General features: G+C 34.3%; 99 protein-coding genes and 1 pseudogene (2 of these 100 cut by a window edge). 67 read left to right on the top strand and 33 right to left on the bottom strand.

Annotation, left to right across the window (positions count from 1 at the left end; genetic code table 11):
* The 5 genes from FND99_RS14130 to FND99_RS14110 all read left to right on the top strand — a co-directional run.
* A protein-coding gene (locus tag FND99_RS14130; RefSeq protein WP_144338593.1) for an Ig-like domain-containing protein crosses the window boundary here: on the top strand, positions 1–6,090 show its 3' portion. It extends 3,633 nt beyond the left edge of the window; 6,090 of the gene's 9,723 nt are visible here — the last part of the coding sequence; its start codon lies beyond the left edge, outside the window; the stop codon is at positions 6,088–6,090.
* Positions 6,091–6,136: 46 nt separating this feature from the next.
* Complete coding sequence (locus FND99_RS14125; RefSeq protein WP_144338592.1) at positions 6,137–7,072, top strand: PorP/SprF family type IX secretion system membrane protein; 936 nt, start codon at positions 6,137–6,139, stop codon at positions 7,070–7,072.
* A gap of 11 nt (positions 7,073–7,083) precedes the next feature.
* A complete protein-coding gene (locus FND99_RS14120) occupies positions 7,084–9,021 on the top strand; it encodes an OmpA family protein (RefSeq protein ID WP_144338591.1) in 1,938 nt (645 codons plus the stop codon).
* Between the two features lie 246 nt (positions 9,022–9,267).
* Positions 9,268–11,274: an NAD-dependent DNA ligase LigA gene (gene ligA, locus FND99_RS14115; RefSeq protein WP_144338590.1), complete on the top strand. Its 2,007-nt coding sequence runs from the start codon at positions 9,268–9,270 to the stop codon at positions 11,272–11,274.
* A complete protein-coding gene (locus tag FND99_RS14110) occupies positions 11,261–11,956 on the top strand; it encodes a lysoplasmalogenase family protein (protein ID WP_144338589.1) in 696 nt (231 codons plus the stop codon). The genes ligA and FND99_RS14110 overlap by 14 nt, the downstream gene beginning before the upstream one ends.
* Here FND99_RS14110 and FND99_RS14105 read toward each other — a convergent pair.
* Positions 11,942–12,853 (bottom strand): bifunctional metallophosphatase/5'-nucleotidase, encoded by a 912-nt coding sequence (locus tag FND99_RS14105; protein WP_144338588.1) that lies wholly within the window; start codon positions 12,851–12,853, stop codon positions 11,942–11,944. The two genes, FND99_RS14110 and FND99_RS14105, sit on opposite strands and share 15 nt — an antisense overlap.
* Positions 12,854–12,905: 52 nt before the next feature.
* Positions 12,906–13,685, bottom strand: a complete 780-nt coding sequence (locus FND99_RS14100; RefSeq protein WP_144338587.1) for a 5'-nucleotidase C-terminal domain-containing protein — start codon at positions 13,683–13,685, stop codon at positions 12,906–12,908.
* A 47-nt stretch (positions 13,686–13,732) separates the two neighbouring features.
* On the opposite strand from FND99_RS14100, the gene FND99_RS14095 reads away from it, so the two are divergent.
* The 12 genes from FND99_RS14095 (at position 13,733) to FND99_RS14040 (ending at position 25,665) form a co-directional block, all read left to right on the top strand.
* A complete protein-coding gene (locus tag FND99_RS14095) occupies positions 13,733–14,245 on the top strand; it encodes a DUF6913 domain-containing protein (RefSeq protein ID WP_144338586.1) in 513 nt (170 codons plus the stop codon).
* Between the two features lie 14 nt (positions 14,246–14,259).
* Positions 14,260–15,141, top strand: a complete 882-nt coding sequence (gene dapA / locus FND99_RS14090; protein WP_144338585.1) for a 4-hydroxy-tetrahydrodipicolinate synthase — start codon at positions 14,260–14,262, stop codon at positions 15,139–15,141.
* Between the two features lie 137 nt (positions 15,142–15,278).
* Positions 15,279–16,073, top strand: a complete 795-nt coding sequence (locus FND99_RS14085; protein WP_144338584.1) for an outer membrane protein assembly factor BamD — start codon at positions 15,279–15,281, stop codon at positions 16,071–16,073.
* Positions 16,074–16,082: 9 nt separating this feature from the next.
* Positions 16,083–16,400, top strand: a complete 318-nt coding sequence (locus FND99_RS14080) for a DNA-directed RNA polymerase subunit omega (protein WP_008463064.1) — start codon at positions 16,083–16,085, stop codon at positions 16,398–16,400.
* Between the two features lie 9 nt (positions 16,401–16,409).
* On the top strand, positions 16,410–17,621 hold the full coding sequence (coaBC, locus tag FND99_RS14075; RefSeq protein WP_144338583.1) for a bifunctional phosphopantothenoylcysteine decarboxylase/phosphopantothenate--cysteine ligase CoaBC: 1,212 nt from the start codon (positions 16,410–16,412) through the stop codon (positions 17,619–17,621).
* 62 nt (positions 17,622–17,683) lie between these two features.
* Complete coding sequence (gene porD, locus FND99_RS14070) at positions 17,684–18,568, top strand: type IX secretion system protein PorD (protein WP_144338582.1); 885 nt, start codon at positions 17,684–17,686, stop codon at positions 18,566–18,568.
* A 60-nt stretch (positions 18,569–18,628) separates the two neighbouring features.
* Entirely contained in the window at positions 18,629–20,281 is a 1,653-nt protein-coding gene (gene recN / locus FND99_RS14065) for a DNA repair protein RecN (protein ID WP_144338581.1), read from the top strand.
* A 105-nt stretch (positions 20,282–20,386) separates the two neighbouring features.
* Positions 20,387–21,577 (top strand): enoyl-ACP reductase FabV, encoded by a 1,191-nt coding sequence (gene fabV / locus FND99_RS14060; protein ID WP_144338612.1) that lies wholly within the window; start codon positions 20,387–20,389, stop codon positions 21,575–21,577.
* A gap of 125 nt (positions 21,578–21,702) precedes the next feature.
* The gene (locus FND99_RS14055; RefSeq protein ID WP_144338580.1) at positions 21,703–22,701 is read left to right on the top strand and encodes a glycosyltransferase; all 999 of its coding nucleotides are present in this window, start codon (positions 21,703–21,705) and stop codon (positions 22,699–22,701) included.
* Position 22,702: 1 nt separating this feature from the next.
* A complete protein-coding gene (gene coaE / locus FND99_RS14050; RefSeq protein ID WP_144338579.1) occupies positions 22,703–23,299 on the top strand; it encodes a dephospho-CoA kinase in 597 nt (198 codons plus the stop codon).
* A 59-nt stretch (positions 23,300–23,358) separates the two neighbouring features.
* Positions 23,359–24,945, top strand: a complete 1,587-nt coding sequence (locus FND99_RS14045) for a sensor histidine kinase (RefSeq protein ID WP_144338578.1) — start codon at positions 23,359–23,361, stop codon at positions 24,943–24,945.
* A 3-nt stretch (positions 24,946–24,948) separates the two neighbouring features.
* The gene (locus tag FND99_RS14040; protein ID WP_144338577.1) at positions 24,949–25,665 is read left to right on the top strand and encodes a response regulator transcription factor; all 717 of its coding nucleotides are present in this window, start codon (positions 24,949–24,951) and stop codon (positions 25,663–25,665) included.
* A gap of 137 nt (positions 25,666–25,802) precedes the next feature.
* Here FND99_RS14040 and FND99_RS14035 read toward each other — a convergent pair whose 3' ends face one another.
* The 10 genes from FND99_RS14035 to FND99_RS13990 form a co-directional block, all read right to left on the bottom strand.
* Positions 25,803–26,549 carry an acyl-[acyl-carrier-protein] thioesterase gene (locus FND99_RS14035; protein ID WP_144338576.1) on the bottom strand — a complete coding sequence of 249 codons (747 nt, stop codon included), beginning with the start codon at positions 26,547–26,549 and terminating at the stop codon, positions 25,803–25,805.
* A 334-nt stretch (positions 26,550–26,883) separates the two neighbouring features.
* A complete protein-coding gene (locus FND99_RS14030; RefSeq protein WP_144338575.1) occupies positions 26,884–27,486 on the bottom strand; it encodes a hypothetical protein in 603 nt (200 codons plus the stop codon).
* Positions 27,487–27,488: 2 nt separating this feature from the next.
* Positions 27,489–28,151 (bottom strand): DUF4198 domain-containing protein, encoded by a 663-nt coding sequence (locus FND99_RS14025; RefSeq protein WP_144338574.1) that lies wholly within the window; start codon positions 28,149–28,151, stop codon positions 27,489–27,491.
* A gap of 49 nt (positions 28,152–28,200) precedes the next feature.
* Complete coding sequence (gene miaA / locus FND99_RS14020) at positions 28,201–29,124, bottom strand: tRNA (adenosine(37)-N6)-dimethylallyltransferase MiaA (RefSeq protein WP_144338573.1); 924 nt, start codon at positions 29,122–29,124, stop codon at positions 28,201–28,203.
* Between the two features lie 156 nt (positions 29,125–29,280).
* Positions 29,281–30,123: an ion transporter gene (locus tag FND99_RS14015; protein ID WP_144338572.1), complete on the bottom strand. Its 843-nt coding sequence runs from the start codon at positions 30,121–30,123 to the stop codon at positions 29,281–29,283.
* Positions 30,124–30,153: 30 nt separating this feature from the next.
* A complete protein-coding gene (locus FND99_RS14010; RefSeq protein ID WP_144338571.1) occupies positions 30,154–31,515 on the bottom strand; it encodes an exonuclease domain-containing protein in 1,362 nt (453 codons plus the stop codon).
* 103 nt (positions 31,516–31,618) lie between these two features.
* Complete coding sequence (locus FND99_RS14005; protein WP_144338570.1) at positions 31,619–31,966, bottom strand: four helix bundle protein; 348 nt, start codon at positions 31,964–31,966, stop codon at positions 31,619–31,621.
* An 84-nt stretch (positions 31,967–32,050) separates the two neighbouring features.
* On the bottom strand, positions 32,051–32,710 hold the full coding sequence (locus tag FND99_RS14000; protein ID WP_144338569.1) for a YggS family pyridoxal phosphate-dependent enzyme: 660 nt from the start codon (positions 32,708–32,710) through the stop codon (positions 32,051–32,053).
* A 12-nt stretch (positions 32,711–32,722) separates the two neighbouring features.
* Positions 32,723–33,610, bottom strand: a complete 888-nt coding sequence (locus tag FND99_RS13995) for a 3-hydroxyacyl-CoA dehydrogenase family protein (RefSeq protein ID WP_144338568.1) — start codon at positions 33,608–33,610, stop codon at positions 32,723–32,725.
* An 89-nt stretch (positions 33,611–33,699) separates the two neighbouring features.
* Positions 33,700–34,665: a Gfo/Idh/MocA family protein gene (locus tag FND99_RS13990; protein WP_144338567.1), complete on the bottom strand. Its 966-nt coding sequence runs from the start codon at positions 34,663–34,665 to the stop codon at positions 33,700–33,702.
* Positions 34,666–34,876: 211 nt separating this feature from the next.
* Between FND99_RS13990 and FND99_RS13985 the strand changes: the two genes are divergently transcribed.
* Positions 34,877–35,518: a protein-L-isoaspartate(D-aspartate) O-methyltransferase gene (locus tag FND99_RS13985; protein WP_144338566.1), complete on the top strand. Its 642-nt coding sequence runs from the start codon at positions 34,877–34,879 to the stop codon at positions 35,516–35,518.
* 28 nt (positions 35,519–35,546) lie between these two features.
* Here the strand turns inward: FND99_RS13985 and FND99_RS13980 are convergent, their stop codons facing one another.
* From FND99_RS13980 to smpB, 3 genes are all read right to left on the bottom strand, one after another.
* A complete protein-coding gene (locus FND99_RS13980; RefSeq protein WP_144338565.1) occupies positions 35,547–36,548 on the bottom strand; it encodes a helix-turn-helix domain-containing protein in 1,002 nt (333 codons plus the stop codon).
* Between the two features lie 92 nt (positions 36,549–36,640).
* Positions 36,641–37,279 carry a DUF4136 domain-containing protein gene (locus FND99_RS13975; protein WP_144338564.1) on the bottom strand — a complete coding sequence of 213 codons (639 nt, stop codon included), beginning with the start codon at positions 37,277–37,279 and terminating at the stop codon, positions 36,641–36,643.
* An 82-nt stretch (positions 37,280–37,361) separates the two neighbouring features.
* Positions 37,362–37,817 (bottom strand): SsrA-binding protein SmpB, encoded by a 456-nt coding sequence (gene smpB, locus FND99_RS13970; RefSeq protein ID WP_026729458.1) that lies wholly within the window; start codon positions 37,815–37,817, stop codon positions 37,362–37,364.
* A gap of 251 nt (positions 37,818–38,068) precedes the next feature.
* Between smpB and FND99_RS13965 the strand changes: the two genes are divergently transcribed.
* The gene (locus FND99_RS13965) at positions 38,069–38,293 is read left to right on the top strand and encodes a VF530 family protein (protein ID WP_144338563.1); all 225 of its coding nucleotides are present in this window, start codon (positions 38,069–38,071) and stop codon (positions 38,291–38,293) included.
* A 2-nt stretch (positions 38,294–38,295) separates the two neighbouring features.
* On the opposite strand, the gene FND99_RS13960 is transcribed toward FND99_RS13965, so the two are convergent.
* The 3 genes from FND99_RS13960 to FND99_RS13950 all read right to left on the bottom strand — a co-directional run bounded on the left by FND99_RS13960 (position 38,296) and on the right by FND99_RS13950 (position 40,395).
* A complete protein-coding gene (locus FND99_RS13960; RefSeq protein WP_144338562.1) occupies positions 38,296–38,865 on the bottom strand; it encodes a DUF3575 domain-containing protein in 570 nt (189 codons plus the stop codon).
* A gap of 128 nt (positions 38,866–38,993) precedes the next feature.
* Entirely contained in the window at positions 38,994–39,542 is a 549-nt protein-coding gene (locus FND99_RS13955; RefSeq protein WP_144338561.1) for a GNAT family N-acetyltransferase, read from the bottom strand.
* 1 nt (position 39,543) lies between these two features.
* Entirely contained in the window at positions 39,544–40,395 is an 852-nt protein-coding gene (locus FND99_RS13950; RefSeq protein WP_144338560.1) for an aldose 1-epimerase family protein, read from the bottom strand.
* A 187-nt stretch (positions 40,396–40,582) separates the two neighbouring features.
* Between FND99_RS13950 and FND99_RS13945 the strand changes: the two genes are divergently transcribed.
* Positions 40,583–42,850: a M1 family metallopeptidase gene (locus FND99_RS13945; protein WP_144338559.1), complete on the top strand. Its 2,268-nt coding sequence runs from the start codon at positions 40,583–40,585 to the stop codon at positions 42,848–42,850.
* Between the two features lie 223 nt (positions 42,851–43,073).
* On the opposite strand, the gene FND99_RS20190 is transcribed toward FND99_RS13945, so the two are convergent.
* Positions 43,074–43,241, bottom strand: coding sequence for a hypothetical protein (locus tag FND99_RS20190; RefSeq protein WP_162615557.1), 168 nt, complete (start codon positions 43,239–43,241; stop codon positions 43,074–43,076).
* A gap of 202 nt (positions 43,242–43,443) precedes the next feature.
* Between FND99_RS20190 and FND99_RS13940 the strand changes: the two genes are divergently transcribed.
* The 10 genes from FND99_RS13940 to argH all read left to right on the top strand — a co-directional run bounded on the left by FND99_RS13940 (position 43,444) and on the right by argH (position 54,307).
* Positions 43,444–44,091 (top strand): GNAT family N-acetyltransferase, encoded by a 648-nt coding sequence (locus FND99_RS13940; RefSeq protein ID WP_144338558.1) that lies wholly within the window; start codon positions 43,444–43,446, stop codon positions 44,089–44,091.
* A 54-nt stretch (positions 44,092–44,145) separates the two neighbouring features.
* Complete coding sequence (locus FND99_RS13935) at positions 44,146–45,339, top strand: argininosuccinate synthase (protein ID WP_144338557.1); 1,194 nt, start codon at positions 44,146–44,148, stop codon at positions 45,337–45,339.
* On the top strand, positions 45,332–46,309 hold the full coding sequence (gene argC / locus FND99_RS13930; protein WP_144338556.1) for an N-acetyl-gamma-glutamyl-phosphate reductase: 978 nt from the start codon (positions 45,332–45,334) through the stop codon (positions 46,307–46,309). The genes FND99_RS13935 and argC overlap by 8 nt, the downstream gene beginning before the upstream one ends.
* An 88-nt stretch (positions 46,310–46,397) precedes the next feature.
* On the top strand, positions 46,398–47,531 hold the full coding sequence (locus FND99_RS13925) for an aspartate aminotransferase family protein (protein ID WP_144338555.1): 1,134 nt from the start codon (positions 46,398–46,400) through the stop codon (positions 47,529–47,531).
* Positions 47,532–47,636: 105 nt separating this feature from the next.
* On the top strand, positions 47,637–48,830 hold the full coding sequence (locus tag FND99_RS13920; protein ID WP_144338554.1) for a glutamate-5-semialdehyde dehydrogenase: 1,194 nt from the start codon (positions 47,637–47,639) through the stop codon (positions 48,828–48,830).
* 152 nt (positions 48,831–48,982) lie between these two features.
* Positions 48,983–49,744, top strand: coding sequence for a glutamate 5-kinase (gene proB, locus FND99_RS13915; RefSeq protein WP_144338553.1), 762 nt, complete (start codon positions 48,983–48,985; stop codon positions 49,742–49,744).
* An 85-nt stretch (positions 49,745–49,829) separates the two neighbouring features.
* Positions 49,830–50,777, top strand: coding sequence for an N-acetylornithine carbamoyltransferase (locus tag FND99_RS13910; protein ID WP_144338552.1), 948 nt, complete (start codon positions 49,830–49,832; stop codon positions 50,775–50,777).
* 97 nt (positions 50,778–50,874) lie between these two features.
* On the top strand, positions 50,875–51,648 hold the full coding sequence (gene argB / locus FND99_RS13905) for an acetylglutamate kinase (RefSeq protein ID WP_144338551.1): 774 nt from the start codon (positions 50,875–50,877) through the stop codon (positions 51,646–51,648).
* A 248-nt stretch (positions 51,649–51,896) separates the two neighbouring features.
* Positions 51,897–52,967 carry a M20 family metallo-hydrolase gene (locus tag FND99_RS13900; RefSeq protein ID WP_144338550.1) on the top strand — a complete coding sequence of 357 codons (1,071 nt, stop codon included), beginning with the start codon at positions 51,897–51,899 and terminating at the stop codon, positions 52,965–52,967.
* A gap of 59 nt (positions 52,968–53,026) precedes the next feature.
* Positions 53,027–54,307 (top strand): argininosuccinate lyase, encoded by a 1,281-nt coding sequence (gene argH, locus FND99_RS13895; RefSeq protein ID WP_144338549.1) that lies wholly within the window; start codon positions 53,027–53,029, stop codon positions 54,305–54,307.
* Positions 54,308–54,385: 78 nt separating this feature from the next.
* Here the strand turns inward: argH and FND99_RS13890 are convergent, their stop codons facing one another.
* Positions 54,386–55,705, bottom strand: coding sequence for a T9SS type A sorting domain-containing protein (locus FND99_RS13890; protein ID WP_144338548.1), 1,320 nt, complete (start codon positions 55,703–55,705; stop codon positions 54,386–54,388).
* Between the two features lie 231 nt (positions 55,706–55,936).
* Between FND99_RS13890 and FND99_RS13885 the strand changes: the two genes are divergently transcribed.
* Together FND99_RS13885 and FND99_RS13880 are read left to right on the top strand one after the other, a co-directional pair.
* Positions 55,937–56,956: a DUF2157 domain-containing protein gene (locus tag FND99_RS13885; RefSeq protein WP_246074218.1), complete on the top strand. Its 1,020-nt coding sequence runs from the start codon at positions 55,937–55,939 to the stop codon at positions 56,954–56,956.
* On the top strand, positions 56,953–58,119 hold the full coding sequence (locus FND99_RS13880; RefSeq protein ID WP_144338547.1) for a hypothetical protein: 1,167 nt from the start codon (positions 56,953–56,955) through the stop codon (positions 58,117–58,119). Before FND99_RS13885 ends, FND99_RS13880 begins: the two co-directional genes overlap by 4 nt.
* A 74-nt stretch (positions 58,120–58,193) precedes the next feature.
* Here the strand turns inward: FND99_RS13880 and ytxJ are convergent, their stop codons facing one another.
* Positions 58,194–58,583, bottom strand: coding sequence for a bacillithiol system redox-active protein YtxJ (gene ytxJ / locus FND99_RS13875; protein ID WP_144338546.1), 390 nt, complete (start codon positions 58,581–58,583; stop codon positions 58,194–58,196).
* 207 nt (positions 58,584–58,790) lie between these two features.
* Between ytxJ and clpB the strand changes: the two genes are divergently transcribed.
* The 4 genes from clpB to FND99_RS13855 all read left to right on the top strand — a co-directional run bounded on the left by clpB (position 58,791) and on the right by FND99_RS13855 (position 64,525).
* Positions 58,791–61,394: an ATP-dependent chaperone ClpB gene (clpB, locus tag FND99_RS13870; protein WP_144338545.1), complete on the top strand. Its 2,604-nt coding sequence runs from the start codon at positions 58,791–58,793 to the stop codon at positions 61,392–61,394.
* A 349-nt stretch (positions 61,395–61,743) separates the two neighbouring features.
* Positions 61,744–62,628 carry a DUF808 domain-containing protein gene (locus FND99_RS13865; protein ID WP_144338544.1) on the top strand — a complete coding sequence of 295 codons (885 nt, stop codon included), beginning with the start codon at positions 61,744–61,746 and terminating at the stop codon, positions 62,626–62,628.
* 338 nt (positions 62,629–62,966) lie between these two features.
* Positions 62,967–63,380 carry a hypothetical protein gene (locus tag FND99_RS13860; protein WP_144338543.1) on the top strand — a complete coding sequence of 138 codons (414 nt, stop codon included), beginning with the start codon at positions 62,967–62,969 and terminating at the stop codon, positions 63,378–63,380.
* A gap of 254 nt (positions 63,381–63,634) precedes the next feature.
* Complete coding sequence (locus tag FND99_RS13855; protein WP_035644835.1) at positions 63,635–64,525, top strand: carbon-nitrogen hydrolase; 891 nt, start codon at positions 63,635–63,637, stop codon at positions 64,523–64,525.
* Between the two features lie 71 nt (positions 64,526–64,596).
* Here FND99_RS13855 and FND99_RS13850 read toward each other — a convergent pair whose 3' ends face one another.
* Both FND99_RS13850 and FND99_RS13845 read right to left on the bottom strand, forming a co-directional pair.
* Positions 64,597–65,856, bottom strand: a complete 1,260-nt coding sequence (locus FND99_RS13850) for an OmpA family protein (RefSeq protein ID WP_144338542.1) — start codon at positions 65,854–65,856, stop codon at positions 64,597–64,599.
* Between the two features lie 201 nt (positions 65,857–66,057).
* Positions 66,058–67,575, bottom strand: coding sequence for a choice-of-anchor I family protein (locus FND99_RS13845; RefSeq protein ID WP_144338541.1), 1,518 nt, complete (start codon positions 67,573–67,575; stop codon positions 66,058–66,060).
* 188 nt (positions 67,576–67,763) lie between these two features.
* On the opposite strand from FND99_RS13845, the gene FND99_RS13840 reads away from it, so the two are divergent.
* A complete protein-coding gene (locus FND99_RS13840) occupies positions 67,764–68,804 on the top strand; it encodes an agmatine deiminase family protein (protein ID WP_144338540.1) in 1,041 nt (346 codons plus the stop codon).
* Between the two features lie 378 nt (positions 68,805–69,182).
* Here the strand turns inward: FND99_RS13840 and fahA are convergent, their stop codons facing one another.
* Complete coding sequence (gene fahA, locus FND99_RS13835; protein ID WP_144338539.1) at positions 69,183–70,466, bottom strand: fumarylacetoacetase; 1,284 nt, start codon at positions 70,464–70,466, stop codon at positions 69,183–69,185.
* 109 nt (positions 70,467–70,575) lie between these two features.
* On the opposite strand from fahA, the gene glyA reads away from it, so the two are divergent.
* From glyA to FND99_RS13815, 4 genes are all read left to right on the top strand, one after another.
* The gene (glyA, locus tag FND99_RS13830) at positions 70,576–71,850 is read left to right on the top strand and encodes a serine hydroxymethyltransferase (RefSeq protein ID WP_144338538.1); all 1,275 of its coding nucleotides are present in this window, start codon (positions 70,576–70,578) and stop codon (positions 71,848–71,850) included.
* A gap of 135 nt (positions 71,851–71,985) precedes the next feature.
* Positions 71,986–72,579 carry a tRNA-(ms[2]io[6]A)-hydroxylase gene (miaE, locus tag FND99_RS13825; RefSeq protein ID WP_144338537.1) on the top strand — a complete coding sequence of 198 codons (594 nt, stop codon included), beginning with the start codon at positions 71,986–71,988 and terminating at the stop codon, positions 72,577–72,579.
* 261 nt (positions 72,580–72,840) lie between these two features.
* Positions 72,841–73,881, top strand: coding sequence for a GMP reductase (locus FND99_RS13820; RefSeq protein WP_144338536.1), 1,041 nt, complete (start codon positions 72,841–72,843; stop codon positions 73,879–73,881).
* Positions 73,882–73,883: 2 nt separating this feature from the next.
* Positions 73,884–74,387 carry a GNAT family N-acetyltransferase gene (locus FND99_RS13815; protein ID WP_144338535.1) on the top strand — a complete coding sequence of 168 codons (504 nt, stop codon included), beginning with the start codon at positions 73,884–73,886 and terminating at the stop codon, positions 74,385–74,387.
* Positions 74,388–74,558: 171 nt separating this feature from the next.
* Here FND99_RS13815 and FND99_RS13810 read toward each other — a convergent pair whose 3' ends face one another.
* Complete coding sequence (locus tag FND99_RS13810) at positions 74,559–75,137, bottom strand: pentapeptide repeat-containing protein (RefSeq protein ID WP_144338534.1); 579 nt, start codon at positions 75,135–75,137, stop codon at positions 74,559–74,561.
* A 159-nt stretch (positions 75,138–75,296) separates the two neighbouring features.
* On the opposite strand from FND99_RS13810, the gene aspA reads away from it, so the two are divergent.
* The 6 genes from aspA to FND99_RS13780 all read left to right on the top strand — a co-directional run bounded on the left by aspA (position 75,297) and on the right by FND99_RS13780 (position 82,402).
* On the top strand, positions 75,297–76,706 hold the full coding sequence (aspA, locus tag FND99_RS13805) for an aspartate ammonia-lyase (RefSeq protein ID WP_144338533.1): 1,410 nt from the start codon (positions 75,297–75,299) through the stop codon (positions 76,704–76,706).
* Positions 76,707–76,857: 151 nt separating this feature from the next.
* Positions 76,858–78,129, top strand: a complete 1,272-nt coding sequence (locus FND99_RS13800) for a BamA/TamA family outer membrane protein (protein ID WP_144338532.1) — start codon at positions 76,858–76,860, stop codon at positions 78,127–78,129.
* Positions 78,130–78,391: 262 nt separating this feature from the next.
* Positions 78,392–79,066: a response regulator transcription factor gene (locus FND99_RS13795; RefSeq protein WP_144338531.1), complete on the top strand. Its 675-nt coding sequence runs from the start codon at positions 78,392–78,394 to the stop codon at positions 79,064–79,066.
* A 1-nt stretch (position 79,067) separates the two neighbouring features.
* The gene (locus FND99_RS13790) at positions 79,068–80,471 is read left to right on the top strand and encodes a sensor histidine kinase (protein WP_144338530.1); all 1,404 of its coding nucleotides are present in this window, start codon (positions 79,068–79,070) and stop codon (positions 80,469–80,471) included.
* Positions 80,472–80,548: 77 nt separating this feature from the next.
* Positions 80,549–81,271, top strand: coding sequence for an adenine nucleotide alpha hydrolase family protein (locus FND99_RS13785; RefSeq protein WP_144338529.1), 723 nt, complete (start codon positions 80,549–80,551; stop codon positions 81,269–81,271).
* A 183-nt stretch (positions 81,272–81,454) separates the two neighbouring features.
* Positions 81,455–82,402 carry a bestrophin family protein gene (locus FND99_RS13780; protein ID WP_144338528.1) on the top strand — a complete coding sequence of 316 codons (948 nt, stop codon included), beginning with the start codon at positions 81,455–81,457 and terminating at the stop codon, positions 82,400–82,402.
* A 274-nt stretch (positions 82,403–82,676) separates the two neighbouring features.
* Here the strand turns inward: FND99_RS13780 and FND99_RS13775 are convergent, their stop codons facing one another.
* Positions 82,677–84,104 carry an aminotransferase-like domain-containing protein gene (locus tag FND99_RS13775; protein WP_144338527.1) on the bottom strand — a complete coding sequence of 476 codons (1,428 nt, stop codon included), beginning with the start codon at positions 84,102–84,104 and terminating at the stop codon, positions 82,677–82,679.
* Between the two features lie 97 nt (positions 84,105–84,201).
* Here FND99_RS13775 and FND99_RS13770 point away from each other — a divergent pair, with 97 nt between their 5' ends.
* The 6 genes and pseudogenes from FND99_RS13770 (at position 84,202) to FND99_RS13745 (ending at position 94,056) form a co-directional block, all read left to right on the top strand.
* Entirely contained in the window at positions 84,202–85,119 is a 918-nt protein-coding gene (locus FND99_RS13770; RefSeq protein WP_144338526.1) for an EamA family transporter, read from the top strand.
* Positions 85,120–85,512: 393 nt separating this feature from the next.
* A complete protein-coding gene (locus tag FND99_RS13765; RefSeq protein ID WP_144338525.1) occupies positions 85,513–87,774 on the top strand; it encodes an acyl-CoA dehydrogenase family protein in 2,262 nt (753 codons plus the stop codon).
* Positions 87,775–87,949: 175 nt separating this feature from the next.
* The gene (locus FND99_RS13760; RefSeq protein ID WP_144338524.1) at positions 87,950–89,590 is read left to right on the top strand and encodes a DUF6377 domain-containing protein; all 1,641 of its coding nucleotides are present in this window, start codon (positions 87,950–87,952) and stop codon (positions 89,588–89,590) included.
* 207 nt (positions 89,591–89,797) lie between these two features.
* Positions 89,798–92,014, top strand: a complete 2,217-nt coding sequence (locus FND99_RS13755) for a glycoside hydrolase family 3 C-terminal domain-containing protein (RefSeq protein ID WP_144338523.1) — start codon at positions 89,798–89,800, stop codon at positions 92,012–92,014.
* A gap of 195 nt (positions 92,015–92,209) precedes the next feature.
* A pseudogene (locus FND99_RS13750) lies at positions 92,210–92,857 on the top strand (DUF1349 domain-containing protein).
* A gap of 56 nt (positions 92,858–92,913) precedes the next feature.
* The gene (locus tag FND99_RS13745; RefSeq protein ID WP_144338522.1) at positions 92,914–94,056 is read left to right on the top strand and encodes an acyltransferase family protein; all 1,143 of its coding nucleotides are present in this window, start codon (positions 92,914–92,916) and stop codon (positions 94,054–94,056) included.
* 403 nt (positions 94,057–94,459) lie between these two features.
* Here the strand turns inward: FND99_RS13745 and FND99_RS13740 are convergent, their stop codons facing one another.
* Both FND99_RS13740 and FND99_RS13735 read right to left on the bottom strand, forming a co-directional pair.
* Positions 94,460–95,566, bottom strand: coding sequence for an NADH:flavin oxidoreductase (locus FND99_RS13740; protein ID WP_144338521.1), 1,107 nt, complete (start codon positions 95,564–95,566; stop codon positions 94,460–94,462).
* Positions 95,567–95,573: 7 nt separating this feature from the next.
* A complete protein-coding gene (locus tag FND99_RS13735; RefSeq protein WP_012025367.1) occupies positions 95,574–95,876 on the bottom strand; it encodes an ArsR/SmtB family transcription factor in 303 nt (100 codons plus the stop codon).
* Between the two features lie 279 nt (positions 95,877–96,155).
* Between FND99_RS13735 and FND99_RS13730 the strand changes: the two genes are divergently transcribed.
* Positions 96,156–96,647 (top strand): TlpA family protein disulfide reductase, encoded by a 492-nt coding sequence (locus FND99_RS13730; protein WP_144338520.1) that lies wholly within the window; start codon positions 96,156–96,158, stop codon positions 96,645–96,647.
* A 235-nt stretch (positions 96,648–96,882) separates the two neighbouring features.
* On the opposite strand, the gene FND99_RS13725 is transcribed toward FND99_RS13730, so the two are convergent.
* Positions 96,883–97,266 (bottom strand): hypothetical protein, encoded by a 384-nt coding sequence (locus FND99_RS13725; protein ID WP_144338519.1) that lies wholly within the window; start codon positions 97,264–97,266, stop codon positions 96,883–96,885.
* Between the two features lie 212 nt (positions 97,267–97,478).
* Between FND99_RS13725 and galA the strand changes: the two genes are divergently transcribed.
* The 5 genes from galA (at position 97,479) to FND99_RS13700 (ending at position 104,684) form a co-directional block, all read left to right on the top strand.
* A complete protein-coding gene (galA, locus tag FND99_RS13720; protein ID WP_144338518.1) occupies positions 97,479–100,295 on the top strand; it encodes a beta-galactosidase GalA in 2,817 nt (938 codons plus the stop codon).
* Positions 100,296–100,511: 216 nt separating this feature from the next.
* Complete coding sequence (locus FND99_RS13715) at positions 100,512–101,381, top strand: helix-turn-helix domain-containing protein (protein WP_144338517.1); 870 nt, start codon at positions 100,512–100,514, stop codon at positions 101,379–101,381.
* A gap of 394 nt (positions 101,382–101,775) precedes the next feature.
* Positions 101,776–102,180 carry a cupin domain-containing protein gene (locus FND99_RS13710; protein WP_144338516.1) on the top strand — a complete coding sequence of 135 codons (405 nt, stop codon included), beginning with the start codon at positions 101,776–101,778 and terminating at the stop codon, positions 102,178–102,180.
* A 230-nt stretch (positions 102,181–102,410) separates the two neighbouring features.
* Entirely contained in the window at positions 102,411–103,463 is a 1,053-nt protein-coding gene (locus FND99_RS13705; protein WP_144338515.1) for an NAD(P)-dependent alcohol dehydrogenase, read from the top strand.
* Between the two features lie 237 nt (positions 103,464–103,700).
* Complete coding sequence (locus FND99_RS13700) at positions 103,701–104,684, top strand: aldo/keto reductase (RefSeq protein ID WP_144338514.1); 984 nt, start codon at positions 103,701–103,703, stop codon at positions 104,682–104,684.
* A 230-nt stretch (positions 104,685–104,914) separates the two neighbouring features.
* On the opposite strand, the gene FND99_RS13695 is transcribed toward FND99_RS13700, so the two are convergent.
* Positions 104,915–105,502: a DUF4142 domain-containing protein gene (locus tag FND99_RS13695; RefSeq protein ID WP_144338513.1), complete on the bottom strand. Its 588-nt coding sequence runs from the start codon at positions 105,500–105,502 to the stop codon at positions 104,915–104,917.
* A gap of 203 nt (positions 105,503–105,705) precedes the next feature.
* Here FND99_RS13695 and FND99_RS13690 point away from each other — a divergent pair, with 203 nt between their 5' ends.
* The 5 genes from FND99_RS13690 to FND99_RS13670 all read left to right on the top strand — a co-directional run bounded on the left by FND99_RS13690 (position 105,706) and on the right by FND99_RS13670 (position 108,784).
* Positions 105,706–106,101, top strand: a complete 396-nt coding sequence (locus FND99_RS13690; protein WP_144338512.1) for a hypothetical protein — start codon at positions 105,706–105,708, stop codon at positions 106,099–106,101.
* Positions 106,102–106,439: 338 nt separating this feature from the next.
* A complete protein-coding gene (locus tag FND99_RS13685) occupies positions 106,440–106,679 on the top strand; it encodes a DUF7218 family protein (RefSeq protein WP_144338511.1) in 240 nt (79 codons plus the stop codon).
* 12 nt (positions 106,680–106,691) lie between these two features.
* Positions 106,692–107,777, top strand: coding sequence for a DNA topoisomerase IB (locus tag FND99_RS13680; protein WP_144338510.1), 1,086 nt, complete (start codon positions 106,692–106,694; stop codon positions 107,775–107,777).
* A 108-nt stretch (positions 107,778–107,885) separates the two neighbouring features.
* Complete coding sequence (locus tag FND99_RS13675; RefSeq protein ID WP_084157389.1) at positions 107,886–108,047, top strand: DUF1328 domain-containing protein; 162 nt, start codon at positions 107,886–107,888, stop codon at positions 108,045–108,047.
* An 89-nt stretch (positions 108,048–108,136) separates the two neighbouring features.
* Positions 108,137–108,784, top strand: a complete 648-nt coding sequence (locus tag FND99_RS13670; RefSeq protein ID WP_144338509.1) for a DUF5661 family protein — start codon at positions 108,137–108,139, stop codon at positions 108,782–108,784.
* Positions 108,785–108,962: 178 nt separating this feature from the next.
* Here FND99_RS13670 and FND99_RS13665 read toward each other — a convergent pair whose 3' ends face one another.
* Complete coding sequence (locus tag FND99_RS13665) at positions 108,963–109,499, bottom strand: hypothetical protein (protein WP_144338508.1); 537 nt, start codon at positions 109,497–109,499, stop codon at positions 108,963–108,965.
* Positions 109,500–109,694: 195 nt separating this feature from the next.
* On the opposite strand from FND99_RS13665, the gene FND99_RS13660 reads away from it, so the two are divergent.
* Together FND99_RS13660 and FND99_RS13655 are read left to right on the top strand one after the other, a co-directional pair.
* On the top strand, positions 109,695–110,426 hold the full coding sequence (locus FND99_RS13660; protein ID WP_144338507.1) for a DNA-formamidopyrimidine glycosylase family protein: 732 nt from the start codon (positions 109,695–109,697) through the stop codon (positions 110,424–110,426).
* On the top strand, positions 110,423–111,136 hold the full coding sequence (locus FND99_RS13655) for a DUF72 domain-containing protein (RefSeq protein ID WP_144338506.1): 714 nt from the start codon (positions 110,423–110,425) through the stop codon (positions 111,134–111,136). Before FND99_RS13660 ends, FND99_RS13655 begins: the two co-directional genes overlap by 4 nt.
* A 105-nt stretch (positions 111,137–111,241) precedes the next feature.
* Here FND99_RS13655 and FND99_RS13650 read toward each other — a convergent pair whose 3' ends face one another.
* Positions 111,242–111,745: a pyridoxamine 5'-phosphate oxidase family protein gene (locus FND99_RS13650; RefSeq protein WP_144338505.1), complete on the bottom strand. Its 504-nt coding sequence runs from the start codon at positions 111,743–111,745 to the stop codon at positions 111,242–111,244.
* Between the two features lie 217 nt (positions 111,746–111,962).
* Here FND99_RS13650 and FND99_RS13645 point away from each other — a divergent pair, with 217 nt between their 5' ends.
* The gene (locus tag FND99_RS13645) at positions 111,963–112,394 is read left to right on the top strand and encodes a response regulator (protein ID WP_144338504.1); all 432 of its coding nucleotides are present in this window, start codon (positions 111,963–111,965) and stop codon (positions 112,392–112,394) included.
* 66 nt (positions 112,395–112,460) lie between these two features.
* On the opposite strand, the gene FND99_RS13640 is transcribed toward FND99_RS13645, so the two are convergent.
* A protein-coding gene (locus FND99_RS13640; protein WP_144338503.1) for a PAS domain-containing protein crosses the window boundary here: on the bottom strand, positions 112,461–115,343 show its 3' portion. The gene runs 324 nt beyond the window's last position; only the last 2,883 of its 3,207 coding nucleotides appear in the window; the start codon falls outside the window, past its right edge — the gene reads right to left on this strand; its stop codon occupies positions 112,461–112,463.

The raw sequence follows: 115,343 nt of genomic DNA, 5'->3' as shown, positions 1-115,343 counted from the left end.
TTAGTTGCGTGCGGAAGCGCTAATTTAAAAAATGCAATTACTACGCTTGATACAAGCGGTAATACAACATATACATTCTACGATCCTTCAGATGTTGTTATGACAGAAGATGCGGCGATGAATATAACAATTAGTGGTGCTTACTCAATTCAAGCTCAACGCAACGGAGATGATTGTCCATCGGCAAAACAGCCAGTAACTGTGACTGTCAATCCGTTGCCAAGCTTGACTGTCGATCCAGCACAATCTGTGGCGCAGGGAAGTAATGTAACATTAAATGCGACTTCAAATGGTACAATGGCATGGTATGATCCAAAAGGGGTTGCATTGGCAGGACCTCCATTTACTACAGGACCACTTAATGTACCAGGAATCTATACGTACACAGTTGTGTCAACATTAGGAGGTTGCTCTGTTACTGGAACGCTTTCAATCAATGTTAAAGATCCAGACAATTGTCAATCCTTAACACAAAGAGTTTATGCTAATGCACAAAATTGGAGTACAATTGTTACAGGAACAGTTTCTAATGAAGCGAATGCTGTTGATGGAAATCCGCAGACTTTCTCGACGATCACTACAGGAGTAGGACTTTTAGGAGTTGGTACAACTACCCAGAATTTAACTTGGTCTGCAAATATTGCAAAAGGAACGCCAGTAACGGTAAAACTAGGCTCTGAATACAGCGGATTAGGCGTTGCTCAAGGGGTTTCTGTAATTGGAACTAAAGGAGGAGTAGATATTGGAACAATGCAATCTGTTTCAGGGGCTTTGTTAAATGTGCTTCCGGGCGATAATGCATATGAATTTACTTTCGTTCCTTCAAATGCAGCTGGTCCACAGGATTATGACGGAATCAGAATTATATCAGGAGCGGTCTTAAGTGTTGCTCAGAATACAAAAGTTTATGAGGCATATTACAATAAATCGGTTAGTACTGTAGCCTGTACTCCGGGAGATATTCAAGATATTTTTTATGGAACCACAGATTTAGGACTTCCGGTAGGAGCGCTAACATCTACAGTGGGAGTAAGCGATGCGTGGAATGTAGCAGATAATGATGTTACAACCTACGCAACCATGTACAGCGGTGTGGGTGCCTTGGCAGCTGCCGATTTGACTGTGCAATTTAAAACGCCATCTGTAGTAAGTGATACGCTAAGAATTGTAATTTCAAAACCAGGAACTCTTTTAAATGTTAATTTACTGACTGGTTTTACTATTCAGCGTTATTTAGGAAACGTTGCGGTAGGAGCTCCAATTCAAAATACGAGCACATTATTGAGCTTAAAATTATTATCTGCCAATACCATGGCGATGGTTTTAGTTTCTTCTCCAACAGAATCTTATGATAGAGTAAGAATTCGTTTTGGCGGCGTAGCAGGAGTTTTAGAATTCTTAAGAGTTCATACTGTTGAACGAGTTGCAAATACCTCGGTCATAGACGGAGACCCTACTAATAAAGTTGCGGTTTGTCCCGGAAGCGGAGTCACGCTCAAAATTCCAGAGGAAGCTTGTTCTACCTATGTTTGGTATGATGCTCCAACAGGAGGTTCAATTGTTGCAAATGGTCCGACTTATACAGTTCCTGCAACTTTAGCAGCCGGAATCTATAAATACTACGTTCAGCCAGTTCGCTACAATTGTGAAGCAATGACTAGAGGAGAGGTTACAGTTGAAGTAAAAGCATCTAGCCCAGAAAATCTTTTAACAGATATTACTTTGAATGGTGCAGCTTCGACTACAATTTGTGCGCCAACAGGAACGGTAACTTTGGCTACAACATTAAATACAACAGGAACAATAACAAACCCTGTATATCATTGGTATAAATTTGACGGAACAACAAGCCAACCAGTTCCTGGAGAAACAGTTTCTTCATTAACAATAACTGGTTTGATGCCTGGAACTTATACTTACTTTGTTGGATTTAGTTCAGATGAAAATTGTGAAACTGCTGAAGCAAATAGAAAACAAATAACGTTTACAATCTTAAGACCGTCTGACCAAAATGATCTTTCGGTAGCCGATGTAACAGTTTGCCATGATTTAGCAGCTTCATTGACACCAGCAGCACCTGCATTGACAAATCCTGTATTTACTTGGTATCACGATGCCAATAAAACACAGCCTATAGCAAATGGAGATACTAATGGCACAATTACTTATGCCATAAATTCTTCAGGAGTATTGACTGTTTCAGGATTAACACTTGCAATGGGACCAGTTTCTTATTATGTTGCGGTTTCTAGTGATACAACTTGCGAAAATTTAGCAGGCACACTTCAGGAAGGAACTATTACGCTAACTGATCCGGGTACGCCAACAACGACAAATACTACACAAGATTTTTGTTTGATTGATGCGCCAACAGTTGCCAATATTCAGGTAAATGAAGCAAATATAGTTTGGTATTCTGCAGCAACAGGCGGAACAGTAATTGCGCCTGCAACAGCATTAGCCAGCGGAACATATTATGCAGCGATTAAAGACCCTTCAACAAACTGTGAAAGTTCTGTTCGATTAGCAGTTGCTGTGAGAGTAAATGATCCGGGAATACCTTCAATTACAAATACAGATCAAAAATTCTGTGTTGTAGATGCGCCAACATTTGCTAGTATTCAAGTAAGTACAGCAAATCCTGCGAATGTAGTTTGGTACACAGCTTTAACTGGTGGAACAATAATTCCGTCAGCAACACCTTTAACAACTGGTGTTTATTATGCAACAATACACGATCCAGTAACAAATTGTGAAAGTGCTCAAAGATTAGCAGTTACAATTAGTGTAACTGATCCAGGAACACCAACAACAAACAATGCTACGCAAAATTTCTGTTTGATTACTGCACCAACAGTGGCAAGTATTCAAGTGAATGAAACAAATGTGGTTTGGTATAATGCTGCGACAGGCGGAACAGCTATAGCATCAACAACAGCGTTGACAAGCGGTAATTACTATGCAGCCTTAAAAGATCCTACAACAAACTGTGAAAGTTCAGTTCGTTTATTGGTTGCCGTTACAGTAAATGATCCGGGAACACCAACAACAAATAATGCTACGCAGAATTTCTGTTTAATTGATGCGCCAACAGTTGCCAATATTCAAATAAATGCTCCAGCAGTTGGAAACATTGTTTGGTACAACGCCGCAACAGGCGGAACAGCAATTGCATCGACAGCAGCCTTGACAAGCGGCAGTTATTTTGCAGCAATTTTTGATCCAGCAACAAACTGCGAAAGCGCTGCGAGATTACAAATCGTAATAAATGTTTCTGATCCGGGAACGCCAACAACAAATAATGCTACACAAAATTTCTGTTTGATTGATGCGCCGACAATTGCTAATATTCAGGTAAATGCACCTGCTGTTGGAAATATTGTTTGGTACAATGCTGCAACAGGTGGAACAGCAATTGCTTCAGCAACAGCTTTAACAACAGGTAGTTATTATGCAGTAATTTTTGACCCAGCGACAAACTGCGAAAGTGCTTCTAGATTAGCAATAGCAATTACAGTTACTGATCCAGGAACACCAACAACAAACAATGCTGCACAAAATTTCTGTTTGATTACTGCACCAACAGTAGCAAGTATTCAAGTGAATGAAACAAATGTAGTTTGGTATAACGCTGCAACAGGCGGAACAGCTATAGCATCAACAGCAGCGTTGACAAGCAGTAATTACTATGCGGCTTTAAAAGATCCGATAACAAACTGCGAAAGTTCAGTTCGTTTATTGGTTGCTGTTACGGTAAATGATCCGGGAACACCAACAACGAATAATGCTACACAGAATTTCTGTTTAATTGATGCGCCAACAATTGCAAATATTCAAATAAATGCTCCAGCAGTTGGAAACATTGTTTGGTACAACGCCGCAACAGGCGGAACAGCAATTACATCAACAACAGCTTTGACAAGCGGCAGTTATTTTGCAGCAATCTTTGATCCAGCAACAAACTGCGAAAGCGCAACAAGATTACAAATCGTTATTAAGGTTTCTGATCCTGGAACACCGACAACGAGCAATGCTACGCAAAATTTCTGTTTGGTAAATGCACCAACTTTTGCAAATATTCAAGTTAATGAAGCAAATGTAGTTTGGTACAACGCTCAAACTGGTGGAACAGCAATTGCTTCAACAACAGCTTTGACAAGTGGCACTTATTTTGGAGCAATAAAAGATCCAGTTACAAATTGCGAAAGTGCAACTCGTTTGCAAGTAGCGGTTACGGTAACTAATCCAGCTACACCAACAACAACTAACAATGCTCAAGTTTTCTGTTCTGGAAATGCACCAACAGTTGCTAGTATTCAAGTAAATGAAGCAAATGTAGTTTGGTACAATACAGCAATAGGTGGAACAGCAATTGCTTCAACAACGGCACTAACAAGTGGAACTTATTATGGAGCTATAAAAGATCCTGCAACAGGTTGTGAAAGTAGTGTACGATTGTTAGTAAACGTTACTGTAGGGAAAACAATAAATCCTACTACGAATAATGCTTCGCAAAATTTCTGCTCGACAGCGGCGCCAACTATTGCGAGCATTCAAGTAAATGAAAGCAATGTTACGTGGTTTAGTACTGCAACAGGCGGAACAGCAATACCATCAACAACAGCATTGACATCTGGAGTTTATTATGGAAATATTGTAGATGCGGCGACAGGATGCGAAAGTTCAACTCGTTTACAAGTAACTGTAACAGTAACAACTCCAAGTCCGACACCAACTACAAATAATGCGACGCAAAACTTCTGTACACTGAATTCACCTACAGTGGCTAATATTCAAGTGAATGAAGCAAATGTGGTTTGGTATAGCACAGCAACTGGAGGAACAGCAATTCCTGCAGCTACAGCATTAACAACAGGAACTTATTATGGTGCTGTTTCAAGTGCAATAGGTTGTGAAAACCCGGTACGTTTGGCAGTTGTGGTAAATGTAAATACGCCAGGAGTAATTACAACGCCAAGAACAACTCAAACATTTTGTTTGTCAAAATTGCCAACTCTTGCTAATATCTTGGTAAATGAGCCAAATGTAGTTTGGTATTCTACAGCAACAGGAGGAACACCTTTAGCAGCAAATACGCAATTAACTGCTGGCACTTATTATGCAGCAGCTCTTGCCAACACTACAAACGGATGTGAAGGAGCAACAAGATTAGGAGTGACAATTGCATTTGAAAATGATGCTTTAGTTCCAATTACAAGTACTGACGATACACCATGCGTTTTCCAAGGTGTGACATATTCAGTTGCAAATGGCAAATCAAATTATGTGTGGTCAGTTACAAACGGAACAATTGTTTCTGGCGGAGGAACTAATGACGGAAATGTGACAATTTCATGGTCAGACATTGGAGCTGGTCAAGTTAAAGTTACTTACATCAATACTTGCGATGAAACAACTACAAAAACATTAAATGTTACGGTAGCAACTTGTTCAGATTTAACGATTACAAATACAGTAAGTAATCCAAATCCAAATTTTGGAGAACAGATAACATTTACAGTAACAGTAAACAATGTAGGACAAGGAAATTTCATAAATACACTTGTAAGTGATTTATTGCCTAACGGCTACGATTTGGTTAGTTCAAGTACAACAGGAGGAACATTTGATCCAGCAACGCAGCTTTGGACAATTCCAACACTAAATGCAGGTCAGAGCTTAGTGCTTACAATTGTTGCCGAAGTACTTCATGGAACCGATTATCTATCAGTTGCAACTATTGAAATATCGACTCCTTTAGACATTTCTGCGGCAAACAATACGGCTTCGGTTTCTGTTGAGCCAATTTGTTTGACAGTTTACAATGAGTTTACGCCAAATAATGATGGTTCTAATGACTTGTTCAGAATTGACTGTATCGAATCTTATCCAAATAATGAATTGAAAGTTTACAATAGATATGGTGCTTTAGTTTACAGCAAACAGCATTATGAAAATGATTGGAACGGAACTGCCAATGTATCTGGAGTTATTAGTAGAGGAGATATGCTGCCAACAGGTACTTATTTTTATGTGATAGACATTGGAGACGGAACGGTTAAAAAAGGATGGTTATCTATCATGAGATAAGCAAACGATTTAATCATCTAATTAATTAAACTAAATAAGTATCGTTATGAAACTATATATAAAATCACTGAAGAAAACATATTTTATTCTAATATGTTCTTTTATTACATTCTGTGCCAGTGCACAGCAAGATCCTGAGTACACGCAGTATATGTACAATACTATGGCGGTAAATCCAGCTTATGCTGGGTCTACCGGTACTTTAGAAGCAACACTTTTGCACCGTTCTCAATGGGTTGGAATTTCTGGTGCGCCAGAAACACAGTCTTTTTCTGTTCACGCACCGCTTCGAAATGAGAAACTTGGTTTGGGACTTAGCGTCGTTAACGACAAAATAGGTCCATCAAGCGAGCTTTATCTTGACGGAAACTTCTCTTATTCTATTCCGCTTGGATACGAAAAAAGATTGGCTTTCGGTTTAAAAGCGGGTATGAGAATGCTAAATGTAGATTGGTCAAAAGGAAGATATTATGATCCAAATGATGTTTTGTTGAATCAAAATATTGACAATCAGGCAAAATTAGCAGTTGGAGCGGGAATCTATTATTATACAGATAAATGGTATGTAGGCGCTTCGATTCCGAGTTTCATCCAAAACTCATATTATGATGATGTTCAGGAATCTATTGACTATGATCGTCTGCACTATTATTTCATGGGAGGTTATGTTTTTGATTTGAATCCGAATTTAAAATTCAAACCTGCATTTTTAGTAAAAGCGGTAACTGGAGCACCAATTACTGCAGATATCTCGGCGAATTTTATGATTGCTGAAAAATTTGTAATCGGCGGTTCTTACAGAACAGATGATTCTGTGAGTATTTTGGCTGGTTTTCAGATTTCTAAAAGTTTTTATGTTGGATACGCTTTTGATTACACCGTTAGCGATCTGAATAAATACAATGACGGATCGCACGAAATCATCCTGCGCTATCAGTTAAATAAAGGCGAAAGTAAAATTAAATCTCCTCGATTCTTCTAAATCAAAAACCTATGAAAAAACTATATATCCTAAGTTTAGTCTTGAGCATTACGTTTAGTTTTGCTCAAAAGACTAATTTAAAACAGGCCGATGCCTTGTTTAGAAATTTTGCTTACGCAGATGCATCAAAGGCATACGAAGAAATTTTGCAGCACAGCAAAAATCCGTCAGCACAAACTATAAAAAATGCTGCCGATTCGTATTATTTTATTTCCGATGAAAGAAATGCCTTGACATGGTATAAAAAGCTGTACGAAGTACAAGGAAATAATTTGACTGATATTTATTATCTGCGTTATATCCAGACACTAAAAGGTGTTATGGATTATGATGAGGCAGATAAAATGACAAAAGAGTATCTGAATAAAAAAGGAGATCAAAAAGAAGTCAACCGATATCTTGCTCAAAAAAAGCAAATGGATAGTTTGTCGAAAGCTAAATCGCTATATACCATTAAAAATCTGGATATTAATACAAGTAAATCTGATTTTGGGGCGACTTATTTTCAAGACAAAATCGTATTTACTTCTGCAAGAGATACCACAAAGTTCAGCGAAAAACTATACACTTGGAACAATCAGCCTTTCTTAAATCTTTATTTGGCAGAAAGAAATCCTGCCGACGGAAGTTTATACGACGAAAAGTTGTTTCTGCCGAATGTAATGACCAAATATCATGAAGCGACAGCATCTTTTGACGCGAGCGGAAAAACAATGTATTATTCTACAAACATTGTCAAAAAAAATAAATTGGTTATTGACGAAAGCAAAACCAATAATTTTCAAATCGTTAAGGGTGATATTATAAATAATAAATTAGAAAATCCGCAACAGATTTTCTTTGATAATAAAGATTATTCTGTTGGACATCCAGCTTTAAGCGAAGACGGAAAATGGCTTTTCTTTGCTTCAGATATGCCGGGTGGTGTTGGTCAAACAGACTTATATTATGTGAAAATTGCTGCCGATGGCACGATGAGTTCTCCAGTGAATCTTGGGCCAAAAATCAATACACTTGGTAACGAAGTTTTTCCATACTTCCGCAACAATAAACTTTATTTTTCTTCTGATGGACATTATGGCTACGGAGATTTAGATGTCTATGAAAGTAATCTTCTTGCTGACGGAACTTTTTCAACACCAGTAAATTTAGGCCCGCCAATCAACAGCAACAAAGACGATTTTTCTTTTATAATTGACAACACAGATACTTACGGTTATGTTTCATCAAATAGAGCCGGCGGTAAGGGTGATGATGATATTTATTCTTTTGTAAAAGGAAAACCAGTTTGTAATCAGGCTATTTCGGGAATGGCAATAGATAAAAAAACTAGATTGCCTCTTACTGATGTTTCAATCATGGCATACAATTCATATACAGAAGTACTTGGAGAAACAAAAACAAATTTTGAAGGTAAATATGTAATCGAAGTGCCTTGTGGTAAAATCGTAAAAATGATTGCGGCAAAACCAAATTATGCCAGCGACGAAAAAACGGTAGAAACAACGAAGGAAAATGGAGGCGAGATTAAAGATGTCAATTTTGAATTAAGTAATTATGACGATTTGGTTGTGAAAAATAAAGGTGTCGAAAAAGTCGATGTTAAACCAATTTACTTTGATTACGACAAATACAATATCACGCCTTTGGCAGTTGAAGAGTTGACGAAAGTAGTATTTATCATGCAAAAATTTCCTAACATCAGAATCAAAATTGAATCACATACAGATTCTCGTGGAAAAGATTCCTACAACTTGAAACTCTCAGACAATAGAGCCAAATCTACTCGTGATTATATTATTTCTCAAGGTATTGACGCTTCTCGCATCGAAAGCGCAATTGGTTATGGAGAAACCCGATTGATCAACAAATGTAAGAATGGCGTAAAATGCACCGAAGAAGAGCATTTGTTAAATAGACGTTCTGACTTTATCATTATCCAAAAATAGTTTTATATTTGCGCGCTAATTATTTGATTATCAGTGTAAAAATATAAAACGAAGAAACCATTTGGAAGTTGGTTTTGTTTAATTCTTTTTTAAAGAATAGTGGACAAGAAGAAAATCAGGCTGCAATTCGTTGTCGCCTGATTTTTGATTTTTTAAAACTTTAGTTTTTTGATGTTTTTCAGCGAAAATAATTCTAATTTTGATCTTTCAGTTATTCTAAATTACCGGACATCATTTTAATTTCATATGAGTATTCAAGAAACAATTCAAAATTTAAGAGACGAACTTAACCAGCACAATTACAATTATTATGTGCTTGATAACGCTACCATTTCTGATTATGATTTCGATATTAAATTAAAAGAACTTCAGGATTTAGAAAACAAACATCCTGAATTTTTTGATGAAAACTCACCAACACAGCGCGTTGGAGGAACAATCACTAAAAACTTTAAAACAATCGCGCATCGCTACCGCATGTATTCTTTGGATAATTCTTATTCTAAAGAAGATTTATTGGATTGGGAAAACCGTATTCAAAAAGTTTTAGGAAATGTAAAATTAGAATATACTTGTGAATTAAAATACGATGGAGCTTCAATAAGTATTACGTACGAAAACGGAAAACTGGTTCAGGCTTTAACGCGCGGAGACGGTTTTCAAGGTGATGAGGTTACAAACAATATCAAAACTATAAAATCGGTTCCGCTAAAATTAAAAGGAGATTATCCAGATTCATTCGACATTCGCGGTGAAATTATTTTGCCTTTTGCAGGTTTCGAAAAAATGAATCAGGACTTGATCGAAATTGGCGAAACACCTTATTCCAATCCTAGAAATACAGCTTCTGGAAGTTTAAAACTGCAGGACAGCACCGAGGTTGCTAAACGTCCTCTAGAATGTCTGCTGTATTTTGTAACCGGAAATAATTTGCCATTTTCTACTCAATATGAAGGATTAGAATCGGCTAGAAAATGGGGATTTAAAGTCCCGAAAGAGGCAAAATTAGTAAACAGTATGCATGAGGTTTTCGATTTTATTGATTATTGGGACACGCACCGCCACAATTTGCCTTATGAAACTGATGGTGTTGTAATAAAAGTAAACAGTATTCAACATCAAGAAGAACTCGGCTACACAGCGAAATCTCCACGTTGGGCAATTGCATATAAATTCAAATCAGAACAAGTTTCTACAAAATTAAAATCAATTTCCTATCAAGTTGGACGCACGGGAGCGATTACTCCAGTGGCAAATCTAGAGCCGGTACAATTGGCAGGAACGATTGTAAAAAGAGCTTCTTTGCACAATGCCGATCAAATTGAAAAATTAGATATCAGAATAAACGATACTGTATTTGTTGAAAAAGGAGGAGAAATCATCCCAAAAATTATTGAGGTAGATTTAGCTAAACGACCTGAAAATTCAGAGAAAACAGAATATATTACGCATTGTCCTGAATGTCAGGCAGAATTAGTCAGAAATGAAGGCGAAGCAAATCATTATTGTCCAAATTTCTATGGATGTCCTCCACAGATTATTGGTCGTGTACAGCATTATATTTCAAGAAAAGCAATGGATATTGAAGGTCTTGGAGGTGAAACTGTAGCGCTGCTTTTCAAAAATGGATTGGTTCATAATTATGCTGATTTATACGAATTGAAAGTGGAAGATATTTTGCACTTGGAAAGAATGGCGCAAAAATCGGCAGAGAATTTAGTAAACGGAGTAGAGAAGTCTAAAGAAATTCCTTTTGAAAGCGTTCTATTTGCACTCGGAATTCGTTTTGTAGGTGAAACTGTTGCTAAAAAATTAGCTAAACATTATAAAAATATCGATGCTTTAAGTCAAGCTTCTTTAATGGATCTAATTTTAGTTGATGAAATTGGAGAACGAATTGCCAAAAGCGTAATCGAGTTTTTTGAAAATGAAGAAAATAAAAAAATAATTGAACGCTTAAAAAATTACGGAGTTCAATTTGAAATAGTTGAAAAAATCAACCCCAACGCTACTGAAAAATTCATCGGAAAAACATTTGTCGTTTCAGGAGTTTTTGCTCAGTTTTCAAGAGATGAATTAAAGAAAACAATCGAAGATAATGGTGGAAAAGTAGGAAGTTCAATTTCTGCAAAAACTGATTTTGTTGTCGCAGGGGATAATATGGGACCGGCAAAATTAGAAAAGGCTAATAAATTAAATATTCCTATATTGTCGGAGGAAGATTTTATAAATAAACTAAATGAAAGCGAATAAACCGTCGTTGATTTTATTCTTTGTAGCATTATTGTTTACAATTATTTTAGACAGTACAAAACAGGACATCTTGGCAATTTATGCAAAAGCCGTCGTGTTGCCAGCTATTTTTTTCTATTTCATTATCAGCAATGATTTCAAAATAGGAAAAACAGAAGGCCTTATTTTTTTCTTTTGTTTTGTAGGCCAAGTTTTTGACCTTATGGATGTTGAAGTTTCCGAAATAGGAGGAGTGCTGAGCTTTTTAGTTGTTTATTTATTGATTATAAAGCTTTTTATAATAGACCACGAAAAAATCAAATTAAGAAGAAAAGATGTTCTTCCAGTTTCTATCGTGGTCATATTTATAGTCTACTTGCTTGTTTCTGTGTTGAGTCTTGAGTTTGACAACATGAAAAAGTTTAACTGGCTGTACACAATCTACGGAATCGTATTAAGTGTCATGAGTTATTATTCATTTGTAAGCTATATTACAAAAGGAACGCATTTAGCACTTTTAATGTCTTTAATGGCTGTTAGCTATATATTTTCAGACATATTTTATATTTTCAATCAATATTTTTCCTATTCAGTAGTTTTGGTTCTAATTCGTGATGTCACACAAATTTTGGCTTACTATTTTATGGTCGAATATTTTCTTGAAAAAACAAAGATGCAAAAGCGAATATTATACAATAATTGATTTTGCTTGATTAGTATGATTTTTGTTTTTGTCGAAATAAAAATCAATACGCCCTAAATTTATCCCATAACAGCCCACTTGGTTCACTAAGACATTTTCACCAGCTTTGTTTTTGACAATAGTTGGTTTGTCCAGAAAAGTATGCGTATGTCCACCAATAATTAAATCGATATCTTGAGTCAATTCAGCCAATTTCAAGTCACAAATTTTAGTTGGTTCATCTTTATAATTGTAGCCAAGATGCGACAAACAAATAACTAAATCACATTTCTCTTCTTGCTTTAATAACTTGGTCATATCCTGAGCAATCTCTACAGGATTGTTGTAAACAGTTTCTTTATACATTTTTTTGTCAACCAAACCGTCAAGTTCAATTCCTAAACCAAAAACACCAACTTTGATTCCGTTTTTGTTGAAAATTTTGTAGGGTTTTACAAGTCCGTTCATGACTGTTTTTGAAAAGTCATAGTTAGAATTGATGAATTCAAATTTTGCATGAGGCATTTGTGCGTACAAGCCTTCAAGACCATTGTCAAAATCATGATTTCCAATAGTCGAAGCATCGTACTTCATCATGCTCATTAGTTTAAATTCAAGTTCTCCTCCATAATAATTAAAATACGGAGTTCCTTGAAAAATATCTCCAGCATCCAATAAAAGAACATTAGGATTTTCTTGGCGGATCGTTTCAATCAGCGCTGCACGTCGAGAAACACCACCTTTGTTTGGATTTCTTGGGTCATCAGCAGGAAAAGGATCAATATGGCTGTGGACATCATTAGTATGCAAAACAGTCAAGTGTTTGATATCGTTAGTTTCAAAACTGCTTAATGACAAACCTAAACTTAAAAGAGCGGTACTTGCAGCAGTTTTTTCGATAAATTCTCTTCTTTTCATTGGATATATTTTTTTTGCGTAAACGCGAGTAATTTTAGTTTTTCTTGAAATGTTATTCTTCTGTAATTCTGATATCTCTTGGCGCCGGAATCGTATCGACTTCTTTGAAATAATCAATCAATACATCTCGAAGTTTGTAGTTTAAATCGAATTTTTCAACACCTTTTGCAAAGAAAGTCATGCTGTCTCCGCCATTTGCCAAATAATCATTGGTAGCAACATAATAAACTTTGTTGACATCAAAAGGTTTTCCTTGAATCATGATATTTTTAGCTGTCTTGTCTTTCGAAATTGTAAAAGTCATTCCAGATAACGGTTGCGGTTTTTTCTCCTTAATAATATAAGCTGCAATATCTTCAATTTGCTGACCTTTCAAGGCAATAACAACTAAATTGTTTTCAAAAGGCATAATTTCAAAAGCAGTTCTGGTCGTTACATTTCCTTTGGGAAGAATTGCTCGGATACCGCCATGATTTAACAAACACAAATCAATTGTTTTGTTTTCGCGTTTTTTGAAAACTAGATTTCCTCTTTGCACACAAACATCTGCCAAAAGACAGCCAATTGTGGTTTGCCATTTTCCATTGCTTTTATCAAGAGTTTCAGGAGCATAGGCTAAAACGCTGTCTAAATCTTTATTGATATGATCGCGATATGGTTTAATAAAGCTTTCTATTTCAGGAGTTTCTGCTCCTTTTTCAGTTATTGGAAGTTGTTTTCCTTCAATCTTAGTTAAATTGTAGTTCTTTGAACTGCAGGAATAAATAAAAAAAAGTGTTAAGAATATAACAAAAAGTTTTAAAAATCCGTTATACTTTTTTAGTTTTACCATTTTAAATGCGACTTAAATAATTAATTTTGTAATCTGGTAAAAATACTATGTTTTTAAATTATATAAAGGAATTATTTGTAAAAAAATCATTAAAAAATAATCTGAATATTGTAAAAAACGAAGTATTTACGCGGAATGTACAAACAATTGGTTTATTGATAGATGAGAGTGATTTTCGCCATTCAAAAGAATTAGAAAAAGAGCTTTCGCTGCATGGAATTGATCCTGAAAACATAAAAACTGTTGCTTACAGAAGTAAATTAAAGAAGAAAAAAACATACTCAAGACCAACTTTTAGCAAAAAAGATATCAATTGGAAAGGAGATATTACAGCAGTTTTTCTGAATGATTTTGTTGAAGCAGAATTTGATCTTTTGATTAGTTATTACAACATCGAAAAAGCAATTTTGATGATGGTAACCAGCAAATCAAAAGCGAAGTTTAAAGTAGGGTTTTCATCAGTAGATAAAAAATTAAACCGATGGATGATCGATACGGAAATAGAAAACTATAAAGTGTTTGTTTCTGAGTTATTTAGGTATTTAAAAAGTATAAAATAAATTATAATTAAAATATGCAATCATTAATAGGAACTGGTGTTGCACTTGTAACTCCATTTAAAAGTGACTTTTCAGTCGATATCGAAGCTTTGCAGCGTATCGTAAATTTTTCGATCGATGGAGGAGTTGAATATCTTGTAGTTATGGGAACAACGGCAGAAAATGCTACCTTGACGCAAGAGGAAAAAGAGTTGGTTATCAATACGGTAATTGACGTAAATAAAGGAAGATTGCCTCTAGTTCTTGGAGTAGGAGGGAACAATACAATGGAGATTGTTAAGGAATTAAAGACTAGAAATTTTTCAGCTTTTGAAGCTATTTTATCTGTTTCTCCATATTATAATAAACCAACTCAGGAAGGAATTTATCAGCATTTTAAAGCGATTGCTGAAGCTTCTCCAATTCCTGTGATTTTATATAACGTTCCAGGAAGAACGGCTAGCAATATGCTTCCTTCAACGGTAATTCGTTTGGCAAATGATTTTGAAAATGTAGTTGCAATAAAAGAAGCAGCCGGAGATATGGCTCAAGCAATGCAGATTATCAAAAATGCACCAAAAGATTTTCTTGTGATTTCTGGAGATGATATGCTGGCATTGCCTATCGTTTTGGCAGGTGGAGCAGGGGTGATTTCTGTAATTGGACAGGGTTTTCCTAAAGAATTTTCAGAAATGATTCGTTTAGGTTTGAATAAAAAAGTAGCTGATGCATTTAAAACACATTACTTTTTATCAGACAGTATTGATATGATTTTTGAGCAAGGAAATCCAGCTGGAATCAAGCAAATCTTCCAAGCCCTTGGAATTGCTGATAACACAGTTCGTCTTCCATTGGTTTCTGTTGATGATTCTTTAGCCGAGAGACTGAATGAGTTTGTAAAAAACAGCATTAAATAATTGTTAAAGTGTTAGTATTTTAAGATACTAAAAAATTATTTTGCAGTCGCTAAATTAATAACTAAATTTGCCACCGAAACTTCGGTGTGATTTTGCTTTGGCATAATTGTCTAAGAAATCATAATAAAAGTAAGAAAATGAAAAAAATAGTATCTCTATTAATTGTTGTTGTCCTTTTTTGTTCTTGTAGTGATTACCAAAAGGTGTTAAAAAACGAAGATGTTGCAGCAAAATTTGACATGGCAACAAAAATGTATGATGCTGGCAAATATTCAAAGGCGATTCGTCTTTTTGAGCAGTTAGCGCCATCTTATAGAGGTAAGCCTCAGGCGGAAAAGCTATTTTATATGTTTTCGCAATCTTATTATAAAACGCACCAGTATTATTTAGCTGGTTATCAATTTGAAAGTTTTGTTTCAGGTTACCCACGAAGTGAAAAAGTACAGGAAGCAGCGTTTTTAGGTGCTTACAGTTACTCTAAATTAGCTCCTGTTTATAGTTTAGATCAGGCAGATACAGTAAAAGCTTTAGAGAAATTACAGGCATTTATTGATAACTATCCTAATTCTGAATATATTCCTCAGGCAAATGAGGCTGTGAAGATTCTAAATGGAAAATTAGAGAAAAAAGCATACGAAAATGCTAAAGGATATAACACGATTTCAGATTATAAATCGGCTTTAGTAGCATTTGATAATTTTATTGCTGATTTCCCTGGAACACCATTCAAAGAAGATGCGCTGTTTTATAAGTATGATTCAGCTTATAAATTAGCGATAAACAGTGTTCCTCAAAAAATGGAAGAGCGTTTAAATGTTGCAAAAACTGCTTATGCAAACTTGATTAAGTTTAAAAGCGATACAAAATATAGAAAACAGGCAGACGAAATGAATGCTCGTGTTGAAACTGATTTACAAAAATTTACTAAATAAAAAAAAGTCATGGATTTAAAAAAGACGAATGCTCCTGTAAATACAATAACATACAATAAAACTGTTATTGAAGAGCCAACAGGAAATGTGTATGAAGCAATCACCATTATGGCTAAGAGAGCAAATCAGATTAATTCTGAAATTAAAAAAGAATTGACTGAGAAATTAGAAGAGTTTGCTACTTATAATGATAGTCTTGAGGAAGTTTTTGAAAATAAAGAGCAAATTGAAGTTTCTAAATTTTACGAAAAATTACCAAAACCACACGCTTTAGCTGTTCAAGAATGGTTAGACGGTAAAACTTACCACAGAAGTTCAAACAAATAATACAGTATAATGTCAGTTTTAAACGGGAAAAAAATTTTACTGGGAGTTTCTGGTGGAATTGCAGCCTATAAAACAGCCTCATTAGTACGACTTTTTATAAAAGCAGGTGCACATGTCCAAGTGATAATGACACCTGCTTCTAAGGATTTTGTAACGCCACTTACGTTATCTACGCTATCAAAAAATCCTGTACATTCCAGTTTCTTTAACGAAGATGATCAAGATGCAGTCTGGAACAATCATGTTGATCTTGCGCTCTGGGCAGATTTCATGTTAATTGCGCCTGCTACTGCAAATACGTTGTCTAAAATGGCAACAGGAAACTGCGATAATCTTTTAATTGCAACCTATTTATCGGCTAAATGTCCTGTCTATTTTGCTCCAGCAATGGATTTGGATATGTATAAACATCCTTCAACTTTGTCAAGTTTTGCTGCTTTAAAACAGTTTGGAAACGTAATGATTCCCGCTGAAAATGGTGAACTAGCAAGTGGTTTGTCTGGCGAAGGCCGAATGGCTGAACCTGAAAACATAGTCGCTTTTCTTGAAGCCGATTTAGAGAGCAAACTTCCCCTAAAAGGAAAAAAAATATTGATCACTGCCGGTCCAACTTACGAAGCGATAGATCCTGTACGTTTTATAGGAAATCATTCATCTGGAAAAATGGGGTTCGATATTGCAAATGAAGCTGCAAATCTAGGTGCTGAAGTCATTTTAGTTGCTGGCCCAACACATTTTAAAGCAAAAAGCAGTTCGGTAAAAGTTGTAAATGTGGTTTCGGCACAAGATATGTACGAAGCCTGCCATTTGTATTTTAATGATACTGATGTAGCCATAGCTGCTGCCGCTGTTGCAGATTATAAACCTAAATTTGTAGCAGAGCAGAAAATTAAAAAAGCTGCTGAAGAGTTTTCGATTGAGCTTGAAAAAACAAAAGATATCTTAGCATCATTAGGAGCGATAAAAAAAGACCAGTTTTTGATTGGTTTTGCTTTGGAAACTCAAAATGAAATTGAAAATGCCAAGCTGAAAATTCAGAAAAAAAACTTAGATTTGATTGTTCTTAATTCCTTGCAGGATGAAGGCGCAGGTTTTAAAAAAGAAACCAATAAAGTTACCTTTATTGATAAAGTTTTTAAAATCGAGCCAATGGAATTAAAGTCAAAAGAGTCTGTTGCTGTTGATATACTAAACAAAGTGATTTTGCATTTTACAAAATAAATGCCTTTTCTTTGAGTTTAAGCTAAAGCATCAATAGTAATTATCAACGCAAATCTTTTTTTATGAATAAAGCACTTTCGGTTTTAATGTTTTTAATTTTTGGCTTTACTCAGGCGCAACAGCTAAATTGTATTGTAACTATAAATACGGAAAGGCTTCCAAATCCTAATCAACAGGTTTTCAAAACGCTTCAGGCTTCTTTGTCTGAATTTGTTAATAAAACAGATTGGACGGGTTCGGTATTAAAACAAAATGAGCGTATAAACTGCTCTATGTATATTACGCTTTCGTCAAATAATTCTGACCAGTTTACAGGAACTATCCAAGTGCAGTCTTCACGATTGATTTTTAATTCAACGTACTCTTCTCCGGTATTAAATTACAACGATAAAGACTTTAGTTTCAGATATACTGAATATGAGCCTTTACTTTTTAATCCGACTACTTTTGAGTCAAATTTGGTTTCAATTGTTTCGTTTTACAGTTATTTGATTTTAGGAATGGATGCGGATACCTTTCAAATGGGAGGCGGAAATCAATATCTTCAAACTGCCCAAAATATCGCTAACGTTGCGCAGCAAGGCGGTTTTAAAGGCTGGAGCCAAGCTGATGGAATTCAGAACCGCTATTATTTAATAACGGATATGATTTCGCCAATGTACAGTGATTTGCGCCAGGTAACTTATATGTACCATACAGGATTAGATACAATGAGTGATGATTTAAAAGGTGCAAAGGAAAAAATAAAAGCAGCTTTGATGATTATTGGAAAATTCAATAACGTTAAGCCAAATGCCTTTTTGACCAGGGTCTTTTTTGATGCGAAGTCCGACGAAATTACCTCTATTTTTTCTGGTGGTCCAAGTATAAATGTAACCGATTTGACCGATGTCTTAAATAAAGTTTCGCCTTTGAACAGTACAAAATGGTCTCAAATTAAGTATTAGGTGATATTTTAGTTTTACTTTTACTTTCTTTCATTAACTTTTATAGCTACATATTATTTTATGATTACTTCACTGTCGATTAAAAACTATGCTTTGATTGAAAAACTTTCTATTGATTTTTCAAAAGGATTTTCAATAATTACCGGTGAAACGGGAGCTGGTAAATCGATTATCTTGGGCGCGCTTGGACTTGTTTTGGGCAAAAGAGCCGATTTGACTTCTCTAAAAAACAAAGAAGAAAAATGCATAATTGAAGCGCAGTTTGAAATTTCAAAATACAATTTAAAAGATTTTTTTGAAGCAAATGACTTGGATTATGAAGATGAGACAATTATTAGACGCGAAATTCTGCCTTCAGGAAAATCACGCGCTTTTATAAATGATAGTCCGGTAAATCTTCAAGAGTTGCAGGATTTGAGTTTGTTTTTAATCGATATTCATTCGCAACAGCAAACTCAAGAATTGTCTGATGAAGCTGTTCAATTCAAAATTATCGATGCTATTGCTAATAATGGAGATGTTATTTTAGAATATCAAAAATTATTAAAAACATATAAAGCAGATAAATCAAAATTAAATTCATTGCTGAAAAAACAGAGTGATTCTGGCAAAGAGCAGGAGTACAATACTTTTTTATTGAATGAATTGGTTGTTGCAAAATTAAAATCAGGCGAACAAGAAGAACTTGAGGCTGATTTTGAGAAGTTAAATAATGTTGAAACTATAAAAGAAGCAATCGACAAATCATTAGTAATTGCTAATGAAGAACAATTTGGTGTTTTGCATAATTTAAATGAAGTTAAAGCATCACTCCAAAAAATTGCTCCGTTTTCGCCAGAATATCAAACCTTGTTCGAAAGAATTATAAGTTTGACAATTGAATTTGATGATGTTTCAAAAGAATTGCAAAATTGTTCGGAGAAATTATTGAATGATCCTGCTCAATTAGAAATGATCAGCCAGAAATTACAGTTGATTTATAATCTTCAAAAGAAACATCAGGTAACTTCAGTTGATGAGTTAATTCAAATTGAAGCTGAATTGAGTAATACCGTTTTAGAATTAGGAAGTATTGAAGAAGAAATAGCTTCATTATCAAAAATAATTGATCAGAAAGTAATTGAATTAGATGCTTTTTCTAAAACAATTCATGAAAATAGATCAAATGCGATTCCGGTTTTGTCTACTAAATTGATTTCTATTTTAGAGACTTTAGGGATGCCAAATGTTCGTTTTAATATTGAATTGCTACCATCAGAAACATATTTCAGTAATGGTAAAGACGAATTACAGTTCTTATTTTCTGCCAATAAAGGAACAGACTTCGGATTGCTTAAAAAAGTGGCGTCAGGCGGAGAAATGTCCCGAATTATGTTGGCTGTAAAAGCAATTTTAGCACAATATTCAAAACTTCCAACGTTGATTTTTGACGAAATTGATACAGGAGTTTCTGGAGAAATTGCTATTAGAATGGGCGAAATAATGAAAGAAATGAGCACTTCGATGCAAATTTTTGCTATCACGCATTTACCTCAAATTGCGGCAAAAGGAGATTCTCATTTTAAAGTTTTCAAATCAACAGTTGATGATGATACGCAATCAGAATTAAAGCTTTTGTCTCAGGACGAAAGAGTTATCGAAATTGCTCAAATGTTATCAGGTGCAGTAGTCTCAGATTCGGCTTTAAATCATGCGAAGGCCTTGTTGAACTAAAGAAATACTTTATATTTGTGATCTCAAAACGAATTAAACAAAGCTAAATAAGTTAATCAATTGTCTGAATAGATGATTGCTATATTAACGAATAAACAAGAAAATATGATTATAGAACCTAGAATGAGAGGCTTTATTTGCTTGACTGCACATCCAGACGGAGCCGAGCAAAATGTTAAAAATCAAATAGAATACGTAAAATCAAAAGGATCGATTGCTGGTGCTAAAAAAGTATTGGTTATTGGAGCATCAACAGGTTTCGGATTGGCTTCAAGAATTACAAGTGCTTTTGGGTCTGGCGCGTCAACAATTGGAGTGTTTTTTGAAAAACCGCCAGTTGAAGGGAAAACGGCTTCACCAGGATGGTACAATTCTGCAGCATTTGAAAAAGAAGCTCATAAAGCAGGTCTATATGCAAAAAGTATCAATGGAGATGCTTTTTCAAATGAAATAAAAAGAGAAACGCTTGATTTGATCAAAGCTGATTTAGGACAAGTTGATCTTGTAATTTACAGTTTGGCTTCGCCAGTGCGTACAAACCCTAATACAGGTGTTACGCATCGTTCGGTTTTGAAGCCTATCGGTCAGACGTTTACAAATAAAACAGTTGATTTTCATACAGGAAAAGTTTCTGAAGTTTCAATTGCTCCTGCAAATGAGGAAGATATTGATAACACAGTTGCTGTAATGGGAGGTGAAGATTGGGCAATGTGGATTGATGCTCTAAAAGCAGAAAATTTATTGGCTGACGGTGCAGCTACTGTTGCTTATTCTTATATCGGGCCATCATTGACTGAAGCGGTTTACCGTAAAGGAACTATCGGACGTGCAAAAGATGATTTAGAGGCTACTGCATTTACAATCACTGACAGTTTGAAATCAATTGGAGGTAAAGCTTATGTTTCTGTAAATAAAGCATTAGTAACTCAAGCGAGTTCTGCGATTCCAGTTATTCCTTTATATATTTCTCTTTTGTATAAAATTATGAAAGAAGAAAGAATTCATGAAGGATGTATTGAGCAGATTCAGCGTTTGTTCCAAGACAGATTATACAATGGTTCTGAGGTTCCTGTTGATGAAAAAGGAAGAATCAGAATTGATGACTGGGAAATGAGAGACGATGTTCAAGCAAAAGTGGCTAAACTTTGGGAAGAAGCAACAACTGAAACATTGCCAGAAATTGGAGATTTAGCTGGATACAGAAATGATTTCCTTAATTTATTCGGATTTGAATTTGCTGGAGTTGATTATAAAGCTGAGGCAAATGAAGTAGTTGATATTGAAAGTATCAAATAACAATATTTGAAAATATAAAATGAAAACCATCAACCAAAAGTTGGTGGTTTTTTTATGAATATAGCCTATCTTTGTTAAAATTTTGAAATTTAAAATATTGCCATTCTAATACCGCATATCCCATTATGATTTTTTCTTTAATTATACCAGTGTATAATCGTCCAGATGAAGTTGATGAACTTTTAGAAAGTCTTTCAAAATCTGATTATAATGAACCTTTTGAAATAGTCCTTGTAGAAGACGGCTCATCGATCCCGTGCAAAGATGTTGTAATGAATTATCAAGGAAAACTAAATATATCTTACTATTTTAAAGAAAACTCAGGTCCAGGCGATTCGCGAAATTTCGGAATGCAGAAAGCGCGTGGTGATTATTTCATCATTTTTGATTCAGATTGCATTATTCCGCCAAATTATTTAACTGAGGTTAGAAAAGCGCTTGATAAAGAATACGTGGATTGTTTTGGCGGTCCAGATAAGGCATTAGATAGTTTTTCAAGTATTCAGAAGGCGATTAATTTTGCTATGACGTCATTTTTGACGACCGGAGGAATACGTGGTGGTTCTGAGACAATCAATAAGTTTCAGCCAAGAAGTTTCAATATGGGAATTTCTAAAAAAGCATTTTTGGTTTCAAAAGGTTTTGGGAATATTCATCCAGGTGAAGATCCAGATTTGTCAATTCGTTTATGGAATTTAGGGTTTGAAACTCGTTTGTTTTCAGAAGCGTATGTGTATCATAAACGCCGAATTGACTGGGAAAAATTTTCAATACAAGTACATAAATTTGGAATAGCAAGACCAATATTAAATAGTTGGTATCCAGAACATAATAAGCTTACTTTTTTCTTTCCAACATGCTTTTTGTTCGGATTATTATTAGCTTTTTTATTGTTAATTTTCAATATTGATATTTTATTACAATTATATTTCGTATATTTCGTTATTATTTTTCTTACATCGAGTATCCAGAATAAAAGTATTAAGATTGGATATCTTTCTGTAATAGCAGTTTGGAAACAATTTTATGGTTACGGAACGGGATTTTTAGAATCATTTGTAAAAATTATTCTTTTAAAGAAAAAACCGCAAGAAGCGTTTCCTCGTATGTTTTTTAAGGTTTAAGATGACAAAAGTTATTGGTTTAACGGGTGGAATAGGGAGTGGTAAAACAACTATTGCGAATTATTTCAAAGAAATGGGAATTCCCGTTTATATTGCCGATGATGCAGCAAGAACTGTCATGCAGTCTGATGCAGTTATAAAGAAAGTAAAAGAAACATTTGGAGAATCTCTTTTTGAAAACAATATTTTAAACAGAGCAAAACTTGCTGAAATTGTATTTAATAACGCAGCTGAATTAGCAAAACTGAATGCAGTTGTGCATCCGGCAGTAAAGGAAGATTTTGAATCTTGGCTTTTACAACATAAAAATGATGAATATGTAATTTATGAAGCCGCAATATTGTTTGAAAGCGGCCGATATAAAGACTGTGACTATATAATTTTGGTTACCGCCCCAGAAGAAGTCAGAATTGAAAGAGTCTTAAAACGCGATAATACCACTCGAGCGCAAGTTTTAAGCAGGATGCAAATGCAATGGAAAGATGAAGATCGCATTTCCAAGAGTAATTTTATTATTAATAACGTAAATCTTAAAATTGCTAAGGAAGAAGTTGTTAAAATTCTTAAAATTTTAAATATTAAACAAAATCAGTCTTAAATGTTAATATTTGGTTAATGTATTATTTAGTATATTGTTAAAATATTAATTTTGTTTCGATGAATAAATTATTTTTTAGAATACTTGTTTTGCTGATGAGTTTGTCCTTGATTGGGATAATTCTGGTTCAAGTGTTTTGGTTCAATTCTTCGTTCAAAAATAATGACGAGCAATTTAAATACCACGTTACTCAAGTAATTGGAAATGTTGCTGATAAACTTGAGCAACAAGAAGAATACAGTTTTTATGACAAATACAATCGTATAAAAGACAGCACTGGTAAAATTCCTAAAAAAGAGGATTTACTGGAGGTTTTGTACGTTCAGAGAAATACAAAAACAAATAAAACTATTGTATATTCAAACACGCTGACTTCTGAAGATTATGATATAAGCGGATCGCTTTTTAATAAAAAATTCAGCAGTGAGAGATTTAAGAATTTCAGTTCAAAACGTGTAACTGAAGTTTATAATAACAATAACGGAATTGATAATAATTCTTTAGGACAGACCATTATTCCTGATTTGAAAATTGAAAAATCGGGCAGTTTAGATATCTTAAACAAAGTACAGCAGCAAATTCAATACAAAGATATCGCTTCGCTGACTCCTATTGAAGGCAGAATTACCAAAGACAAACTTTATAAGCTATTAAAGAAAGAATTAGAAGAATATGGTGTAAAAACCAAATTCGAATTTGGTGTTCTTAATAGTGGTTTGCCAACAAAGGTTAAATCGGATGGATTTCATTATGACAAGGATTTAAGTTATCATGTTCCAATTTATACTGATAATGAAGGAAATAGCAAGTATGAGTTGTTTTTAACATTTCCCTATAAAAAGAGATTTTTGCTGTCAGAGCTGTTGAGTATTACAATATTATCGATTGTTTTTACGCTTATTATAATAATAGCTTATACAAGTGCTCTGAATCAATTATTGCGTCAAAAACATATATCTGAAATAAAAACAGATTTTATAAACAACATGACGCATGAGTTTAAAACGCCAATTGCGACTATAAATTTAGCGCTCGACGCAATAAAGAGCCCGAAAGTTATTGAGGATAAAGAAAAAGTGTATCGATATCTGCAGATGATTCGGGATGAAAATAAAAGAATGCACGCGCAGGTTGAAAACGTTCTTCGTATTTCGAAATTAGAAAAAAGAGAATTGGATATCACAAAAGAACCGACTGCAATTCATGATATTATTGATGATGCAATTGAACATGTAAATCTGATTTTAGAAGATAGACATGGAACAGTGGTCAAACATTTCAATGCTTCTAGAACAACATGTTTGGTTAATGAAGTGCATTTTACAAATGTTTTGGTTAATATTTTAGAAAACGCCATAAAATATTCACCTGGTATTCCAGAAATTGAAATTTTTACAGAAAATGTCAAAGACATGATTCTGATAAAAGTGAAAGATAACGGTCTTGGTATGAGTAAGGTAGCCCAAAAACGAGTTTTTGAGAAATTTTACAGAGAACATACAGGAGACTTGCATAATGTGAAAGGACACGGATTGGGTCTAGCATATGTAAAAAGAATCGTAGAAGATCACAATGGTCAAGTTTATGTAGAAAGCGAAAAAGGAAAAGGTAGCACCTTTATAATAAAAATACCATTAATAAATTAAAATATGGAAAATAGTAACAAAAGAATACTTTTAGTAGAAGATGACCTAAATTTTGGGGCAGTTCTTAAAGATTATCTAATGTTAAATGACTTTGAAGTTACTTTAGCTAAAAACGGTATGGAAGGTTTCGAAAAATTCAAGAAAGATGTATATGATTTATGCATTCTTGATGTAATGATGCCTTATAAAGATGGTTATACTTTAGCCAAAGAAATTAGAGAGAAAAACAGCGAAGTGCCGATTATTTTCTTGACAGCAAAATCAATGAAAGAGGATGTTTTGAAAGGATATAAAGCTGGTGCTGACGATTATTTAAATAAACCTTTTGATTCAGAGGTTCTATTGATGAAAATCAAAGCGATTATCCAAAGAAAATCTGCAGATAATAAAGCGGAGCAAGTGCAATTTGAGTTTAACATTGGTAAGTTCCACTTAAATTCAAAATTAAGATTCTTGACTTTCCAAGATGAAGAGCCAATTAAATTGTCTCCAAAAGAAAATGAATTGCTTAAAATGCTTATCCTTCATGAAAATGATTTAATGCCAAGAGAATTAGCATTGACAAAAATCTGGAGAGATGACAACTACTTTACTTCAAGAAGTATGGATGTTTACATCGCTAAACTTAGAAAATATCTAAAAGCAGATGAAGATGTTGAAATCTTAAACATTCACGGAGAAGGATTCAGATTAGTTGTAAAAAGCAAGGTAACTGAATAATATTCATCCTAAATAATATATAAAAGCTCTGAGAAATCAGAGCTTTTTTTATGTTTAGAAGAGTGAAATTCTGTACAACCTTGTCATTTCCCGAGCGTCGAAATGACAATATTGCGAAAAAGTGAAGTACGAGAAATTTATTTCCAATGCAATTCCAAAGCAAAACAAGTTTTCTCGTCTTTTGTAATGCTGAAAGTTGCGGTAGTGTGATCATCATCTTCGCTTTCGTGAATAACTACATTGTCTTTTAGCGAAAGCTCTTTCATGAAATTCATTTCGAAACTTTTAACTTCTTGTTTCATGATTCTTTTTGAATCAACATGATCAAGGCACCATTCCAAATATTTTACATTATTTACGTGGTTTACAATGTCTAAATCAGATAAATAAACGGTTTTTTCAAAAACTGCTTCTTTTTCGTGGTTGATGTTTATTTTCGAAAAACCTTCTTCAGTTGCTCTGTTTTCTGGGAATAACTCGAAATGCTCGTAAGGCAAAGCCAAAGCTTCCGGACGACGCGCTCGTGTATTAAAAACAGCCCAATAGGTTTCGCAACCCACTATTTTTTTTCCGTTTACATACATTTCTAATGCACGAACCGAACGTGAATTTTCTAGACTGTTAATCCAGGTTTTTACGGTTACAACATCCTGCCATTTTGGTAAAGCATGAACTTCCACGCGCATTCGGCTTAAAACCCAAGCTTGGTGAAATTCCTGCATATCATAAAAGCTAATTCCTCCAACTTCTGAATGTGCTGCTGCGGTTAATTGCAAAATATTGCACAAATCAGTATATTTTAAGAAACCGGCTGGCGTACATTGTGTAAAATTGATTTCCCAGTCTTTGCTTAAAACTGACGTGAAATTAGGAGATATTGGCATTTTTAATTTTAGATTTTAGATTGTTGATTTTAGATTATATCTAAGAATGATTAACAGAAATAAATTTAGGTTTTGGATTTTTTGAAAAATGATATTACTATTTTTAGGTTAACAAAAATTAGAGCCAATAGTAGAATTCCAAATAATATGAACTCTTTCGTATTTAAATTTTTAAAATTCGGTCTTTCAATTTTTTCCTTTAGCGCAATCGAAAACGTTATTGTTAAAATAGCTGTGCAAAAAAGAACGACAATATTTCCTATTAGTTTTAAAAATTTCAATTTTATACAGTAGAGATTTAACTATTATAACATTTGATTATTCCTTCGCAAAATTAGTGAATTTTTAAACCAATATTGAATTGAAACATCTTTGCGTTGTGATAAAAGGAAACAAATTCTGGAGACGTACTAATGTCCAGTTTGGATCCTAAATAACAAATACCAATAAATCCTGATAATCTTTTGGCAAGTTTATAATCGGTATTAAAACCAATTCTGAAATTGCTTCCGGTTTGATTTCCAAAATCCCTTGCGTCTGATCTAAATTTTAGTTCTAGACCTCCAAAACCAAAATAAGGCTCAATATTGAGCTTGTCCGTTATTTTAATTTCATAAGCAACATCTCCATAAACGGTTTGATAATCAGCGTTTTTTATATTTCCTGTCATAGAAATATCAGTTGATGAATAAGGAATATAATCATAACCGATACCAAGCTTAAAATCATAAATACGCAAAAAGCTGAAATTCATTCCAATTCCTAATTTTGCATCATTGGCTTTTGCTAAAAAGTTGTCGCCGTAATTAGACGGAATTAACGCATTTATACGAAAATCATGATTGAATTTAACGGGGCTTTTATTTTCAGTTTCCTGACTATATGAAAATTGCAAAAAAAACGAACAGAATAAGAAGAATAAAACTTTGAACTTCATAATTAATAAGTTATAGTGTGGATTACATTTTCAGAATTGATCTCGATAACAGCTTTTTGATTTGTAGTGACAGTCTTTATGGGATCTGTATAATCGACGAGTGTATAACTTAAATTTATGGTTTGATTTTTAATTACATCAAAGCGAGTAGTAAGCAATTGATTTTGGTTTATTTCAGTCGTTAAATCAGTAAAATAACCAGCTTGTAAACCTTCAATATGAATATTTGTGATTTGTTTGTTTGTAGATACTTTATTTAAAAGAATGTCTAATTGGGAAATGTCTTTTGTTTCGTATAAAACAACTTGCTTAAGATCTAATTTATAATTGTTGAAATTTTTCTTCAGTGCATTTATAATTTTAGATTGAAGTCCGTTATTTTGATGTTCGTTTATTGAGGTCTGTATAAAAATTTCTTCGCTTTTTGGTGCAGGAAAAACCAAAGTAAATCTCCCTTCAGCATCTGTATTAGCGTAGCTGATTAAATCGCTTCCACCATATGTGTCGTCAGAATATGTCGTTATCGTAATTTTTTTATCTGACAGCGGATTATTATTTCTATCAATTAATTGACCTTGAACCACGATTCTGGTCTCGCCATCGTATTGAATTTCGCACGAATAACTCAGTAAAAGAGTAAAAATTAGAAGTAGGATTTTTTTCATTTGGAGCAAATTTGAAACAAGTCTAAATATATAAAATCTTGTAAGAAAATTAGCTTTTCAATTTTAAATTTATGTAATCAAATATCGTCTGTTTATCTGTATTGTAATCAAACCATTTTGTGCTTTCATTTCGTTTAAACCACGTCAATTGCCTTTTAGAAAATCTTCGGGTATTTTTTTTGATTTCTTCTATGGCAAATGGCAAACTAAATTCTCCATCAAAATAACTGAATAATTCTCTATAACCCACTGTTTGCAGGGCATTTAAAGCCTTGTTTGGGTATACGGATTTTGCTTCTTCCAATAAGCCTTCGTTCATCATAATGTCAACACGCTGATTGATTCGGTTGTAAATTATTTCTCTTTCGGCATCTAAACCAATTAAAATAGGTGTGAAGTTTCTATTGTTTTTCTTTTGATTTAGGAATGAAGAATATGGCTTTTGAGCTCCAATACAAACTTCGACAAAACGCATCATTCGTTGCGGATTTTGTAAAGTTTGCGGATTTTCTAATGTGATTTTTTGATAATAATCAGGGTCTAAATCTTTTAATTTTTCCTGAAGATATTCAATTCCGAATTTTTCATAATTGGAATTTACTTCTTCGCGGACTTTTGGATCAATTTCAGGAAATTCGTCGAAACCTTTTAAAACAGCATCAACATACAATCCTGAACCGCCAATAAGAATTACAAAATCGTTGTTTTGAAATAGTTCTTCAATTTTGGCTAAAGCTTCTTTTTCGTAATCGCCAACAGTATAATTTTCAAAAATGGATTTGTTTTGAATAAAATGATGTTTTGCCGAATTTAATTCTTCTTGGCTTGGTACTGCTGTTCCAATTGTCATTTCTTTAAAAAACTGACGGCTGTCGCAAGAGACGATTTCGCATTGAAAATGTTGTGCCAAAGCAATACTCAAGGCTGTTTTGCCTATAGCTGTTGGTCCGACAATGGTAATTAAGTATTTCATATTTTTTAGCCCAGATGGAAATGGAAACCCCGGACTTATGTTTGTTAGTTTTTTTGGTGTAAAGAGCGACTCCCGATGTTTCGTGAGAAGCTCCTTTTATGCCTTTAAAAAAACAACAAAGATAAGGAGGAGTTGCAAAGTACAGCTGGATTAGCTTCATAAATTATTAGGTAATGTTTTTCCGCATTGATAACAATATTTTGCATTATCAAAATGAACTTGCGCACCGCATTTTGTGCATGCTTTTTTTGTGCTTACTGCACTGTTTCTTAAGCTTGTTTTGGCAAATTCGGCCGTTACGATTCCGGTTGGGACAGCGATAATTCCGTAACCCATTATCATTACGAGTGATGCTAAGAATTGACCGAGAGGCGTAATTGGTGAAATATCTCCATAACCAACGGTCGTCAAAGTTACAATTGACCAATAAATTCCGACTGGAATACTGGTAAAACCACTTTCTTTGCCTTCTACAACATACATTAATGATCCAATGATGACAGCGCTAATAACGACAAAATAGATAAAAACAAGAATCTTTTCTTTGCTGTTGTCGAGCGCTTCTTTTAACTGTGCAGATTGATGCGAGATTTGAGGAATATGCAGAATTTTGAATAATCGTAAAAAACGAAGTACGCGAACAATTGTGAGCACGTTTGTAGCTGGGAAAAATATCGAAAGATACATTGGCAAAATGGCTAGCAAATCGATTATTCCATAAAAACTGAAAATATATTTTACTGGTTTCTGAATGGAAATGATTCTTAAAATATATTCGATAGTAAAAAATACAGTTATAATCCACTCGCATACAAGTAACTGATTATGATATTTTTGGTTAATTCCTTCGACGGTGTCAAGCATAACCAAAAGCACGCTGAGAAGTATGAGTCCAAGAAGGACTAAATCAAACATTCGTCCTAAAATAGTATTTGTACCATAAAGGATAATTTTGACTTTTTCTCTAAATATCTCGTATTGCGATTTTTGCTTTTTCATATCATTAAAGATAATGAAAGTTTTGCGGTGTTAAAAATGAAGAATTTTTAACGATTTACTTTTACGAATATAACTTTGAATGATGTTTTTGACGTCGCGATTATGTTGCATCGGAGTCAGGATATTTTTTAGAATATCGATATTAGTAATCTGATAATTAAGGTCAAAATAAGCGTAACCTTTATAAATCCCGTTTTCTATTAATACAGCGCTTCGCTCATTTATATTGCGGCCTCTATCAATGAGAATCATGCTTTTGTTTTCAAAACTGTTTTCAGAAATGAATTGTTGCACTCTCAAATTATAAATTTCGGGCGTAACTTCGCCAATGCATGCGCCGTCACATTCTTTAATTTTATACTGAAAACACTCTTTTTTAGTTTGATATAATCCGGTAAGTTTTTGACACAAATGATATTTTGCTGTATATCTGAAAAGTGCATTTTTTCCCTCTTGTAAGGAAGCAAAAGAAGTTATTTCTTTTTTTCTTCCGTCAGCTTTTTCAAGTTTTAAGTTCAAATATCCTTGCTCATCTTTCTCGGCATACAAAGCATATTGAAAAATTGTTTTTCGCTGAGCGCGATTGTGACGCGGACGATTAATTTTTATTTCTTCACTTTCTTTTAAAAGCGCAATTAATTCACTTCCGGTTTCATCATAAGTTATGGTGAAAACTTCGGCTTGAATTTTTTTGCTTTTTGTGGTGATACCAGTAAAATGCTGATTGATTCTTTTTTTGATATTTTGGCTTTTGCCAATGTAAATCAGAGATCCACTTTCGTTATAAATATAATAAACACCAGTTTTAGTTGGCATTTGGCTTAAAAGATCAAGGAATTTTGGTGCAATTCCTTTTTCGACTTCCAGTTTTATAAAATCTTTTACGATTGTTTTTTCGACATCTTTTTCCAAAAGCATTTTAAAAAGCTTTGTTGTTGCCATGGCGTCTCCGCTGGCGCGATGTCTGTCGGCCATTGGGATTCCAAGTGCACGAACTAGCTTTCCTAAACTGTATGAAGGTTGTTCTGGAATTAATTTTTTAGCTAATTCGACTGTGCAAAGTGTTTTAGCTTCGAAATCATACCCTAAACGTCTGAATTCTGTACGAAGAATTCTGTAGTCAAAAGAGGCATTATGAGCAACAATAACACAGTCTGAAGTTATTTCGATGATACGTTTTGCAACTTCAAAAAACTTTGGAGCAGACTGCAACATAGCATTATTGATTCCAGTCAGTTTTACAACAAAAGGCTGAATCGGAATTTCGGGATTGACAAGGCTTATGAATTGGTCAACTACTTCATGTCCATCAAATTTGTAGATGGCGATTTCAGTAATTCCTTCTTCATTAAATTGTCCTCCAGTGGTTTCTATGTCTAATATCGCGTACATATTCAATGTCAATGTCAAAAATCAATGGCAATTACAATATCAAAACTCAATATCAATTTTGAAAATTGTTATTGTAATTGCCATTGTCATTGAAATTGAAAAATTATCTTTTATTTATTATCATTTTTGATGAAATTGCGATTAATTGCTCTACTTCAATTAGAAGTTTGCTTCTTTTACCGTTATCGCCTTCTTTAATATAATCTAAAATTTTTAATGAGTTTCTAGACTCTTTTAACTCTTTTACAACTAATGAAACTTTAAAAACAAAATCTTTGTCAGTTATTGTACCTTGTGCTTCTCCAAAATTTAATGATGCACTTCCTGATGATCGAATTAATTGATTTTTATAATATTCATTTTCAAATAGTCTCTCTAATTGTCTTGTAAAGAAAATACATTCTCCTGCAAAACGAACTAAGCGATCTTCAAAATTGAATATTTTTTCCATTTAAGATTTCCTCTTTTAAATTGATATTGATTTTTAAAATTGCCATTGATATTGATTTTTGAAATTGCCATTGATATTGAAAAATTATCGTCCTCCAAAAATACTGCTTCCAATACGAACCATTGTACTGCCGCATTCTATTGCCAATTGATAATCTCCGGACATTCCCATCGATATAGTGTTCAGATTACAATTTTCAGTTTTCAGCTCTTTTATCGAATCAAAAATCGATTTTAAATGTGTAAATTCCTTTTTGATTTGGTTTTGGTCTTCTGTGAAAGTTGCCATTCCCATTAAACCCAAGATACGAATATTTTTCAACTCCTTAAACTCAACAGAAGTTAAAAGTTCGTTTAATTCATTTTCGTCCAAGCCAAACTTAGATTCTTCCTCAGCAATATACATTTGAAGAAGACAATCTATAATTCTACTATTTTTTAAAGCTTGTTTGTTGATTTCTTGTAATAATTTCAAACTGTCAACACCATGAATCAAAGTTACATATGGCGCCATGAATTTGACTTTATTGGACTGAACATGACCAATCATATGCCATTGAATGTCTTTTGGCATTTGTTCCCATTTCTCGGTCATTTCTTGGATTTTATTTTCTCCAAAAATGCGTTGTCCAGCTTCATAGGCTTGTAATAAGTCAGAAACAGGTTTAGTTTTAGAAACGGCAACTAGGGTTACGTGTTCAGGTAAAGTTGCTTTAATTGTATTTAAGTTCGATTGAATCGACATGATATTTCTTTTTTATAAAAACTGCTTCGAAATTTTCTCTGCTTTTTTGCTTTCGCTGTAATCATAAAAACCTTCACCAGATTTTACACCTAGTTTTCCGGCTCTAACCATATTTACTAAAAGTGGGCAAGGAGCATATTTTGGGTTTTTGAATCCTTCGTACATCACATTCAAAATCGCAAGACAAACATCAAGACCAATAAAATCGGCTAATTGAAGCGGTCCCATTGGATGTCCCATTCCTAATTTCATTACCGTGTCAATTTCATAAACTCCGGCAACTTTATTGTATAACGTTTCAATTGCTTCGTTTAGCATTGGCATTAAAATTCTGTTTGCCACAAAACCTGGATAATCGTTTACTTCAACAGGAACTTTACCTAATTTTACAGATAAATCCATGATGATTTTAGTTACTTCATCACTTGTGTTGTATCCACGAATGATTTCAACCAATTTCATAATCGGCACGGGGTTCATAAAGTGCATTCCAATAACGCGCTCAGGATGTGCTACAACAGAACCGATTTGTGTAATCGAAATTGATGAAGTATTAGTTGCCAAAATAGTGTTATGAGAGCAAGCATCGTTTAATTGCTTGAAAATATTCAGTTTTAATTCTACATTTTCAGTCGCAGCTTCGACAACAAGGTCAACACCAACAACACCGTCTTTAATATCAGTATAAGTAATAATATTGGTAATTGTTTTAGCAACATCTTCTTGAGTAATTGTTCCTTTAGTAAGCATGCGGTCTAAATTAGCCGCTATTGTTGCCATTCCTTTATCTAATGATTTTTCTGAAACGTCGATTAGTTTTACGGTAAATCCCCTTTGTGCAAAAGTATGTGCAATGCCGTTACCCATTGTTCCAGCTCCAATTACAGCTACTGTTTTCATTTTGATTTGATATTTTATTTATGATTTTAGCCACGAATTCACAAATTAATTCGTGCATTCGTGGCTAATTTATTTTGTTTTTTTGTTTACTATTTATTGAAACAATCAATAATTTGATAAGCCACGCGCAAAGCATCTGTAGCTTGTTCTAATGTTACAACCGGAGTTGTATCAGTACTGATAGCGTGTGCAAAAGATTCTAATTCATCCAGAATTGCGTTGTTTTGCTCTACATCTGGATTTGTAAAATAGATTTGTTTTTTAACACCTTCGGCATTTTGAAGAATCATATCAAAATCTCCTGGAACTTCTGGCGCATCTTTCATACGAACAACCTCGCATTTTTTCTCTAAAAAGTCAACCGAAATATAAGCGTCTTTTTGAAAGAAGCGGGACTTTCGCATATTCTTTAATGAAATTCTGCTAGCTGTTAAATTAGCAACACAGCCATTTTTAAATTCGATTCTAGCATTGGCAATATCTGGCGTATCACTAATTACTGAAACACCGCTTGCGTGAATATCTTTCACTTTAGATTTTACAACACTTAAAATAGCATCAATATCATGAATCATTAAATCTAAAACCACAGGAACATCAGTCCCGCGCGGATTAAACTCAGCCAAACGATGTGTTTCTATAAACATCGGGTTCTCGATCAAATCCTTTGTCGCAATAAAAGCGGGATTAAAACGCTCAACATGACCAACTTGACCTTTTACATTGTATTCTTTAGCTAAAGCAATAATTTCTTCAGCTTCTTCAACAGTGTTGGCGATTGGTTTTTCAATAAAGATATGTTTTCCAGATTTGATCGCAACTTTTGCACATTTGTAGTGTGAAAGGGTTGGAGTTACAATATCAATCACGTCGACAGCGTGAATAAGTTTTGCAATTGTACTGAAGTTTTTATAGCCAAATTCTTTTGAAATTCTTTCGGCATTTTCTTGATTTTCGTCGTAAAATCCAACTAATTCATATTTGTCAGATTGTTGTAATAAGCGTAAATGTATTTTACCAAGATGACCAGCACCTAAAACTCCTACTTTTAACATGAGAATGTATTTTAAACAAAAATAGAATTTATTTGTTGAAAGTAAAAATGAATTTAACTAATTGTGAATTGTGAATTATGAATTGTAAATTGTCAGTTTTGACTTTTGACTTTCGGCTTTTGACCTTCTACGTTATTAATTTAATATTTAAAAATCAATATTTGAAATCCTGTTTTGTTTCTTATTTTTGCGAAAACAAAAACAACCCATTTTGAAAGATACTGCCAAACATCAAGGACTTCGTAATCAATTAGTAAGCACTTTAGAGCAAAAAGGAATTACTGATAGAGCTGTTTTAGATGCAATAAAAAAAATCCCTAGACACCTTTTTTTAAATTCAAGTTTTGAGGATTTTGCATACCAAGACAAAGCATTTCCAATTGGCGCAGGACAAACAATTTCACAACCTTACACAGTCGCTTTTCAATCGCAATTGCTTGAAGTCAAGAAAGATCATAAAGTTCTAGAAATCGGAACAGGTTCTGGTTATCAGACTGCAGTTTTGTTTGCTTTGGGAGCAAAAGTATATACTGTAGAAAGACAGAATGAATTGTTTAAAACGACATCAAATTTATTTCCAAAATTAAATATCCGTCCAAAACATGTCACTTTTGGAGATGGCTATAAAGGACTTCCAAATTTCGCCCCATTTGACAGTATTATAGTTACTGCAGGTGCGCCATTTATTCCGCAACCATTAATGGCACAATTGAAAATAGGGGGAAGGCTCGTTATTCCGTTAGGAGAAGATATTCAGATTATGACTTTATTAATCAGAAAAAATGAAACTCAATTTGAAAAACATGAGTTTGGAGAATTTAGATTTGTTCCTTTGTTGGAAGATAAAAATTAGACAGAAAGCCCGATTTAATCGGGCTTTATTATTTTTGGACTAAATCTAAAGCCTGTTTTAAATTTTCTTTTTCAATTCTGAGAATATAATTAACAAAAACGGATTTGTCATTTTTGATCTGGCTTTCTTCCAAAGCAGAAAAATATTCTTTTATATTATTTATTTCAATAGATGCGTAAGTGTAGTTGTTTTGAAGTAAAATCCAATTCAATATCAAATTAGCCATTTGAAGATTTCCTTTTGCAAAAGGACTAATTTCAAGTATTTTTAAATTAGCTTCTGATGCCAGAATTATTGGATGAAGATTATTTTTATTCGATTCATACCAATTAAAAAACAAACTCATTTCACGTGCAACTAATGAATCGTCTTTATATTTTCCTAAATGTTCAACTTCAATTCCTTTAAAAATTAAAGAATGAAGCGCAAGGAAATCTTTTTCATTTACATGAATTTTCTTCTGGTTTAAATCTTTTATAAACAATGTTGCTTCTTGAAAATTAATGGCTTCAAGATGATTTTGAATACTTTTTCCAGCAATCGTTAAACCGTCATTTATAATAGATTTTGTTTCTTCAAATGTCAGCGGACTTTCATTTAATTGAATACTATTAAAAACAAAGTTTAATTCTAAAGTTTTTGATATTTGACGTAATTCAAAATGATTCAGAGATTGTATTTTGTTTTTTAATATTTCGATCTCGTCTAAAACTATTTGAACTGAAGATAAAAGTACTGAGTTGTTCTTTTTTGAATTATTTTGAATTTCCTGTTCCGCTAATAAAAGCGCCTTCAAGGCAAATTCTTCATCGCCAATTTCGAAAAGAATTTTTTCCTTGAGCCATGCAATCATTAAAGTTTCGTAATCAATTTCTAAAAGTTGGGCAAGCTTGATAATTTGATCTCTAGTAGGTTTCCGGGTTCCCGATTCAAATTTGCTGATCAATGCTTGGTCTATCTCAGCCATTTGAGCTAATTCACGAGTTTTTAGCCCTTTTTGTTCTCTCGCATTTTTTAAAAGTGATTTCATTTCTTTGTTGATGAAATTTTGAGTCTTGACAAAAATAGTCATTCATTTAGTCATAAAAAAAAAAGCAACATTTAAAGTTGCTTTTTAATATTTTATTTTGGAGGTAAAGAACCGTCCTTTCTCATTTCTTTGACAACGGCCTGCATAATTGCGTCGACGGTTTGTCCAAGATCTGTAACGTATTGTGATTCTGTAGTTCCTGTCCAGATTAATTTGTTCTGTTTTAAAGAAAAGATATTGGTTTCAACCATATATGATGTCGTTTCTTGGTAATAACCTGGATCATAAAAATTTGGCGAATACATGCCGTACCAATTCCCGAAACCATAGCCGTACATTCCAGTGTACATTCCGTCAAAACCGCCATAGTACATTCCGGTATAAGTACCCGGTACATAAGTAGTCTCTTTTTCCTTGCTAACTAAACGCATAGTAACGACGCCATCAAAGTTCTCATCTTGCAGGATTTTCAACTTTTGCTCTTGAGTTAATTGTGTTGTCGCATTTAAATACTGATAAGAAGTTTTGAATACAGGATTGCTTGCTGCAATTCTATTTTCTGTGATTCTTCTCGATGCTTCGTCTTTTACCAAAGCAACAACTAAAACTTTTTTGAATTGTTCTTGAGCAACAGTTACGTCTGGATCTCTCCAGCTGTTTACGATTGAAGTATTACTGCCACAACCTGAAAGGGACAGTACAATAATTAACAAGATTAGATACTTTCTCATATTTTACAGTTATATTGTTTCTAGTAAAAATAACGATAAAATATTTATAAACTCATCATTTAGAGAAAATTAAAAAGCGTTTTTAATTGTAAGCTTTTTTAATTCTGTCTAAATCGCGTTTTGTATCTTGTTCTTTTAATGATTCGCGTTTGTCGTAGTTTTTCTTTCCTTTGCAAAGGCCAATCTGTAGTTTTGCCAGTCCTTTTTCGTTGGTAAACAATTTCAAAGGCACAATGGTAAGTCCTTTTGCTTGAACACTTTTATGTAATGTTTTTAATTCTTTTTTGTTTAAAAGCAATTTTCTTTCACTTCTGGATTTATGATTGAATTGATTTCCAAAAGAATATTCTTCAATATAGGTATTGATGGCGAAAAGCTCCATACCGCTAAATTCGCAAAAACTTTCTGTGATGTTTGCTTTTCCTAATCGAATAGATTTGATTTCGGTACCAGCCAAAACAATTCCAGCAGTATAGGTATCGATTATTTCATAATCAAATCGGGCTCTTTTATTAAGTATGTTGACAGATTTTATCATAACTGCAAATGTAAAACAAAATTGAAAAAAAATAAGATGCCAAAGATAAAAGTAAAGAAAAAACTGCATTACTAATTTTTGAATTCTTTAACCGCATTCAAACAAAAAAAAATGCCGTAATTAATTTTACTCAAATTTAAATTGCTTTTTAATTTGATTAATCTCAATTTCTATTTTGTAATTTTGTAAAAAAGAAAGACCGTGCTTTTTTAGAGTACGGTCTTTTTTATATAATTTTTAAATGTGATAGAATGGAAAATAAATCAAAAGATCCTTTACACGGAATAACACTTCAAAAAATTGTTGAAACTTTAGTAGATTATTATGGTTTTGATACTCTTGGTGAATTAATACCAATAAAATGTTTCAGCTCAAATCCGAGTATAAAATCATCTCTTACTTTTTTAAGAAAAACAGATTGGGCTCGTAAAAAAGTAGAAGAGCTTTACATAAAATCAATTCCTAAATTCAGCTAATATTATAATTTATACGAAATCATGACACCACCTCGGTATGGCATCCATTCGCCACTTTTGTTCCAATCTTTGGCTCTTTCATATCTTCCATTTCCATATGGGCCAATAGTTCCGTCGCTATAGTAACCTTTGTAAAATCCTTGATGCCAGCCCCCTCCGGCGAAAACATCTAATAAAAATTTATCACTTAGTTTAATATTGTATCCAATAGTAACTCCTAAACGGTAACCAAAACCGTGTTCATATTCATTAGTGTTCCAGTAATTCCATTTTTGAATTCTGTAGATGTCTGGACCCGCATGTCCTCCAACATAAAAACCGTCGTATTTTTCTTTAAAATGATAACGAATCTCTGGAGTAAAAGTGTAGAATTCCATTGGACTATGGCCGTTGAAAGACTTCCAGAAAGATGCCATTACATCAAAACTGAAAGTGGTTTTTTCGCCAATACTCGTTTCAACCCCAACATTTGGTATCGCTAAAAGTGCAGTTGCACCATTAAATTTGATAAAAGTTTGACTTTGTGAATGAACTGAAAATAAGATAATGGCTAATAAAAATATTTTTTTCATAAAGTTGTTTTTAGAGCGAAATAATGTAAGTGGCTTATTTCGCGTGCAAATATAGCGTATAAACGTACTTTTCGCCTTGGTAATATTTGTTTTAACAAATATTTTTTATGTCAGAAATTAGCAAAAATCTATTTTTTTAATAATGAGTATATTACCTTATCTAAAAAACGGCCTTCATAAAAATCAGATTCTTTAAAATGAGCTTCTTTAACAAATCCACATTTTTGCAATACTTTTTCAGAGGCTAGATTTTCGGGATCAATTACGGCTTCAATAGAATGCAGTTTCAAGTCTTTAAATCCGTATGTGATTAAGCGCTTTACAGCTTCTGGGATAATTCCTTTCCCGTGAAATTCAGGTAAAAGCATGTAGCCAATTTCGGCGCGGTAATTTTCAGGTTGCATTCTGTAATAACCAATAATGCCAAGAAGTTTAGGATTTTCTTTTAAAGTAATTGCCCAATTGATGCCAATATTATTGTCAATATTAGTATTAATGGTTGTGATATGTACCAACGCATCTTCGTGGTTTTTAGCCAACGGACGCGGAATATATTTCATAGTTTCCGGATTTGAACGCAATTCAAAAATTTCATTCACATCATCATCTGTAATTCTTCTTAAAAGCAAACGTTCCGTTTCGATTATCGGAAAAGGGTGAAAGTTAAATTCTAGCATTTTACAAAATTTTAATACTAAATTGAGAATGAAAAGTCTGATCAACTTCTAAAACCAAAACGCCTTCTTTTTCAAATAAATTTCCTGAATTTGTCGCCGTATCTGAATAACCAAACCATGGTTCAATACAAATAAAAGGTGCTTTATCTTTGGTCCAAATTCCTAAACTCGGAAAATCTTCAAAATCAACTTCAATATAAGGTTTTGAATTTTCAAGAATAGTCAGAGAATTTGATTCTAAGGTTTTGAAAACCAGAGCATCATTTTCGAAAAGTTTATGATTTAACGGAACTACACTATTTGTCGTTTTTAAAACTTCGGTTTTATTAGAAATCAAATCATTTTCTAAAAGATTGTATTTCAATGATTCTTCTTTTTCAAATTTAAGCGCATAGTTTTCAAAATTTTCTGGAAGCGCAATTGCAGGATGCGCACCAATTGAAAACGACATTTTTGATTCACTCTTATTAATTACGACATATTCGATACTTAATGAATGACCTTCAATTGTATAAATGATTTGCAATTCAAATTCGAAAGGATATTTTTTTAAAGTTTCTTCATTTGATTCTAGCGAAAAAACGGCACTATTTTGTGTTTTTTCGATCAATTGAAATTCCATATCTCTTGCAAAACCATGTCTTGGAAGTTGATATTCTTTTCCGTTAACGGTATAAGTATTATTTTTTAAAGTACCCACAATTGGGAAAAGAATTGGCGAATGTTTTCCCCAAAAGTCAGGATTTCCTTCCCAGATGTATTCTTTGTTTTGATTGTTTTTTAAAGAAAATAATTCTGCTCCCGCGTGTTTAATCGAAGCAGTCAATATTGAATTTGATATCGTTGTTGTCAAAATAGTAAAATTGAAAAGGTTGTTTTTAATGCAGATGTAAAGATATTTGAATAAATTTTATTTTTTTACGAAAATGGTTCAATTTTATTTGATTGATAAAATTTTGCTAAAATTAAATTTAAGCTTAAATATTTCTCTGTCAATAGCTTTTTTTTTCATTAATTTGCTACATAAACAGCTAAAAAATATGAAAAAGCAATCTTCAAAGGCCATTTTAACCGCGGCTTTACTTTTTGGAATTTCTTTTGCATGGGCACAGCAAACTCCGCCGGCGCAAACAGCAAATCCAGTAAACAATTACAATTATCATGATGCCTTCGCTCCGCATTTTTATACTAAAAACGGAACAGCTACACGCACAGCAAGCGGACAGCCAGGAGTGGAGTATTGGCAAAACAGAGCCGATTATCAAATCACGGCAAAATTAATCGCCAATACAAATGAAATTGTTGGTACAGATGAAATTACATATACAAATAACAGTCCTGACAAACTTGGATTTCTTTGGCTGAATTTAGATCAGAATTTGTTTAAAGATGATTCAAGAGGAAATGCGGTTGTGCCTTTAACAGGAAGTCGTAACGGCGCTCAAGGTCAGGTTTTTGATGGTGGAAATAAGGTTAAATCTGTGAAAGTGATTTCTGGTGGAAAAACCAAAACAGAAGTTGATGCAAAATATATTATTACAGATACCAGAATGCAGATTTTTCTTCCGCAGGAATTAGCAGCAAAAGGAGCTTCTGTAAAAATCAAAATCGAATATTCATTCATTGCTCCGTTTGAAGGATCAGACAGAATGGGAGTTCTAGAAACTAAAAACGGAAAAATCTTCACTATTGCGCAGTGGTACCCACGTATGTGTGTGTATGACGACGTGCGAGGATGGAATACAGCGCCGTATTTAGGAGCGTCTGAGTTTTATTTGGAATATGGAGATTTTGATGTGAAATTGACTGTTCCTGGGAATCATTATGTTGTGGCTTCTGGAGAATTGATAAATGGTCAAGAAGTTCTATCAGCAGAGCAGTTAAAAAGATATAAAGATGCTTCTAACAGCGATAAAACAGTTATGATTCGTACTGCTGCCGAAGTTGCTGCAACGGCAAATACTAATGCAGGAACTGAGAAAACTTGGCATTACAAAATCAAAAATGCTCGCGATTTTTCTTGGGCATCGTCACCAGCTTTTATTTTAGATGGAGCAAAAATTAATCTTCCAAGTGGTAAAAAATCATTGGCATTATCAGCTTATCCTGTTGAAAGTGATGGTCAAGGAGCATATGGACGTTCTACGGAATATGTAAAAGGTGCGATTGAGCATTATTCAAAACAATGGTTTGAATATCCTTATCCAGTTGCTACAAACGTTGCAGGAAATGAGGGCGGAATGGAATATCCTGGAATTGTTTTCTGCGGATGGAAATCGAAAGGACAAGATTTATGGGGAGTTACTGACCATGAATTTGGGCACATTTGGTTCCCAATGATTGTTGGTTCAAATGAGAGATTATTTGCATGGATGGACGAAGGATTTAATACTTTTATCAATTCATTGAGCACTGCGGCATTCAATAATGGCGAATATAAAGAGCCTGCAACCGATTTACATGAAGAAGCTGAGCCTTTTACTCGTCCTGATTTAGAAACTATCATGAGTTCTCCTGACAATATGAAGGAAGCAAATATTGGTATGTTGTGTTATTTTAAACCAAGTGCAGGTTTGGTACTTTTGAGAGAGCAAGTTTTAGGAAAAGAACGTTTTGATACGGCTTTTAGAACTTATATTCAGCGTTGGGCTTATAAACACCCGCAACCAGATGATTTCTTCAGATCAATGGAGAATGTTGCTGGTGAAGATTTAAGCTGGTTCTGGAGAAGCTGGTTTGTAAACAACTGGCGTTTTGATCAAGGTATAAATTCAATTAAATATGTTAAAAACGATCCTTCAAAAGGGGTTGTGATTACAGTTGAAAATTTTGATAAAATGCCAATGCCAATTGTTTTAGATGTTAAAACAAAAAGCGGAAAAGTTACCAGAGTGAATTTGCCTGTTGAAATTTGGCAACGTAACAATGATTGGTCTTTCAGACATAATTCTACTGAAGAAATCGAAAGTATTACGCTTGATCCAGATCATGCTTTCCCAGATAATAATGAGTCTAATAATGTTTGGACTGCTGGAAAAGGAAAAGTTGAAAAAGATGTAATTCTAGACGGATATTTAGGAACATATACCACTACAATATCACCTTTGACAATTGATTTTACTGAGAAAAATGGTGTTTTGAATGCTGAATTGACAAACTATCCAAAATTTGCAGTAAAAGCTGTAGCTGGAGAAAATGATACTTTTGAGTCAAAAAGAGCAGGAGTAAAGTTTAAATTCAATGAAGCTAAAACAGGTGTAGATATGACTTTATCTGATGGAAAAGTAATTTCTTTTACTAAGAAGTAAGATTTAAAATTTTAAATAACATAAAACCCGATAGTTTTTGGACTATCGGGTTTTGTTTTTTGTTTCTCCCGATTCTTCTGGATCAAGTTTTAAGTTTCAGGTTATAAAGTTTCAAGTTTCAGGTTTCAAGTTGGTTTTTAAAAAAAAACTCAGAACCTTAGCATCTCAGTACCTCAGTATCTTAGAGCAAAAACCAACAAATCATTAAAAAAATGTTAGAATTTTAATTTTTTGTTTTGTAAATAAAAAAATAATGTACTTTTGCACCGATGAATAAAATAAGTTTACATATAACTTCTTTGTCACGGACAAACTCACCTAGTACTTCTCCCGAAGTACGGATACTATCTATATAGTATTCACTGAGTTTTATAGCCGTATATTTATTCATATCCCTTTTTCATTTTGAAATCACATAATTTGTCCTTTGGACAAACATATCCTAAAAGTATTTATTTTTTTGTAAATTTTCTTAATCAATGGTTTGATTTTGAATATGTTACTTCTATTTTGCTTAATTTTATTGGATTCAATTCTGGATTTCAAACGAAACAATATTCTTTAATTTTTAACGCTAAACTTCAATAATTGAAATGAAGATCTCTATTGTTGTTACCCAGGAAGAACACTTCAAATTCGCACAAGAAATTTGCGATACGATAGAATCATCTGCCTTGTTGAGAGGTACGGGGATTGCTAAAAGAACTCCTGAGTACATTCAGAAAAAAATGTCGAATGGTGATGCGATGATTGCTCTGGCAGACGGGAAATTTGCAGGTTTTTGTTATATCGAAAGCTGGCAACACGGAAAATTCGTGGCACATTCGGGATTAATTGTACATCCTGACTACAGAAGTTTAGGTTTGGCAAAAAAAATCAAATCAAAGGTCTTTGAGTATTCTTTGAAGAGATTTCCAGATGCAAAAATATTTGGAATTACGACTGGTTTGGCTGTAATGAAAATCAACTCTGAATTAGGCTATAAACCCGTTCCGTTCTCAGAACTTACAACTGATCCAAGTTTTTGGGCAGGCTGTAAAACGTGTACGAACTTCCCGATTTTACAAAGTAAAGAAAACAAAATGTGTCTTTGTACAGGAATGTTATACGATCCAAAAGAAAAACAAAAAACACCGCCAAGACATCCTTTTAATGAGGCTGTTTTAAGCAGACTTAAAAAAATCAAACAGGCTTTATTTCTAAACAAATTATTGTCATTTGTTTTTTTATTCAAAATTTAATCAAAAGAAATCTCAAACTGCTACATACGAAAGTATTAGCCTAAATTATAAAAAATGAAAAAAGTAGTATTAGCTTATAGCGGAGGATTAGATACCTCGTATTGTTTGAAATATTTAAAAAATGAAAAAGGATACGAAGTTCACACTGTACTTGTAGATACAGGAGGATTTTCTGCTGAAGAATTAACAGCTATTGAAAAAAGAGCTTACGAGTTAGGAAGTGCACAACATGCCAACTTAACAATTTTAGACAAATATTACGATAAAGCTATAAAATATTTGATTTTCGGAAACGTATTAAAAAACAATACTTATCCATTATCAGTAAGTGCAGAGCGTGTTTTTCAAGCAATTGAAGCTATAAAATATGCGAAAAAAGTAGGAGCAACTGCAATCGCTCACGGAAGTACTGGTGCAGGAAACGACCAAATTCGTTTCGACTTGATTTTCCAAACTATTGCTCCAGAAATCGAAATTATTACTCCAATTAGAGATTTAAAATTATCAAGACAAGAAGAAGTTGATTATTTGGCTCAAAACGGAGTTCACTATTCTTGGGAAAAAGCACAATATTCTATTAATAAAGGACTTTGGGGAACAAGTGTTGGAGGAAAAGAAACTTTAACTTCAAGTCAACCATTGCCAAGTGAAGCTTATCCATCACAATTACAAAAAGAAGGTGAAGAAAAAGTTACGCTTCATTTTGAACAAGGAGAATTAGTTGGTTTAAACGGAAAAACCGATAAACCATCAAATAATATTGTAGCTCTTGAAAAACTGGCAAGTGCTTATGCAATTGGTAGAGATATTCACGTTGGCGATACTATTATCGGAATTAAAGGAAGAGTTGGTTTTGAAGCTGCAGCGCCATTAATTATTATCAAAGCACACCATTTATTAGAGAAACACACGTTAGGAAAATGGCAACAATACTGGAAAGAACAATTAGGAAACTGGTACGGAATGTTATTCCACGAAGGTCAGTTTTTGGATCCAGTTATGAGAAACATTGAAACTTTCTTGCAAGACACTCAAAAAACAGTAAATGGAACCGTAACAGTTTCATTAAAACCATACCATTTCTCACTTGACGGAATTGAATCTGAAAACGATTTGATGAACACAGGTTTCGGTCAATACGGAGAAATGAACAATGCTTGGACATCTGACGATGCAAAAGGATTTATTAAGATTTTAGGAAATGCACAAAACATATTCTCATCTGTAAACAAATTAGGTCATGATTAATGTCGGAATTATTGGTGGTTCGGGCTACACAGCCGGAGAACTCATCAGAATTTTAATGTATCACCCAAAAGTAAACATTGATTTTGTTTACAGTACAACAAATGCCGGAAAACCGCTTTCTGTAGCGCATCACGATTTGTTGGGTGATATTGAAATGAATTTCACAGCTGAAATCAATCCCGATGTGAATGTTGTTTTCTTGTGTTTAGGTCACGGAAAATCGATTTCATTTTTGAAAGAAAATCAGTTCGCAAGTCATACTAAAATCATTGATTTAGGAAATGATTTCAGATTGAATAAAGATGCTCATTTCGAAGGAAAAGATTTCGTTTACGGTTTGCCTGAAATCAATAAAGCCGAAATCAAAAAGACAAATTATATCGCTAATCCAGGTTGTTTCGCAACCGCTATTCAATTGGCATTGTTGCCTTTAGCAAAACATAATTTGTTGAATAATGATGTTCATATTAATGCCACAACCGGAAGTACAGGAGCAGGAGTAAGTCTTTCAGAAACTTCTCATTTTAGCTGGAGAAATAACAATATGTCGCATTATAAAGCTTTTGAGCACCAGCATTTGGGAGAAATCGGAGAAAGTTTAGTTCAGTTACAAGATGATTTTGACAGTGAATTGCTTTTTATTCCGAACAGAGGCGATTTCCCAAGAGGAATTTTTGCAACCTTATATACATTATGCGATGATAGTTTGGAACAATTGGTTGCGAAATATGAAGATTTCTACAAAGATGAACCTTTCGTAACCGTTACCACAACAAACATCAACATGAAACAAGTGGTGCAAACGAATAAATGTATCATTAGTTTATTGAAAAAAGGAAACCGGGTTCTCATAACATCAATTATCGATAACTTAACCAAAGGTGCTTCAGGACAAGCGATTCAAAATATGAATTTGATGTTCGGTTTAGAAGAGACCACAGGTTTACATTTGAAACCAAGCGGATTTTAATTTAGTTGATAGTTTTTGGTTTATAGTTGATGGAAACATCAGACTCAAAACCATCAACCATCAACAATCAACCACAAACTAAAAAAAGATGAACTTATTCAACGTTTACCCATTATACGACATCACTCCAGTAAAAGCAGTAGATTGTACAATTATTGACGACAAAGGAGTAGAATATTTAGATTTATACAGCGGGCATGGTGTGATTTCTATTGGACACACACAGCCAGATTATGTAGCAAAATTAAAGAATCAGATAGATAACTTAGGTTTTTATTCGAATGCAATTCAGAATCCTTTACAGGTTGAATTGGCTCAGAAATTAGGAAAACTTTCTGGTTTAGAAGATTACGAATTGTTTTTATGCAGTTCTGGTGCTGAAGCAAATGAAAATGCTTTAAAATTAGCATCTTTCCATAACGGAAAATCAAGAGTGGTAGCTTTTCATAATTCTTTCCACGGAAGAACTTCTGCAGCGGTTGCCGTTACAGATAATAAAAAAATTGTCGCACCGATAAATGCACAGCAAGAGGTAACTTTTTTACCTCTAAACCAAATCGAATTAGTTGAAGCGGAATTAGCGAAGGGCGATGTTACAGCAGTAATAATCGAAGGAATTCAAGGAGTTGGAGGTTTAGACCAAGGAACAACAGAATTTTTTCAAGCTTTAGAAAAAGCATGTAAAAAATACGATGTTGTTTTGATTTTAGATGAAGTGCAATCTGGATACGGAAGAAGTGGAAAATTTTTCGCGTTTCAACATCACGGAATCAACGCTGATATTATCTCTGTTGCAAAAGGGATGGGGAACGGATTTCCAGTTGGAGCGATTTTAATTTCTCCAAAATTCGAAGCAAGTTTCGGATTATTAGGCACAACTTTCGGCGGAAGTCATTTATCTTGTGCAGCAGGAATTGCAGTTTTAGATGTAATCGAAAAACTGGATTTACAGAAAAATGTAAACGAAGTTTATGAATATTTCCTAGAAAAAATCAAAGAAGTTGACGGAATCAAACAAGTAAAAGGAAAAGGATTAATGCTTGGAGTTGAGTTTGATTTTGATGTAGCAGCTTTAAGAAAGAAATTGATTATTGAAAAACACATTTTTACAGGAAGTGCAAACAATAAAAATCTATTAAGAATTTTGCCGCCTTTAACTGTGAAAAAAGCAGATATTGATACGTTTGTAAAAGCCTTGAAAGAAAGTTTAGAAGAGCTATAATGTTAATTTGTTTAATCGTTTAACTGTTTAATTGACTAAACGAATTACCGATTAACCGATTAACCAGTTAAACGATTAAACCAACTAACCAATTAAACCAAAAAAATGAATCCATTATCAATTGAAAAACGCAATGCGGTTTTGCGATCCATGGCAAAGCTGGTCGAGCAGGAGCGGAATGAGATAATCCTAACCAATCAGGAAGATCTTGCTGATTACGACGGCTCAGATTTAGCAATGGAAGAACGCTTAAAAGTAGATGATAAAAAAGTCGACGAAATGATTTTATCATTGAACCAATTAGCTTCTCAAGAAGATCCTGTTGGAGTTGAGCGTTTTCATTTTACTCATGATAATGGGATAAAAGTGGTGAATAAAACAGCCGCTTTTGGAACGATTTTAATTATTTATGAATCTCGCCCAGACGTTACAATCGAAGCGGGAGGAATTGCTTTCAAATCTGGAAACAAGATTTTGTTAAAAGGAGGAAAAGAATCTTTAAAATCAAATTTGAAAATCGTAAGTCTTTGGCACAAAGCCTTAGAAGAAAACGGAGTTGCAAAAGACTGGGTGGAATATCTGAATTACAACAGAACAGAAACTCAAGTTTTCTTAGAAAAACCAACTCAAAAAGTTGATTTAATTGTTCCAAGAGGAGGTGAAAAACTAATTGAATTTGTAAAAGCGCATGCAACTTGCCCAGTAATTGTAAGCGGACGCGGGAATAATTTTGTTTACGTTCATAAAGATGCCGACACAGATTTGGCTTTAAAAGTGATTTTAAACGCTAAAACTGCTAAAATTTCGGCTTGTAATGCTTTGGATAAAGTTTTAATAGACTCCAAACTGCCAAATTTTGAAGGCTTCGCAGCAATGCTTATTGAAGCTTTAATCGAATCAAAAGTAGAAGTTATTGTAGATAAATCGTTAGAGAATTTTGAAAATACCAAAATTATCAAAAACGAAGATATTTGGTACGAGGAGTTTCTAGATTATAAAATCGTAATTGGAACAATCGATTCGCAAGAACACGCAATCGATATGATCAATAAATATTGTGGAGGACATTCAGCAGCCATTATTACAAGAGATAACGAAGTTGCGCAACAGTTTATGGAGTCGATAGATGCCGCAGCAGTTTATCAAAATGCCTCAACTCGTTTTACAGACGGCGGGCAATTTGGTCTTGGTGGAGAATTAGCAATAAGTACTGATAAATTGCATCAACGCGGTCCAATTGGACTTCAACATCTCGTAACAAATAAATGGTACGTGTACGGAAAAGGACAGATAAGATAATTTTAGATTTTAGAGTTTAGATTTTAGATTATTGGAACTTGAAATTTAATTGTAGATAAAGCTTTGCGAACTTAACGTTTTGTAAACACATACAATATAAAAAAAACCTTGCGCACTTTGCGGTTAAAAAGAATCGCAACAAAACAACAACAATGGGTAAGAAACGAATTTTATTAAAAATAGGAAGTAATACTTTAACCAAAGAAACCAATCATATTTCCCGGGGAAAGATTGAAGACCTTGGAATACAGATTGCAACTTTAAACGATGAATATGAGTTTATCATCGTAAGTTCAGGAGCCATTGCGGCAGCAAAGCAGTTTGTAAAGTTGGATAATCAAGATAAAGATGTTTTTGTAAAACAGGCTTTGGCTTCAATCGGACAGCCTCATTTAATGCGGATTTACAATGAAAATTTTAAGGATTTGGGATTAAATACTTCTCAGTGTTTACTTTCTTATTCTGATTTTGAAAAAGAGCAGACTAAAAAGAACATTGTAAATACCATTAATGTATTGGTTAAAAACAATTACATTCCGATTATCAATGAAAATGATACCGTTGCTACAGATGAAATTCGGTTTGGAGATAATGACAAATTAGCGGCTTTAACGGCAGTTCTTTTGAACGTTGATATTCTGATAATTGCCACGAATACAAACGGAATTTACACGAAAGATTCTATCCATGATGAAGTTCCTCAAACAATTAAATTGGTAAATGATTTAAAAACGCTCGAAAAAGAAATTGGCGAATCAAAATCATCACACGGAACAGGAGGAATGCAGTCTAAAATAGAAGCAGCAGGAATTGCGAAAGCAGCAAATATCGAAACCTGGGTTGTCAATGGATTGAATGATAATTTTATTCTGCGAGCATTAAAAAACGAAATTCCGTTTACGAAAATTGTGTAGATATGTTTATTTGTTTAACCGTTAATTCGGTTAATCGATGGAGCAAATAAACAGTTAAACAAATAAACGATTAAACAAAAAAACAATGAATTATATTTCAATTAAAGATATCGACTCATTATCAAAATGGGTAAAAAGCGCAATCAAAATCAAAAAAGATCCGCTTAAAAATAAAAAATTAGGTAAGAATAAAACCTTAGGAATGTTATTCTTCAATCCGAGTTTAAGAACGCGTTTGAGTACTCAAAAAGCGGCTTTGAACTTAGGAATGAACGTGATGGTAATGAATTTTAGCAATGAAGGCTGGACTCTAGAATTCGAAGATGGAGTTGTGATGAATTCAGGTGCTTCAGAACATATTAAAGAAGCTGCAGAAGTAGTTTCGCAATACTGTGATATTATCGCAATTCGTGCTTTTGCCGGTTTGGTTGACAAAGAAAAAGATTATCAGGAAACTGTAATTTCAGGATTTCTGAAATACGCTACAGTGCCAATTGTAAATATGGAAAGTGCTGTTCGTCATCCATTACAATCTTTGGCAGATGCCATTACAATGGAAGAACACAAAACAAAACACAAGCCAAAAGTGGTTCTTTCATGGGCGCCGCATCCAAAAGCGTTGCCTCAGGCAGTTGCGAATTCATTCGTAGAAATGATGCAGATGCAAGAAGACATGGATTTTGTAATTACACATCCAAAAGGTTATGAACTAAGTCCAGAAATTACGGAAGGATGTAAAATCGAATACGATCAAAACAAAGCTTTTGAAAATGCCGATTTTGTTTACGTAAAAAACTGGAGCAATTTCAACGACTACGGAAAAGTAACCAACAGCGATCCAAATTGGACCGTTACAGCTGAGAAAATGGCATTAACTAACAACGGAAAATTCATGCACTGTCTTCCAGTTCGTCGTAACGTTATTGTTAGTGATGAAGTTTTAGACGGAGAAAATTCAATCGTAATTGAACAAGCGAACAACAGAACGTATTCAGCACAATTAGTTTTACAAAAGATTCTTAAGAAAATATAATTTTTTTAAAGTTGCTAAGATTCTAAGCTACTAAGATGCTAAGAAACTTTGCGAAAAAAAAACTTAGTATCTTAGAATCTCAGAACCTTAGAATCTTATGCAAGTATCAGTAATAAAAATAGGTGGAAACATCATTGACAATCCAGCAGAATTGGAACAATTTTTAACCGATTTTTCTAAAATTGAAGGTTATAAAGTTTTGGTTCACGGCGGTGGAAAATCGGCTACAAAAATGGCGCAGAGTATTGGTCTGGTTCCGCAAATGATTGACGGACGCCGAATTACAGATGCTCCAATGCTTGATGTTGTAGTCATGATTTACGCTGGGCAAATCAACAAACATATTGTAGCGCAATTGCAGGCAAAAGACAATAATGCAATTGGTTTTTCTGGTGCTGACGGAAATTTGATTCAGTCCACAAAAAAAAATCACCCAACAATTGATTATGGATTTGTAGGCGATGTAAAACAAGTCAACACTAAATTACTGTCAACTTTATTAGAAGCTGGAGTTGTTCCCGTTTTCTGTGCAATTACACACGATAAAAATGGACAATTGTTAAACACAAATGCAGATACGATTGCAAGTGAATTATCAATTGCATTATCTGAAGTTTTTGATGTTACGCTAACATATTGTTTTGAAAAGCAAGGTGTTTTGCAAGATTCAGAAGACGATTCATCGGTTATAACAGAAATTAACGAAACATTATACAATAAACTAAAAGAAGAAAAAGTAATCCATTCCGGAATGATTCCGAAATTGGATAATTGCTTCAATAGTTTATCAAGAGGCGTGCAGAAAATTAAAATTGGGCATCATAAAATGCTCCAAAATTCAGATATTCCGCATACAACTATTACATTATAAAAAAATGTTGCCACGAATTGACATTAATTTTTGCTGTTAAAAGAGAAAATAATTTTAGAGATACATCAAAAAGTTTATTTTGATTTTAAATCTGTGATAAAAAAATAATGTTTGAAAATCCGTGTAATTAGTGGCAAAAAAATAGAGCGCACGAGGTATTTTAAATAAATTTGCGCAAGTAAAAATGGTAAAAGGAAAGCTCAAAAACTTTGTTGCTTTGTCCCTTTGAGCCTTTGAACCTTATTAAAATGAAAAATATAGATACGCTTACTCAGGAAGCAATTAGTTTATTAAAGAACCTAATCGTAACACCTTCATTTTCTAGTGAAGAAGACCAAACGGCTCTTTTAATCGAAAATTGGTTCAATCAAAACGAGATTCCTTTCAAAAGAGAAAACAATAATGTGTGGGCTTTCAACAAGTATTTCGACGAAAATAAACCAACACTTTTACTAAACTCACATCACGATACCGTACGTCCTAATCAGGCGTATACTAATGATCCGTTTAAAGCGATTGAAAAAGATGGTAAATTATTCGGATTAGGAAGTAATGATGCCGGAGGATGCTTGGTGTCATTATTAGCGACATTTGTACATTTCTACGAGAACCAAAATCTTTCTCACAATATTGTAATGGTGGCTTCTGCGGAAGAAGAAAGTAGTGGGAAAAATGGTTTGAACAGCGTTTTAAAACATTTACCTGAACTAGATTGCGCAATTGTAGGTGAGCCAACTTTGATGCAATTAGCAGTTGCTGAAAAAGGTCTTTTAGTTTTAGATGTAAAAGTAAAAGGAACCGCAAGCCACGCCGCACATCAAAATGATGATAATGCATTATACAAATCAATTCCAGTAATGGAATGGTTTAAAAACTATAAATTCGACAAAATATCTGACGTTTTAGGTCCCGTAAAAATGACTGTAACGCAGATTAATGCAGGAAAACAGCACAATGTCGTGCCGTCAGAATGTGATTTGGTAGTCGATATTCGCGTTACAGATCGTTATACAAATGCTGAAATTCTAGAAGTGGTGAAAGCAAATGTAAACGCAGAAGTAACACCAAGATCAATGCATTTAAATGCTTCTTCTATTCCAGTTTCGCACGGTTTGGTTCAAGCAGGGATTGCTTTAGGAAGAACGACTTACGGCTCGCCAACGCTTTCAGATCAATCGGTTTTAAGCTGTCAGTCTTTAAAATTAGGACCAGGGGAAACGTTGCGTTCACATTCAGCAGACGAATTTATTTTTGTAAATGAAATTGTAGAAGGAGTCGACCTGTATATCAAAATACTAACCGATTTCTTTAAATTATAAGAAAAGAAATTAAACCCGACAGGTTTTTAAAACCTGTCGGGTTTGTAAAAATATGACCTATGAAACTTTGGGAAAAAGGAATACCAACAGATAAACAAATCGAACAATTCACAGTAGGAAACGATCGTGAACTGGATTTGGTTTTAGCAAAATACGATGCTTTAGGTTCAATTGCTCATGCCAAAATGTTGGGACAGATTGGTTTATTAACTGCTGACGAAACAACATCTTTAGTTGATGCATTAAACGAAATTATCGCTGATATTGTAGTTGGAAATTTCGAAATCGAAGACAGTTTCGAAGATGTACATTCTAAAATTGAATATCTTCTTACTGTAAAACTAGGCGATGCAGGAAAGAAAATCCACACCGCACGTTCTCGTAACGATCAAGTTTTAGTCGATGTTCATTTGTACTTAAAAGATGAATTGAAAGCGATAAAAGAGCAGGTAAAAACTCTTTTTGATTTATTAATGGAATCGGCAGAAAAACATCAAAATGTACTATTGCCAGGTTATACACATTTACAAATCGCAATGCCATCATCTTTCGGAATGTGGTTTTCTGCTTACGCCGAAAGTTTAATTGATGATATTACAATGCTGAACGCAGCTTCAAAAATTGTAGATCAGAATCCGTTAGGTTCTGCTGCAGGTTACGGAAGTTCGTTTCCAATCAACAGAACATTTACAACAAAAGAGTTAGGTTTTGAAACCTTAAAATACAACGCAGTTGCAGCACAAATGAGTCGCGGAAAAGCAGAAAAAACAGTTGCTTTTGCAATGACGAGCGTTGCAGGAACATTGTCAAAATTTGCGATGGATGTTTGTTTGTATATGAGCCAGAATTTCGATTTCATTGGACTTCCGGCGCATCTTACAACGGGCTCAAGCATTATGCCTCATAAGAAAAATCCAGACGTTTTCGAGTTAATCAGAGGAAAATGCAACAAGATTCAGGCGCTTCCATACGAAATCACTTTGATTACAAATAATCTTCCGAGTGGTTATCATAGAGATTTACAGCTTTTAAAAGAAGGTTTGTTTCCGGCAATTCAGACTTTGAAATCTTGTTTAGATATTGCGATATTTTCTATAAAAGACATTACAGTAAAAGACCATATTTTAGAAGATAAAAAATACGATTATTTGTTTACGGTTGACACATTAAACGAAATGGTGGTGGAAGGAATGCCGTTTAGAGATGCTTACAAAGCAGTTGCTGAACAACTAGAAGCAGGAACATATAAATCTCCAAAAGAAACAAAGCATACGCACGAAGGAAGCATCAACAATTTATGTTTAGATGCTATTAAGGATAAAATGAAAGCGGCTTTTTAACATTGCTAGATGTAAAAAGTAAGATGTAAAATTAAAAAAGGTCATTGATTATCAATGACCTTTTTTAATTTGTAGCTTTTAGTTTTTAATTACTTTGAACGTTTTTGTTCTGTTTTCAATCTGAATTTTACAGACATAAGTACCTTTTGCAAGACTTCCCAGATTTAATTCTAACTTTTCGTCTGGTGAAATGTTTTTCGATTTTGTGAATACTTTTGAGCCATTAGACGAAAATACATTTATAGAGGCTGTTCCGTTCTCCGAACTTGAAAATTTGATATTCAAAATGCTGTCAATTATTGTTGGATAATAGTCAAGATTTATTTCTGGACTTTTTTTTTCACCCAATCCTAAGTTGCTGCAGCTTGATGCGATCTTTCCATCAGCAGAAACTTGAAGTGTAGCGCCAGCACCACAAGTAGTATTGGTCACATAGCCAGCAACATTTGCGGCAGGAAGTACAGTATATGTGTATGTAGGTTTTGCAACAGCATCGCCAAAATCAGCCGAAGCATTTAGCGAATTCACAAAGCTGATTCCAACTGTTCCGCCATCAGTACTGATGTAATTTTTAAAAACAGTTCCAATTTTAGAGAAGTCAGTACCTTCAACATAACAAGTCGAATTTTTATCACCTCCGCCTAAACCAATTGCAAGTGAGCCAGAAACCGAAGTATTGTAATAGCAGTTCAAAATATGCAGTTCAGCATTTCTGCCTCTTGGCATACGTTCTTTACAGCCTTCTGCCCAATAACAATTTTTAAAAGTTATACTAAAGTGACCATCAGCGGGAGCATCGCTTTTATTAGAGCCAACTAAATTGGTAAATCTATGATCATCGGCACCGCCAGAACCGCCTGCTTTTGGCGTTTTTAAATAAGTAAATTTTGTCCAAGAAATAGTCACATTATCAGCTGCGCCTTTATTATCGAAATTGCCATCCATTCCGTCTTGAAATTCGCAATGGTCCACCCATAGATTTGTCGCTTCAGAAGTTAGATTATCATGACCATCAACGTCGTACGCGCCTGGACCTTCAAAAATTAAATTTCTGATGATGATATTATTTGAGCCTGGTTTTATGCTTAAAATTCCAGATCCTGCAGCAGTTTGATCCGTGCTGACTAATCTTGCTCCAGGAAGACCAATAATGGTTTTGTCGTTAATTAATAAACTCGTGTAAGTGCAATTTATGGTACCGGAAACCAAAATAACTTGTGGCGTGGTTAGTTTGAGTTTCGCCGTCAAATCAGCATAAGTTGATACTGTTACTGGAGCCGCATTTCCGCCGCCGGTGGCATTGGCTCCAAATCCCTCAGGAGCTGTCATGTAATAGTTTTGCGCAGAAATAAGGTTGGCGCTAGCTAAAAGAAAGAGCAAAATTAGTTTTGATTTCATTTTTTTGTTGGTTTGTTAAGTGGTTTTGTATTGCAAATATATAATAAAATGTAATCGATTACATAAATGTAATTAATTAAAATTTAATCTGTTCTTTTTTAATAATTTTTTAAGGAAAAATTCGATCGAACTAAAAGTTGAAATCTCACGATATTGCCACTAATCGTTATTTTTAGCGAGATTATATTTACAATTTTTGGCTTTATTGAATCAAAAAACACTATTTTTGAAATGCACATTTATAACCAGCGTATGAATAAATTTGATGCCCAGAACACCAAACAGCTTTTGGATAAACAGTTGATTACAGACAATCAATATCAAGAAATAGCGACCTATCGCGATCTAGGTATTTTCTCTTTAAATGCTGAGCTAAAGCTTTTTCTTTATTTATCAGTTCTGCTATTCACCTCGGGAATAGGAGTGTTGATTTATAAAAATATTGATACTATTGGCCATATTGCGATCCTTTCACTTTTGTTGATTGTCATTGTGGTTTGTTTTTATTATTGCTTTAAAAATGCAAATGGATTCCAGAAAACTGAAACAACTTTTGATCATCCTGTTTTAGAATATTTAGTTTTAGCAGCAAATATTCTCACATGCATTTTTATTGGTTATCTACAATTTCAATACAAGCCCTTTGGAACACATTACGGATTAGCGACGCTAGTGCCAACAATAGTGAGTTTCTTTTGCGCTTATTATTTTGATAATAAAAGTGTTCTGACAATTGCTATAACAGGTTTGGCGGCATATGTGGGGCTTTCGGTAACGCCACAAGATTTATTGAATAACAATGATTTTTATAGCAATGAGAGTTTGAGTTATTCTGCCGTGATGCTTGGCATTCTATTGGTTTTATGGACAATTTACAGTAATCGAATTTCTCTAAAAACGCATTTCAATTTAATCTTTCTGACTTTTGCTTTGCATATCATCAGCATTGCTGCAATTAGTAATTTAATGCATGATGATAGTTTGATTTGGATGATTTTTACTTGTGTTTTAGCGGGTTCGACATTATATTTTTATAAAATCAGTTACGCTTATAAGGCGATGTCGCTGTATGTTTTTATGATTCTATACGCTTATGTTGGCGGTAATATATTTTTGGCTCAAATTTTTAAAGATATTGATTTCTCTGACATTTTCGAAATATTTGTTTTTCTATTGCCGGCCTATTTCATTGGCTCAATTGTAATGTTTATCAAATTAATTAAAAACTTTCATAAAGAAATAGCCGAATGATAATTCACGATAAAAATTCACTTGACAATTTAGCTTTAACTGAAGAAGCAAATTCATTGGAAAATGGAGGTTTCATCAGTAAAGAACAAAAGAAATTTATTAAAAAAGAATTGCCTGTTTTTAAAAGTCAAAGCAATATTTTGGTTCGCTTGGGCTTTTTTATATTAGGCGCTTTTTTGTACGCTTCAATTTGTGGTGCAGTTTCTCTTTTAGCAATTGATAACGGAAATATTTATGTCAATTTTTGCTGTTATATTTTCGCTGCAATTGGATTTGCAGGATCAGAATTTCTAGCTAATGAAAAATATTATCAGCATGGACTTGATGATGCTTTCAATTTGGGAGCAATTTTAAATATCGGGATTGCGATTGCCGTAACAACAGAGGGTTATGAATTAGTAATCGCCTTTTTTGTAGCAGCCGCTTCTATTTTGGTGTATCTAAGATATTTACATTTGTTATCGCTACTTGTTTTTTGTTTGGCAAGTTCAGCCATATTGTTTTATGGAATGTTTGAATTTGGCGAAATCGGAAAAGCTGTTTTGCCTTTTACTGCAATGATTTTTGCTACGATTTGTTATTTTTTTACAAAGAAATTAATTGCTAATCTCATGAAAAGTTATTTTTACAAGGGACTTTTGCTGGCAAATAGTTTTTATTTGGTTCTGTTTTATCTTTCTTGTAACTATTTGGTTGTGAGAGAACTTTCTTCAGCGCTTTTGGGAGTCGAAGTCAAACCGGGAAGCGATATTCCGTTTGCTTTATTCTTTTATGCTTTTACTTTCATAGTTCCAATTGTGTATTTAGTCCAGGCTTTAAAGACCAAAGATAGAATCATGCTTTGGATAAGTTTTCTTGCGATTGGATTTTCAATTTATACCATCCGATTTTATTACGCTGTATTGCCAATTGAAGTTGCTTTAACTTTTTGCGGACTCGTTTTATTCGCAATTGCGTATTTCTCAATTAAAAAACTAAAAGACAAAGAAACTGGCTTAACATTTAAGCCAGACAGAATCAATCATTCCGATTCATTATTAAATGCGGAAGCACTAATTGTCGCTTCAACTTTTGGAATGAAACCAGAAGTAAAGCCACAAGATTCTCCAATGGAATTTGGAGGCGGAGGTTTCAGTGGTGGCGGATCTGAAGGAAATTTTTAAATTTATGAAAAGTTAAATGTAAAATGTGAAATGTTTTGAGTCATCTCACATTTTACTAAAATCATCTCACAATCCTATATTTTACTTTTCAACGCCTCAGCATCAATATCGCTGTGCGAAACATCATAAACAGCTTTTCCGTTTTTGATTAATATCAATTGAGGTGATTCATGATAAACACCAAAACGATTTGCAATTTCATTTGAAATATCACGATGCGCAATCAAATCCAAGAAATAAGCATCAACAACTTCTTCAAGATCAAATTCTCTTTCAAATTGTTTCAATGCCATTCGGCTGATACTGCATCTTGTGCTGTGTTTGAAAATTACGACTGGCTTTTCATTAGAAATAGTTTCAATTTCCATTAATTGAAGAATATCGGTTAATTCTGTCCAGTTCACTTTACTTTTTGGAGCTTCTGAGTTCTCTGAACTTCCGAAGATTGAATTAAAAAAACTCATATTTGGCTTGTTTTGTGACTTTTTGACATTAAAAAATGATTAAAAACATCTTTTTTATGTCATTTTGTCTTTATTTTTACTATGGAATATAATTTGTCTATCCGAGTACAAAGTTAGATTATTTGAGTTAAAAATATATCTCAATAAATTGTAACTTTAATCGTATTGAATATCAAGTAATTAAATCAATCATAAATCGAAAAAAATATGAATATTAACAAGTTTACTATTAAATCGCAGGAAGCCATTCAGCTGTCACAGCAATTAGCACAGCGAAATGGTCAACAACAAATTGAAAACGAACACATTTTCAAAGCAATATTTGAAGTTGATGAAAACGTAGCCCCGTTTATTTTGAAAAAATTAAATGTAAATGTGCCCTTGTTTTTGCAAATTCTAGACAGTACAATTCAGAGCTTTCCAAAAGTTTCTGGAGGTGATATTTTGCTTTCCAGAGACGCAAATAAAGCTTTGAATGAAGCTGAGATTATCGCGCAAAAAATGAACGACGAATACGTTTCGATCGAGCATTTAATTTTAGCAATTTTTGACTCAAAAAGTAAAGTTTCTCAAATCTTAAAAGATCAAGGAGTTACTGGCAAAGGTCTTAAAGCCGCTATTGAAGAATTACGTAAAGGCGAAAGAGTGACTTCAGCATCTGCTGAAGAAACCTATAATTCGCTTAATAAATACGCTAAAAACTTAAACGAATTAGCACGAACAGGAAAATTAGATCCGGTTATTGGTCGTGATGAAGAAATTCGTCGTGTATTGCAGATTTTGACTCGTAGAACCAAAAACAATCCAATGTTGATTGGTGAACCGGGAGTTGGTAAAACAGCAATTGCAGAAGGTTTAGCACATAGAATTGTAGATGGCGACGTTCCAGAAAACTTAAAAGAAAAAATCGTTTTCTCATTAGATATGGGAGCTTTGATTGCCGGAGCGAAATACAAAGGAGAGTTTGAAGAGCGTTTAAAATCGGTTGTAAAAGAAGTTACGGCTGCAGAAGGAGATATTGTCTTATTTATAGATGAGATTCACACACTTGTAGGAGCGGGTGGAGGAGAAGGTGCCATGGATGCAGCCAATATCTTGAAACCGGCTTTGGCTCGTGGAGAATTGAGAGCTATTGGTGCTACAACTTTAGATGAATATCAAAAATATTTCGAAAAAGACAAAGCCCTTGAAAGACGTTTTCAAAAAGTTCTAATTGATGAGCCAGACACAGAAAGTGCAATTTCGATTTTGCGTGGAATCAAAGAGAAATACGAAACGCATCATAAAGTTCAGATTAAAGACGAAGCAATTATTGCAGCAGTTGAACTTTCGCAACGTTATATTACTAATCGTTTCTTGCCGGATAAAGCGATCGACTTAATGGACGAAGCAGCTTCTAAACTGCGTATGGAAATCAATTCAAAACCGGAAGAATTAGATGTTTTGGATCGTAAAATCATGCAGTTGGAAATCGAAATCGAGGCCATCAAACGTGAAAAAGAAGAAAGCAAACTGAAAATCCTGCACATGGATTTGGCGAACTTAAAAGAAGAGCGAAACGAAATCTATGCAAAATGGAAGCAAGAAAAGGATATTGTTGATGGAATTCAGGCTGTAAAACAAGAAATTGAAGATTTTAAATACGAAGCTGAACGCGCAGAACGTGATGGTGACTACGGAAAAGTAGCTGAAATTCGTTACGGAAAAATCAAAGAAGCACAGGAACGCCAAGATACATTGCAAAAGCAATTATTGGAATTTCAATCTGGAAATTCTTTGATTAAAGAAGAAGTTACCAGAGAAGACATTGCAGAGGTTGTTGCAAAATGGACAGGAATTCCTGTTACAAAAATGCTCCAAACAGAAAGAGAAAAACTATTACACCTTGAAGACGAATTGCACAAACGTGTAGTAGGTCAGGAAGAAGCGATAGAAGCAGTGAGTGACGCTGTTCGTAGAAGCCGTGCCGGTTTACAGGATATGAAAAAACCAGTTGGATCATTCTTATTTTTAGGAACAACGGGAGTTGGTAAAACCGAATTAGCAAAAGCTTTGGCCGAATATCTTTTTGATGATGAAAATGCCATGACGCGTATCGATATGAGTGAGTACCAAGAACGCCACAGCGTGAGCCGTTTGGTTGGTGCGCCTCCTGGATATGTAGGTTATGATGAAGGCGGCCAGTTGACAGAAGCCGTTCGTAGAAAACCGTATTCTGTTGTATTGTTGGATGAAATTGAAAAAGCGCATCCAGATACGTTCAATATTTTGTTGCAAGTTCTAGACGAAGGCCGATTGACAGACAATAAAGGTCGTCTGGCTGATTTTAGAAACACAATCATAATCATGACTTCGAACATGGGAAGTAATATTATTCAGGAGAAATTCGAGAATCTTAAAGGCGGTGTTGAAGCAGCGACAGAAGCAGCTAAAAACGAAGTTTTAGGATTATTAAAACAAACTGTTCGTCCTGAGTTTATTAACCGTATTGACGAAATTGTAATGTTTACGCCGCTTACAGTAGAGAATATTTCACGAATCGTAAGTCTGCAGTTGAAGAGTGTTACAAAAATGCTGGCACTGCAAGGCATTACGATGGACGCAACTCCAGAAGCTATAGCATACTTGGCAGACAAAGGTTATGATCCGCATTTTGGAGCAAGACCTGTAAAACGTGTGGTTCAGAGAGAAGTGCTGAATCAATTGTCAAAAGAAATTTTGGCTGGAAATATAACAACAGACAGCATTATTTTGCTTGATGCATTTGATGGAAAACTGGTTTTCAGAAATCAGACACAAACAGCAGAATAAATTTCTAAATATTTAATGTTCAAAAACACCAATCAGAAATGATTGGTGTTTTTTTTGTGTTAAAACCACAAATGTTGAAACTTTTTTCAAAAGTCGTATAAATGAAATCTCGAAGATAATTCTCAAATTTACGTTAACTTAAAATCAAAAAGCTATGAATAATATTTTTAGAGGTTTAATTGCAGGATATGGTGCAAAAAAGTTAGGTGGAGGATGCTTCAGTACAATACTTATTTTTGTAATAATTTGGGCGCTTTTAGGGCAATGCCATTAGAATTAAATCCGATTTTCAACTAAGAAATTAGGATAAAAAGTGGTAGATTCGCATCACTAAAACTAAATTAAAAAAATGGGTTCAGGTTTTTTCGCTCTATTAGATGATATCGCAGCAATTATGGATGATGTTGCCGTAATGAGTAAAGTTGCAGCAAAAAAAACAGCTGGAATTTTAGGCGATGACTTGGCTGTAAATGCCGAAAAAGCTTCTGGATTCGCATCATCTAGAGAACTTCCTGTTTTATGGGCAATCAGCAAAGGATCGCTTTTAAATAAAATCATAATTCTGCCAATTGCGTTTCTTTTAAGCGCTTTTTTTCCGGTAGCAATTATGATAATTCTGGTTCTTGGAGGATTATTTTTGGCTTACGAAGGAGCCGAAAAAATCTACGAATTCTTTTTTCCGCATGCGCACGAAGAATCAGAAGGAATTACAGAAGAAGTTTTGACCGAAGAAGAGATTTTAGTAGTAGAAAAATCAAAAGTAAAATCGGCCATTGTAACCGATTTTATTTTATCTGTCGAAATCGTAATTATCGCTTTAGGAACCGTAATTGGAAAGCCATTATTATCGCAAATTGTAACAGTTTCAATTATTGCGGTTATTGCAACAGTTGGCGTTTATGGAATCGTTGCACTAATTGTTCGTATGGACGAGGTTGGTTTTAAAATGATTCAGCACAGCAAAAAGGAAAAGAGTCTGTTGAAATTTATCGGAAATATTTTGGTTCAAGCACTTCCAAAAGTCATTAAAGCATTGACCGTTATTGGTACAATCGCCTTGATTTTAGTTGCCGGCGGATTGTTCGTGCATTATATTCCGTTTATTCATCATTTAGCAGAGGAAAGTACGATTCCTGCCATTGTTAAGGAATTTATTGCTGGACTTGTCTTAGGTTTTATTGTTCTATTAATTGTAAACCTTTTCAAAAAGCTTTTCAAAAAGAAAAGTGCTTAATACAATTTCAAAATATATAAATAAAACATCAGTCAACGCTGATGTTTTTTTGTTTTAGAAGCACAATAATTCGGTTTCAAAAGCGCTTTTAGTCCCGCTCTCCGCTATATCTTTTTCCTGCTAAAGAAGCGGGAAAAAGGATACCGCTTCGATCGCGGCTAGGCAAGAAATTTTTATTTTTATAAGAAATATAGGTCTTTTTTAAAAATATTCTCAAATAATAAACTTTTGATTTACAATTGTTTGAGTTTTTAATAAAACTATTTAACATTTTCTCCAAGCAACCTTTGCAACTACGCCACATCTTCATAGTAATTAACAATTAATTATTATTTTATATGAAAAGGTTTAAATTAAAATCAGTTTTAGTAGTATTATTTTTATCAACTGCATTAATTTCATGCAGCAACGACGATGACCACGCAGAAGCGGCAGTGAAAACAAAAACCGCATTTGTGACAAAAATAGAAGGTCCTGCAACAGGAAAAGTAAACGACGAATTAAGCTACGATGTAACTTTTACTGTAGATAATGCTTGTGGTGAATTTGATAAAATTGCTGAAACTACAATTGGTGAAACAAAAGGATTAGAAGTTGTAGCAAAATATCCAGTAAATGGAGTTTGTACACAACAAATTCCGGATCCTAAAAAGACCGTTTACAAATTCAAAGCAACTGCAAAAGGAACATTTGATATCAAATTCAGAAAATCAGAAACTGAATTCTTGACTCAAAAAGTCGTAATCGAATAAACAGCCTTTCTTAGTTGATATTTTTTTAGGTTGAAAAGCCATTTTGCAGAAGTTTATAATTAATCTGATGCGAAATGGTTTTATTTTTCCAAAAAACATTTAATTTAGGAAATGAACTTTGTGTTCTTATGCAAAATGTGCACATTAAATATATAATCTTCGTGAACTTTGCGTAAATCTTTACGCTCTTTGCGGTTAATCAGACTTTGTCATTCCTCTAAAATTTACTATTTTTGCACTCTAAATTTTATGTCATGCCGAAAAGAAAATATAAAATATCAGTAATTCAGTTAAATCTGAATGATGTTGCTGAAAATAATCTTAAAAAATGTATCAGCTGGGTAAGAGATGCTGCAAGCCAAGGTGCTGAAGTAATCTTATTGCCTGAATTATATAGCAGTCATTATTTTTGCCAAAGTGAAGATGTAGATAATTTTGCATTAGCAGAACCATTGTACAGCACTTCTTTTATTGCTTTCAGCGAATTGGCAAAAGAATTAGGAGTTGTAATCATTGTTCCTTTCTTCGAGAAAAGAATGGCTGGAATTTACCATAACAGTGCTTATATTATCGATACAGATGGTACAGAAGCAGGTTTATACCGTAAAATGCACATTCCAGACGATCCGCATTTCTATGAGAAATTCTATTTTACGCCAGGAGATTTAGGTTTCCAAGCAATTGAAACTAAAAAAGGAACTGTAGGAACATTAATCTGCTGGGATCAATGGTATCCAGAAGCGGCTCGTATTACAGCGCTTAAAGGAGCAGAAGTGTTGTTCTACCCAACCGCAATTGGATGGCATCCAAAAGAAAAAGAACAATACGGTGAAAACCAATATGGTGCATGGATGAACGTAATGAAAGGTCATGCTGTTGCAAATGGTGTTTTCGTTGCTGCTGCCAATCGAATTGGTCTTGAAAAATATCTTGAAGGAACAGAAGGCATCCAATTTTGGGGCGCTTCTTTCATCGCTGGACCGCAAGGAGAAATTTTAGCTCAAGCATCACACGATAAAGAAGAAATCTTAATTGCGGAAGTTGATTTAGACTTGCAGGAGAATGTTCGCCAAAACTGGCCATTCTTCAGAGACAGAAGAATTGATGCTTTTGGTGATATTACAAAAAGAGCAATTGATAAATAATAATTTATCTTCAAATAAAAAAGGCGGTTTCAAAAGTATTGAAACCGCCTTTTCTGTTTTTATATAGATTCTTATTTCACTTGGAAAGTAACTCTTCTCACGATTTGACGTGCTTCTTTAGATTTTTTGTTAACAGATGTATCTTCTCCATTAGCAACCACATTCAATCTTGAAGCATCAATTCCCGCATTTACGGCTACTTTTTTCACAGCTTCAGCTCTTTTTCTAGATAATTCAGTGTTGTAGCTTGAACTTCCAATTTCATCAGCATAACCAATTATATCAGCTGATTTTCCGGGATTGTTTTTCAAATATTTCACTAAGAAATCAACTCCAGACAACGAAGCATTTGTTGGTTTAGACGAATTGAAATCAAAGTAAACGTTTACATAACCACCGTTGATTAATTCTTCAACAGTATTGTTTGTAATCGTGCCACTGCCTTTCTTTTCATACGTTTTGTCTAAGTAGCTTTCTAACTCATCTGGTACACCATTTTGATTATTATCAATAGATTGTCCTTTTGTATTTACAGCAACTCCAGTAATGGTATTTGGTTCCAAATCATACAAATCGGCAACACCATCTTTGTCTGTATCTAAAAGTCCAGTTTCAACTAAATCCACTCTTTTTTCCAATTCGCTGATTCTGTCTTCTTCGCCCACCCAGTCAGCATGTTTTTCATTTTTACCTAAGTAAAAGGTCAAACCAACAGAAGCATTAAGCAACACACCATCTAATGAACCAGTTGTAGTGTTTCCCATTCCGTCAAAGTTCCAGTTTTGTCTTCCGTTTACAATTCCAGTAAGGTCACCAGTCAACGCCACTCTGTTGCTTAATTTGATTTGTCCAGTTAAACCCATAATTCCATGAGCCATATAATCTTGACCACCCGGACCAGTTTCGGTACTAATTTGCGAAACTCCAAAACCTCCGTGAGCTAAAACGCTAACTGTGTTTGTCCAAGTTTCAAAATTTAAAGCACGTCCAAGATTGATAACACCTTGAAGACTTGCTCTAACGTATCTGCTTTCAAAATCAGGAGTGTTGTCGCGCTCTTTAAACTGGTCGTAACCAACATCTAGTTTAACCCCAAATTTAGGACTAAACATATAACGTACACCCAAATCAGCATGAAACGGATTTAATGTTGAAGTCGAATAACCTGGCGTTATTGCACGCATTGGTTTGTTGACTCCGCCATTTAATTCTAACGACCATTTGTTGTATTCTTGTTGAGCAACAGAAGGAGCTACTGAAGTTGTCATATTTTGGGCGCTTGCAGAAAACGCTGCTATCAGAAAGGACAGGGATAATAATTTCTTTTTCATGATATTCAAATTTAAATTGGTTTTTATAATAAACTCATGACAAAATTATGCGGTGGGTTTTAGAATGTGTTCTATTTGCTCTTACATAATTTCCACGTTTTGGCTTTTTATTATGTAAAATCGTTAATGAAATCAAAATTCTGAAACAAAAAAAAGGACAAAATGTATATTTTGTCCTTTTCTCCCTTTTTAAAGTAAAATCTATTTTAAGTCCGGCTGATAAATTTTAATGCTTCCGTCGCCTTCGCTGCTTACTACTAATAAACTTCTTTTAGTAGGGCTTTTTGAAGCCGGAATAAACAATACACCCTCTGGTGCATCACCTGTTTTTACGGTCTGTAAATATTGAGGCGAAGTAGGATTGGTAACATCATACGTCATAAATGCGTCGGATCTTTCAAGACCAACAAACAGAATAGTTTGATTTCCCATTTTTGTAACAACAACTGCTTCTGGCTCAGAACCTTTATCATCGCTTCGTTTGTCGTCATACGTTCCTAATTCGTTTGTTTTTTTATCAACGTCATTTTTGCTGTCAAAAACGATTTTCCCTGTATTTCCATTCCAAATTGAGAAAGATCTTGCGCCAAAACTTACCATTTCGTCTAAATCTCCGTCTCCGTCTGTGTCGCCCATATCAGCAACAAGATTTAATCGGCCCATACTTGGATCCAATTTTAAAGTTGCAGCATCTGGAAAAATTGTCGGATCAAGCTTAAAGCTTTTCATTCTTTTTACATCTGTATAAGCAGTATATTCTCTCGCATCACCTTCATTTGCAGTCACAAAATAAGGAACATTGTTTACAGTAAAATGGCTGATTGCATCTGGCATATACATTCCTTTAACTTTCCATGGATTGAAAGCAATTTTATCGTCGCTATCGCTTACGTCGATTGCGTTTTCGGCAGTATTAAAGTCTTTTAAGCCTAAAGGATAAATCGCTGTAATAGTTTTAGAAGTCAAATCAACTTTTGCAACACCATTATTTTCTTGTAAAGTTACCCAAGCCGTTTTAGAATCATCAGAAATTGTAATGTATTCTGGTTCAATGTCCTGAGCAAAGCTTTTAGCATATTTTGAAATTCTGAATCCGTCTTTAGCTAATGTTGTTGCTTGACTAGCAAATGAAGCAAAATCAAGTGTTGTAACGTTATAAGTGCTTGTTTCAATAATAGAAATTGTTCCATTTGGATCTTGTGAATAATCGGTATTTGGCTCGCCTTCATTTGCGGTCATGATAAATTTTCCGTCAGGTGAAAAAGTGATCATATCTGGCAGAGCACCAACGGTTACTTGCTTGATTAAGCTGTAATCTGATGTGTTGAAAATCACAACTTTTCCGTTTGCTTGCTTGTTAACAGTCGATTCTAAGGCAACAGCTAATTTTCCGTCAAAAACAGAAACACTGTTTGAAGCACCTTCGTAAGCAGTTAAATCAATTTTCCCGATTTTTAAAGGTTTTGTAGGATCAGAAATATCAATAACATCAATTTGATTTACACCGCTGTTGTTTACTGTAAAAAGTCTTTTTGTCTTTTCGCAGTATGCCGAAATCTCAGCTGCAGCTTCTCCGCCAATAGTAATTGAACCAATTTCTTTGAAAGTTCCTGGATTTTCATTTGCAGTAACTTCTGGTTCCCCATTTGAATTTTCGTCGTTATTACAGCTTGTCATGATAAGTAAAGCTGTTAATAATGAGATACTTAATTTTTTCATTTTAATAGTTTTTAGTTGTGCCAAAAGTAAATACGAGGATTTTTTTATGTATTAAGCCTTTATTATTTAATCTTTAACTTAATTTTTGGAAGATAATTTTTGTGAAATTTCAGAGGATTTTATGGCAGATGTTTCAAAATCCTAACGAATGCTTATCTTTGTACACTTTCAAAATATAGAACGTTTTTATGTCAACAAATAATAGAAGATTTCCAGCAGAATGGGAAAAACAGCAAGGAATTGTATTGTGTTTTCCGCATAATGGCAATGATTGGCCGGGAAAATACGAAGCTGTTCAATGGGCTTTTGTAGAATTCATTAAAAAAGTAGCCACTTTTGAAACTGTTTTTTTGGTCGTAGCCGATGAAAAACTGAAAGAAAAGGTCGCCGATATGCTTGAAAGAGCTCGCGTTAATGTTAAAAACGTTTCTTATATTATTCATAAAACCAACAGAAGCTGGATGCGTGATTCGGGACCAATTATTGTAAAGAATGGTTCAAAAAGAGAAGCGCTAAATTTCAATTTTAATGGTTGGGCAAAATATAAAAACTACCAATTAGATAAATTTGTTCCGGGTAAAGTGGCTGATTTTATTGATGTTCCACTAACGCAGGTTATGTACAAAGGAAAACCGGTAATTGTTGAAGGTGGTGCGATTGATGTTAACGGAAAAGGAACGTTATTGACTTCTGAAGAATGTTTGATGCACCCAACAATTCAAGTTAGAAATCAAGGTTTTACCAAAGAAGATTACGAAGCTGTTTTTAAAGAATATCTTGGCGTTACCAATGTAATCTGGCTTGGTGATGGAATAGAAGGTGATGATACACACGGTCACATAGATGATTTATGCCGATTTGTAAATGAAGATACTATTGTAACCATTGTAGAAACAGATAAAAATGATTCAAATTATAAACCTTTGCAGGATAATTTGAAACGTCTGCAAAATGCAAAGCTAGAAAACGGAAAATCGCCAGTTATTGTGGCGTTGCCAATGCCAAAACGTGTTGATTTTGAGGATTTAAGATTGCCAGCAAGTTATGCTAATTTTTTAATCTTGAATAATTGCGTTTTAGTACCAACATTCAATGACAGCAACGACCGCGTAGCTTTGAATATATTATCAGAATGTTTCCCAGACAGAGAAGTAATCGGAATAAGTTGTATTGATTTCATCTGGGGATTCGGAACTTTGCATTGCTTAAGCCAGCAGATTCCGGCTTAATTTTCTAATCTCGTAATGATGCAAAGGCGCAAAGTTTTATTTTGAAAAGCTTTGTCAATTAATCTCGCAAAGGCGCGAAGACGCAAAGTTTTTTATGCATTGTCAGGCTGAGCGATCCCGAGGCTCCGGGAGAAGCCCCGAAAAGTGTAGGTAGCAATGAAGCGTACTGTTTGTCATTTCGACGAAGGAGAAATCTTCGCAAGTAGCTCCGCAGCAATAAGCTCATCTTTGTAGAGTTTCTCGTGAAGATTTCTCCTTCGTCGAAATGACAAAAATGAGATAAATCTTTTCGAGATTGAATATAAAAACACAAAAAAAACCTTGGTTCTCACCAAGGTTTTTCTATTTCTAAATCTCTTCAGATTCGTTATCTTCTCTTCATTGTCTGATGAAAGGCGGTAAAAGTTGGCTTGAAACTTCGCCAAAACCAATTCGGACTTCATTGCTTTCGCAGAAACCTCTAATAATTACAGTATCGTTATCCTCAATAAATTTACGTTCGCTGCCGTCTTTTAATTTAAGCGGATTTTTTCCTCCCCAAGTCAATTCCAGCATAGAGCCAAAACTATCAGGAGTAGGACCAGAAATAGTTCCAGAGCCCATCATGTCGCCAGAATTCACACGACATCCGTTTGAAGTATGATGCGCTAATTGCTGGCTCATCGACCAATATAAATATTTGAAATTTGATTTTGAAACTATTGTTTCTTCAGCATCTTCCGGTTTAATTGAAACTTCTAAGTGAATGTCAAAAGCTTTTTTGCCTTTTGTTTGCAAATAAGGAAGCGGTGACGGATCTTGTTTTGGCCCTTTAGTTCTAAAAGGCTCTAAAGCATCCATTGTCACAATCCATGGAGAAATTGATGTTGCAAAGTTTTTGGCTAAGAATGGTCCAAGAGGCACATATTCCCATTTTTGAATATCGCGCGCGCTCCAGTCATTTAATAAAACCATTCCGAAAATATAATCCTCGGCTTCATATGTTGGGATATTTTCACCCATGATATTCACATCAGTAGTAATAAAAGCGGTTTCAAGCTCAAAATCTACTAAGCGAGAAGGTCCAAAAACGGGATAATCTCCGCCGGCAGGCATTGTTTGTCCCATTGGTCTGTGAACCGGAATTCCAGACGGAACGATTGTAGAACTTCTTCCGTGATATCCAACTGGAATATGCAGCCAGTTTGGCAGAAGCGCATTCTCTGGATCGCGGAACATTTTTCCTACGTTTGTAGCGTGCTCTTTACTAGAATAGAAATCAGTGTAATCACCAATTAAAACCGGCAATTGCATCTCTACATCGTCAATATTAAAAATAACAATATCGCGATCTTTTGTTGAATCTCTAAGTTGTGGATTGGTTGCGTCGAAAATATCAGCGATACGATTTCGGACTAGGCGCCATGTTTTTTTTCCGTCAGAAATAAAATCATTCAGCGTGTCCTGCATAAACATATCGTCAGTTAAATCTATTCCCTCAAAATAGTTTAACTGTTGTAAAGCCCCTAAATCTATAGCATAATCACCAATTCTAGTTCCTACTGTAACGACATTTTCTTTAGTAAGAAATACACCGAAAGGAATATTTTGAATAGGGAAGTCGCTGTTTTGTGGCACTTCTAACCATGATTTTCTTTTGGTATCGTTGGCGGTTATCGGCATGTTAGATGTTAATTATTTGTTGAAAAATTACATGTCAAATATATCATAATCTAACTGTATGACAAACGTTTTTTTGTATTTTTGCATCAAATTAACGAAAAACGAAAAAATGCAACGCGACGAACAAATTTTTGATCTTATCCAAGAGGAAAAAGAAAGACAAATTCACGGACTAGAACTTATTGCTTCTGAGAATTTTGTAAGTGACGAAGTAATGGAGGCAGCTGGTTCTGTTTTAACTAATAAATATGCTGAAGGTTATCCTGGCAAAAGATATTACGGAGGCTGCGAAGTAGTTGACGTTATTGAGCAAATTGCAATTGACAGAGCTAAAGAATTATTTGGTGCTGAATATGCAAACGTACAGCCTCACTCAGGTTCTCAGGCAAACACAGCGGTTTACCATGCTTGTTTGAATCCTGGTGATACTATTTTAGGTTTCGATTTATCTCACGGTGGTCACTTGACTCATGGTTCTCCTGTAAACTTTTCAGGACGTTTATACCGTCCAGTTTTTTACGGTGTAGATGTTGAAACTGGCCGTTTAGATTATGATAAAATTCAAGAAATTGCAACTAAAGAACAACCAAAATTAATTATCGCTGGAGCTTCGGCTTATTCTCGTGATATGGATTTTGCTCGTTTCAGACAAATTGCTGACAGCGTTGGAGCGATCTTATTTGCTGATATTTCGCACCCAGCAGGTCTTATTGCAAAAGGGTTATTAAGCGATCCAATTCCACATTGTCATATCGTTTCTACAACAACGCACAAAACATTACGTGGACCACGTGGAGGTTTGATTTTAATGGGGAAAGATTTCCCAAATCCACAAGGATTGACAACTCCAAAAGGAGAAATCAGAATGATGTCATCTTTATTAGACTTAGCTGTTTTCCCAGGAAATCAAGGTGGACCTTTAATGCACATTATCGCTGCTAAAGCGGTTGCTTTTGGTGAAGCGCTTAAAGATGAGTTTTTTACATATGCAATGCAATTACAAAAAAATGCAAAAGCAATGGCTGATGCTTTCGTAAAAAGAGGTTACAACATTATCTCTGGCGGAACTGACAACCATATGATGCTTATTGACTTAAGAAATAAAAACATTTCTGGTAAAGAAGCTGAAAATGCATTAGTAAAAGCTGAAATTACAGTAAACAAAAACATGGTTCCGTTTGACGATAAATCTCCATTTATCACGTCTGGAATTCGTGTTGGAACAGCTGCAATCACAACTCGTGGTTTAGTTGAAAAAGATATGGAAACTATCGTAGCTTTAATAGATAAAGTTCTTGCTGATCATACAAACGAAGATCTTATCGAAGAAGTTGCTGAAGAAGTAAACGAATTAATGAGCGAAAGACCGATTTTTGCATATTAATTAGTTTAAAGTTTAAGGTTTCAAGTTTAAAGTTTTGTAGTGCGCAATTGGGCGTATTACGAAACTTTAAACTTTTTTCGTTTAGAATGAAAACTTGAAACTTGAAACAAAATAAACCTGAAACAAATTTAAAAAATGGGCGTACTAAGATTACAATTGCCAACGGACCCAAGATGGGTAAATATTGTTGAGAAAAATATTGAAGAAATTCTAACTGATCACGCTTGGTGTGAGCAAAAAGCAGCAACAAATGCGATTACAATTATCACCAATAATTCTGAACATCAGGATTTGGTAAAAGATTTATTGGCTTTAGCCAAAGAAGAAATCGATCATTTTGAGCAAGTTCACAATATCATCATCAAACGCGGATTAAAATTAGGCCGTGAGCGTAAAGATGATTATGTAAACGAACTATATCAATACATGAAAAAAAGCGGCGACGGAAGCCGTGTTTCTGGTCTTGTAGAAAGATTACTGTTTTCTGCAATGATTGAAGCTAGAAGCTGTGAGCGTTTTAAAGTGCTTTCTGAAAATATTCAAGATGAAGAATTAGCTGTTTTCTATAGAGAATTAATGGAAAGCGAAGCGGGTCATTATACTACATTCATTACTTACGCACGTAAATACGGAGTAGGAATCGATGTTGAGAAACGTTGGAGAGAATGGCTGTCATTTGAAGAATCAATTATTACGAATTACGGAAAAGGAGAGACTATTCACGGATAGTTTTTTGTTTCTTTTGTTTAATGTTCCAAGTTCCAAGTTTCAAGTTTGTCACGTTGAGCGAAGTCGAAACGCGTTCCAGTTATAAACTTTGTGAATCTCCGTAAAATCTTTGTGAGTCTCTGTGAAATAAAAAACATTCAAATCAACACTTTCACGAAAGCGAATTGATAATTGTTCAAAAGTTCAACTTTTTGTTAATCTAAAATCTAAAGTCTACAATCTAAAATTCCTTACATTTGAGAGTAACCAAAATCTCGAACTATGAGAATAGAAATGGACCTAAAATTGGGGTTTAAAGACGTAATGTTTAGACCTAAACGATCAACGCTCAAAAGCAGATCAGAAGTAAGTTTAGAACAAAATTTTAAATTTTTGCATAGCACTTCAACTTGGATCGGAATTCCGATTATGGGTGCCAATATGGATACTGTTGGAACATTTGAAATGGCTCAGGTTTTGGCAAAAGAAAAGCTTTTTACAGCAATTCATAAACATTACACTTTAGAAGAATGGAATAATTTTCTTCAAAACGCAACTCCAGATTTCTACGACTATATTGCCGTAAGCACAGGAACAGGAAAAGAAGATTTTGAAAAAATTAAAAAAATAATTACTGCAAATCCCTTGCTGAAATTCATTTGTATTGATGTTGCAAATGGTTATTCGGAACACTTTGTTCAGTTTTTGAAGAAAACCCGAAAACAATATCCAGATAAAATTATTATTGCCGGAAATGTAGTGACAGGCGAAATGACCGAGGAATTATTATTAGCCGGTGCTGATATAGTCAAAGTCGGAATTGGACCAGGTTCTGTTTGTACAACTCGCGTGAAAACAGGTGTTGGTTATCCTCAGTTATCCGCGATTATAGAATGTGCTGATGCTGCTCACGGGTTGGGTGGACATATTATAAGTGATGGTGGTTGTACAACTCCGGGTGATGTCGCAAAAGCCTTTGGAGCGGGAGCTGACTTCGTAATGCTAGGCGGAATGTTAGCCGGACATACAGAAAGTGGAGGTGAACTAATCGAAGTAAAAGGTGAAAAATTCAAACAATTTTACGGAATGAGTTCCAAAACAGCAATGGATAAACATTCCGGCGGTGTAGCCGAATACAGAGCAAGCGAAGGAAAAACAGTTCAGGTTCCGTTTAAAGGAGATGTAATAAATACTGTTCTTGATATATTGGGAGGAATTAGAAGCACTTGTACTTATGTAGGAGCTTCAAGATTAAAAGAATTGACTAAACGAACGACTTTCATCCGCGTAAGCGAGCAAGAAAATCAAGTTTTTAAAAAATAAATATGATTAAGATTACAGAAGCATTTGTTGAAGATATTGCTAAAATTCAACAAATTGCACATATAACTTGGCCAATAACATATGGCGAAATTTTGACTTCAGAACAATTAGATTATATGTTGGATTTAATTTATTCTGATGAAGCACTTTCAAAACAGATTCAGAATAAAGAGCAATTGTTTTATTTAATTTCAGATTCAGAAGCAATAATTGGTTTTATTGGAATTGAACACAATTATAAAAACGAAGCGATTACTAAAATCCATAAAATCTATTTTCTGCCAGAAACTCAAGGAAAAGGTTATGGTAAAATAGTTTTTAATTCAATTGAAAAACTGGCTTTAGAGAATAATTCGGCAGCACTTTTATTAAATGTAAACCGATTCAATACGGCTTTGAATTTCTATAAAAAATTAGGTTTTGAGATTAGAGAAACTATTGATATAGAAATTGGGAATGGGTATTTGATGGAGGATTATGTGATGGAGAAACAAATATCAAAATAATTTTTACACAATATTGTCATTTCGACGAAGGAGAAATCTCCACAAGTAGCTCCGCAACGAAAAACCAATCTTTGTAGAGCTTCTCGCGAAGATTTCTCCTTCGTCGAAATGACAAACTGTTCTTGACCTACTTTGATTTAATGGATTAGAATTTGAATTTCTCAAATTGATTCAACTCACGACCACATCATGCTTAAACAATAATCCTTTAACTTCATTCAAAGAAAAAACAGCTTTCTTCAATTTGGTTTTAGACGGATCAATAGTGTAATTATAACTCGTTTTAAAATCGGCTTTATTGGCGATGGCTTTGTCGAATTCTGATCGGTATAAATCACAGTTGTCAAAAAGGACATTTGTGAGATCTGCAGCCATAAAATCTACAGCAATTAAGCTGCAATTGCTAAATGGAGTTCCTTTTATTTTTAGGGTATAAAATTTTGAGAAATCCAAAATGCAATCGTTAAAACGAACTTCAAAAATCAGTTTGTCGCACATCGCAAAATTCACTTCTTTGATTTCGCAATTATTAAATGTTACAGTTCTAAAAGCGACATAGTTAATTTTGGCTTCACTAAAAATGCAGTCATTAAAGACACAATCGATAAAAGAAACAGCTAAAAAAGTACAGGCAGAAAAATTGCAATTATTAAAAACGCAACATTCAAAATCCTTAAAATTAAGGTCATCTTTGGCGTAAATAATGGCATTGTATTCTTTGTCAAGAAAATATTCGCTTTCTTTTTTCAACTGTATTTTGATAATTATTTGAGACCGAAAAGGTAATAATTTAGAATAAAATATTCCATATAAATCATTAAATCATTTTGATTTCATTCACATTTTTAATGAACAAAATAATGTAGCTTTACTGTTATTTTTTTATCAAATACAGATCAGTTTTATCATATGGAATCAACAAGAAAAGAACATGATTTTTTAGGAGAATTAGAAATCCCAAATCATTTATATTACGGAATTCAAACTTTTAGAGCGGTAGAAAACTTCAATATTACCGGAATTCCAATCTCAAAAGAGCCTTTGTTTATTAAAGCTTTAGGATATGTAAAAAAAGCCGCCGCATTAGCCAATAAAGACTGCGGTGCAATTGATCCTAAAATCGCAGACGCAATCTGTTACGGAAGTGATCAAGTAATTTCAGGTAAATTCGATAAAGAATTTGTCAGTGATTTAATTCAAGGCGGAGCGGGAACTTCAGTAAATATGAATGCCAACGAAGTAATTGCGAATATCGGATTGGAATATTTGGGTCATAAAAAAGGAGAGTATAATTTTCTTCACCCAAATAACCATGTAAACTGTTCACAGTCAACTAACGATGCGTATCCATCAGCGTTTAGAATTGCTTTGTATTTAAAAATGGACAGCTTTATTAAAACTTTTGCAGGTTTAGAAGTTGCTTTTGCCAAAAAAGGCGAGGAGTTCAAAGAAGTTTTAAAAATGGGAAGAACGCAGCTTCAAGATGCTGTTCCTATGACTTTAGGACAAGAATTTAAAGCGTATGCAACGACAATTGGCGAGGATATTCAACGTTTAAAAAATGCTCAAGAGTTGCTTTTGGAAATTAATATGGGCGCAACAGCTATTGGAACAAAAGTAAATGCGCCAGAAGGTTATCCAGAAATTTGCGTAAAATATTTGGCTGATGAAGTTGGAATTCCGTTGACGCTTTCGCCTGATTTAATTGAAGCTACGGTTGATACAGGCGCGTACGTTCAAATTATGGGAACTTTAAAACGTTCTGCAGTTAAGATTTCTAAAATATGCAACGATTTGCGTTTGTTGAGTTCTGGACCAAGAACGGGTTTAAACGAAATTAATTTGCCAGCACGCCAGCCAGGTTCTTCAATTATGCCAGGGAAAGTAAATCCGGTAATTCCAGAAGTAGTGAATCAGACTTGTTTTTATGTTATTGGACAAGATTTAACGGTTACAATGGCGGCAGAAGCGGGACAACTACAATTGAACGTAATGGAGCCAGTTATTGCTTTTGCGATGTTTACGTCATTGGATTATTTGTCAAATGCAATTCAAACCTTAATTGATAAATGTATCAACGGAATCACTGCAAATGTTGACCATTGTTACAATATGGTCATGAACAGCATTGGTATTGTAACGCAGTTGAATCCAATCATCGGTTATGAAGAAAGCGCCAGCATTGCCGGAGAAGCTTTGAAAACTAATAAGAGTGTGCATCAAATTGCAGTTTTAGAAAGAAAATTGATTACTCAGGAAAAATGGGACGAAATCTATTCACTAGAAAATTTGATCCATCCAAAATTTATCACAAAATAAGAGTTCCAATAAAAAATATTATCACAAGCCGTCATTTGTTTGACGGCTTTTTTTTATTTTATTTTTATTGAGATGTAAGAGTAATATGTTGAAAATAAACTATATATTTACATATGAATTGATTATTGTTTCGAAAAATTAAAACTTTCATATGGTAAAATTTTTAAAAAATAATTATTTTCAGAATACATATAAAATCTTAGGGTTTCTTTTTTTCATTCAATTTAATTTGAATGCGCAAACAGAAATAGACAGTTCTAAAATTTGCCCTCCAAAAACAATAATAGAAATCTTTAAAAAAAAGGATTCTATTTATGTTGTTAAACCCATTAAAAACAGCTTTTTCTTAATTATTCCGGCGATTGGGTCGCAACCTGCAACGGGTTTCTTTTATGGGGCTGTCGCACAGTATACATTCAAAGGAAAAGAAAAAGCAGATAAATATTCAATCGCAAATCTCGGAATTACGTATACCACAAAAAAGCAATGGCTTGTAAATGTTAAAAATAATATTCTGCTGAAAAACAACAAGATATTTTTAAGTGGTGATTATCGTTTGTATATATTTTCGCAGCCCAATTATGGTTTAGGAACAAATATTATTCCGCCTCGCCGTGAGCAGGAGCCGGGCTTCAGTATTGATTCGCTTGCTCAGCCAATGGATTATAATTATTTCAAATTCCATCAATCAGTTTCTTTTCAAGTTCGACCAAATTTTTATGTTGGTGGTGGTCTAAATATCGATTGGTATTCGAGCATTGTTGATAAAGAACTTGATGTCGCAAACGGAAATTTTACCTACCATTATGATTACAACCAAAAATATGGATTTAGTAACAATGAATATTTTTTAAATGGCGTGAGTCTTAATTTAGTTTACGATTCAAGAGACAATCAAGTGAATGCATCTCACGGATGGTTTGCCAATATTAATTATCGTTTTAATCCGGTTTTATTTGATAATCAAGAAGTCAGCAATGTTTTATATGCAGAATACCGAAATTTTATTCCGGTTTCACAAAAAGATAAAAGATACATTTTGGCGCTTTGGACATACGGACAATTTGTAACCAAAGGAAAAGTGCCCTACCTGAATTTGCCTGCCATTGGCTGGGATCAGCGAAGCCGAAGTGGGGAAGGTTATACTCAAGGGTTGTTTAGAGGAACAAATTTGGTTTATCTAGCATCCGAATTTAGATTTCCGCTTTCTTGCAATCAAATGTTTAGCGGCACTGTTTTTACAAATTTTGTCACTACAAGCAATCCCGATACGGATACAAAACTTTTTAAATACGTTCAGCCCGCTTTTGGCTTTGGACTCCGTATTCTAATTGACAAAGCAACAAGAACCAATCTTATTGCTGATTTGGCGTGGGGGAACAATTCAAAAGGCTTTTATTTGAATGCAGGCGAAACATTCTAGTAATTTCAAGCTGGTATTTTTTAAAGCAAAAAGTTATTGTTTACTACTATTTTTTTAAACACATAGAAACATAGATTTTAATTCTAAAAAAAGAGTTTGGAGAAAATCTAGATTTTCACACATAGCGCTATGTTTGTGAATGTGAGTGAAACGCCTTTATTAATTGTGTTGCTGAGTTGTTCATAATTAAATCATAATTTTTAATAGTTCTGATTTACATTTTTAATGTCAATCCTTATTTTTGTTGTATATCCAATTTTAAATGAAGTTACTAATAGTCGAAGACGAACCAAATCTTTTGTCCATTTTACGCAAAGGATTTGCCGAAAACAACAACGAAGTAAGTGTGGCTCTCGATGGCAAAACAGCTCTCGAAATGATCCATAATTATCACTTTGATGTTGTCGTTTTAGATGTTATGCTTCCAGATATCAACGGAATCGAAATTTGCCGCAGACTTCGTGCAAGCAAAAATTTCGTTCCGATTTTGCTTTTAACAGCCTTAGGAACTTCAGAAAACATTGTAACCGGATTAAATGCCGGTGCCGATGATTATTTGGTCAAACCTTTTAAATTTGGCGAACTTGATGCTAGAGTAAACGCTTTAAACAGAAGAGCGAATCAAGACAACGAAAAAATCGATAAGATTATAATTGGCGATTTAGAAATCGACGGAAAGGCGAAAGCTGTAAAACGTGATGGAGAACCAATTGTTTTGACGGCAAAAGAATTTAAATTACTGTATTATTTAGCTAGAAATGCTGGCAGAATTGTATCACGCGACCAAATTTTGGATAATGTCTGGGATATTAATTTTGATATGAATACAAATGTTGTAGATGTTTATATCAACTATCTGCGAAAAAAAATAGACAAACCTTATAAAACCAAACTTATTCATACAATGAAAGGTCTTGGTTATGTTATACAGCTATAAAATGGATATAAGAAAAAGAATTACGTTCACTTATGTAGCTTTATCTACCTTTAGTACACTATTGTTGTGTATTATAGTTTTTGTTTTATTCCGAGAAAACAATCGCTATCATTTCTTAAAAAGGCTTGAAGACCGCGCTAAAATTGTCGCTTCTATTCATTTTCAAAAAGATCCTGAAAAAATAAAATACTACAGCAATCTTAAAAAAAATGGACTCGAAGAACTTATTGAAGAAGAAGAATATGTTCTTAAAATAAACAGCGCCAATAGTTTTGATTATAATACAAAGCTGAATTTGCCAAATGAATTTTATTCTAATATTTTAAGTACTGGAAAAGATTATTTTGAAGTCAACAGCAAATATTATTTGGGACAGGTTTTTACTGAGGACAATCAAAAATATATTGTTATTGTTGGCGCACGCGATCGAAGAGGAAAAACAACAAGTATTTATATTGTAAAAATATTGCTTTTTGGAGGCATTGGATTTGTGCTTTTGGCTTTCTTTTTAGGCCGATTTTTAGCAAAACGTGTTATTGATCCTGTTGCGAGAATTACTAAAGAAGTAAACCGAATCAGCGCATCAAATCTTCATAATCGTTTGCCGGATGTCAAAAATTCGGATGAAATTTCAGATCTTACACATACATTTAATGATATGTTGGATCGATTGGAAACTTCGTTTGAAATTCAGGCTAATTTCATCAATAATGCCTCGCACGAATTAAAAACGCCAATTACAACCATTATTGCTGAATCGGAAATTATGCTTTTAAAGGAGCGTCAAGTTTCAGAATATGTTCAGTCTTTAGAGAATATTTACAATCAGGCGTCAAGATTAGGAAATTTAACCGAAAGCCTGCTGAAACTGACACAAACTGGTTACGACGGAAAAAAACAGGTTTTAGATATTGCTAGAATTGACGAGTTGCTTCTGGATGTAAAATCGGATCTAGATAAAATTTATCCAGACAATCGAGTGAGTATCCGATTAAATGTTGCACCAAAAGATTCTAGTTTGCTTTTAATTCCGTGCAATAAACCGCTTTTAGAATTGGCAATCAACAATATCATTACAAACGGCGTAAAATATTCTGATAATAATGAGGTTTTTGTGTCGCTTTCGGCCAATAAAGAATCGATAAAAATCTCCATTAATGATATCGGAATCGGAATTCCGCCAGAAGATATTCCGCATTTGTATGAACCTTTCTTTAGAGGAAAAATTGCGACCAAATATATTGGTTATGGTTTAGGGCTTCCTTTGGCTTCTAAAATCATCCGTATGCACGATGGAGAAATTCAAGTGCAGTCAGAGCAAAATAAAGGAACGATTGTAACGATCATTTTCACGAAATCAAACCTTAAAAAAAGCGACATTAAAAATTCTAATGTTGAATCTTAGAAAATTCTAATCTTAACTTAAGAACCGTCTAATTTTCAGGAAGTTATTTTGCATGTATAAACTAAACGATTATACATATGAAAAATATACTTATACCCACTACTTTAAAAGACGATACAATTTGCGCAGTAAAATCTGCTGTAAATCAAGCTAAAGATTCGGGCTGTGAAATCATTTTGTTTATGGCGGCCGAAACTCCAGATTCGTTTTCTTCGTCTTTTTATCTGCGCGAAATGAAAACGGGGCTTACTATAAGTCAGGAAGAAGTTTTGGAAACTTGCCGTTATATTGTTGAACATACTCCAAACTGCAAAATAAAAGTCCACAATCAATACGGACTTTCATCTCCAATTTTAAAACGTGTTGTAGAACATTTTTCTGTAAAATTAATTATTCTGACAAATTCATACAAGCAGGAAGCAAAGCGTATTCACCAATATTTGATTCAATTGGCTGGAAATCAAAAATGTCCGATTCTGCATTTAGGAAATGAAAATTTAAAAGAAGATTTTACAAAAGCGCTTTACATCGAAAACGGAAAAGCTAATATGCATGTAAAAGATGTACAGCAATTTTTGAATGAGAATTTTTCATATGAAATTGTAAGTCAGACTTCTAAAATTGATGATGATTATGAAACTCTGGCTCCTTATTTATCTGAAGCGATTTCTAAATATGAAATCGACTTGTTGGTCGAAACTCGAAAAGGCGAGAAAATCAAATTCAAAAAGAAGAAAAAAGAAAATATTAATGAAAAATTAGGACTTCCGGTTCTTTCATTGTACGAAGAGTTGGTTTGATTAGTTGATGGTTGTCAGTTGTCAGTTGTTAGGCATTATGCTTAATAAATAATTTCAAAATTATATTTTATCTAATCTGCCATTTATCTAATCGAGTTATTCAGAAAAAATAGTAAAGACTAACAACCAACAACCAACAACTGACAACCAATAACTAGAAAACATTAATTTAAAACCGAAAATATGTTATTAAAGAAAAGAATACCAATGAAGTACGTTCTCGGGAAAATTAAAGTAGAAATTGTACTTGTATTAGCTTACACGATTTTATTTGAGATTTTTCACTATTATTTTATCAATCTGCCGGTAGATATTCCTATTGCGATACCTACAATGATTGGTACCATCATATCATTATTGCTGGCTTTTAAGTCAAATCAGGCTTATGATAGATGGTGGGAAGCTCGTATTGTCTGGGGTGGCATCGTAAATGATTCCAGAACCTTGATACGTCAGGTTTTGACATTTTATAAAGATCCAGATTTCTCTGTTGAAGCAAGTGAATTCAAGGAAAATTTTGCAAAAAGACAAATCGCATGGTGTTACAGTTTAGGCCAGGCACTTAGAAATAAAGATGCTGTAAAACCACTTGAAGGATTGATGAGTGAAGAAGAAATTAAATACATCAAAAATCACCAAAATGTCCCTAATGCGATTTTAATGCTTCACGGACGCGACTTGCGAAATGCTAAAAACGATAAACGATTCAATAAATATCAGCAAGTTGAAATCGATAATACGTTGTCAAGATTGTGTGACGGAATGGGTAAATGTGAAAGAATTAAAAACACGATTTTCCCAACAACATACAGCATGTACATTAGATTGACATTGTGTTTGTTCATTTTGTTGTTGCCATTTGGATTGACAAGTGTATTAAGCTGGTTTGCGATTCCGCTGATTACAGCAATTGGAGCTGCGTTTTTTTTGATTGAAAGAATGGCGATTCATTTGCAGGATCCGTTTGAAAACAGACCTACAGATACTCCAGTTACAGCAATTGCAAATACAATTGAAAAAAACATAAAGCAAATGCTGAACGAATATCAAAGCGAATTCGATATTCTGAAAGAATTTGAGTTAGACGAAATTCCTAAAAAGGCCGAAAAAGATGCCTATTATGTTTTATAAAAGCAATTGACTTGGTTTCTCAATTTGTTCCAGGCAGCGTTTTAATTAGTGGCGCTGTCTGGTTTTTTATTTTAAAGCGAATTCTTTGAGTGTAATTGGTAAAACAGTTTTCAACACATAGAAACATAGGCTTTTAAATGCATTAAAGGTTATAAAAGAGAAACTAGTTTCTCAACACATAAGTAGGGCTATGTTTGTTTTAAATAAGTGAAACGCCTTTTTTAAGTTGCAAAATCTATGTTTCTATGTGTTAAAAATAATTTCGCTCAACAAATTAAAGCGAATGTTGTTTAAGTAAATTCCCCAAAGTTTGAATAGCAGTCCTCAATTCATTTGTCCAAGGAAGGCCAAAACTCAAACGCATACAATTTGAAAACTGATCTTGAAAAGAGAAAATTCTCCCCGGCGCAATACTGATATTGTGTTTCATAGCCAAATGATAAAAAGCTGCGGTATCAATTTTTTTATCCAATTCTACCCAAAGAAAAAAACCGCCTTGAGGCTGACTTACTTTTGTTCCGGCCGGAAAAGATTCTAAAACCGTATTAATGTAATTATTGCAGTTTTGGTTTAAAATCTGACGAATTTTTCTCAGATGATTTTCATAGCGGCCATTCTTCAAAAAATCTCCAACAACTTCATGCGTAATGGTTGTTGCGGAAATAGTATGATACAATTTAGTGCGCAGAATTTCCTTTTTAAATTTTCCGGGCGAAACCCATCCAACACGATACCCAGGTGCCAAACTTTTAGAAACCGAACTACAACAAAGTACAATCCCGCTTTCGTCATACGTTTTGCAGTTTGTTGGTCGGCTTGCGCCAAAGTACAAATCGCCGTGAATATCATCTTCAATTAGTGGCACATTATAAAAATCCATTAATCTGACAATTTCTTTTTTATGTTCGTTTGGCATCATACTTCCAGACGGATTGCTGAAGTTGCTCATCAAAACACAGGCTTTTACTTTATTGTTTTTTAATGTTTTTTTTACGGCTTCTAATTCGATTCCGGTTGTCATATTGGTTGGAAGTTCCATAACGTATAAACCTAAAGATCTGGCTAGTTGCAGAATACCGAAATAAACCGGACTTTCAGTAATAATCGTATCTCCTGGTTTTGTCAAAGTCAGCAAACAATCAGAAATGGCCGAAATACAGCCCGGAGTTGTGATAATATCTTCTTCAGTCAATGAACCGCCCCAAGTGAACGACCAACGTGCAATTTCTTTACGCAAGTTGCTGTTTCCTTGAATTTCCTCATAACTTGTACCGCTGTTTGGCAGTTGTCGCATGGCTTGAACCATTCCTTTATTCAATTTAGCTATAGGAAGAAGCTCATTTGACGGGAAACCAAGTGAAAGCATGGTAACATCTTTGATTCGCATGTCTCCGTAAACCAAATCAACTAAATCTTCGCGGTCAATATTTTCGACTTTTAAAATGGGAGTACTTGCAGAAGGTTCTGCTATAATTCTTGCTGAAATATTACTCACATAATAACCCGACTGTGGACGCGATTCGATAAGTGATCTGCTCTCAACTTCATAATAGGCTTTGCTCACGGTGCTCATGCTGTAGCCCGTTTCGGCACAGACTTCCCTAATCGAAGGCAATTTGTCACCAACGTTTAAAAGCCCAGATTTTATCTGTTTTTCAATAACATCTGCAAACTGTAAATACAAGTAATTGGAGTTTTTCATAAAAATAAACTGTTATGGTGCAATTTACAAAAACTGTATCTGTATTGCTGTTTTATTTTTAAGAAATTTGTCTCAGTTAAAAGAAGAAACCAAAATCATGAAAACTACAAAATATTATACTGCCGCTATTACCGCTTACACTGTATGGGGATTTTTCAGTTTGGTTTTAAGGCCAATTCATGATTATCAATCAATAGATATATTATTTTTCAGAGTTTTCAGTTGCAGTATTTTGATGCTTCTGATTGCTTTTCTTTTTAGAAGAAGTAAAATCAAAGAAACTGTGGGGGTTTTTAAAGCATTGTCTTCTTCTGAAAAGAAAAAAGCAATTCTGCTAAACATTGGCGGAAGCTTTTTTTTAATGGCTAACTGGTTCACTTTTATTTATGTAATGAATCATGTGAGCGTTAAAGCGACTTCGTTGGCTTATTTGGTTTGTCCAATTTTGACGACTCTGCTTGCTTACTTTTTGCTGAAAGAAAAACTGGCTAAAACGCAATGGCTTGCCGTTGGTTTGAGTATTTTGGGTTGTCTGTTATTGTCTTATGCCGATATTATGGATATGTTTTTCAGCATCATCATCGGACTTACGTATGCTTCTTATTTGGTGAGTCAACGTATCAATAAAGGTTTTGATAAATTCATTGTGCTTACGTTTCATATTACATTGGCAGCGCTGGTTTTATTGCCTTTTTATCCGGCTTACAGCGGACCAGTGCCAACAGAATTTAAGTTTTATTTCTGTATCGAAACCATCGCAATAGCGTTTACAATAATTCCGCTTTTCCTTAATTTGTATGCACTTTCAGGACTTCCTTCGTCAACTGTGGGAATGCTTTTAAACATAAATCCGATGATTGCTTTTATGCTTGCTGCTTTTGTCTTTAACGAACAAATCAGCACTTTACAGATCACAGCTTACAGCATCATTTTTTTAGCAGTGTTAGTTTTTAATTCACATCATATTTTTGCAATAAAACAAAAATATATCCTGTCATCAAAAGATTCTCAATAATGTAATCTTACATTTTTTATTGGTTTAGAAAGTAAAATTACGAGAATCTTAACAGGGTTTTAAAACAGGAATGATTATTTTTCATTCCTGTTTTTTTTATTAGCCACGAATTACACGAATTTTCACGAATTTCTTTTTTGACTAAATATTAATTTTAAATAAATCTAATTTGTGAAAATTCGCGTAATTCGTGGCAAAAAAAACTTTTAATCGCTGCAACCAGATAGCTATCGGCAAAATAGCGACGAATTGCACGAATTTTCACTATTTTTTTAGCAAGCATCTGCTTAAAATAAATCTAATTCGTGAAAATTAGTGCAATTCGTGGCAAAAAAATCCTTGTAAACTATGCAATCTGTGGCAGAAAACTATTAAAAACCGAATCTCTATTATATGAAACCAGCAAAACTTCAAGCCTTTATTCCGTTATTTTATTTAGTATGGTCAGATGATTTATTGACGCAAAAAGAATTTATTACTTTAAAAGAGTTTATAAATTCACTGTCAGCGTTGACTTCAGACGAAAAAGAATTTCTGCTTTCAAAAGTGGATATTTCAAATCCGCCTTCGCGAAATGAACTCACACAATGGAAATTGGATATTGAAAAAAGTATTCAAGATAAATCGTCTATAAAATCTATTTTTGATATTGCATTAGCACTTTCCGATAAAGATCTTGATATTTCGGTTTTAGAATCGAATTTCAAAAAACTCGAAAATGATCTTGGAATTTTAGGCGAAGAAGCACTTCAAAACTTCAAAACAAAAGCCGATTCGTTTACCGCAAATTCACAAACGACAAGCAATTTTGATATTCAGAAAATCACTGAATTTTTAGACGGAAAAGAAGCGCCAATCATCAAAAGAGTAAAATCAATTATTTCCCGACCAGAATTTGCTTATGAAACTTCGACAGATATCAATGTTTTTCGCCAAACGGTTTATAATTGGTGTAAAATTTTAGCCGAAGAAAACTTAGGAAACATGGCTTATCCGAAGGAATATGGAGGTGGAGGAAACGTAGAAGATTATTTTGCGATCATGGAAACGTTGAGTTATCATGATTTGAGTTTGGTGATAAAATTTGGTGTGCAATTCGGACTTTGGGGAATGAGTGTTCAGTCTCTTGGAACCGAAAAACATTATGCTAAATATTTAAAAGATATTGGTTCGCTGAAACTTCCGGGCTGTTTTGCTATGACCGAAACGCATCACGGATCGAACGTAAAAGGTTTGGAAACGACAGCAACTTACAATCATAGCGATCAGACTTTTACGATTCATACGCCGAATAAAAATGCGAAAAAAGAATATATCGGTAACGCTGCAGTTCACGGACAAATGGCAACTGTTTTTGCCAAATTAATTATCGACGATCACGATTATGGCGTCAATGCGTTTGTGGTTCCGCTGCGCGATCCAAATGGAAATGTTCTAAAAGGCGTTACTATTGGCGATTGTGGTCATAAAATGGGTCTAAACGGTGTCGATAACGGAACAATCAGTTTCGATAATGTCGTGATTCCGAAGGAAAATATGCTCGATCGTTTTGCTTCTGTTAATGAAAATGGCGAATTCGAAAGTCCAATTCCGAGTGATAATCGCCGATTTTTCACGATGTTGGGAACTTTGGTAGGAGGAAGAATCGGGATTCCGAGATCAGCATTGGCAGCAGCCAAATCAGGATTGACGATTGCCATAAGATATAGCGATCAACGACGACAATTTGGACCTGAAGGCGGATCAGAAGTTCCGATTTTGAATTACAGAATGCACCAACGAAGATTATTGCCAAATTTAGCGAAAACCTATGCCGTTCATTTTGCGCTTCAATATCTTACCAATAGATTTTTGAACAGAACCGAAGCCGAAATGCAGGAAATTGAAGCTTTAGCGGCTGGATTAAAATCGTATTCAACCTGGAGCACAAGAGATATTTTACAAGAATGTCGTGAAGCTTGTGGCGGAAAAGGATATTTATCTGAAAACCGAATTGATGCTTTAAAAAATGATACTGAAATTTACACCACTTTTGAAGGTGATAATACCGTTTTGATGCAATTAGTAGCAAAAAATCGTTTATCAGAATTCAGAAAATCTTTTGGAGAAACGGGTTCGCTCGGAATCATAAATTATGTTTATGAAAATGCCAAAACAGCCATTACAGAGAAAAATCCAATTGCAACCAGAAGAGCCGATGACGAACATTTACTTGATGCTGAGTTTCATTTACAGGCTTTTATCCACAGAGAAAAAACAATTTTGGCTTCGGCAGCGCGACGCATCAAGAAATTAGTTGACGGAGGCTTAGAAGCTTATGATGCTTTTAATGTCGTACAGCATCAAATGATCGATGTGGCACAAGCCTATTTGGAACGCATTGTTTTGGAGCAGTTTCAGGAAGCTTTAAAAGTAATTAAAGACGAAAATTCAAAACAAATATTAACCAAATTGTATCAATTATTTGCACTTTCGCAGATAGAAAAAAACAAAGCTTGGTACCTTGAAGACGGTTATATGGAAGCTGTAAAAACAAAAGCGATCCGTAAATTGGTCAATCAGTTGTGTTGGGATATTCGCCCAGATGCTGTGGCTTTGGTCAATGCTTTTGATATTCCGGAAAGTTGTCTTTCAGCGCCAATTGCTAAGCTATAAAATATTTTTTGCCACAAATTGCACTAATTTTTACAAATCATAATCATTAAAAAGAAAATAAAAATTCGTGAAAATTAGTGCAATTCGTGGCAAATAAAAAAAACTTAGAATCTTAGCATCTTAGAACCTCAGTATCTCATTATATTTGCTTTTCTAAAAACTATCGACCACCAAATTGAAAAACCTTTTACTGTTTTACACCTTATTGCTTAGCTTTCCAACATTTGCTTTGGATAGCGAAGATATTATTTTGGTTAAATTGAACGATGCTTTAAAAAATAAACAGCATTACGTTAAGCTGAAAGAAGAACGGATTTTAAACTTCAAAAAAATAAAATCTGAGACGTTAACCCCAGAACAAGAGTACAATTACAATAAGACATTATATTTAGAATATCAGAAATTCAATTCTGATTCGGCTATTCGCTACGTAAAAAAGAATATTAAAATTGCAGGCGAACTTCAGAAAAAAGAACTTCTTAATTTGGCGCAATTAGAGTTGGTTACATTGTATTCATCTTCGGGGAAATACCGCGAATCGGAAGCGATTTTAAAAAGCATTAAGAAAAGTGAACTGCCATTAAATTTATTACCAAATTACTACATCGCTTATCGTGAATTTTTTGAACATTATGCGGCGAACAGTTATAATGAAGAATACCGCCAGCAAATTGTAAAATATCGTGATTCGCTTTTATTGATTTTAAAGCCAAATACTTTAGATTATAAAATTACAAGGCTAACGCAGGATATTTTTTATAAGAAATATGACAATTCGCAAAAACAGCTCGAAAAATTACTGCAAACAACCACAGAAGATAATCCGCAATATGCGATGATTACTTATCTTTTGGGGAAAATTAACGAAGCAACCCATAATATAGAACTTCAGAAAAAGTATTATGCGCTTTCGGCTACTTCCGATTTAAAAAATGCAAATAAAGACAACGCTTCGTTGCAAGAATTAGCATCGGTTTTTTATGAAATTGGCGATGTTGATATGGCCTATAAACTTACACAATCGGCAATTGAAGATGCACTTTATTGTAATGTTCAATTTAGAACGCTTTTAATGTCAGAGGTTTACTCGATAATCAACACGGTTTATCTGGAAAGAGAAGCAAAACGCAAAGCAGAACTTCAGACTTATTTGCTCTGTATCAGTTTATTGTCGATATTTTTGATTGCAGCCGTAGTTTATGTTTACAAACAAATGAAAAAGGTTTCAAGAATTCGTGGAGAACTCTATGAGACCAGTCAGAAATTGGCCGAATTAAACAAAGACATTACAGAAACGAACGAACAATTAAAAGAAAGAAATTCGCAATTATCTGAATCTAATCATGTTAAGGAAGAATATATAGCGCATTTTTTCAGTCTTTGTTCGACTTACATCAATAAATTAGAAAATTATCGCATCATCTTAAATAAAAAAGCGGCGGCGAAACAGTTTGATGAAATTTATAAAATTTTGAAATCTACAACTCTGGTAGATAACGAATTAGAGGAATTATATAAAAACTTCGATATTATCTTTTTGAATTTATATCCAACATTCGTAAAGGATTTTAATGCGCTGTTGATTCCAGAAGAACAAATAGTTTTAAAACAAGGAGAACTGCTAAACACCGAATTAAGAATCTTTGCTTTAATACGCCTCGGAATTACAGATAGTGTCAAGATTGCGGCATTTCTTCGTTATTCGTTGAGCACAATTTACAATTACAGAACCAGAGCTCGAAATAAGGCTGCAGTTTCTCGAAATGATTTTGAAGAAATGGTCATGAAAATTGGCTCAATGGCCTTGAAATCGTAAAAATATATTTTAAAATCACTACTTTTTTTGCTCTATTTTTTTTATTAAATATTTGAAAATGAATATTTTAATTTTTTGATTCACTACTTTTTTACGTTTAAAATTATAACTTGTACTATAACGTTTTAGTTTTACAATATTATTAAAAGGTACAATTGACTACTAGTGTATCTTTATTAAATTGAATGCTTAAATAATTAATTAGTTATGTTTAAAAACGTTAAAACAATCGTTGTTTTAGTTTTATTGAGTTCATTCGGATTGAATGCACAAAATAAAGTTCCGGTTTATCTTGATGATAAAAAGCCAATTGAAGAGCGTGTAGAAGATGCGCTTAAAAGAATGACAACCGACGAGAAAATTGCCATTATTCATGCGCAGTCAAAATTCAGTTCTCCAGGTGTAAAACGTCTTGGAATTCCAGAAAACTGGATGACCGACGGGCCACACGGAATTCGTACCGAGGTGAAATGGGACGAATGGGATCAAGCGGGTTGGACAAACGACTCTTGTATTGCTTTTCCGGCACTTACAGCACTTTCTGCAACTTGGAACAAAGAATTGGCTTCTTTATATGGTAAATCTATTGGAGAAGAAGCACGTTACCGTAATAAAAATGTGCTATTAGGACCTGGAGTAAATATCTATAGAAGTCCATTAAACGGAAGAAACTTCGAATATATGGGAGAAGATCCGTTTTTGACTTCAAAAATGGTAGTTCCTTACATTAAAGGAGTTCAGTCAAATGGCGTTGCAGCTTGTGTGAAGCACTTCGCATTAAACAATCAAGAAACAAATCGTAATACTGTAAACGTTGTGGTTGATGACCGCGCATTGTACGAAATCTATCTTCCGGCTTTTAAAGCTGCAGTTCAAGAAGGTGATGCATGGGCAATTATGGGATCTTACAACAAATACAAAGGACAGCAATGTTGTCATAATGAGTTTTTGTTAAACGATATTCTTCGTAAAGAATGGGGTTTCAAAGGTGTTGTAGTTTCAGACTGGGGCGGCGTTCATGATACAAAACAAGCTATTCATAATGGTTTGGATATGGAATTTGGTTCTTGGACAAATGGACTTTCTTGGGGAACAAGCAATGCTTACGACAACTATTATTTAGCAAAACCTTATGCAGAAATGATCAAAAAAGGTGAAGTTGGAACTAAAGAATTAGATGAAAAAGTGCGTCGCGTTCTTCGTTTAGCTTTCTTGACAACAATGGACAGAAATCGTCCTTTTGGATCTTTCGGAACACAAGAACATGCTGAGGCTGGCCGTAAAATTGCTGAAGAAGGAATTGTATTATTGCAAAACAACAACAATATTCTGCCAATCAATCTTTCTAAAACTAAGAAAATTGCCGTTATTGGTGAGAATGCAATCAAAATGATGACAGTAGGAGGAGGAAGTTCTTCTCTTAAAGCGAGATATGAAATTACGCCTCTTGAAGGATTAAAGAAAAGAATTGGCAATCAAGCTGAAATAGTTTACGCTCGTGGTTATGTTGGAGACCCAACAAGCAATTATAATGGAGTTGTAGCGAAAGTAAGTTTAGAAGAAAAACGTTCACCTGCTGAATTAACTGCTGAAGCTTTAAAAGTAGCTAAAGATGCTGACATTGTTCTTTTTATTGGAGGTTTAAATAAAAGCCCAAATCAAGATGATGAAGGTCACGATCGTAAAGGATTGGAGCTTTCTTATGGACAGAATGAATTAATCAGCCAATTAGCGAAAGTAAATAAAAACATTGTTTTCGTAAATATTTCTGGAAATGCTGTAGCAATGCCATGGGTAAAAGAAGTACCAGGAATTGTTCAAGGATGGTTTTTAGGAACTGAAGCAGGAAATGCTTTAGCAAGTGTTTTGGTTGGAGATGTGAATCCATCAGGAAAATTGACTTTCACTTTCCCAGTAAAATTGACAGATAACGGAGCACACGCTTTAGGTCAATTTCCAGGTGGTGACGAAGTGGTTTACAACGAAGGAATTTTTGTTGGATACCGTTGGGCTGACAAACAAAAAATCAAACCATTATTCCCTTTTGGACATGGATTAAGCTATACGACTTTTGCTTATGGAAAAGTTACTGCTGATAAAAAACAAATGACTTCAAGTGATAAAATAACATTCTCAGTTAATGTGAAAAATACAGGAAGCCGTGATGGATCTGAAACTGTACAGCTTTATATCAGCGATTTGAAATCTTCTTTGCCTCGTCCTGTTAAGGAATTGAAAGGTTTTGAGAAAGTTTCGCTTAAAGCAGGAGAAGAAAAAACAGTGACTTTTACAGTTGATAAAGCAGCTTTGAGTTTCTTTGATGACAAAAAATACGACTGGGTTGCTGAACCAGGAGCTTTTGAGGCGCTTATCGGAGCATCTTCAGCAGATATAAAATCTAAAGTGGGCTTCTCACTTCAATAATTTCATTATTTCTAAATTGGTTGGTTGTAAAGCTGCAAGTGTAAAAATTTGCAGCTTTGCTTTTGATTTAAATTTTACCATTAAGATATTAAGCATATTAAGGCTTTATTTTCTTAATTGTTTTTAGCAATATTAGATTCATTAAGTCAGTCTTAATTTTCTTAATCTCTTAATGGTTCAATAAAAATAAATGACATGAAAAATATTCTATTTGTTGTTTTCACTTTATTTGTGGCGCAAAATCTTTCGGCGCAGAGCCTTAATAAAATGCAATGGTTTAATGAGCCCGAAAAATGGGAAATTAAAAACAATGCATTGATTATGAATGTGACTGCAAACAGCGATTATTGACGAATTTCGCATTACGGATTCACAGTTGATGACGCGCCTTTTTATTACGCAACATATGGTGGAGAATTTGAAGCCAAAGTAAAAATCACAGGAAATTACATTGCCCGTTTTGACCAAATGGGATTGATGATTCGCATTGACGAGAAAAATTACATTAAAACCGGAGTAGAATTTGTTGACGGAAAGTTCAATGTCAGCACGGTTGTAACACATGAAAAAAGTGATTGGAGCGTAACAACACTAGATAAAGCGCCACCTTTTATCTGGATAAAAGCAGTTAGAAGACTAGATGCTGTTGAAGTATTTTATTCTTTTGATGATAAAAACTACATCATGACCAGAAACGCGCCATTACAGGACAATACGCCAGTTATGGTAGGTTTGATGGCCGCTTCGCCAGACGGAAATGGTTTTGAAGCTAAATTTGAAAATTTCACCGTAAAACATCTTCCAGACCAAAGAAGATTAGAATGGCTGAAAAACCACCAATAACAATTATCAATTATCAATTGAATTAACAATTTATAATTTACAATTAACCATTAATTATGACCGATATTAAACCAAAAAAGCATTATGAAATTTTAGACGGATTACGCGGTGTTGCCGCTATTTTAGTTGTTACGTTTCATATTTTTGAAACCTTCAATGGCGGAAACCGTTTCAAACAAATAATCAATCACGGCTATTTGGCTGTCGATTTCTTTTTTCTCTTATCCGGATTTGTTGTCGCTTACGCGTATGACGATCGTTGGGGAAAAATGACGCAATGGGAATTTTACAAACGTAGATTAATTCGCTTACAGCCCATGGTTGTAATGGGAATGATCATTGGCGCCATATTTTATTATTTTCAAGCTTCAGATATATTATTTCCAATGATTGCAAATATGGAGGTTTGGAAAGTAATTGTAACAATGGTGATTGGGTTTACCTTATTGCCAATTCCGCCTTCATTAGAAATCAGAGGCTGGGGCGAAATGCATCCTTTAAATGGTCCGGCATGGTCACTTTTTTTCGAATACATTGCAAACATCTTGTACGCCCTAATTTTTCGCAAATTTTCGAACAAAGTACTATCAGTTTTCGTGCTGATATTTGCCGGACTTTTAGTTAATTATTTGATTTTTGGACCAAAAGGCGATGTAATTGGGGGTTGGTCATTAAACTTGGAGCAAATGAATATCGGATTTACGCGTTTGCTGTATCCGTTTTTTGCTGGAGTTCTACTTTGTCGTTTAGGGAAATTAATTCATTTAAAAGGCGCTTTCTGGATTTGCAGTATTTTGATTGCTATTGTTTTGGCTTTGCCAAGATTTGGAGACGAAAACTCACTATGGATAAACGGATTATATGAATCATTCTGTATTATTCTAGTTTTCCCGTTAATCGTTGCAATTGGTGCCGGCGGGCAGATTAAAAATGCTTTTTCTGCTAAAATATGCAAGCTTTTAGGTGATATTTCATATTCAATTTATATCACGCATTATCCTCTTATTTATTGGTACACAGCGTGGGTTGTAGACAATAAAGTTTCGCTTGAAGACGGATTCCTTCCTGGAATTACGCTTCTTGTAGCGGCTATTGTTTTGGCATTTGTATGTTTAAAATTATACGATGAACCAGTTAGGAATTGGCTTCAGAAGAAAGTAGGTTCAAAGGTTCAAAGTGACAAAGTAGCAAAGGCATAAAGATAAAACTTTGTCCCTTTGTTACTCTGTTCCTTTGAACCTTAAATAAAAATATTGAATTTCTAATTTTGTTAGTTATAGATATTCAAAAAAGGGATGAAACTTTATAGTTTCATCCCTTTTGTATTTGTAGAGACGCACAGTAGTGCGTCTTTTTTTTGCCACAGATTAAAAGATTAAAATGATTCGACTTTGTTAATCTGTAAAATTGATCTATTGTTTATAACGTTGCGTAGAGGCACTGCTGTGCGCCTATACAGATATAGATGGAGAATAATAAATTAGGAAGAAATTAAAAACAGAAAGGGATGAAACCATAAAGTTTCATCCCTTTTGTATGTTAAGCTCAAAGTGAAAACCTCTGTTCCTATGAACCTTTGCTTCTTTGAACCTTTAAAAAGATTTATTCTAAAACTAAAGCTCCCAAAGCTTCTTTGCTGAAACCTTTCAATTGATCCATTTTTCCAGCTTTAATTTTTGCAACCCAATTTGGATCAGATAGAAGAGGTCTTCCAACAGCAACCAAATCAAAATCGCCTCTGTCGAAACGTCTGTTTAGTTCATCTAAAGAAGTTGGTTCAGAGCTTTCTCCTGCAAAAGCACCGAAGAAATCACTAGAAAGTCCAACAGAACCAACAGTAATTGTTGGAGCTCCAGTAACTTTTTTAGCCCATCCAGCAAAGTTCAAATCAGAACCTTCAAATTCAGGTTCCCAGAAACGGCGTTGTGAAGCATGTACAATATCAACTCCGGCATCAACAAGAGGCGTAAGCCAAGCTTCTAATTCTTGCGGATTTTTAGCTAGTTTATAATTATAATCAGAAGGTTTGAATTGAGAAAAACGCATGATAACTGCGAAATCATTTCCAACTTGTTTTCTGATTTCTTTTATTACTTCAATTGCAAAACGATTACGTTCTGGCAAAGTTTTTCCGCCATAAATATCTTCACGCAAGTTTGTTTCAGCTCTAAAGAATTGATCAATCAAATAACCATGTGCACCGTGAATTTCAATAGTATCAAAACCTAATCTTTTAGCATCAGCGGCCGCTTTACCAAAAGCAAGAATAGTTTCTTCAATATCTTTTTCGCTCATTGCGATTCCATTTCTAAAATCAGGACGGTTTAATCCAGATGGACCTTCAAAAGGAACAGGAGGAACCCATCCAGAGTGGTGGTTGTCCATAACTCCCATATGCCAGATCTGCGGGCCCATTTTTCCGCCAGCAGCATGAACTTCGTCAATGACTTTTTTCCATCCGTTTAGAGAAGCTTCGCCGTAAAAATGAGGAACATTTGCATCATTTGATGATGAAGGCCTGTCAATTACAGTTCCTTCAGATAAAATTAATCCAACTTCGCCTTCCGCTCTTTTTTGGTAATAAGAAGCTACATTATCAGTTGGTACTCCATTTGGAGAAAAAGAGCGCGTCATAGGCGCCATTACGATTCGGTTTTTCAGGTTTAACGATTTTAAGTTAAACGGAGAAAACAGGTTGTTTGTACTCATAGTAATTTTACAAATTAGATTGAATTAATTTACTAAGTGCTTCAAAGGCACCTTCGTTGCGTTTATAATAAGTCCATTGCCCAACGCGTTTGGCTTCAATAAAACCTGCGCGTTGCAAAATAGACAAGTATTCTGATACAGTTGATTGCGTCAAACCGGCTTTGGCCTGAATTTGTCCCACACATACTCCGTGCTCAAATCCACCATGTTCCAGTTGACCGGGAAAGTTTATTTCGGGTTCTTTCAGCCATTCCAGCATTTGCAATCGGGACTTGTTTGAGAGAGCTTTAAAAATTTCTATATTTTCCATGATGCAAATATATCGACTTTTCCCGATATATCAATTTAAAGAAAAATATTTAGCATTTTTTTATGATGGAGAAGAAGAAATGACGAAGATTTTAATAAAGAAAATTTATATTTGTTTCGTTATCCTAATTCTCATTTTATGTCATTTCGACGAAGGAGAAATCACACTCGTTAATCGATAAAGATTGTCGATTCTCTTTGTTGAGCTTCTAGTGTGATTTCTCCTTCGTCGAAATGACAAATAAACAGCCCCAAAAAACAAAAACAAACTTAATCAATTATGAAAAAAACATTACTTATTTTAGGCTTCTTATGTTGTGTAATCACCAGTTCAAAAGCACAAGTTGTTGGAGTTGATGTTGGTGATATTGCGCCAGAAATCGAGCTTCCTGACACTAAAGGAAATGTTGTGTCGCTTTCTTCTTTCAGAGGTTCATTAGTTCTTGTGGATTTTTGGGCTTCTTGGTGCGGACCTTGCATTAAAGAACAGCCAGCATTATTAAAATTGCATAATGCTTATCCTGATAAATTATCAATCTATAGTGTTTCAATGGATACAAAAAAGCCATTATGGACGGCTGCAATTGCAAAAGGAAAATTGCCTTGGACCAACGTAAGCGACTTAAAATACTGGAGTTCGCCAGTTGTAAGTGCGTATATGCTGCAATCTGTTCCACTGAATTTTTTAATTGACAAAAACGGAATCATTTTAGCTAAAAACATCCACGGAAAAGCATTAGAAGATATGGTTAACGGGTTGTTGACTAAATAAATTTTGTTTCAAGTTTTCTTTGTTTCAGGTTTGAAGTTCTCTCGAAGCCTCGGGATCAAGCTTCAAACCCGACAGGTTTTAAAAACCTGTCGGGTTTACTTTTGCGGACAACCGGTTTCAAGTTCAAAGTTTCAAATTTCAAACCCGACAGGTTTTTAAAACCTGTCGGGTTTACTTTGCGCATAACCTGAAACCTGAAACAAAAAAAAGTCCCAACATCAGGGACTTTTTTTAATTATTCATTTTCTGTATTTGCCTTTTTAACGCCTCCAAAACTCGATTTCATCATTTCTCTGATTTGGAATTGCGATTTATTTCGGGTTGCGCTTTTCCATTCGTCAAAATCATAAATATGAATTTTGTCGGCATACGGATTAGTCACAAAAAATAGTCTGGATATTGAGAATTTATAATATTTTAATTCATGCGAAATATGCCGATCTGGAACGACAATAAGAATCGTTTCCCAGTCCAGAAAATTCTTAGAAACATCTTCTCTTTCAGTTAATCCAAGAGATTCAAAAAAGGCAAGAATCTTTTGGTCATTATTCTTATCGATCTTTTCATCGATACGTTTAATGGCGCTCAGAAGCTTTTTTTCATCTTTAATAACACTCATAATAGTCTTTGTTTTTTTTTATTTTAGTATAAAATTACACCAAAAGAAAATTATTTCAGAACGTAGAGCCAATAGAATGATTCTAAATTTTAGTAGCTATTTTTTGCGGGGTGTACAAGGATAATAGTTTATGTTTTTGATAAAATACTATTAAAATAACTGCCTTCAAAAGCCTAATTTTATATTTTCTAACGATCACCAAACTATTTTTCATGAGAAATTCTTTTCTTAAAAAAGCTTTTTGCGTTTTTATTTTTGTGTTTTCAAGTCTGGCTTTCGCCCAAAACAAATCAGATCGAGAATTGATTTTGATTGATAAAGACTGGCGATTTTCATTTGGACATTTATTTGATGCTGAGAAAGATTTTGGACATGCAACAGGATATTTTTCTTATTTAACAAAAACGGGTTTTGGTGATGGCCCGGCTGCAAAAGATTTTGACGATCGTGCTTGGCGAAAACTCGATTTGCCGCACGATTGGGCGGTTGAACAAGACTTTAGCGAAAGCGGCAGTTTCAGCCACGGATTTAAAACCGCTGGAAAAGGATTTCCGGACAAAAGCATTGGCTGGTACCGCAAGAAAATAAATATTCCAGAAACCGATAAAAACAAAATTATCAGTTTGAAATTTGACGGCGTTTTCAGGAATTCAAAAGTATTTTTTAACGGTTATTATCTCGGAACAGAACAAAGCGGTTACAACGGATTTGAATATGATGTAACGGCTTATGTGAATTATGGCGGAGAAAATACAATTGTGGTTCGCGTTGATGCCTCGATGGAAGAAGGTTGGTTTTATGAAGGTGCAGGTATTTACAGGCATGTTTATCTGCAAAAAACAAACCCTATTCATGTTAAGACAAATGGAACTTATGTTACTTCGGAAATAAAAAATAATGAAGCAACAATTAATGCCGAAGTTGCAATTGAAAACAAAGGAAATTATAAAGGTTCGATTGAAATCATTCAGACGATTTTTGATGCTTCGGGAAAACAAATTGTAAGTGTTTCGGAAAACGGAAATGCGCCAGAATTTTACAAAACTTATAGTTTTACTTCGAAATTAAATGTCAAAAATCCGCTTTTGTGGGATGTTGATTCGCCAAATTTATATCGCTTAGAAACGCAAATTAAGCAAAACGGAAAAGTAATTGATAATTATGAAACGCGTTTCGGAATCAGAACAATTAAGTTTGACCCAGAAAACGGCTTTTTCTTAAACGGAAAACCTTTAAAATTAAAGGGAACCAATAATCATCAAGATCATGCCGGAATTGGAACCGCTTTGCCGGATGAAATTCAGTATTACCGAATTAAAAAATTGAAAGAAATGGGTTCGAATGCCTATCGTTGTTCACATCATCCTCCAACTCCGGAACTATTGAAAGCTTGCGACGAACTCGGAATGCTCGTTATTGATGAAACTCGATTGATGGGAATAAATGATTATCATTTGAATGATTTAAAACGAATGATAGAACGCGATCGAAATCATCCGAGTATTTTCTGCTGGTCAGTTGGAAATGAAGAATGGAATATCGAGGGCAATATTGTGGGCGAAAGAATTACAAATGTAATGCAGAATTTCGCTAAAAGTATTGATTCTACGCGACCTGTAACAGTCGGAATCAGCAGTGGATTTAGAAGCGGAATTTCATCTGTTGTTGAAATTATGGGCTATAATTATCTGGGAAACGGCGATATTGATGCACACAGAAACGAGTTTAAAAACCAACCCGGAATGGGAACGGAGGAAGGTTCAACATTCGCAACGCGAGGCATTTATTTTACAGATGATGCCAAACATTATCAAAGTGCATACGACAAAAAACCACGTCCGAGTTTTTATAGTATTGAAGAAGGCTGGAAATTTTATGCAGAACGCCCGTATCTCGCCGGAATGTTTATCTGGACGGGTTTTGATTATCGCGGAGAACCAACGCCTTATGGCTGGCCGTCGGTAACGTCGTATTTCGGGATGATGGATGTTTGCGGTTTCCCGAAAGACAATGTATTTTATTTGAAATCATGGTGGGGAGATAAACCTGTTTTGCATCTTTTGCCACATTGGAACTGGAGTGGAAGGGAAGGAAAAGAAATCGATGTTTGGGCATATTCCAACTGTGATGAAGTGGAGCTTTTTCTGAATAAGAAAAGCCTCGGAAAAAAGAAAATGATGAAAAACAGCCATTTAGAATGGAAAGTGAATTATTCGCCCGGAACGCTTGAAGCAATTGGTTATAAAAACGGAAAAAAAATCGTAACAGATATTCAGAAAACTACTGGAAATGCTGAAAACATCAAACTTTCTGCTGACAAAGAAAATCTTCCAAATGCGAAAGTTAGCGTTGTTACTGTTGAAGTTACAGATAAAAATGGTTTGCACGTTCCTACGGCCGACAATGAAATAACGTTCGCCATCAATGGGGGAAAAATTCTTGGAGTAGGAAACGGCAACCCGACATCACTTGAAAAAGATCAGTTTATTGACGATATTAAGCTCGTTCCCATAACTAATCTTAAGGAACTTGCAGGGAATATCAATGAGGTAGGTAAAGCTTCAGATGTTGCTGAAGAAAACTGGAAACCAGCTTTTAAAAACCGCGATTATAAAAATCAGGCTTCATATTATATTTATAAAGGAGAATTTGATTTAAAGACTATTTCAAAATCAGATATTGTAACTTTTTTTTACAAGAAAATTGGATTAGAAACACAAGTTTATATCAATGGAAATGAAGTAAAAGCAACTGCTGAAGATCCACAAAAATATATTTTGGATGCGGTCTCGCTTCTTGATGGAAAAAACGAAATTTTTATTACTGTAAAACCTCTCCAAAAAGTAAAAGATTGGGACGTTATAAACACAGATCCCGGTATTATTCAGGTTATCAGTCCCGCAGAACCTTGGAAAAGAAAACTTTTTAATGGCTACGCTCAAATTATCATTCAAAAAGATGATAATGTCAAAGAAGTTGTTTTATGCGCTTCCGCGAAAGGACTTCGATCTGCGATTTTAAAGAATTAATTAGTGGTTTAACCGCAAAGTGCGCAAAGATTTACGCAAAGGACGCAAGGGAAAAAAACTTTGTGACTCTGCGACTTTGCGAGATTATTTCGCTCAGCTAAAAAAAACTTTCGACCCTTGCGTAAATCTTAGCGCTCTTTGCGGTTAGACATGAAACATGAAACATGAAATAAAATAAACTAAAATAATATTGTTTGATTTTCATAACTTTGCAAAATGAATAATCAGACAGAAACTCAGAATTGCGATTTTACTTCAGATTTAAAGCTGAAAGGTTTTAAGGTATATCAAATAAACGGCGACGTAAGCAAAATTCCTGTTTACAGTCGTAGGGATTTTTATAAAATCTGCATCAACACCAGTAAAAGCTTAATTCAATATGCTGACCGCGGGATCGAAACCGACGGAACAATTCTGTTTTTTGGCAATCCGATAATTCCCTATTCGTGGGAAACTATTTCTGGCAAATATGAAGGTTATGCTTGTGTTTTTACAGAAGATTTTTTACGATCAAAAGATCGATCAGAATCACTTCATGAATCGCCTTTGTTTAAAATAGGAGGAACACCAATTTTTTCTTTAAACGCTGAACAAAAGGTTTTTATAGATTCGTTGTTTCAAAAAATGATCAAAGAATATGAAACCGATTATGTTTTTAAAGACGATTTGATGCGCAGCTACGTCAATTTGATTATTCATGAATCGATGAAAATGCAGCCGTCAGAGAATTTCTTCAAACATAAAAATGCATCTGCCCGAATCACTTCTTTGTTTTTAGAATTATTGGAAAGACAATTTCCGATAGAAACTAAAAACGAGCCATTAGCATTAAAAACACCTCAAGATTATGCGCAAAGTCTTGCCGTGCATGTCAATCATCTAAACAGATCTGTGAAAGAAGTGACAGGAAAACCAACAACGGCGCATATTACAGAACGAATCATCAACGAAGCAAAAGCTTTGTTGCATCATACCGACTGGAGTATTTCAGACATTGGTTATTCCCTTGGATTTGAATATCCAAGTTATTTCAATAATTATTTTAAAAGACTTACAGGAACGATTCCAAAATCGTTGAGAATGTAAATTGTTTCATTTTCATAATTTTTTGTTTGAATATTGTAATTTTTAAAAGGCTGTCCTATCCTAATTTTGCCTTGAAATTACAGTATTAATCATTTATCAGTTTTTAACGGACTAAATATTACTTCATAAAGCGCATTCTAGCTTTCTCATTTTAGTTTCCTGATACTGATAACTCTAAAACAATATTAATTATGAAAACATCAGACAATTAGTGTAATAATTCCGTTTTTCCAAAAAGGAAATTTTAGCGCCTTCAAATTATTTTACAGGAAATCCTGAAGGTGAATTTATTCTTCTTCATCATTTATTTTGATGAAAAAAATATTAGTAAATTGTTAAGAATGAAGAATATAACAGTTTTAAATTAAATCAAACTCAAAAAATAAGTAAATTTATGTCAACAAATTATTCAGCAGTTATTGAAGAAGGAAAAGTCCCGAATACATTTATGACAGGCGACGTTTCTTATAAAAAACAAACCAGCGATATTCATCCTGAAAATACTGTTATAAAGGAAGTTACATTCGAAGCTTGCGCAAGAAGCAACTGGCACAGCAATGCGAGTTTGCAAATGCTCATTGCGAAAGAAGGAGAAGGCTATTATCAGGAAAGAGGATGCGCAGCAAGAAAGCTCCAAAAAGATGAAGTAGTTACGATTTTACCGGGTGTTGAGCATTGGTATGGAGCAACTCCGTTTAGCAAATTCACCTACATTACGATCATAACAGAAATTGATAAAGGCCACGGAATCTGGCTGGACAAAGTAACCGATGCAGAGTATTTTCTTTTGAGTTGCTAAGATTCTGAGGTTCTAAGATTCTGAGGTTCTAAGATTCTGAGGTTCTAAGATACTGAGGTTCTGAGATGCTAAGTTTTGCTGATGTAATCTCACGCAAAGTCGCAAAGACGCAAAGTTTTTATTTCTAGTGTGCTTTGTGATTAAAACGTGTCGTCTGAAACCTGAAACCTTAAACCTTAAACCTGAAACAAAAAAAAAACAAAAAAACTAAAAAACAGTAAATATAAATTATGGAAACAAAAAACATAAAAGCCTTTGGTACAGAAGCGGCCGAAGCACCATTAAAAACATTAGACATTCAAAGAAGAGCTGTACAGGCTCATGATGTAGAAATCGAAATTTTATACTGCGGTATTTGCCATTCCGATTTACATTCGGCTAGAAATGAGTGGCACGGAACAATGTATCCAATTGTTCCTGGACACGAAATAGTAGGTAGAGTTGTAAAAGTGGGCGATCACGTTAAAAACTTCAAAGTAGGCGAATTAGCCGGAGTTGGTTGTATGGTTGATTCTTGCAGAGAATGCGAGCATTGCAAAAGTGACTTGGAGCAATATTGCGACGAAGGAAGCATATTGACATTCAATTCGCCAGACAAACATTTAGGCGGACACACTTTTGGAGGATATTCTCAAAGCATTGTAGTCGATGAAAATTATGTGCTTCATATTTCCGATAAATTGGATCTTGCAGGAGTAGCGCCTTTGCTTTGCGCCGGAATCACAACATATTCACCATTAAAACATTGGAAAGTTGGTCCTGGACAAAAAGTGGGAATTGTTGGTATTGGCGGTTTAGGTCATATGGGAATCAAATTGGCGAAAGCAATGGGAGCTCATGTAGTCGTTTTCACAACTTCGGTATCAAAATTTGAAGCTGCAAAAGAACTTGGTGCCGATGAAGTAGTTTTATCTACAGATCCAGCACAAATGGCAAAACATACAAAAAGCCTTAATTTTATTTTGGATTGCGTTTCTGCAGAACATAGCATCGATGCTTACTTGAATTTGCTGAAAGTTGATGGAACTTTAACTTTAGTTGGCGCACCAATGGAACCACTTCCTGTAACATCATTCAGTCTTTTGTTAGGCCGAAGAAGTTTTGCTGGTTCAGCTATTGGTGGAATTGCCGAAACTCAAGAAATGCTTGATTTCTGTGCAGAACACAATATTACCGCAGACATCGAATTAATTGGTGTAAACGATGTAAACGACGCTTATGAAAGACTTTTAAAAGGCGATATTAAGTACCGTTTTGTAATTGATATGGCTTCTTTGAAATAAATGAGGTACTAAGATGCTAAGGTTCTGAGTAAAAAAACTTAGCCCCTTAGCATCTCAGCACCTTAGAACCTTTTAAAAAAAACAAACGTTGAGATATTTAAAGGCAAAGTAAAAGCTTAGCCCCTTAGCATCTCAGCACCTTAGAACCTTTAAAAAAAACAAACGCTGAGATATTTAAAGGCAAAGTAAAGAAAACTTAGAGTCTTAGTATCTCAGCACCTTAGAACCTTTAAAGAAATGCAAAAAAGAAAACTAGGAAATAGCGGTCTTGAAGTCTCAGCGTTGGGACTTGGCTGTATGGGAATGAGTTTTGGATACGGTCCTGCTCATGACAAAAGTGAAATGATAAGTCTTTTGCGCTCGGCATACGAAAAAGGAATTACTTTTTTTGATACCGCCGAATGTTATGGACCACATTTAAACGAAGAATTATTGGGGGAGGCTTTAGCGCCTTTTCGCGACAAAGTTGTGATTGCAACTAAATTCGGTTTTTTAGGAGGAGATGCTACAAAAGGAATGGACAGCCGTCCTGAATGGATTAGAAAAAGCATTGAAGGTTCGTTAAAACGATTAAATACAGATGTGATTGATTTATATTATCAGCATCGCGTTGACCCGAATGTTCCAATGGAAGACGTTGCGGGAACGATAAAAGATTTAATTCAGGAAGGAAAAGTGAAGCATTTCGGACTTTCAGAAGCGGGAGCGGAGAGTATTCGTCGTGCGCATGCTGTTCAGCCCGTTACGGCGTTGCAAAGCGAATATTCGCTTTGGTGGAGAACTCCTGAGCAAGAAATTTTTCCAACATTAGAAGAACTCGGAATCGGATTTGTACCTTTTAGTCCGTTGGGGAGAGGTTTCCTTACGGCAAAAATTGATGAAAACACACAGTTCGACAGCACTGATTTTAGGAATTCATTGCCTCGTTTTGCTCCAGAAGCCAGAAAAACAAATCAGGCTTTTGTTGAATTGATAGGAAAAATGGCTGCCGAAAGAGGCGTTACAAACGCACAAATTGCATTAGCATGGAATCTAGCTCAAAAACCTTGGATTGTACCAATTCCAGGAACTACAAAACTACATCGTTTAGAAGAAAATTTGGGTGCTTTAGATTTAAAGCTTTCTGCTCAAGATCTTAAAGAAATCGACGAAGCAGCCTCAAAAATCACAATCGAAGGATCAAGATACCCAGAACATTTGCAAAAAGTGACTGGAAAATAATTTTAAGGTTCTGAGGGTCTAAGATGCTAAGGTTCTAAGATTTTAAAAAAAAACTTAGTCCCTTAGAACCTCAGAATCTTAGCAACCTAAAAAAAAGTAACCCCTCAAGCAATTCAACTCTTGAGGGGTTTTTTGCAAAGATTTGGGGTTCTTAGATGCTTAATTACTTAGCATCTCAGGACCTTAGAATCTTAGCGTCTAAAAATAAATAATAACCAATTAAATTTATTTTACTTCTTGTCCAAATTTTGTTTCAGCAATTTAGCATGTTCTAAATGTGCTGTCAAACCTGCAATATTATTTGAAGCCCAAAGTTTCACATCATTATCAGTAGCGTCTTCGGCTGCTTTTTGAAGTTTTTTGATGGCTTTTTCGTGACCGTCGATCATCATATCGGCAAATTTTTTGTCAAAATCAAGACCCGATTTCTCGTTTAGTTTATTGTATTCATCCTGACCTTCTTCGGTAAGAGTAGTTGGAAGTGTAAAGTTTTTAGCTTTCGCCAAAGCGCTAACTTCTGAAGCCGATTTTGTATGCTCATCAACAAGCATTTTTCCGAATTTTTTCACCTCAGGATTAGTGCTTTTTTGTTGTGCCAATTTCCCGATTTCGATTTCAGCCAAATTAATTTCTGCCTGATCCACTAAAAATTCAGAATCATCTTCTTTGCTGTCAATTGAGTCGAATTTTGCTTCGTTGGCATCTTCAGCAACCTCTTTTGGATCTTCTTGTTTGGTTTCGTTTTTACAAGATTGAAGAAATAGAATAATAAGTCCTGCTCCTAAAATTGCTTTACCGGCTAATAGTATCTTTTTCATGATTTTAATTGTTTGAAAGTTATAATGTAAAATTATTTAGAAGATAAAGGAATCTCTTACAGGATTTTTGGAGATTGTTATATGATTTGGATGACTTAATCTCAAAATAAGGTTTACCGTAAAATAAATTTGTTTTTAATTACAATATTTGTTTTAGATTCAATTGCTGATGGTTTACTAAATAATATAAAAGGACTATTAATATGAGAATAATTAAGATACTTTCAGGATTATTATTTATAGGAATATTATTTCTTTACTTCAACTTTTTTTCAACTTTTGTAATGCCTTGGCAAAGAGATGATGCAATTAATGCGGCATTAACTTGGGGGCAATTAAATAAACTTCCCGAAAATGCAGAGATTATTTACATGGAAAAACCTGGAAGTATGTTCACAAGACAATTTATTATTGAATTTACAAGTTCTGAACCTGCAATTAAAAATTGGATTTTAAAAAGTAAAGGTTTTAAAAATGTTAAACCCGAAATAAGAAATGGAATTAAAACATATGAAATTCATCCAAGAGACAGTGAAGCTTATGGAGGAAAAGTTAAAATAGAAGGAACTAGAGTTTTGATAAATATGAGCTGGAGCTAGATTTAATATGAGATTTTGAAATTCTATTGAAGCAGAATTAACTAAATATTATACTATTTTTTAGGAAATCCCATTCGTATAACGAATGGGATTTTTGTTTTTAATTTATTTCACTCTTAAACAATCTTTGCGGAGCTACTTGCGAAGATTTCTCCTTCGTCGAAATGACAAGATTGCGATGAAAGCTAGGCATCTGCAAAAAAATTAATGGTATAATTCAAAATTTATAACTCAAATTATGAAAGTTAAAACCAAAATTCTATAACAGAATCCCCTTACTTTTTTGGGAACTTTGACATACCATACATTTTAAATCATTAACCTAAAATTTAGAAGTCATGCCCAATCCAAGAATTAAAAACGAAAAGCAGTACGAGGCTCTAGTTGAGAAAGGATACAGCAAAGAGAAATCGGCTCGAATTGCCAATACTCCAGACGCTGGCGAGAAAGGCGGAAAAGCAAAACCATATGAAGAATGGACAAAAGAGGAATTGCTGAAACAAGCCGTTAAAGTTGGAATAAAAGGACGTTCCTATATGAACAAAAAAGCCTTAATACATTCATTGAGAAATAATTAAAAAATTAAAACCATGCCTGCAAAAGTCGCTCAGCAAAAACTTATGAATCAATTAATCAAGTCACCGCATTTGGTACTTGAAAAATTGGATTTGGTTTACGTAAGCAATCAAAAATTGCCAATTGAACGATGCGAAAGCGAAGATGGTTTTGTTTATAAAAAAAATGGCCGCTGCATTAAGCAAAAAAGCGAATTAAAACGCTTCAGCAGTTTAGTTTTGCCCCCAGCATGGGTAAATGTGCATATTTCAGATTTGTCAAACGGACATTTGCAAGCGGTTGGTTTAGATGTAAAGAACAGAAAACAATACCGTTATCATCCGAAATGGAATCAAATACGAAACCAAACGAAGTTTTACAAAATAGCCGAATTTGGTCAAAAGCTTCCCGCGATACGCAAACAAGTCGATCGTGATTTGGAGCAAAAAGAATGGTCTAAAGAAAAAGTAATTGCATTAGTGATTCGGTTAATGGAAGAAACGCATATCAGAATCGGGAATGAGAAATACGCAAAAGACAATAAATCGTATGGACTTTCGACGTTGAGAAAAAGACACATCAACATCAATAAAAATTTCCTCCGATTTGAATTCGTCGGAAAAAAAGGAAAACAGCACACGATTACAACCAGAAATAAACAGCTTATAAAACTGGTTAGCCGATGCGAGGAAATTCCGGGTTGGGAAGTTTTTAAATATTACGACAAAAATGGCGAACGCAAAGTTTTAGACAGTCATATGGTCAACGAATATCTGCATGAAATTTCGGGAGAATATTTCAGTGCAAAAGATTTTAGAACTTGGGCAGCTTCAATAATATTCTTTGAAAATTTAATGGAAATCGGAATTTCATCAGACGAAAAAGAAATCAAAAAAAACATCATAACCGCATACGACGCCACAGCCGAAGCACTTGGAAACACAAGAAATGTATGCAAAAATTATTACGTTCATCCGCTTTTGGTTTCGACTTATGAAGATGGATCGATTCAGCCCTATTTTGACAAAGCAAAAAAGAGCCGAAGCAATAAAAAATATTTTTCACGCTCAGAAACTGCTTTCGCAGAATTGATCGAAAATTATCAGGTCAATTTAAAATAAATCACAGTTATAGAGCTAGAAATAAATCGTTTAGAGTTAATGCATCTCCTTTAAAAGCATGAAATTTGAGAAACAAACAAAATCATTATTAATTAAAAATCAATTATTATGTTACGTTGGACAGTCATATTTATTATTTTGGCAATAGTTGCCGGAATATTTGGTTTTGGTGGCATTGCCGCTGGAGCAGCTAGTATAGCAAAAGTTTTATTTTTTATATTCTTGGTGTTATTTATCATTTCGCTTATCAGTGGCCGAAGAAGTGTATAAACCAAAGAATCTCAGTAAATAATAGCGATAAAAACGACACAACTATATTTTGGTATTTTGTGTCGTTTATCTTTTAAAAAATAACAATTATGGGAACAAAAAGCGGTGCTTATCAAGATGTTTACGTAAAAAGAGAAGACGAAATGGTAAGCTTGAAAAATGATGTGACAGATTTCTGTGAAAAGTACATAAAGCCTGTTCATCCTCAAAACTGGGACTGGTCGGTTCGTGATTTTGAAAATCCTAAAAACGACCCAACAAATGCCGAAGCAAGAGCGATTGCAAATGTCGTTTATAAAGACTTGCTTGATACTAAACACACCGAAGTCGATCTTTCGACAATGAATAATGTCGAAGCGATTAAAGCGTATTTAAATCCAAAAAGCAAGCATGCCGAATTTAACATGGAGGAATTTGCGTATGCATTGAAAGTGGAACTTGAGCACGGAAAAATCAAAGACGTGAATGTGACCAATAATCATCCGTTTTTAACGGCAATGATTGCGCTTGCACATATGACCGAAAGCCTGACGTATTACAAACGCTTGCAAGTAATGGAAGCAGAAGGCGAGATTTATGAAATTATGCGAAAGATTGAAAATTCATCGAAAGGAAAAGAAGCCTGGTATAAAGAATTAGGCAAAGCCGAACAAGAATTGACCGAAGCCAGAGCAGGATTAACAGAGCGTCTTCAAAAAATGGATGACATCCCGACATTGGAAAAAATTGGCGATTAAAATTAATCCTATCGTAGAGACGCATTTTAATGCGTCTACACATTTTAATGCGTCTACACAACGATTATCCATTTTACATAGTAACGAACAGAAATACAATTATTTTCACCTAGAAAAAACATAAAAAAACCGTTAAGTTTTTACGCTTAACGGTTTTTATTTTTTAAAGTTTGAAATATTATTTTCTTAAATCGTCATCTGAGTACGAATCATCATCTTCTTGTACGTCGTCCTCAATATAAGTATTATCATCATCGTTATCATCGTCTTCGTCATTAAAATCGTCTTCATCTTCGTCAAGATCTTCTAAATCGTCTTCCGTTTCATTAAAATCATTTTCAAAAGTGTCGGCGGGATTATCAAATTCATCGTTTTCTACTTCTTCGTCTAGATCTTCATCGATATAATCATCGTCATTTTCAAGTTCCACTTCATAGACATTATCATTGCTGTCATCTAAGTCACGGTCGTTATGAAAATCGTCATCTAGATCGTCTAAATCGTCGTCGCTATAATCCATAGTTTCATCAGGATTTGGCTTGTCTGGGTTATGTCCATTTCTTACCGTATAACCGCGATTTGCAGTTTCTTCAATACTGTTGTCGGTATTTTTTTGATCATCTAAATCATAGAGTTCTTCATTCATTACCGTATTCCTGTTGGCGGCGTTTGGGTTTCTATTAAGAATGCTGTTGTTTTTATTTATAGTATTCATGATTTCGAGTTTTTATAATTTCTATAAAACAAATCTACTTCTAAATACAAGAGTATTCCTTATAGAATTGTTTAGTGTAATTGTATAATTATCAGATGTGTAGAATAGAATTTTATTGAAGAATGCTATAACCCAAGTGGCTTTTCGAATGGTAATTTTATTAACTGTTAAAAATGAAAATAAAAACGAAAGATTATGCCCGAAGGACCATCCATATTGATTTTAAAAGAAGAAGTACAACAGTTTTCTGGTCAAAAAATAATTGAAGTTTCTGGAAACAGCAGTATTGATATTCAGCGTTTAAAAAACAAAAAAATCGAGTCATTCAAAACTTGGGGAAAGCATTTTTTGATTTGCTTTGATGATTTTACAGTTAAAATTCACATGCTTATGTTTGGCACCTACCGCGTCAACGAGCAAAAAGAAACCAAACCCAGACTGCATTTGAAATTTGCTACAGGCGAAATCAATTTCTACACCTGTTCGATTAAAATACTGGAAGGTGATGTAAATCAGTATTATGACTGGAGCGAAGATGTGCTGAATGAAAACTGGAATCCGAAGAAAGCGAAAGAAAGTCTGGACAAAATTCCTGACGAAATGATTTGCGATGCGATTTTAGATCAAAATATATTTTCGGGAGTAGGCAACATCATCAAAAATGAAGTTTTGTACCGATGCTACATTCATCCAGAATCGTTGGTTGGGAAAATTCCGCCGGAGAAAATCACTGAGATAATTTCGGAATGCTCCGTTTATAGTTTTGAATTTTTGTATTGGAAAAAAAAGTACGAATTAAAGAAACATTGGCTCGCCTACACAAAAAGTATTTGCTTGCGTTGTAATTTGCCTTTCATGAGAAAACACACGGGAAAAAGAAACCGCCGAAGTTTTTTCTGTACCAATTGTCAACAGCTTCACATATGAAAAATGATATTTTAATAGGATGTTCGAGTTATAATAATCGGTTTTGGAAAGGCATTTTTTATCCCGAAAATCTGCCTACGTCAAAATGGTTTGATTTTTATTGCCAACATTTTAAAACCTATGAATTCAACGGTAGCTTTTATAAATTTCCGACTTTAAGAATCTTTGGAAATTGGTATAATAAAACACCTCCTGATTTTTTATTTTCGGTAAAAGCGCCAAAAGAAATCACACATCTTAAAAAGTTTATTGACTGCGAAGTTTTATTAAATAACTTTTATAATTGTTGCAAAGAGGGTTTGAAAGATAAATTAGGTTGTATTTTATTTCAGTTTCCGCCGAGTTATTCGTTTACCTCTGAAAGACTGCAACATATTATTCAAAACTTGAATTTAAGCTTTAAAAATGTAATTGAATTTCGTCATGAAAGTTGGTGGAATGAAGAAGTTTGGACCGCTTTTTTAGAAAACAACATTACATTTTGCAGTGTGAGCTACCCAAAATTACCGCAAACCATTTTCACCGATTTTCCGCTTGTCTACGTTCGTTTACACGGAATCCCGAAGCTTTTTTATTCGCGTTATACTTCTGATGAATTGTCTGAAATCAAGGCAAAAATAGAGTCTAAATCGGGATTTGTGTATTTCAATAATACAGCAAGCGAAGCAGGAATTTTGAATGCTTTAGAGATGAAGAGAATTTTATTTTAACCGCAAAGTCCGCAAAGAAAAAAACGCAAAGCACACAAAGAAATAATTCCTGCGAACCTTGCGTAAATCTTTGCGGACTTTGCGGTTAAATTGCAGCTCAAAAAACTACTGCAATTGCAAATTACCTTCAACACCGTCATCCATAGTTTTTCCAGTAACAAGCGCTGCGGTCATTTTAGCGATTGCGACCAGTTTGCCGTTTTTGTTGTTCCAGTAATAACCATCATCAGGAACTACTTTTATGACGCTTAAATTTGGATCGTCGATGCCGCCTGGCATCCAGACTTTTACAATTGGATCGTACAAATCCTTGATCGTTTCTCTGTCATATTTAATAGTTGCTGATCCGTGAAGAGTCAGGAATTTATCGTTTGGTTCAGCAAAAAATATTTCTACTGTAGGGTTCATTGTAATATCGGCATTTTGGCTGCTGTTTCGGTCAGACAAAAACCAAAGATTGCCCAAATCATCAATTTTTTGAACCGACATTGGTCTCGACTGCAAACGGTCGTTATTGTAAGTGCAAAACATGCAGGTTTTTATGTTTTCTGCTAATTCTTTTATCTTGTTTACCGCTAATTCTTCGGTAAGGTTTTTATGATCTCCCATGACTTTATAATTTTAATTATTGTATAAATCGTTGAATTTGTTTTGTTTGAAAAAAATCTTCCAAACAAAGTTGCGGTTTTTAGAACGGAAAGATTTATAGAATTATATTTTAAAATTATCAGATTTCAATTTTGGAGTTTTGTCAGAAAATTTTAACAGAATATTGTGTGTAAACTTATTTTTTTTATCTTTACAAAAACAGTTTAACCCTTTCTACATGAACGATTTGTTAATTTTCTATACAGATGATGACGAAGACGATTTGAGTATTTTTGCCGATGCCGTCGATTCATTATCAAAAGATATAGTTCTGCAAACTTACACGGGTGGAGAAAAGTTACTAAATGCAATAGCACACGCACCGCCAAAGCCGGATGTTATTTTTTTAGACTTGAATATGCCCGGAAAAAATGGCTTTGATGTCCTGACAGAACTCAAAGGATCTGATGAAAATAATGATATTCCAATTATTATTTTTTCAACATCAAATGAACCAAGTATCATTGAAAAAAGTCTCGCTTTGGGAGCTAATTTTTTTATTACAAAACCGGTTTTGATGAAAGATATTATAAAATCTATTGAACATTCATTATCCATAAATTGGAAAGAATTTGTTCCAGACCAAAAAACATTTGTGTACAAATTATAATCTCAGCACCTAACAAAAAAAAAAGAAATACCAGATTCATTTTCAGCAAATGAATCTGGTATTTTTTTATAATTCCGGCAGGAAAACTTTAAATGTTGCTCCGTGGCCTTTTTCACTGCTTGCTTTGATGATTCCTTTATGGTTTTCGACAATTTTTTTTACGATTGCAAGACCAATTCCAGTTCCCAGAAATTCGCTTTCGGTATTTAGACGTTGAAAAACTTCAAAAATTCGTTCTTTATATTCATCATCAAAACCAATTCCGTTGTCGGTAATTCTCAGGCAGAAGTAAATTTTATCAGGATAATCAACCTTGAAATTTAATTTATGTCCAATAACTCTCCGCGCTTTAACTTGAATATGGGGAGGAACATCTTTACGTGAGAACTTCAACGCATTTCCAATCAAATTGTGGAGAAGCTGCCTAAATTGAAAAGGCATTACAGTTCCTTCTCCAAGAGGCTGAAGATCAATAACTGCATTTTTTTCTTCAATTCGGTCAGAAAAATCCATAATGACTTCCTCGGCAATTTCATCTAAATTAGTTTTTACAAAAGTCCTCTCGGCCGAATTGGTTCTGGAATAAGCTAGAAGATCTTGTATCAACGCCTGCATTCTTTTGGCCGAAAATTCGATACGTTCTAAATAGGTTTTGGCTCTCGCCGAGATATTCTGTTCGTCCAAATCGGTTAGTCGGCTGGCAAAAGTCTGTATTTTTCGCAGCGGTTCCTGCAAATCGTGGCTTGAAATATAGGCAAACGACTGCAATTCAATATTCATGTTTATCAAATCCTTGTTTTTGCTTTCGAGTTCTTCGGTGCGCTGTAAAACTTGTTTTTCCAGCAAATCGGTAGAATCTTTTTGATCCTGAATATCGGTACTTGTTCCTACCCACATCTGAATTTTTCCTTCGGCATCTTTTTGCGGAATCGCATGACTGGAATACCATCTGTATTTTCCGTCGTGACGCAGAAATCGATGTTCAAATAAGAAATCATTACCGGTTTTAATTGCTTCCATCCACCGATTAATATTTTCTTGACGATCGTTAGGATGAACAATCTGGAGCCATCCGTTTTGATTGATATTGATTTTAGACAAACCAGAATAATCATAAATCGATTTATTAAAGTAATTTAAATTTCCGAGTGCATCGCTGGTCCAAACAAACTGCTGAATTGAGTCGGCAAGGAGTCTGAATCTTTGTTCGCTTTTCATTAAAATTTCCTGATTATTTTTTTCGTCGGTAATATCCATTACAATTCCGAGCATTTTTACAGGATTTTTCAAATCATCAAAAAACATTTTTCCGTGCACTCTGATCCACGCAACCGAATCATCTGGTTTAAGAATTCGGGCTTCGTATTTGTAAACCGTAGTTTTAAGCGCCTTTGCGAATGCTTTTTCAATCACCGGAAAATCTTCTTCAAAAATTTGGCTTAAAATCTGCGCTCGGGTAACTTTTTTGTTTTTTTCGAGGCCAAAAAGCGTCAGCAAATTGTTCGAATAAATTAATTCCTGCGTAGGAACATTTAAATCCCAAGTTACGATTTCGGCAATTTCAGAAGCCAAGCGGACTCTCTCTTCTGCATCTTCCACTTTTTTTCTGGCCTCGACTTTGTCTGTAACATTATTCACGTTGATCATTACCGCCGAAATATCTCCATTTGGTTCAAAAAGCAGTGTATATTGATAATCGAGATAAAATTTCTTGAGTTTGCCTTTAATTTCGATGTATGCTATCGATTCATTTTCACGAATCGTTTTTCCGTTGTGCAATACATCGTTTAAAAGCTGTGGATATTTTTGATGCAGCAATTCCGGAAAAACTTCCAAGGCTGGTTTGCCAATCGTTTCGCTTTCTTTTTTCTGCCAAATATCTAGCAGCATCGTTGTGTTGGCCAATTCGATAATATGATCTTTTCCTTTAAAAATCGTCATTGCAATTGGCGACTGCATAACTAGATTTCTAAAAGCTTTTTCTCGTTCAGCTAGCAAATATCTTGTTTTTACGGATTCTGTTACTTCATAACCTACGACAATGACGCCTGAAATTTCGTTGTTTTCCTCTCGTAAAGGATGAAAAACAATATTAAAATAGCATTCTTCTTGCTTGTCATATCGATTTAAAGTTACACGAAGTTCATCTGTAAAATAAGGAATTCCTTCTTCATAAACTTTAGTAATCAGCGGATAAACAGCGCTTTTAGTCTCAGGAACAGACTCAAAAACTGGTTTGTTAAGTGTTTCTTCTTCTGTTTTGTCAACAATTTGATAATAGGTATCATTTGCCAACTCGACAATATGATCAGGACCTTTAAGAATTGCAATGCTAAGAGGAACCTGCTGTACAATGTTTTTAAAACGCTTTTCGCTTTCTTCAATGGCATTTCGCGCCGTAACCTGGAGTGTTACATCATTTGCAATAGCGACAATTCCTGATATAGAACCGTCAGGTTCATATAAAGCTTCGTAAACAACATTAATAAATGTATTTACAATTTTGCCGTTTCGGGTTAATTTTACCGGAAGCTCATTTGCAGTAAAGCGCTCGCCGGTCAAATAGACATTCATTAAAATGTCTTCCAGACCTTGTCCGGCAGCTTCGGGCAGTGATTTGAAAATAGGTTTGTTGAGAACTTCATTTTCTTTTCGTTCCCAAATTTCAAGCATTAACCGGTTGGCAATTTCAACAACAAAATCTTTTCCTCTCAAAATGCACATGGCGCTTGGAGCCTGCAAAATGTTGTTTCGATAGCGTTCGTTGCTTTCTTCAAGTCTTTTGCGAATATTTACTTTGTCTGTAGTTTCGGTGCAGACGACCAAAACGCCAGAAATTTTTCCGTCATCATTTGAAACCGGACTATAACTGAACGTCCAGTAAACATCTTCTAACTTTCCGTTTCTGTAAATAGGGACCAATTGATCTTCATGCCAAGTAGGTTCGCC

The organism is Flavobacterium daemonense, from assembly GCF_007341385.1.
Taxonomy (GTDB): domain Bacteria; phylum Bacteroidota; class Bacteroidia; order Flavobacteriales; family Flavobacteriaceae; genus Flavobacterium; species Flavobacterium daemonense.
This window is presented reverse-complemented; position numbering and strand designations above follow the sequence as displayed.

Bases quoted from the DNA above. Each gene is read 5' to 3' on its own strand.
- FND99_RS14125 (WP_144338592.1), top strand. From the start codon at position 6,137: ATGAAACTATATATAAAATCACTGAAGAAAACATATTTTATTCTAATA.
- FND99_RS14120 (WP_144338591.1), top strand. From the start codon at position 7,084: ATGAAAAAACTATATATCCTAAGTTTAGTCTTGAGCATTACGTTTAGT.
- ligA (WP_144338590.1), top strand. From the start codon at position 9,268: ATGAGTATTCAAGAAACAATTCAAAATTTAAGAGACGAACTTAACCAG.
- FND99_RS14110 (WP_144338589.1), top strand. From the start codon at position 11,261: ATGAAAGCGAATAAACCGTCGTTGATTTTATTCTTTGTAGCATTATTG.
- FND99_RS14105 (WP_144338588.1), bottom strand. From the start codon at position 12,853: ATGAAAAGAAGAGAATTTATCGAAAAAACTGCTGCAAGTACCGCTCTT.
- FND99_RS14100 (WP_144338587.1), bottom strand. From the start codon at position 13,685: ATGGTAAAACTAAAAAAGTATAACGGATTTTTAAAACTTTTTGTTATA.
- FND99_RS14095 (WP_144338586.1), top strand. From the start codon at position 13,733: ATGTTTTTAAATTATATAAAGGAATTATTTGTAAAAAAATCATTAAAA.
- dapA (WP_144338585.1), top strand. From the start codon at position 14,260: ATGCAATCATTAATAGGAACTGGTGTTGCACTTGTAACTCCATTTAAA.
- FND99_RS14085 (WP_144338584.1), top strand. From the start codon at position 15,279: ATGAAAAAAATAGTATCTCTATTAATTGTTGTTGTCCTTTTTTGTTCT.
- FND99_RS14080 (WP_008463064.1), top strand. From the start codon at position 16,083: ATGGATTTAAAAAAGACGAATGCTCCTGTAAATACAATAACATACAAT.
- coaBC (WP_144338583.1), top strand. From the start codon at position 16,410: ATGTCAGTTTTAAACGGGAAAAAAATTTTACTGGGAGTTTCTGGTGGA.
- porD (WP_144338582.1), top strand. From the start codon at position 17,684: ATGAATAAAGCACTTTCGGTTTTAATGTTTTTAATTTTTGGCTTTACT.
- recN (WP_144338581.1), top strand. From the start codon at position 18,629: ATGATTACTTCACTGTCGATTAAAAACTATGCTTTGATTGAAAAACTT.
- fabV (WP_144338612.1), top strand. From the start codon at position 20,387: ATGATTATAGAACCTAGAATGAGAGGCTTTATTTGCTTGACTGCACAT.
- FND99_RS14055 (WP_144338580.1), top strand. From the start codon at position 21,703: ATGATTTTTTCTTTAATTATACCAGTGTATAATCGTCCAGATGAAGTT.
- coaE (WP_144338579.1), top strand. From the start codon at position 22,703: ATGACAAAAGTTATTGGTTTAACGGGTGGAATAGGGAGTGGTAAAACA.
- FND99_RS14045 (WP_144338578.1), top strand. From the start codon at position 23,359: ATGAATAAATTATTTTTTAGAATACTTGTTTTGCTGATGAGTTTGTCC.
- FND99_RS14040 (WP_144338577.1), top strand. From the start codon at position 24,949: ATGGAAAATAGTAACAAAAGAATACTTTTAGTAGAAGATGACCTAAAT.
- FND99_RS14035 (WP_144338576.1), bottom strand. From the start codon at position 26,549: ATGCCAATATCTCCTAATTTCACGTCAGTTTTAAGCAAAGACTGGGAA.
- FND99_RS14030 (WP_144338575.1), bottom strand. From the start codon at position 27,486: ATGAAGTTCAAAGTTTTATTCTTCTTATTCTGTTCGTTTTTTTTGCAA.
- FND99_RS14025 (WP_144338574.1), bottom strand. From the start codon at position 28,151: ATGAAAAAAATCCTACTTCTAATTTTTACTCTTTTACTGAGTTATTCG.
- miaA (WP_144338573.1), bottom strand. From the start codon at position 29,124: ATGAAATACTTAATTACCATTGTCGGACCAACAGCTATAGGCAAAACA.
- FND99_RS14015 (WP_144338572.1), bottom strand. From the start codon at position 30,123: ATGAAAAAGCAAAAATCGCAATACGAGATATTTAGAGAAAAAGTCAAA.
- FND99_RS14010 (WP_144338571.1), bottom strand. From the start codon at position 31,515: ATGTACGCGATATTAGACATAGAAACCACTGGAGGACAATTTAATGAA.
- FND99_RS14005 (WP_144338570.1), bottom strand. From the start codon at position 31,966: ATGGAAAAAATATTCAATTTTGAAGATCGCTTAGTTCGTTTTGCAGGA.
- FND99_RS14000 (WP_144338569.1), bottom strand. From the start codon at position 32,710: ATGTCGATTCAATCGAACTTAAATACAATTAAAGCAACTTTACCTGAA.
- FND99_RS13995 (WP_144338568.1), bottom strand. From the start codon at position 33,610: ATGAAAACAGTAGCTGTAATTGGAGCTGGAACAATGGGTAACGGCATT.
- FND99_RS13990 (WP_144338567.1), bottom strand. From the start codon at position 34,665: ATGTTAAAAGTAGGAGTTTTAGGTGCTGGTCATCTTGGTAAAATACAT.
- FND99_RS13980 (WP_144338565.1), bottom strand. From the start codon at position 36,548: ATGAAATCACTTTTAAAAAATGCGAGAGAACAAAAAGGGCTAAAAACT.
- FND99_RS13975 (WP_144338564.1), bottom strand. From the start codon at position 37,279: ATGAGAAAGTATCTAATCTTGTTAATTATTGTACTGTCCCTTTCAGGT.
- smpB (WP_026729458.1), bottom strand. From the start codon at position 37,817: ATGATAAAATCTGTCAACATACTTAATAAAAGAGCCCGATTTGATTAT.
- FND99_RS13965 (WP_144338563.1), top strand. From the start codon at position 38,069: ATGGAAAATAAATCAAAAGATCCTTTACACGGAATAACACTTCAAAAA.
- FND99_RS13960 (WP_144338562.1), bottom strand. From the start codon at position 38,865: ATGAAAAAAATATTTTTATTAGCCATTATCTTATTTTCAGTTCATTCA.
- FND99_RS13955 (WP_144338561.1), bottom strand. From the start codon at position 39,542: ATGCTAGAATTTAACTTTCACCCTTTTCCGATAATCGAAACGGAACGT.
- FND99_RS13945 (WP_144338559.1), top strand. From the start codon at position 40,583: ATGAAAAAGCAATCTTCAAAGGCCATTTTAACCGCGGCTTTACTTTTT.
- FND99_RS20190 (WP_162615557.1), bottom strand. From the start codon at position 43,241: ATGAATAAATATACGGCTATAAAACTCAGTGAATACTATATAGATAGT.
- FND99_RS13940 (WP_144338558.1), top strand. From the start codon at position 43,444: ATGAAGATCTCTATTGTTGTTACCCAGGAAGAACACTTCAAATTCGCA.
- FND99_RS13935 (WP_144338557.1), top strand. From the start codon at position 44,146: ATGAAAAAAGTAGTATTAGCTTATAGCGGAGGATTAGATACCTCGTAT.
- argC (WP_144338556.1), top strand. From the start codon at position 45,332: ATGATTAATGTCGGAATTATTGGTGGTTCGGGCTACACAGCCGGAGAA.
- FND99_RS13925 (WP_144338555.1), top strand. From the start codon at position 46,398: ATGAACTTATTCAACGTTTACCCATTATACGACATCACTCCAGTAAAA.
- FND99_RS13920 (WP_144338554.1), top strand. From the start codon at position 47,637: ATGAATCCATTATCAATTGAAAAACGCAATGCGGTTTTGCGATCCATG.
- proB (WP_144338553.1), top strand. From the start codon at position 48,983: ATGGGTAAGAAACGAATTTTATTAAAAATAGGAAGTAATACTTTAACC.
- FND99_RS13910 (WP_144338552.1), top strand. From the start codon at position 49,830: ATGAATTATATTTCAATTAAAGATATCGACTCATTATCAAAATGGGTA.
- argB (WP_144338551.1), top strand. From the start codon at position 50,875: ATGCAAGTATCAGTAATAAAAATAGGTGGAAACATCATTGACAATCCA.
- FND99_RS13900 (WP_144338550.1), top strand. From the start codon at position 51,897: ATGAAAAATATAGATACGCTTACTCAGGAAGCAATTAGTTTATTAAAG.
- argH (WP_144338549.1), top strand. From the start codon at position 53,027: ATGAAACTTTGGGAAAAAGGAATACCAACAGATAAACAAATCGAACAA.
- FND99_RS13890 (WP_144338548.1), bottom strand. From the start codon at position 55,705: ATGAAATCAAAACTAATTTTGCTCTTTCTTTTAGCTAGCGCCAACCTT.
- FND99_RS13885 (WP_246074218.1), top strand. From the start codon at position 55,937: ATGCACATTTATAACCAGCGTATGAATAAATTTGATGCCCAGAACACC.
- FND99_RS13880 (WP_144338547.1), top strand. From the start codon at position 56,953: ATGATAATTCACGATAAAAATTCACTTGACAATTTAGCTTTAACTGAA.
- ytxJ (WP_144338546.1), bottom strand. From the start codon at position 58,583: ATGAGTTTTTTTAATTCAATCTTCGGAAGTTCAGAGAACTCAGAAGCT.
- clpB (WP_144338545.1), top strand. From the start codon at position 58,791: ATGAATATTAACAAGTTTACTATTAAATCGCAGGAAGCCATTCAGCTG.
- FND99_RS13865 (WP_144338544.1), top strand. From the start codon at position 61,744: ATGGGTTCAGGTTTTTTCGCTCTATTAGATGATATCGCAGCAATTATG.
- FND99_RS13860 (WP_144338543.1), top strand. From the start codon at position 62,967: ATGAAAAGGTTTAAATTAAAATCAGTTTTAGTAGTATTATTTTTATCA.
- FND99_RS13855 (WP_035644835.1), top strand. From the start codon at position 63,635: ATGCCGAAAAGAAAATATAAAATATCAGTAATTCAGTTAAATCTGAAT.
- FND99_RS13850 (WP_144338542.1), bottom strand. From the start codon at position 65,856: ATGAAAAAGAAATTATTATCCCTGTCCTTTCTGATAGCAGCGTTTTCT.
- FND99_RS13845 (WP_144338541.1), bottom strand. From the start codon at position 67,575: ATGAAAAAATTAAGTATCTCATTATTAACAGCTTTACTTATCATGACA.
- FND99_RS13840 (WP_144338540.1), top strand. From the start codon at position 67,764: ATGTCAACAAATAATAGAAGATTTCCAGCAGAATGGGAAAAACAGCAA.
- fahA (WP_144338539.1), bottom strand. From the start codon at position 70,466: ATGCCGATAACCGCCAACGATACCAAAAGAAAATCATGGTTAGAAGTG.
- glyA (WP_144338538.1), top strand. From the start codon at position 70,576: ATGCAACGCGACGAACAAATTTTTGATCTTATCCAAGAGGAAAAAGAA.
- miaE (WP_144338537.1), top strand. From the start codon at position 71,986: ATGGGCGTACTAAGATTACAATTGCCAACGGACCCAAGATGGGTAAAT.
- FND99_RS13820 (WP_144338536.1), top strand. From the start codon at position 72,841: ATGAGAATAGAAATGGACCTAAAATTGGGGTTTAAAGACGTAATGTTT.
- FND99_RS13815 (WP_144338535.1), top strand. From the start codon at position 73,884: ATGATTAAGATTACAGAAGCATTTGTTGAAGATATTGCTAAAATTCAA.
- aspA (WP_144338533.1), top strand. From the start codon at position 75,297: ATGGAATCAACAAGAAAAGAACATGATTTTTTAGGAGAATTAGAAATC.
- FND99_RS13800 (WP_144338532.1), top strand. From the start codon at position 76,858: ATGGTAAAATTTTTAAAAAATAATTATTTTCAGAATACATATAAAATC.
- FND99_RS13795 (WP_144338531.1), top strand. From the start codon at position 78,392: ATGAAGTTACTAATAGTCGAAGACGAACCAAATCTTTTGTCCATTTTA.
- FND99_RS13790 (WP_144338530.1), top strand. From the start codon at position 79,068: ATGGATATAAGAAAAAGAATTACGTTCACTTATGTAGCTTTATCTACC.
- FND99_RS13785 (WP_144338529.1), top strand. From the start codon at position 80,549: ATGAAAAATATACTTATACCCACTACTTTAAAAGACGATACAATTTGC.
- FND99_RS13780 (WP_144338528.1), top strand. From the start codon at position 81,455: ATGTTATTAAAGAAAAGAATACCAATGAAGTACGTTCTCGGGAAAATT.
- FND99_RS13775 (WP_144338527.1), bottom strand. From the start codon at position 84,104: ATGAAAAACTCCAATTACTTGTATTTACAGTTTGCAGATGTTATTGAA.
- FND99_RS13770 (WP_144338526.1), top strand. From the start codon at position 84,202: ATGAAAACTACAAAATATTATACTGCCGCTATTACCGCTTACACTGTA.
- FND99_RS13765 (WP_144338525.1), top strand. From the start codon at position 85,513: ATGAAACCAGCAAAACTTCAAGCCTTTATTCCGTTATTTTATTTAGTA.
- FND99_RS13755 (WP_144338523.1), top strand. From the start codon at position 89,798: ATGTTTAAAAACGTTAAAACAATCGTTGTTTTAGTTTTATTGAGTTCA.
- FND99_RS13745 (WP_144338522.1), top strand. From the start codon at position 92,914: ATGACCGATATTAAACCAAAAAAGCATTATGAAATTTTAGACGGATTA.
- FND99_RS13740 (WP_144338521.1), bottom strand. From the start codon at position 95,566: ATGAGTACAAACAACCTGTTTTCTCCGTTTAACTTAAAATCGTTAAAC.
- FND99_RS13735 (WP_012025367.1), bottom strand. From the start codon at position 95,876: ATGGAAAATATAGAAATTTTTAAAGCTCTCTCAAACAAGTCCCGATTG.
- FND99_RS13730 (WP_144338520.1), top strand. From the start codon at position 96,156: ATGAAAAAAACATTACTTATTTTAGGCTTCTTATGTTGTGTAATCACC.
- FND99_RS13725 (WP_144338519.1), bottom strand. From the start codon at position 97,266: ATGAGTGTTATTAAAGATGAAAAAAAGCTTCTGAGCGCCATTAAACGT.
- galA (WP_144338518.1), top strand. From the start codon at position 97,479: ATGAGAAATTCTTTTCTTAAAAAAGCTTTTTGCGTTTTTATTTTTGTG.
- FND99_RS13715 (WP_144338517.1), top strand. From the start codon at position 100,512: ATGAATAATCAGACAGAAACTCAGAATTGCGATTTTACTTCAGATTTA.
- FND99_RS13710 (WP_144338516.1), top strand. From the start codon at position 101,776: ATGTCAACAAATTATTCAGCAGTTATTGAAGAAGGAAAAGTCCCGAAT.
- FND99_RS13705 (WP_144338515.1), top strand. From the start codon at position 102,411: ATGGAAACAAAAAACATAAAAGCCTTTGGTACAGAAGCGGCCGAAGCA.
- FND99_RS13700 (WP_144338514.1), top strand. From the start codon at position 103,701: ATGCAAAAAAGAAAACTAGGAAATAGCGGTCTTGAAGTCTCAGCGTTG.
- FND99_RS13695 (WP_144338513.1), bottom strand. From the start codon at position 105,502: ATGAAAAAGATACTATTAGCCGGTAAAGCAATTTTAGGAGCAGGACTT.
- FND99_RS13690 (WP_144338512.1), top strand. From the start codon at position 105,706: ATGAGAATAATTAAGATACTTTCAGGATTATTATTTATAGGAATATTA.
- FND99_RS13685 (WP_144338511.1), top strand. From the start codon at position 106,440: ATGCCCAATCCAAGAATTAAAAACGAAAAGCAGTACGAGGCTCTAGTT.
- FND99_RS13680 (WP_144338510.1), top strand. From the start codon at position 106,692: ATGCCTGCAAAAGTCGCTCAGCAAAAACTTATGAATCAATTAATCAAG.
- FND99_RS13675 (WP_084157389.1), top strand. From the start codon at position 107,886: ATGTTACGTTGGACAGTCATATTTATTATTTTGGCAATAGTTGCCGGA.
- FND99_RS13670 (WP_144338509.1), top strand. From the start codon at position 108,137: ATGGGAACAAAAAGCGGTGCTTATCAAGATGTTTACGTAAAAAGAGAA.
- FND99_RS13665 (WP_144338508.1), bottom strand. From the start codon at position 109,499: ATGAATACTATAAATAAAAACAACAGCATTCTTAATAGAAACCCAAAC.
- FND99_RS13660 (WP_144338507.1), top strand. From the start codon at position 109,695: ATGCCCGAAGGACCATCCATATTGATTTTAAAAGAAGAAGTACAACAG.
- FND99_RS13655 (WP_144338506.1), top strand. From the start codon at position 110,423: ATGAAAAATGATATTTTAATAGGATGTTCGAGTTATAATAATCGGTTT.
- FND99_RS13650 (WP_144338505.1), bottom strand. From the start codon at position 111,745: ATGGGAGATCATAAAAACCTTACCGAAGAATTAGCGGTAAACAAGATA.
- FND99_RS13645 (WP_144338504.1), top strand. From the start codon at position 111,963: ATGAACGATTTGTTAATTTTCTATACAGATGATGACGAAGACGATTTG.